General features: G+C 62.0%; 72 protein-coding genes and 2 pseudogenes (2 of these 74 running past the window's edge). 30 read left to right on the top strand and 44 right to left on the bottom strand.

The window, feature by feature from the left end; all coding sequences use genetic code 11:
* From AC3I65_RS15655 to AC3I65_RS15640, 4 genes are all read left to right on the top strand, one after another.
* Positions 1 to 471 carry the final stretch of a sensor histidine kinase gene (locus tag AC3I65_RS15655; RefSeq protein WP_488524317.1) on the top strand. 522 nt of this gene lie to the left of the window's left edge, so only the last 471 of its 993 coding nucleotides appear in the window; its start codon lies beyond the left edge, outside the window; it ends in the stop codon at positions 469 to 471.
* A gap of 53 nt (positions 472 to 524) precedes the next feature.
* A complete protein-coding gene (locus AC3I65_RS15650) occupies positions 525 to 1,139 on the top strand; it encodes a TetR/AcrR family transcriptional regulator (protein WP_047230136.1) in 615 nt (204 codons plus the stop codon).
* 280 nt (positions 1,140 to 1,419) lie between these two features.
* Positions 1,420 to 2,199, top strand: coding sequence for a thioesterase family protein (locus tag AC3I65_RS15645; RefSeq protein ID WP_160894303.1), 780 nt, complete (start codon positions 1,420 to 1,422; stop codon positions 2,197 to 2,199).
* Between the two features lie 50 nt (positions 2,200 to 2,249).
* Complete coding sequence (locus AC3I65_RS15640) at positions 2,250 to 3,521, top strand: OmpP1/FadL family transporter (protein ID WP_076384114.1); 1,272 nt, start codon at positions 2,250 to 2,252, stop codon at positions 3,519 to 3,521.
* Positions 3,522 to 3,623: 102 nt separating this feature from the next.
* Here AC3I65_RS15640 and AC3I65_RS15635 read toward each other — a convergent pair whose 3' ends face one another.
* The gene (locus tag AC3I65_RS15635; protein WP_488523977.1) at positions 3,624 to 4,409 is read right to left on the bottom strand and encodes an SDR family NAD(P)-dependent oxidoreductase; all 786 of its coding nucleotides are present in this window, start codon (positions 4,407 to 4,409) and stop codon (positions 3,624 to 3,626) included.
* Positions 4,410 to 4,478: 69 nt separating this feature from the next.
* Positions 4,479 to 5,939, bottom strand: a complete 1,461-nt coding sequence (locus AC3I65_RS15630; protein ID WP_488523976.1) for an efflux transporter outer membrane subunit — start codon at positions 5,937 to 5,939, stop codon at positions 4,479 to 4,481.
* Between the two features lie 222 nt (positions 5,940 to 6,161).
* Here AC3I65_RS15630 and AC3I65_RS15625 point away from each other — a divergent pair, with 222 nt between their 5' ends.
* The 3 genes from AC3I65_RS15625 to fabF are packed head-to-tail and all read left to right on the top strand — an operon-like array spanning position 6,162 to position 11,694.
* Positions 6,162 to 7,271: an efflux RND transporter periplasmic adaptor subunit gene (locus tag AC3I65_RS15625; protein ID WP_445576686.1), complete on the top strand. Its 1,110-nt coding sequence runs from the start codon at positions 6,162 to 6,164 to the stop codon at positions 7,269 to 7,271.
* Positions 7,268 to 10,348 (top strand): efflux RND transporter permease subunit, encoded by a 3,081-nt coding sequence (locus AC3I65_RS15620; protein ID WP_339488668.1) that lies wholly within the window; start codon positions 7,268 to 7,270, stop codon positions 10,346 to 10,348. Before AC3I65_RS15625 ends, AC3I65_RS15620 begins: the two co-directional genes overlap by 4 nt.
* 56 nt (positions 10,349 to 10,404) lie before the next feature.
* A complete protein-coding gene (gene fabF, locus AC3I65_RS15615; protein WP_076384122.1) occupies positions 10,405 to 11,694 on the top strand; it encodes a beta-ketoacyl-ACP synthase II in 1,290 nt (429 codons plus the stop codon).
* An 11-nt stretch (positions 11,695 to 11,705) separates the two neighbouring features.
* Here the strand turns inward: fabF and AC3I65_RS15610 are convergent, their stop codons facing one another.
* Complete coding sequence (locus AC3I65_RS15610; RefSeq protein ID WP_488523975.1) at positions 11,706 to 13,409, bottom strand: ABC transporter ATP-binding protein/permease; 1,704 nt, start codon at positions 13,407 to 13,409, stop codon at positions 11,706 to 11,708.
* Positions 13,410 to 13,608: 199 nt separating this feature from the next.
* Between AC3I65_RS15610 and fhuF the strand changes: the two genes are divergently transcribed.
* The gene (gene fhuF / locus AC3I65_RS15605) at positions 13,609 to 14,292 is read left to right on the top strand and encodes a siderophore-iron reductase FhuF (protein ID WP_080962943.1); all 684 of its coding nucleotides are present in this window, start codon (positions 13,609 to 13,611) and stop codon (positions 14,290 to 14,292) included.
* 178 nt (positions 14,293 to 14,470) lie between these two features.
* Here fhuF and AC3I65_RS15600 read toward each other — a convergent pair whose 3' ends face one another.
* The 8 genes from AC3I65_RS15600 to AC3I65_RS15565 all read right to left on the bottom strand — a co-directional run bounded on the left by AC3I65_RS15600 (position 14,471) and on the right by AC3I65_RS15565 (position 52,910).
* Positions 14,471 to 16,120, bottom strand: a complete 1,650-nt coding sequence (locus AC3I65_RS15600) for a cyclic peptide export ABC transporter (RefSeq protein WP_107322732.1) — start codon at positions 16,118 to 16,120, stop codon at positions 14,471 to 14,473.
* Position 16,121: 1 nt separating this feature from the next.
* Positions 16,122 to 19,958, bottom strand: a complete 3,837-nt coding sequence (locus tag AC3I65_RS15595; protein WP_488523974.1) for a non-ribosomal peptide synthetase — start codon at positions 19,956 to 19,958, stop codon at positions 16,122 to 16,124.
* The gene (locus tag AC3I65_RS15590) at positions 19,955 to 30,160 is read right to left on the bottom strand and encodes a non-ribosomal peptide synthetase (RefSeq protein WP_488523973.1); all 10,206 of its coding nucleotides are present in this window, start codon (positions 30,158 to 30,160) and stop codon (positions 19,955 to 19,957) included. Before AC3I65_RS15590 ends, AC3I65_RS15595 begins: the two co-directional genes overlap by 4 nt.
* 93 nt (positions 30,161 to 30,253) lie before the next feature.
* Positions 30,254 to 44,200, bottom strand: a complete 13,947-nt coding sequence (locus tag AC3I65_RS15585; RefSeq protein WP_488523972.1) for a non-ribosomal peptide synthase/polyketide synthase — start codon at positions 44,198 to 44,200, stop codon at positions 30,254 to 30,256.
* Positions 44,201 to 44,258: 58 nt separating this feature from the next.
* Positions 44,259 to 47,321 carry a non-ribosomal peptide synthetase gene (locus AC3I65_RS15580; protein ID WP_488523971.1) on the bottom strand — a complete coding sequence of 1,021 codons (3,063 nt, stop codon included), beginning with the start codon at positions 47,319 to 47,321 and terminating at the stop codon, positions 44,259 to 44,261.
* A gap of 111 nt (positions 47,322 to 47,432) precedes the next feature.
* Positions 47,433 to 48,479 carry a TauD/TfdA family dioxygenase gene (locus AC3I65_RS15575; protein WP_488523970.1) on the bottom strand — a complete coding sequence of 349 codons (1,047 nt, stop codon included), beginning with the start codon at positions 48,477 to 48,479 and terminating at the stop codon, positions 47,433 to 47,435.
* 17 nt (positions 48,480 to 48,496) lie between these two features.
* Positions 48,497 to 51,925 carry a condensation domain-containing protein gene (locus AC3I65_RS15570; protein WP_488523969.1) on the bottom strand — a complete coding sequence of 1,143 codons (3,429 nt, stop codon included), beginning with the start codon at positions 51,923 to 51,925 and terminating at the stop codon, positions 48,497 to 48,499.
* A gap of 7 nt (positions 51,926 to 51,932) precedes the next feature.
* Positions 51,933 to 52,910 (bottom strand): TauD/TfdA family dioxygenase, encoded by a 978-nt coding sequence (locus AC3I65_RS15565; RefSeq protein ID WP_107322861.1) that lies wholly within the window; start codon positions 52,908 to 52,910, stop codon positions 51,933 to 51,935.
* 248 nt (positions 52,911 to 53,158) lie between these two features.
* Here AC3I65_RS15565 and AC3I65_RS15560 point away from each other — a divergent pair, with 248 nt between their 5' ends.
* Positions 53,159 to 55,219, top strand: coding sequence for a TonB-dependent receptor (locus AC3I65_RS15560; protein ID WP_488523968.1), 2,061 nt, complete (start codon positions 53,159 to 53,161; stop codon positions 55,217 to 55,219).
* Between the two features lie 122 nt (positions 55,220 to 55,341).
* Positions 55,342 to 56,763: a diaminobutyrate--2-oxoglutarate transaminase gene (locus AC3I65_RS15555; protein WP_305466155.1), complete on the top strand. Its 1,422-nt coding sequence runs from the start codon at positions 55,342 to 55,344 to the stop codon at positions 56,761 to 56,763.
* A 115-nt stretch (positions 56,764 to 56,878) separates the two neighbouring features.
* Here AC3I65_RS15555 and AC3I65_RS15550 read toward each other — a convergent pair whose 3' ends face one another.
* Positions 56,879 to 57,619 (bottom strand): NADPH-dependent F420 reductase, encoded by a 741-nt coding sequence (locus tag AC3I65_RS15550; RefSeq protein ID WP_257220704.1) that lies wholly within the window; start codon positions 57,617 to 57,619, stop codon positions 56,879 to 56,881.
* A 110-nt stretch (positions 57,620 to 57,729) separates the two neighbouring features.
* The gene (locus AC3I65_RS15545; protein ID WP_488523967.1) at positions 57,730 to 58,488 is read right to left on the bottom strand and encodes an SDR family oxidoreductase; all 759 of its coding nucleotides are present in this window, start codon (positions 58,486 to 58,488) and stop codon (positions 57,730 to 57,732) included.
* A 122-nt stretch (positions 58,489 to 58,610) separates the two neighbouring features.
* Between AC3I65_RS15545 and AC3I65_RS15540 the strand changes: the two genes are divergently transcribed.
* Positions 58,611 to 59,180 carry a TetR/AcrR family transcriptional regulator gene (locus tag AC3I65_RS15540; RefSeq protein ID WP_047225855.1) on the top strand — a complete coding sequence of 190 codons (570 nt, stop codon included), beginning with the start codon at positions 58,611 to 58,613 and terminating at the stop codon, positions 59,178 to 59,180.
* Positions 59,181 to 59,250: 70 nt separating this feature from the next.
* On the opposite strand, the gene dctA is transcribed toward AC3I65_RS15540, so the two are convergent.
* Together dctA and AC3I65_RS15530 are read right to left on the bottom strand one after the other, a co-directional pair.
* On the bottom strand, positions 59,251 to 60,558 hold the full coding sequence (gene dctA / locus AC3I65_RS15535; RefSeq protein ID WP_488523966.1) for a C4-dicarboxylate transporter DctA: 1,308 nt from the start codon (positions 60,556 to 60,558) through the stop codon (positions 59,251 to 59,253).
* A gap of 102 nt (positions 60,559 to 60,660) precedes the next feature.
* Positions 60,661 to 61,830: a mandelate racemase/muconate lactonizing enzyme family protein gene (locus tag AC3I65_RS15530; protein ID WP_047225527.1), complete on the bottom strand. Its 1,170-nt coding sequence runs from the start codon at positions 61,828 to 61,830 to the stop codon at positions 60,661 to 60,663.
* A gap of 99 nt (positions 61,831 to 61,929) precedes the next feature.
* Between AC3I65_RS15530 and AC3I65_RS15525 the strand changes: the two genes are divergently transcribed.
* A complete protein-coding gene (locus AC3I65_RS15525) occupies positions 61,930 to 62,805 on the top strand; it encodes a LysR family transcriptional regulator (protein ID WP_488523965.1) in 876 nt (291 codons plus the stop codon).
* A 103-nt stretch (positions 62,806 to 62,908) separates the two neighbouring features.
* On the opposite strand, the gene AC3I65_RS15520 is transcribed toward AC3I65_RS15525, so the two are convergent.
* The 3 genes from AC3I65_RS15520 to AC3I65_RS15510 all read right to left on the bottom strand — a co-directional run bounded on the left by AC3I65_RS15520 (position 62,909) and on the right by AC3I65_RS15510 (position 65,725).
* A complete protein-coding gene (locus AC3I65_RS15520; RefSeq protein WP_076384144.1) occupies positions 62,909 to 63,835 on the bottom strand; it encodes a sugar ABC transporter substrate-binding protein in 927 nt (308 codons plus the stop codon).
* Positions 63,836 to 63,914: 79 nt separating this feature from the next.
* Positions 63,915 to 64,706, bottom strand: a complete 792-nt coding sequence (locus AC3I65_RS15515) for a TIM barrel protein (RefSeq protein ID WP_488523964.1) — start codon at positions 64,704 to 64,706, stop codon at positions 63,915 to 63,917.
* Positions 64,703 to 65,725, bottom strand: a complete 1,023-nt coding sequence (locus AC3I65_RS15510; protein ID WP_047225856.1) for a Gfo/Idh/MocA family oxidoreductase — start codon at positions 65,723 to 65,725, stop codon at positions 64,703 to 64,705. Before AC3I65_RS15510 ends, AC3I65_RS15515 begins: the two co-directional genes overlap by 4 nt.
* Before the next feature lie 194 nt (positions 65,726 to 65,919).
* Here AC3I65_RS15510 and AC3I65_RS15505 point away from each other — a divergent pair, with 194 nt between their 5' ends.
* The gene (locus AC3I65_RS15505; RefSeq protein WP_310662738.1) at positions 65,920 to 67,911 is read left to right on the top strand and encodes a sigma-54 interaction domain-containing protein; all 1,992 of its coding nucleotides are present in this window, start codon (positions 65,920 to 65,922) and stop codon (positions 67,909 to 67,911) included.
* Between the two features lie 118 nt (positions 67,912 to 68,029).
* Here AC3I65_RS15505 and AC3I65_RS15500 read toward each other — a convergent pair whose 3' ends face one another.
* Entirely contained in the window at positions 68,030 to 68,287 is a 258-nt protein-coding gene (locus AC3I65_RS15500; RefSeq protein WP_047225532.1) for an Atu4866 domain-containing protein, read from the bottom strand.
* 326 nt (positions 68,288 to 68,613) lie between these two features.
* Positions 68,614 to 69,378, bottom strand: a complete 765-nt coding sequence (locus AC3I65_RS15495) for an SDR family NAD(P)-dependent oxidoreductase (RefSeq protein WP_488523963.1) — start codon at positions 69,376 to 69,378, stop codon at positions 68,614 to 68,616.
* A 243-nt stretch (positions 69,379 to 69,621) separates the two neighbouring features.
* Here AC3I65_RS15495 and AC3I65_RS15490 point away from each other — a divergent pair, with 243 nt between their 5' ends.
* The 3 genes from AC3I65_RS15490 to AC3I65_RS15480 all read left to right on the top strand — a co-directional run bounded on the left by AC3I65_RS15490 (position 69,622) and on the right by AC3I65_RS15480 (position 71,624).
* Positions 69,622 to 70,563, top strand: coding sequence for a helix-turn-helix domain-containing protein (locus tag AC3I65_RS15490; protein ID WP_047225534.1), 942 nt, complete (start codon positions 69,622 to 69,624; stop codon positions 70,561 to 70,563).
* Positions 70,564 to 70,771: 208 nt separating this feature from the next.
* On the top strand, positions 70,772 to 71,197 hold the full coding sequence (locus AC3I65_RS15485) for a YciI family protein (protein ID WP_305466145.1): 426 nt from the start codon (positions 70,772 to 70,774) through the stop codon (positions 71,195 to 71,197).
* 22 nt (positions 71,198 to 71,219) lie between these two features.
* Positions 71,220 to 71,624 (top strand): VOC family protein, encoded by a 405-nt coding sequence (locus AC3I65_RS15480; protein WP_488523962.1) that lies wholly within the window; start codon positions 71,220 to 71,222, stop codon positions 71,622 to 71,624.
* A 217-nt stretch (positions 71,625 to 71,841) separates the two neighbouring features.
* Here the strand turns inward: AC3I65_RS15480 and AC3I65_RS15475 are convergent, their stop codons facing one another.
* From AC3I65_RS15475 to AC3I65_RS15420, 12 genes are all read right to left on the bottom strand, one after another.
* On the bottom strand, positions 71,842 to 72,666 hold the full coding sequence (locus AC3I65_RS15475; protein ID WP_488523961.1) for a DUF4198 domain-containing protein: 825 nt from the start codon (positions 72,664 to 72,666) through the stop codon (positions 71,842 to 71,844).
* Positions 72,667 to 72,674: 8 nt separating this feature from the next.
* Positions 72,675 to 72,965: a hypothetical protein gene (locus tag AC3I65_RS15470; protein WP_419417152.1), complete on the bottom strand. Its 291-nt coding sequence runs from the start codon at positions 72,963 to 72,965 to the stop codon at positions 72,675 to 72,677.
* A 29-nt stretch (positions 72,966 to 72,994) separates the two neighbouring features.
* Positions 72,995 to 74,026, bottom strand: a complete 1,032-nt coding sequence (locus AC3I65_RS15465; protein WP_419417151.1) for a metal ABC transporter solute-binding protein, Zn/Mn family — start codon at positions 74,024 to 74,026, stop codon at positions 72,995 to 72,997.
* Positions 74,023 to 74,928, bottom strand: a complete 906-nt coding sequence (locus AC3I65_RS15460; protein WP_139049764.1) for a metal ABC transporter permease — start codon at positions 74,926 to 74,928, stop codon at positions 74,023 to 74,025. Before AC3I65_RS15460 ends, AC3I65_RS15465 begins: the two co-directional genes overlap by 4 nt.
* Positions 74,925 to 75,602: a metal ABC transporter ATP-binding protein gene (locus AC3I65_RS15455; RefSeq protein ID WP_256677107.1), complete on the bottom strand. Its 678-nt coding sequence runs from the start codon at positions 75,600 to 75,602 to the stop codon at positions 74,925 to 74,927. Before AC3I65_RS15455 ends, AC3I65_RS15460 begins: the two co-directional genes overlap by 4 nt.
* Before the next feature lie 14 nt (positions 75,603 to 75,616).
* Positions 75,617 to 76,549 (bottom strand): metal ABC transporter solute-binding protein, Zn/Mn family, encoded by a 933-nt coding sequence (locus AC3I65_RS15450; protein WP_139049766.1) that lies wholly within the window; start codon positions 76,547 to 76,549, stop codon positions 75,617 to 75,619.
* Entirely contained in the window at positions 76,546 to 77,214 is a 669-nt protein-coding gene (locus AC3I65_RS15445) for a DUF6162 family protein (RefSeq protein WP_171061353.1), read from the bottom strand. The genes AC3I65_RS15450 and AC3I65_RS15445 overlap by 4 nt, the downstream gene beginning before the upstream one ends.
* Positions 77,215 to 77,324: 110 nt before the next feature.
* Entirely contained in the window at positions 77,325 to 77,813 is a 489-nt protein-coding gene (locus AC3I65_RS15440) for a DUF6644 family protein (RefSeq protein ID WP_139049768.1), read from the bottom strand.
* Positions 77,814 to 77,844: 31 nt separating this feature from the next.
* Positions 77,845 to 78,333 (bottom strand): DUF6644 family protein, encoded by a 489-nt coding sequence (locus tag AC3I65_RS15435; RefSeq protein WP_139049769.1) that lies wholly within the window; start codon positions 78,331 to 78,333, stop codon positions 77,845 to 77,847.
* Between the two features lie 27 nt (positions 78,334 to 78,360).
* Entirely contained in the window at positions 78,361 to 79,869 is a 1,509-nt protein-coding gene (locus tag AC3I65_RS15430) for an alpha/beta hydrolase domain-containing protein (protein ID WP_310662729.1), read from the bottom strand.
* 38 nt (positions 79,870 to 79,907) lie between these two features.
* The gene (locus AC3I65_RS15425) at positions 79,908 to 80,687 is read right to left on the bottom strand and encodes a hypothetical protein (protein WP_488523960.1); all 780 of its coding nucleotides are present in this window, start codon (positions 80,685 to 80,687) and stop codon (positions 79,908 to 79,910) included.
* A 62-nt stretch (positions 80,688 to 80,749) separates the two neighbouring features.
* On the bottom strand, positions 80,750 to 81,139 hold the full coding sequence (locus AC3I65_RS15420) for a DUF6152 family protein (protein WP_139049772.1): 390 nt from the start codon (positions 81,137 to 81,139) through the stop codon (positions 80,750 to 80,752).
* A 238-nt stretch (positions 81,140 to 81,377) separates the two neighbouring features.
* Here AC3I65_RS15420 and AC3I65_RS15415 point away from each other — a divergent pair, with 238 nt between their 5' ends.
* Positions 81,378 to 82,715 (top strand): alginate export family protein, encoded by a 1,338-nt coding sequence (locus AC3I65_RS15415; protein ID WP_139049773.1) that lies wholly within the window; start codon positions 81,378 to 81,380, stop codon positions 82,713 to 82,715.
* Between the two features lie 85 nt (positions 82,716 to 82,800).
* Here the strand turns inward: AC3I65_RS15415 and AC3I65_RS15410 are convergent, their stop codons facing one another.
* From AC3I65_RS15410 to AC3I65_RS15400, 3 genes are all read right to left on the bottom strand, one after another.
* On the bottom strand, positions 82,801 to 83,364 hold the full coding sequence (locus AC3I65_RS15410) for a cytochrome b (RefSeq protein ID WP_419417148.1): 564 nt from the start codon (positions 83,362 to 83,364) through the stop codon (positions 82,801 to 82,803).
* Positions 83,365 to 83,459: 95 nt separating this feature from the next.
* Positions 83,460 to 84,914 carry an aldehyde dehydrogenase family protein gene (locus tag AC3I65_RS15405; RefSeq protein WP_339488586.1) on the bottom strand — a complete coding sequence of 485 codons (1,455 nt, stop codon included), beginning with the start codon at positions 84,912 to 84,914 and terminating at the stop codon, positions 83,460 to 83,462.
* A 44-nt stretch (positions 84,915 to 84,958) separates the two neighbouring features.
* Positions 84,959 to 86,335 (bottom strand): aspartate aminotransferase family protein, encoded by a 1,377-nt coding sequence (locus tag AC3I65_RS15400; RefSeq protein ID WP_139049776.1) that lies wholly within the window; start codon positions 86,333 to 86,335, stop codon positions 84,959 to 84,961.
* Positions 86,336 to 86,551: 216 nt separating this feature from the next.
* Here AC3I65_RS15400 and AC3I65_RS15395 point away from each other — a divergent pair, with 216 nt between their 5' ends.
* The 4 genes from AC3I65_RS15395 to AC3I65_RS15380 all read left to right on the top strand — a co-directional run bounded on the left by AC3I65_RS15395 (position 86,552) and on the right by AC3I65_RS15380 (position 90,750).
* On the top strand, positions 86,552 to 87,514 hold the full coding sequence (locus AC3I65_RS15395; protein ID WP_139049777.1) for a helix-turn-helix domain-containing protein: 963 nt from the start codon (positions 86,552 to 86,554) through the stop codon (positions 87,512 to 87,514).
* A 59-nt stretch (positions 87,515 to 87,573) separates the two neighbouring features.
* Positions 87,574 to 88,314, top strand: a complete 741-nt coding sequence (locus tag AC3I65_RS15390; RefSeq protein ID WP_139049778.1) for an IclR family transcriptional regulator — start codon at positions 87,574 to 87,576, stop codon at positions 88,312 to 88,314.
* Positions 88,315 to 88,507: 193 nt separating this feature from the next.
* Complete coding sequence (locus AC3I65_RS15385; RefSeq protein WP_488523959.1) at positions 88,508 to 89,956, top strand: APC family permease; 1,449 nt, start codon at positions 88,508 to 88,510, stop codon at positions 89,954 to 89,956.
* 149 nt (positions 89,957 to 90,105) lie between these two features.
* Positions 90,106 to 90,750 (top strand): hypothetical protein, encoded by a 645-nt coding sequence (locus AC3I65_RS15380; RefSeq protein ID WP_487777087.1) that lies wholly within the window; start codon positions 90,106 to 90,108, stop codon positions 90,748 to 90,750.
* On the opposite strand, the gene AC3I65_RS15375 is transcribed toward AC3I65_RS15380, so the two are convergent.
* From AC3I65_RS15375 to AC3I65_RS15360, 4 genes are all read right to left on the bottom strand, one after another.
* Entirely contained in the window at positions 90,745 to 92,598 is a 1,854-nt protein-coding gene (locus AC3I65_RS15375) for an HNH endonuclease family protein (protein ID WP_240539568.1), read from the bottom strand. The genes AC3I65_RS15380 and AC3I65_RS15375 overlap by 6 nt on opposite strands.
* Positions 92,599 to 92,654: 56 nt before the next feature.
* Positions 92,655 to 93,335 carry a peptidoglycan-binding domain-containing protein gene (locus AC3I65_RS15370; RefSeq protein WP_139049782.1) on the bottom strand — a complete coding sequence of 227 codons (681 nt, stop codon included), beginning with the start codon at positions 93,333 to 93,335 and terminating at the stop codon, positions 92,655 to 92,657.
* A 260-nt stretch (positions 93,336 to 93,595) separates the two neighbouring features.
* Complete coding sequence (locus tag AC3I65_RS15365) at positions 93,596 to 95,380, bottom strand: IlvD/Edd family dehydratase (protein WP_160894353.1); 1,785 nt, start codon at positions 95,378 to 95,380, stop codon at positions 93,596 to 93,598.
* 47 nt (positions 95,381 to 95,427) lie between these two features.
* A complete protein-coding gene (locus AC3I65_RS15360) occupies positions 95,428 to 96,609 on the bottom strand; it encodes a fumarylacetoacetate hydrolase family protein (protein WP_139049784.1) in 1,182 nt (393 codons plus the stop codon).
* A gap of 114 nt (positions 96,610 to 96,723) precedes the next feature.
* On the opposite strand from AC3I65_RS15360, the gene AC3I65_RS15355 reads away from it, so the two are divergent.
* From AC3I65_RS15355 to AC3I65_RS15340, 4 genes are all read left to right on the top strand, one after another.
* A complete protein-coding gene (locus AC3I65_RS15355) occupies positions 96,724 to 97,686 on the top strand; it encodes a LysR family transcriptional regulator (RefSeq protein WP_160894355.1) in 963 nt (320 codons plus the stop codon).
* Positions 97,687 to 97,939: 253 nt separating this feature from the next.
* The gene (locus AC3I65_RS15350) at positions 97,940 to 99,322 is read left to right on the top strand and encodes an MFS transporter (protein ID WP_160894357.1); all 1,383 of its coding nucleotides are present in this window, start codon (positions 97,940 to 97,942) and stop codon (positions 99,320 to 99,322) included.
* Positions 99,319 to 100,059, top strand: a complete 741-nt coding sequence (locus tag AC3I65_RS15345) for an SDR family oxidoreductase (RefSeq protein ID WP_139049787.1) — start codon at positions 99,319 to 99,321, stop codon at positions 100,057 to 100,059. Before AC3I65_RS15350 ends, AC3I65_RS15345 begins: the two co-directional genes overlap by 4 nt.
* Before the next feature lie 37 nt (positions 100,060 to 100,096).
* Entirely contained in the window at positions 100,097 to 100,945 is an 849-nt protein-coding gene (locus AC3I65_RS15340) for an ureidoglycolate lyase (protein ID WP_488523958.1), read from the top strand.
* Between the two features lie 439 nt (positions 100,946 to 101,384).
* Here AC3I65_RS15340 and AC3I65_RS15335 read toward each other — a convergent pair whose 3' ends face one another.
* The 4 genes and pseudogenes from AC3I65_RS15335 to AC3I65_RS15320 form a co-directional block, all read right to left on the bottom strand.
* Positions 101,385 to 104,480 carry an efflux RND transporter permease subunit gene (locus AC3I65_RS15335; protein WP_305466125.1) on the bottom strand — a complete coding sequence of 1,032 codons (3,096 nt, stop codon included), beginning with the start codon at positions 104,478 to 104,480 and terminating at the stop codon, positions 101,385 to 101,387.
* Positions 104,481 to 104,483: 3 nt separating this feature from the next.
* Positions 104,484 to 105,653 (bottom strand): efflux RND transporter periplasmic adaptor subunit, encoded by a 1,170-nt coding sequence (locus tag AC3I65_RS15330; RefSeq protein WP_487777082.1) that lies wholly within the window; start codon positions 105,651 to 105,653, stop codon positions 104,484 to 104,486.
* Positions 105,654 to 105,746: 93 nt separating this feature from the next.
* A pseudogene (locus AC3I65_RS15325) lies at positions 105,747 to 106,343 on the bottom strand (methyl-accepting chemotaxis protein); the annotation flags it as partial.
* Between the two features lie 261 nt (positions 106,344 to 106,604).
* A pseudogene (locus tag AC3I65_RS15320) lies at positions 106,605 to 107,798 on the bottom strand (PDC sensor domain-containing protein); the annotation flags it as partial.
* A 498-nt stretch (positions 107,799 to 108,296) separates the two neighbouring features.
* Between AC3I65_RS15320 and AC3I65_RS15315 the strand changes: the two are divergent.
* From AC3I65_RS15315 to AC3I65_RS15300, 4 genes are all read left to right on the top strand, one after another.
* Positions 108,297 to 109,745 carry an APC family permease gene (locus AC3I65_RS15315; RefSeq protein WP_488523957.1) on the top strand — a complete coding sequence of 483 codons (1,449 nt, stop codon included), beginning with the start codon at positions 108,297 to 108,299 and terminating at the stop codon, positions 109,743 to 109,745.
* 84 nt (positions 109,746 to 109,829) lie between these two features.
* Complete coding sequence (locus AC3I65_RS15310) at positions 109,830 to 111,251, top strand: aldehyde dehydrogenase family protein (protein ID WP_139049796.1); 1,422 nt, start codon at positions 109,830 to 109,832, stop codon at positions 111,249 to 111,251.
* Between the two features lie 11 nt (positions 111,252 to 111,262).
* Positions 111,263 to 112,612 carry an aminotransferase class III-fold pyridoxal phosphate-dependent enzyme gene (locus AC3I65_RS15305; RefSeq protein WP_139049797.1) on the top strand — a complete coding sequence of 450 codons (1,350 nt, stop codon included), beginning with the start codon at positions 111,263 to 111,265 and terminating at the stop codon, positions 112,610 to 112,612.
* 81 nt (positions 112,613 to 112,693) lie between these two features.
* Entirely contained in the window at positions 112,694 to 114,019 is a 1,326-nt protein-coding gene (locus tag AC3I65_RS15300; protein ID WP_488523956.1) for an alginate export family protein, read from the top strand.
* 192 nt (positions 114,020 to 114,211) lie between these two features.
* Here the strand turns inward: AC3I65_RS15300 and AC3I65_RS15295 are convergent, their stop codons facing one another.
* Entirely contained in the window at positions 114,212 to 114,964 is a 753-nt protein-coding gene (locus AC3I65_RS15295; RefSeq protein WP_139049799.1) for an IclR family transcriptional regulator, read from the bottom strand.
* 272 nt (positions 114,965 to 115,236) lie between these two features.
* On the opposite strand from AC3I65_RS15295, the gene AC3I65_RS15290 reads away from it, so the two are divergent.
* Positions 115,237 to 115,343: the beginning of an acetolactate synthase large subunit gene (locus AC3I65_RS15290; protein ID WP_488523955.1), read on the top strand. 1,435 nt of this gene lie beyond the right edge of the window; 107 of the gene's 1,542 nt are visible here — the first part of the coding sequence; the start codon lies at positions 115,237 to 115,239; its stop codon lies off the right edge, out of view.

Raw genomic sequence — 115,343 nt, 5'->3', positions numbered from 1 at the left:
TTGCTGCCGCTGGACCGGCACCGGATGCTGCTGATTCTGGTGAACCTGATCCGCAATGCCAAACAAGCAATGAACGGCGTGATCGATCGCAGCCCGTGCATCACGTTCAGCGCCTTGCTGGCTGACGGGCCAGCATTGCGTATCACCGTGACCGACAACGGCAATGGGATTGCACCAGAGCATCTGGCGCGGCTCTTTTCCCATGGCTTCACTACTCGCAAAGACGGTCACGGTTTCGGCCTGCACAGCTGCGCGCTGGCCGCGCAGGAAATGGGGGGCAGCTTGACCGTGCACAGCGACGGGGCTGGACAGGGCGCAATCTGGTCCGCAGACGCAGTGATGAGCACCAGATGTCAGGAAATCATTTGGAAGCGAGTCCCAGATAGACCCAGTACAGCAGGGCAGTTGCGCCGATGGCAGGTCCTGACATGCAAACGGCTATCCAGCCAAATCGCCAGATATGTGACTTAATTACAATGTGGTCACAAGTTGTCAACCGCCTTTGAGGTGAGTAAGCTGACCGCATGAACCAGCCAATATCCCCCAGCGTCCGTGGCCCAGTCGACCATGACATCCGAGACCAGATTGTCGCGGCGGCCAATGAGCATTTCAGTCAATACGGTTACGGCAAGACCACGGTGTCCGACCTGGCCAAGGCCATCGGGTTTTCCAAGGCTTACATCTACAAGTTCTTTGATTCCAAGCAGGCAATCGGCGAAGCCATTTGCAAAAATTGTCTGGCGCAAATCGTTGCCGCCGTGGAGCAGGCCATCAACGTGGAAGGCCTCTCACCTACGGAGCGCTTTAGACGCATGGTCAAAACACTGATGGTCACGGGCGCGGACCTGTTCTTCAACGACCGCAAGCTTTACGACATCGCCGCGTTCTCGGCCTCGGAGCGTTGGCCAAGCTCGCAGGTTTATAATGCCCGGATCAAAGACTTTGTTCTGCAGATCGTACGAGAGGGGCGAGAGCTCGGTGAGTTCGAGCGCAGGACGCCACTGGACGAGACGGTAGACGCGATACATCTGGCGCTCCAGCCTTTCGTCAATCCTTTGCTATTGCAGTACAACCTCGATCGCATCGAGGATGCCCCGACGCTCACCTCCAATCTCATCCTGCGTAGCCTCATGCCCTGAGCTTCGGCTGAGGGTTGCATTGCCGTTGCAACCTATTCCCGCGTGGTCCCTGCGATTTTACCTTCTGAGTGAAGGCATCTATTTGTCTGAATTGTGACTGTTGACACAAATGGTCACATGAATAAGTATGGCGCATCTGTTCTCAAGAGATCGCCATGATCCAGCGCCGCCTTCAGCTTAGGTCTTCACCGATTCCATCCACCCGTTTCGATTGGGAGAGGGCAACGCCTGCGTGCTGCTTGGTGGGGATCACGACCGGTCAGTTCAGGGGAGCGTTGATATGACCAGCTTTGCCCAGATGCTGCAGCAATTCGATCCAGACTCACCTTTTATTGCACCACCCAACTGGCTACAGGGGCGCACTGTCTTTGGGGGCCTGTCTGCGGCGCTGTCGCTGCAAGCGGTTTTGCGTGAGTGTCCGACAGATTTCCCGCCGTTCAGGTCAGCCCAGGTGTCGTTCATTGGTCCTGTCACACAGGCCCAGACATTCGAAACCAGCGTGTTGCGTCAAGGGCGGTCAGTCACCTCGGTAGCGGTCGACTGTATGTCGGGCGATGACCTGGCACTGCGCACCACGCTGTTATTCGCTCAGCCGCGCGAAAGCAAAATCACCCACAGCTCCTGGGGAAGACCGCTTGTAGAGGGGCCATCCAAATACCCCACGCTGGTTCTGGATAGCAACGTCGCACCGGCTTGCGCCCATAACTTCGAGATGCGCGCGGCGGGCGGTTCATTGCCAGTATCTGGCGCAGAAAATCCCGAACTGTTGATGTGGGTGCGCCACCTGGATGCACAGGGGGTGGACCCGGCCGTCGCCTTGGTTGCGCTCGCTGACAGTTTGCCGCCGGCCGCCATGACCTGCTTCACCGAGCCCGCCGCCATCAGCTCTGCGTCCTGGATGATTGATCTACCGCAGCCGGCCGTTGCTGGTGAATGGTTTCTCATCAGTTCTTTCAGCCAGCAGGCTCTGGAAGGTTACTCATTGCAAGATATGGAAATCTGGGACGAAAGCGGTCGACGAGTGCTTTGGGCGCGTCAGACCGTGGCAATTTTCACATAACACAACCACCCGCTTCATTCACCTCAGCTACTGCTGTAAGAGTTCTAATAATGAAAAAAATATGGCTCAAGACCCCGCTAGGTCTCGCTGTTGCGCTCGCCACTTCTCATGTGCTGGCGAGCGGTTTCGCGCTCAATGAGCAAAGCATCAGTGGGATGGGATCCGGGTTTGCCGGTCGCTCGTCTTCTGCTGAAGATGCGAGCACCGTTTTTGGCAATCCGGCGGGCATGTCTCGCTTGAAGAGGGAGCAGGTCAGTCTGGGGGCGGCGACGCTTTTCGCCAAGTCCGACATCAGCCAGACTCGCAGCACCTTCGGTGGCCAGCAGGACGGCGATATGGTGCCAGCGACCACGGTGCCGATGGGTTACTACGTCAAACCCATTGATGAGCACTGGGCGTTCGGTGTTGGTTTTTATGTTCCTTTCGGCCTGATTACCGACTATGGCAGCGGTTTCGCCGGGCGTTATTACGCCAACAAAAGCGAGGTCACGACCCTTACGTTCCAGCCCACTGTAAGCTATGCCTTTAACGACAAAGTGTCGATCGGGTTCGGTCCTACCATCAACCGTATCAGCGGTGAGTTGTCCGGGATGGTGCCCAACCCTCTCAGCCCTGGGCGCAATGATGGAAAACTCAAAAGCACCGGCGACGACACGGCCCTGGGTTTCAACGCGGGGATCCTGGTGCAGGCTACTGACCGAACCCGCTTAGGTCTGACGTACCACTCCAAAGTCAGTTATCACTTGGACGCCAAGACTAAGGTTACTGGTGGAGTCTTCAGCTTGCTGGGCGTCAGCGGCCAGAGCTATGACGCTTCGCTGGATGTGGATACACCGGAGTCGGTGGACTTCTCGGTGACTCATCAGCTCAACGATGACTGGACGCTTTATGCAGGGACCACCTGGACACGCTGGAGTCGCTTCAAGGAACTGGTCATCCAGAACTCGGGTTTGCCTCCTTTGCTCAGTGGCTCGCTGGGCACCGTTGCCGAAGAGCAGAACTGGCATGACACGTGGGCCCACGCCATCGGTACGGCGTACCGGTTGAACAACCAGTGGGTGCTTCGCGCAGGCTTGTCGGTCGACCAGTCGCCCGCCAACAACACCGACCGCGGGCCACGTATTCCTACGGGCGACCGGACGGTGATCAGCTTCGGTGCAGGCTGGACGCCGGTGGACGATGTCACGATCGACGTTGCCTATTCTTATCTGTGGGAAGAGAGCGTGCAGGTCAATCACACCTCAGCGACCCGGGGCGCCTACAGCTCCACGTATAAGAACAGTGCCAGCGGCCTCGGTGCTTCTGTCAGCTATCGCTTCTGATTGATTGCCGCTTTACGATAGCGAAAAGGCCGGGAGCACAGGTTGCTTCCGGCCTTTTTGTAGGCATTCCTTTCCCTTCGGGAAGGCCTCCACATCGCCCACTCAGACGCCCATGACGTGCGCCATGATGCCTTGGTGAAACCGGCGAGGCGTGGCCCAGGTCAAGACCGTAATCGCTTTGTTGCCAAAGCCTGGCACGACACTCATGCGTCCGGCTTGCAGCGCACGGATTCCCGCAGCGACAACGGGCTGGGGCTGCATCATCACCATTTTCAGGGCCGGTGTGAGCTTTTGCCTGGCGCTTTGTGCAAATCCGGTGTCCGACATCCCGGGGCAAAGTGCGGTCACGACGACGCCGTCGGTTTTGAGTTCACGATGAAGCGCGTCAGAGAAGCGAAGCACATAGGCCTTCGCGGCAGAGTAAACGGCGAAATTCTTCACGCCCTGGAAGGCCAGCAGGCTGGCAACCATCAGGATATGTCCGCGTTTTCGGGCCCGCATGTCAGTCGCGAAGAGGCGCGTCAGGGCTGTCAGGCTGGCGATGTCCAAATCGATCATGGCCAGGGATTGTTCTACGGATTGATCCAGGAAGGGTCCCTGCAAGCCATGACCGGCATTGTTGATGAGCACATCGATCACGACACCGCGCTCGCTCAGTCGCTGATACAGTTCGATGATCGCCGGAATCGAGGACAGGTCGACTTGCTCGACGAGCACCTCAACGTCGAAGCGTTCGCGCAACTGCGCCGACAGGGCTTGAAGTTTATCCAAGCGGCGTGCTACCAGGACCAGCGATTTCCCTTGTGCTGCGTACTGCCGGGCAAACTCCTCGCCAAATCCGCTCGACGCGCCCGTGATGAGCACCCAAGAGTTATCGTTCGTTTTCATATTGCTGTTCTCTGCTGGTTTTAGCTGAAGGAGGAGGGCGCGCAGGTGGTGCCACGTCACCTGGTTACGTCATCGACTTGCCACAGGCTCGGCGTGAGAAGGCTGCCAGCCACCACCCAGTGCCCTGAACGCGGCGACCGCCGCTCGTGCCGATTCGGTTCGCGCTTGCGCTCGGGCATCGGAAGCTCGCAGCAGTGTTTCGTCGGCTTGCAGGACGTCGATGAGGCTGGCGGTGCCTTTCTCATAGGCAATGAACGAGGATTGACGAGCCTGAGTCAGAGCTGTCTCTGCTGCGGTGAGGGTGGTTGCCTGGGCTTCGCGATTGACCAACGAGGAGAACGCGTTCTCGACATCCTCGCTGGCACGCAGCGCGGACTGGCGATAAGCGGCCAGGGCCTCGGCTTCCTGCCCCTTGGCTTGATCGATCTGTGCGTTGATACGGCCAAAGTCGAAGAGCCTCCAGCGCAGTCCCAATACACCCGCCGACTGGCTGGCGCCGCCGGTAAAAAGGTTGCCGGCGGATACGGCGGTGGCGCTACCGAGCAGCGCGCTGAGGGAGAATTTTGGATAGTACTCAGCAACGGCCTCTGCGATGCGTGCATTGGAGGCCGCTAGACGGCGCTCGGCCACGATGAGATCGGGCCGGCGGCGCAGCAGATCGGCGGGCGTTCCCATGGCGGTTATCTGGGGTGCCAGAGGAATGCTCCGCGCATTGGCCAGTTGTGTGCGATGCGTGCCGGGCGGCGTGCCAAGCATGATGTCCAGTGCGTTCATCGCAGCATCCAGGCCAATTTGCAGGACCGGCACTGTCGCTTGGACCTGTGCCAAGGCGCCCTCGGTCTGGCGAACCTGATAGCTGGCGGCGAGGCCCTTGCTGTAGAGCAGTTGGACCTTCTCCAGCAGTTCCTGCTGCGTTTTGACCTGTTGGTTCGCAATGCCCAAACGGGTCTGCAATCCGCGGACAGTGATGTAGATGTCGGCGGTCTGCGCAGCGACGGCCAGGCGGGTGGCCGTGGCGCCCGCTGCGGACGCCTGGTATTCGACCAGGGCGGCCTCGCGTGACCGGCGCAGGCTGCCAAACAAATCGACCTCCCAGCTGGCCCCGAGGTTGAGTTCGTAAGCGTTTCCATACCGATCATAGCCAGGCGTTGAATTCAGCACCTGGCCGAGTGGGGTTTCGACTGACTGATAGGCGCGCGCGGCTTGCCCGCTGATATTGCCCGAGGGCAGCAAAGCAGCATCGGCCGCACCCAGGCCGGCCCGCGCCTGCGCGACGCGCGCCGAGGCCTGCGCCAGGTCCAGGTTCTGCTCAAGTGCCTTGGCGACGAATTCGGTCAGCGCTGGGTCATCAAAGCCTTCCCACCAAGCTACGAGACTGGCCGGCATCGTCGCGTGCCGCTGTTCGACAGAGGGCTGACCGAGGAAACGGTCCGATAGCGCAGTGTCCGGACGGTGATAGTCCGGACCAACGGCGCAGCCTGCCATCAAGCTGGCACTCAGTATCAGAGCAGCGGGGTGGAGTGGCGACATGGAGATTCCTGAAGTGGAGATTGATGTGTGACCATATTATATATTGGTCACTCTCTGTCAATGAACTCCTCATGGGTGGGTGCGCTCGCTGGTGGCTAGAGTCGCAATAAGTGTTGAGAGAATTGTAATTTAGTCTCTGGCCGCAATAGTTGTGACCATTGACAGTATTGGTCACACGCCAGAGAATGTGGCACCTGTTTCTATTCTTCAAGTAGGGAATCTATGCGCCGGCTTCGACCTGTCACCCTTGCCGCTTGCTTGTTGCCTCTCGTCCTGACGGCGTGTGGCGACTCTTCCACCGTCCAAGATCCGCGCACGCTCGCTCCTTTGGTGAGGGTCTCTGAAGTTCAGGATTCGTCCGGCCTCTGGCGTTCATTCACCGGAGTCGTGGCGGCTCGCGTCCAGAGTGACTTGGGTTTCCGAGTGTCGGGCAAGGTGCTTGAGCGTCTGGTCGATACCGGGCAGACCGTCAAGCGTGGTCAGCCGCTCATGCGTCTGGATCCCATCGACTTAGGCTTGCAAGCACGAGCGCAGCAAGAAGCGGTCACTGCCGCCAAAGCCCGAGCCAAACAGACCGCAGATGACGAGGCTCGTTATCGTGAGCTGGTGGCCGCGGGCGCCATTTCCGCATCGGGCTACGATCAGATCAAAGCCGCAGCCGATACCGCGAAAGCACAACTCAGCGCCGCGCAAGCTCAGGCTGACGTGGCCCGGAATGCGTCGGGCTATGCCGTACTGCTGGCAGACGCCGATGGCGTGGTCATGGAGACGCTCGCCGAACCCGGGCAGGTGGTCAGCCCTGGGCAGCCGGTGGTTCGACTGGCACGGGCCGGTCAGCGCGAAGCCATCGTGCAATTGCCAGAAACCTTGCGTCCGGCCGCAGGGTCCACCGCGCAGGCGACGCTTTACGGCAACACTTCGGCCGCTGTCACTGCCAAGCTGAGGTTGCTGTCGGATTCGGCTGACCGTGTGACGCGCACCTTTGAGGCGCGGTATGTCTTGGCGGGCGGGCTGGCCAATGCGCCGCTGGGTTCGACCGTCACCCTTCGGATCGCCGAAGACGCCGCGCAAGGGCCGGTCCTGCAAGTTCCGATCGCTGCCCTCTATGACCCGGGCAAGGGAACCGGTGTGTGGGTCATTGCCGGCGAACCGGCGAAAGTCAGCTGGCGGCCTGTTCAGGTCCTGGGCTTGAGTGACGACGCTGCCCGAGTTGCAGGTGAGCTCAAGGTTGGCGAGCGCATTGTCGCGCTGGGCGCGCATCTACTGCGCGATGGCGAGGAAGTGCGACTGAGCCCACAGGGTGACGTGAAGGTTGCCGGGGGCCGTCAATGAGTCTCAATTTATCGGCACTCGCCGTTCGCGAGCGCTCCATTACCGTGTTCCTGATCTTTCTGATTGCCGTCGCGGGTACCTTGGCGTTCTTCCAGTTGGGGCGTGCCGAGGACCCGCCGTTTACGGTCAAGCAGTTGACCGTCATCACTGCATGGCCGGGCGCGACTGCCCAGGAGATGCAGGACCAAGTCGCCGAGCCGCTGGAAAAGCGCCTGCAAGAACTGAAGTGGTACGACCGCACGGAAACCTACACCCGTCCAGGTCTGGCTTTCACCATGGTCTCGCTGGTCGATCGCACGCCACCCTCGCAAGTGCAGGAGGAGTTCTATCAGGCGCGCAAGAAACTCGACGATGAGGCCACTCGGCTGCCGGCGGGCGTCATTGGGCCGATGGTCAATGACGAGTATTCGGACGTTACCTTCGCGCTGTTCGCCCTGAAGGCCAAAGGCGAACCGCAGCGCCTGCTGGTGCGAGATGCCGAAGCGTTGCGCCAGCGCCTGTTGCATGTGGCGGGCGTGAAGAAGGTCAACATCATCGGTGAGCAGCCCGAGCGAATCTTTGTGTCGTTCTCCCATGATCGACTGGCGACCTTGGGCGTCTCGCCCCAGGATATCTTCGCCGCGCTGAACAGCCAGAATCTGCTCACGCCTGCTGGCTCGATCGAAACCAAAGGGCCGCAAGTCGTCCTGCGGGTGGACGGTGCCTTCGATAAATTGGCGAAAATTCGCGATACACCGCTTGCGATCCAGGGGCGCACGCTGAAACTCTCGGACGTCGCGACAGTCGAGCGCGGATATGAAGATCCGGCCACCTTCCTGGTTCGCAATAACGGCGAAGAGGCGCTGCTGCTGGGGATAATAATGCGCGAGGGCTGGAACGGCCTGGACCTGGGCAAGGCTCTGGACGCCGAGACGACCAAGATCAATGAAGGCATGCCACTGGGCATGACGCTGACCAAGGTCACCGATCAAGCCGTGAACATCGACTCGGCCGTCGGTGAGTTCATGGTCAAGTTTTTTGTCGCGCTGCTGGTTGTCATGCTCGTTTGCTTTCTCAGCATGGGCTGGCGTGTAGGCGTTGTGGTCGCAGCCGCCGTACCGTTGACGCTGGCGATAGTGTTTGTGGTGATGGCGGCCACCGGAAAGAACTTCGACCGGATTACCCTGGGTTCGCTGATCCTGGCGCTTGGGCTGTTGGTGGACGACGCGATCATCGCGATCGAAATGATGGTGGTAAAGATGGAGGAGGGCTACGACCGGATCAAAGCGTCCGCGTATGCCTGGAGCCACACCGCCGCGCCGATGCTGTCCGGTACCCTGGTGACGGCGATTGGCTTCATGCCCAACGGCTTTGCGCAATCGACCGCCGGCGAATACACCAGCAACATGTTCTGGATCGTCGGCATCGCCCTGATCGCCTCCTGGGTCGTCGCGGTGGCTTTTACCCCTTATCTTGGGGTGAAGCTATTGCCGGATATCAAGCCGGTCGAGGGCGGTCACGCGGCTATCTACAACACGCGTCATTACAATCGCTTTCGCCAGCTCCTGACCCGCGTCATCGCGCGCAAATGGTGGGTGGCCGGCACCGTGGTCGCGACATTTGTCGTGGCGATTCTCGGCATGAGCCTGGTCAAGAAGCAATTCTTCCCGACCTCAGACCGTCCCGAGGTATTGGTCGAGGTGCAGATGCCCTATGGAACCTCCATCGAGCAGACCAGCGCCGCCACGGCCAAGGTCGAGGCCTGGTTGCAAAAGCAGGATGAGGCGAAAATCGTCACCGCCTATATCGGTCAAGGTGCGCCACGCTTCTACCTGGCGATGGCGCCGGAGCTTCCTGACCCGTCCTTCGCCAAGATTGTGGTGCTGACGAGCAGCCAGGAGGCCCGTGAAACCCTCAAGTTCCGTCTTCGCGAAGCGGTCGCCGAAGGGCTTGCCCCGCAGGCGCGGGTGCGGGTGACTCAACTGGTGTTTGGTCCGTATTCGCCATTCCCCGTGGCTTACCGGGTCATGGGCCCCGATCCGTCAACGTTGCGCGAGATCGCCGGTCGGGTACAGGACGTCATGCAAGCGAGCCCGATGATGCGGACCGTCAATACCGACTGGGGGCCACTGACGCCGACGCTGCATTTCAGCCTGGATCAAGATCGTTTGCAGGCGGTGGGCCTGACCTCGAATGCCGTCGCCCAGCAGTTGCAGTTCCTGCTCACGGGGGTGCCGATTACGGCGGTTCGCGAGGACATCCGTTCGGTGCAAGTGGTTGGTCGCGCTGCGGGCGATATTCGACTCGATCCCGCCAAGATCGAAGGTTTTACCCTGGTGGGCACGGCGGGACAGCGTATTCCGCTGTCCCAGGTCGGCGAGGTGGATGTGCGCATGGAGGACCCAATCCTGCGGCGGCGTGATCGCACGCCGACCATTACCGTGCGCGGCGACATTGCCGAAGGCTTGCAGCCACCGGACGTCTCGAGCGCAATCCTCAAACAACTGCAGCCGATCATGGACACCCTTCCTGACGGGTACCGGATCGAGCAGGCGGGGGCCATCGAGGAGTCGGGCAAGGCCGGCCAGGCGATCGTGCCGCTGCTGCCGATCATGGTTGCCCTGACGCTGCTGATCATCATCCTCCAGGTACGCTCGATCTCGGCGATGGTCATGGTGTTCTTCACCGCGCCGCTGGGATTGATTGGCGTGGTGCCGACCTTGCTGATCTTCCAGCAGCCGTTTGGAATCAACGCCCTGGTCGGGCTGATCGCGCTCTCGGGCATTTTGATGCGCAATACGCTGATTTTGATTGGGCAAATCCACCACAACGCGCAAGAAGGGCTGGACCCGTTCCACGCGGTGATCGAGGCCACCGTGCAACGGGCCCGGCCGGTGCTGCTCACGGCGCTGGCGGCCATCCTGGCATTCATCCCCCTGACGCATTCTGTCTTCTGGGGGACGCTGGCCTACACGCTGATCGGAGGGACCTTCGTCGGCACCATCATGACGCTGGTGTTTCTGCCGGCTATGTATTCCATCTGGTTCAAGATCCATCCTGACAAACAGGTCCAAACTGAAACAGCGAGGCTGGCGTAAGTCAGCAGACGCATGCTGTTGTCAGTGGATGTCGACTGAGAAATGAAGAGGTTTTTATGATGACTGCCGAAGGTCAAAAGCGAATCGTCGTCACAGGCATGGGCATTGTCAGCCCCCTGGGTTGTGCAGTGGAAGAAGTCTGGCTGAGGTTGCTGGCGGGACGTTCCGGTATTCGTAACCTGTCTGGCGATATCACCGAGGGTACCGGCGTTGCGGTGGGCGGCCAGGTGCCGTCTCTGCAAGAGGATGCCGTTGCGGGGTATGACCCCGAGCGCTTCATCTCGGTCAAGGATCGCAAGAAGATGGACCGTTTCATCGAGTTTGCCCTGGTCGCCGCCGATGAAGCCCTGGCGCAGGCAGGCTGGCATCCGACGCAAGCCTCAGACCAGGAACGCACCGCGACGATCATTTCATCGGGCGTCGGTGGCTTTGGCGCAATTGCCGACGCTGTACGCACCACCGATGCGCGTGGGCCGCGCCGCTTGTCGCCATTCACCGCGCCGGCCTTTCTCGCCAACATGGCGGCCGGGCACGTTTCTATCCGGCATGCGCTCAAGGGGCCTCTCGGTGCGCCTGTAACGGCTTGTGCCGCCGGGGTGCAAGCCATTGGAGATGCGGCCAGGCTCATCAGAAGCGGTGAGGCGGATATCGCTATATGTGGCGGTACCGAAGCGGCGATAGACCGTGTGACCCTGGGCTGTTTTGCCGCCGCCCGCGCACTGTCCACGGGCTTTGCCGAGCACCCTCAGGAGGCCTCGCGTCCCTTTGATCGCGATCGTGACGGTTTCGTCATGGCCGAAGGGGCCGGGCTGCTGGTGATCGAGTCGCTGGAGCATGCCTTGGCTCGAGGTGCCAAGCCCCTGGCCGAACTGGTCGGCTATGGCACCAGCGCCGATGCCTATCACCTGACCGCAGGCCCGGAAGACGGCAGCGGCGCACGGCGCGCCATGCAGCAGGCTCTGCGCCAGGCGGGGGTCAGCCCTGCGGACGTGCAGCATATCAATGCCCACGCGACCTCCACACAGGTGGGCGATAACGGGGAGTTGGCAGCGATTCGCTCGGTGTTCGGGGCTGACTCTGGCGTGGCTATCACCTCGACCAAGTCCGCTACCGGGCATCTTTTGGGGGCGGCGGGGGGCATTGAAGCGATCTTCACCGTGCTCGCGCTGCGTGATCAGGTCGTACCGCCGACGCTGAACCTGCTTCATCCCGATGAAGCCGCAGAAGGGCTCGATCTGGTCGCCCTCAATGCCCGGAAGATGCCGATCACCCATGCGCTCTCGAATGGATTCGGGTTCGGGGGAGTTAACGCCAGCGTCCTGTTTCGTCGTTGGGATGCAAAATAGAGACGGCGAACTCACACCGGTTGTGTCACCTTCCGATGCACCCATCGTGCTTCGCTTTGCAGCTCCAGGACCTGCCAATGGAAGCGCTCAAGCGAAGCATTGTGGCCGACGCTGATCAGGATCGTTTCCGGCAGCGTCTCTTTGAGCAGTTGATAGCAGCGCGCCTCGTTGGTTGAATCCAGTGCCGAACTGCTCTCGTCGAGGAACAGCACCGTCGGGCGGGCCAGCAAGGCCCTGACGAACGCACAGCGTTGCTGTTCGCCGACGCTGAGGGTCTGCGCCCAGTCCCGCTCTTGCTCCAACAGATCGCTCAGGTGCTGCAGGCCAACTTGCTCCATGGCCTGGCGCAGCGCGGCATCTTCTTCGCGACGGGGTGGGTTGGGGTACCACAGCGCTTCACGCAGACTGCCCAACGGCAGGTAGGGTTTCTGCGCAAGCGTCAGGGCACGCTCACGGTCATAACAGCTTGAGCCGCGAGCGTGATGCCAAAGTCCGGTAATCGTGCGGATCAGCGTCGATTTGCCGTAGCCGGACGGCGCGCGGATCATCAGGCTGTCACCGGGCTTGAGCGACAGATTGAAGTCTTTGAACAACGGCCGGCCGTTCGGCAGCCAGATGTCCAGGTCCTTGATATCGAGACCGTCGGCCTGTTGTTCGAGCCTGACCTGGGACTTGACTTCAACGTTATCCAGGCGCTCCTGGAAGCCGATCAAGCGGTCGATCACCGACTTCCATTCCGACAGCTCCGGGAACACGCTCACCAGGTAGGCGATGGCGGCGTGCACTTCGCCGAAGGCCGCGCTTATCTGTGTCAGGCGGCCGAGGGGAAAGGCGCCGGCAAAGAACTGTGGCGCCATGATGAACATCGGGATGACCGTTGCGCTGCGCAAGTAGAAGGTCGAGTAGCCCATGATCAGCTTCTGTTTTTTCACCAGCGCCCAGAAGTTCTCCAGCGCCGCCTCCAGGCGGTGGTTGAAGCGTTCGTTCTCTACGACTTCGCCGCGGTATTGCGCTACCGAGTCAGCGTTCTCCCGCAGGCGGATGAGCGAGAAACGAAAATCCGCTTCACGTCGCTGCTGCATGAAATTCAGGCTGGGCAGCGCGCGTCCCAGCCAGAAGGCCAGGCCGGTGCCCAGGAGCGCATACACCAGGGCGATCCACACCAGCAGTCCCGGAATGATGATGGACTGGTCGTTGAACGGCACGCTGACCAGGCTTGAGGCCTGCCAGAGGATATGCAGGAAGGAAAACAGCGACACCACCGAAGTCAACAGGCCCAGGCTCAATTTGAGCGACTTGACGATGAACAGGTCGATGTCTTCGGCGATCCGCTGATCGGGGTTGTCGACCTCGGTTTCTGTCAGCTTCAGCTTCTGGTAGCGCTGGCTGTCCAGCCATTGATCAAGCATGTTGCGGGTCGCCCAGCGCCGCCAGCGGATGGTCAGCTTCTGCTGGAAGTGGAACGCGCCCACGGTGAAGGCGGCCGTGCCGATCTGCAGCAGGATGAACTGCAGGCTGCCGATCAGGAAACCGTGGTAGTCCAGGGCCTGCAAGGCATTATAGAAATGCAGGTTCCAGAAGTTGGTGAGGATGTTGACCCCGACCAGGCACAGGGTCATCAGCACGGTGGCCAACAGCAGCAACAGGGCCGGGTACTTTTCCTCGGATGCCCAGAAAGGCCGCGCGAGACGCCAGAAATTGCGGAGTGTGTGCATGTGGTCTTGGTGAGCCTGGTCGCTAACGACGTTGAGTTTGCAGGGGAGGGAGGATAGGATCAGCCAATGCTAATCGTTTGCATTAATTAGGGAAAGCCACGGGAGCCCCGTTATCGAATTTCCAGAATGGCTTAACCAGGCCTGGCCGCCGATACAGCGGGTCATTCGGCAGGAACCTGGTGATCAGCCTGCCATCGCGTTGAGCCAGCTTGCCGACCCTGGCGTACTGCAACCCTTGCTGGCCCGGTTTGCCTTGCGTTACCCAGGGGTGAACCGCGCCGCCGTGGTTTCGCAGTGGTCGATGAACTACATGAGTATCGTCCTGCCGGCCACCCTGGCCTGTGTGCTGACGCGTCGCTGCGCGATCGAGTTCTGGGGCGAGGACGCATTGCTGTTGCACGACGACGGCCAACCTGCGGCGCTGGGCCTGGCCGCCGGACTGTCAGCCTTGGACGCGGACGGCCGTGCGGTGTACTGGTCGCGGTTGATCCACGAGCACCTGGCGCCGCTGTTCAGCACATTGGCCACCGCCGGTGGCCTAGCCCCGAAAATATTGTGGGGCAACTTCGTTGCTATCTGGGACGGTGCCTTTGCCAGGATGGACCCTGACCTGTCCAAAGACGGTTTTGCCGAGGCGCACCAGTGGCTGGAACAGGTCACGGTGAACAACGGACGCTTGAAGCTGCGAGGCCTGCAACGCATGGTCGAATCACCGGCGCCGCAGATTTGCCCGTGCTTGCCATTGCGCCGGCATTGTTGCCTGCATTACCAACTGCACGAGCCGGTCGAAGGCCAACCGCCGGTGCTCTGCGAATCCTGCCCCAAGCTGCACCGCCTGCCGCTGGCGGAGCAGGTGAGCTATTTGCATTACATCTATGAGTAGGGTTGGGCGCGCGTTCAATCCTTACCCCACTGGTTTCTGGCACAGCAAGTCCTTGTGGGAGCGAGCCTGCTCGCGATAGCGGCGGGTCAGCTTGCATCAATGCTGAATAGTCGACTTCATCGCGAGCAAGCTCACACACATTTGGGTTGGGGGTTGCCCTGGAGTTGTGGGCGCATTCTCAAGTGGACAGCATTTGCGCCAGGGGCACGGCGTCAGCCTGGGGAGCGACTTCACTGAGCTTGCCATGTTCGATGCGGATCAGCCGGTCGGCCAGGCCGAAGTAGGCATCGTCGTGGGAGATGACGATCAGTAGTTTGCCGCGTTCGCGCAGGTCCGGCAGGATCCGGGTGTAGAAGAAGTGCTTGAACACCGGGTCCTGGTCGGCCGCCCATTCGTCGAACAGGTAGCAGGGGCGATCATCCAGGTACGCACTGAGCAGCGCCAGGCGCTTGCGTTGCCCGGTGGACAACGCCAGCGTCGTCAGTTTGCCGTCCTCGATTTGCACCTTGTGGTCCAGCTGCAGGTGCACCAGGTAGTCCTGTGCCTGTTTCACCAGGTGCGGATCGTCGCCATCGAACAGGTTTTCGAACAGGCAGAAGTCGGTGAAGATCGCTGAGAAGTGCTGTCGGTAATGGTGATTGTCATTGCTCGAGGACACTTGTTCGTCGAGCATGACGTCGCCGCTTTCCGGCCGGTACAGCCCTGTCAGCAACAGCGCCAGGGTGGTCTTGCCGCTGCCGTTGCCGCCGGTGATGAACACCACTTCGCCGGCATTGAGGGTGAGGTTGATGGGGCCCAGGGTGAAGTGACCGTCCTCGCGCTCGCGGTAGTAAGTGTGGGTGACCTGGCGGCACACCAGGCTGCGAACCTGGGTCGGCGAGATCGTCTCGACGGTTTCGTCGGCGGTTTGCATTTCGCCTTCCAGGGCGCGGATCTTGTTCAGGGCCACGCTGGCCCGACCGAGGGTCGGCAAGGCGTGCATCAACTCCGACAACGGCGTGATCATGTAGAGGATCGCCAGGATATAGCCGGTGACCAGGCTCGCGCTCAGGTCGATGAAATGCGGCGCGGCGAACAGCACCACACCGATCAGCATGTAGAACACCGCATTGCCCCAGTTCAGGACCAGGGCGTAGATGCTCATGCCCCGTACAAAATCGCGGCGGTATTGCTGGCTCACCGGTATCAGCAGGCGGGTGAAGAAGTGCTGCCGGCGCGGATGGTTGAGTTGCAGTTCCTTGCTGCCATCGGTGAGCAGGCGGTACTGATTGAACAACTGGTCCTTGAGCTCGCGAGCACGGGAGATCGAGGTCAGCGCCCGACGTTGCGGCCAGTGAAAGCTCAGGCTGCCCAGGACGATCAGCAGCAGCGTCAGGCCGAGCAATGGCATGCTGAGCCAACCCAGGTAGCCGAGGCACGCGGCGATGATCCCGACATTGACCAGCAGGATCGGCACCAACTCCACCGCCTGGCTGATGGTCTGCGTATCGTCGGTGAGCATCGCCAGCAGGCGATGCTTGCCCAGGCGCTGCAATTGCGCGTAAGGCGTGTCGATCAGCTTGGCGCTCAGGTGCAGGCGCATGTCGTTGACCGCAGCCTGGCCCAGGCGCAACAGGCTGATGTCGGAGATGATCCGCGACACCGCGACCAACACCACCAGGCCAGCGAAGAGCAGGCCATCCACCGGGCGCAGCTTGTCGAACACCTCCAGGCTGTGGTTGATGTTGGCGATCAGGCCGGCAGCCGCGAGGCCGCAGATCAACCCCGTCAGGGTCGCCACCAGCAGTGCGCGCCAGGAGCGTTTAGCCATGAGTAACAACAGATCCATTTCAAACCGCTCCGTGTGTAGCAATGGCCGTGAGATGCGCCGCCAATTGTTCGTGCAAGGCGCGCTGCTCAAGGATGGTCAGGTGTTGCGCCGTGATGACCTCGCGGGTCAACGGCCCGCTGCTCAGGTCTTCCCAATGTGGGTCGGCGAAGTCGGCCTGGGCCAGGGTGTCGCTGGCCCACCAGACATGCACCGGGCAGCTTAGCCGGACAGGCTTGAAGGTCGCCAGCAGATGCTGCGTGTGCTGCTGGTAGCGCAGCCGCGTTTGCAAATGCTCCCAACTGTCGCCATCGAGTTGCAGGCCTTGCTGGCGTGCCCACTGCACCAGCTCCGGCAGGCGTGCCGCTGGGGGCAGGGCGTCCAGTTGCTCCAGCAATGCGGCCATGATCGGCGGCGGCAACTGGCGCAACACGCTCTGGCTGTCCGGTGTCAGTGCTTGGGAGGCTGATTCCAGCAGCGCCTCGACACTGTCTTCTGGCGCTTGATGCTGGTACTGCGAGTCGATGATACCGAGAAACGCCACTGCTTGGCCCTGGCTTTCCAGGCGCGCGGCCGCGGCAATCGCCAGCAGACCACCGAGGGAGAAGCCCAGCAGGTGGTACGGCCCCTGGGGTTGCTGTTGGCGCAGGTGCTCGACATAGAGCGCGGCGAGGCTCTCGATATCGCCGCCCAGCGTTGTGCTGTCGTCGCTCAGGTACGCCGCCTGCAAGCCCCACAGATGCCAGGCCGACAGCGGCGCCAGCAACGTGCGGTAATCCTGCACGTGGCCGGTGGAGGGGTGGAAGCAGAACAGGTTGGCGGCTTCGACAGCGTTTGGCGCCGACAACCGCACCAGTGGCGAGAGTTTGAGCTCGGCCTGCACCAATGCTGCAAATGCCGAGACGCTCGGGGCGTTGAACACCGCATTGACCGTCACTGGTGCCGACAGCGCGGTCTGCAGGCGACTGGCAAGCGTCACCGCCGCCAGGGAATGGCCGCCCAGCTCGAAGAAATCGTCGTCGATGCCCACTCGCTCCAGGCCCAGCACCTGTGCCCAGACCTCGGCGAGCAAGGCTTCCAGCGGCGTGCGTGGCAAGGCACTGCCGACCGTGTCGAGGACTTTGTCAGCCCATTGCTGCAGGGTCTTGCGGTCGAGCTTGCCGTTGCCCATCAGGGGCAAGGCTTCGACGATCCGCAGGGTGGGCAGCATGTAGTCCGGCAAGCAATCCTGGGCCTGGCCATGCAGCCTGGCGACTGTGGTCGAATGCCCGGGCGCCAGGGTCATGAAGGCGAACAGTTGCTGGCCGAGCTCGCCGCGAGGGATGCATTCCACCGCGGCCTGGGCCACACCGGGAAGGTTGGTCAGCTGCGCCTGGATCTCGTCGAGTTCCACGCGGAACCCACGAATTTTCACCTGGCGGTCGGCCCGCCCGGTGATCTCCAGGCTGCCGTCATGGCGATAGCGGGCCATGTCGCCGGTGCGATAGAGGCGTTCGCCCGGCCGATGTGCCAGCTCGATAAAACGTCCGGCGCTTTGTTGCGTGTCCAGGTAGCCGCGGGCCAGTTGCGGGCCGGCGATATACAGCTCGGCGCTTTGCCCAGGGGCGGCCAACGCTTGCTGCTCGTCGAGCAGGTACAGGCGCATGCCGTCGAGGCGGTCGCTGAGGGGCAGGCGACGATAATCCACGCTCGGATCGGCTTTGTGCATCACCACCCCAACGGTGGTTTCGGTCGGGCCGTAATGGTTGAAGACCGTTAGCGCCGGAGCAAGGCTGCGAATGCTTTGCAGCAGGCGCCGCGAGCAGCTTTCGCCACCGAGAACCAATTGCTTGCGCGGCAACACGGCAGCGCTTTGGGCATGAATCAACCAGGCGTCGAGCAACGACGGCACGATCTTCAGGTGATCGATCGGGTACTGCGCCTGCCAGGCTGCCCAGGCCTGGGCGTCCATGGCCGTTTCCTTGTCCAGCAGGTGCAATTCGCCGCCGCTGAGCAGGGCCGGGAACAGCAACGTGTAGCCCAGGTCGGCCGCCAGTGAGGTGACCACTGCACTGCGTTCGCCTGCGGCCAGTTGCAAGCGCCGGGATACGCTGGCGACATAACTGGCCAGCTGTTGGTGCTCGACGATGACGCCTTTGGGTGTACCGGTGCTGCCGGAAGTGAACAGCACGTAGGCCGCGTCCTGTCCTTGGATCTCGACGTTGGTTGCAGTCGTTGGCGCTTGCTGCCAGGCCGCTTCCTCGCGCAGGTCGAGGCTGCCGATGCCCGGCAACGCAGGGGCGCTGCCGGCCGAGCCGCTGAGTATGAAGGTCGGCTGGGCTTGTTGCATAATCGCCAGCGAGCGTTGCGCTGGTTGATGCACATCCAGGGGAACGAACGCCGCGCCGCTCTTGAGCACGGCGAGCATGGCCAGGACCATCTGTGCCGAGCGATCCAGGTACAGCGCCACGCGATCTTCGCGACCCACGCCCTGTGCGCGCAGGAAATGCGCCAGTTGGTTACTGCGGGCCTGCAGTTGGGCATAGCTCAACTGCCCATTGGGGTCGCGCAGGGCCAAATATTCGGGAAACTGCGCGGCACATTCATCGAAACTCGCCGGCACGCTGGTAAACGGCAGTGCCGTAGCGTCGGATGGCGCCTGCAGGGCGGTCAGCGTTGCGGTAAAACTCGGCGCCTGCACTGACAGTTCGGCCAGGGGCTTGCTTGGATTGGCGAGGGCATCGAGCAGCAGCGATTGGAATTGCTCCAGCAGGACCAGGGCGGCCTGTTCGCTGTAGCGGCCCGGCAGGTGGCAGAGGTTCAGGCGATAGCCGCCAGCGGTCGTTTCGGCCACCAACAGCAGCTCCATACCGGCGGGGATGGCCTGTGCGTCCAGCACCGTGAGCGTCGACGCCATGCTGCCCAAGGTGTCGAGCCGATCGGGCAACTGCCCACCCCACTGGAAGCCGTACTGCAAAGTGTCGGCCGGCAGCGCAGCGCTGACGCCGCAGTATTCCTGCCATTCGGTGGCTTGCTCGCAGAGCACCTGCAGGTTCGCCAGCGCCTGGGCAAACTGGCTGTCCGCCGCCGCTTGCCAGCGCAGGGGCAAGGGCTTGGCGAACAATCCCCAGCAATCGGCGAGTTCTTCATAGTCGTCGCGGCAATCGTGGACCCAGTTCAAGGTCAGTGCCGGGCTGTCGCCGCTGCTCAGGCGCTGCAACAGCACGCCCCAGGCCGTCATCAGCACTTGTTCGGGCGATGCGTCGTGACGTTGGCAAAAGCTGTCCAGGGCCATGCTCAACTGTGGGTTGGCGCTCAAGCGAGTGGTCACCGGGGCGTCGGAGCGGTCGCTGCGAACCTCACGGTAGAGCAACTCGCTGGCGGCCGCTTCGTCCAAGGCCTGGCTGGCCCAGAAACGCCGGCCAGGCTCGGCGTCTTCATCGGCCTGCAACTCGTAGAGCCAGGCGCTGTACTGGGTATATGTCATCGCCTCGTCATCCACCGATGGCGCCTCTATCGAGCCCAATGCCTGCGCCAGGCGCAGCAAGGTCCCGCGATCCGCGCTCAGCGCCGGCAGTTGCAGCGTGACCCGCTGCCGATCGCCGTCGACCGCTTGCACCTCGACGCTGATGGCGTCCGTGGCCATGACCGTGGATTCAACCACTTGCAAGGGCATCAGCAAGCCTGGCTCTGGCCGTACTCGCAGGCGCAGGGCCTCGTGACACACGCTCAGGGCGGCGAGTCGTTGGTGAAGACGCTCCAGGGCCAACGGGCCTTTTATTTCCAGTTCCAGGCGCGCCGCTGGCAATCCCGCCAACCACTGGCTGCGTTGTTGGGGCGAGAGGGCGAAGGCTTCTTCGCGAGTTTCAAAGGCGCTCATGCCTGCACCTCCGCAGCCAGCGGCGGCTGTGCTTCGGGCAGGCAACCGGTCAATTGTTCGCGACGCATCATCTGGCCCATGGCGACACAGATCTTGCGCTCACCCTCGAAGGGATCCCGAGCGTGGGCCACCAACATATTGTCCAGCATCACCATGTCACCCTTTTGCCAACTGAAACGTACCGCGCAGTCTTCATAAGCCTCGCCGATCACTTGCATCACTGCGTCTTCAATCACGCTGCCATCGCCGTAGTACACGTTACGTGGCAAATGTCCGGGGCCGAACAGGCTGATCAGGTTGCTGCGCACTTCCGGCTCCAGGCAGGCGGTGTGGTGCAGTTGCACCTGGTTGAAGAACGACAGTTCCAAGGTCTCGGGATGCTCGACGATGGCCGGGCAGTGCTGGGCGATCCGCAGGTTGTCGGCCCCCAGCCATTCCCAGCGCATGCCCGACGCCAGGCATTGGCGCTCGACTTCCTCGCGCTGTTCGGTCTTGAAGAAGTCCTGCCAGCGCACATCCAGCTTGTCGGTGAAGTGCCGCACGTACAGCAGCCCCAGGGCCTTGAAGCGAGCGACGATGTCCTCGGGCAAGCGCGCCAGCACCTGCCGGCAATCGACGATGGGCGTGCAACCGCCCCGCGGCGCCGGCGTTTCGCAATAGAACCACTGCTTGCGTGGCCACTGCGGCAGATGGGAGCTCTCGTTGTGGAAGAGAATCATGTGCTGTTCCGGGTACGGCGTGGAGTGGTAGATGTTCTTGCCGGACTTGTTTTTCGGCAGGTCACCGTAGGTCCCGTAGAGGTCGGGTTCGATGGCCTGGGCGAACTGTTCGAAAGCGCTGGCATCCGGCAGGTTGAAACCCCGGAACAGCAGGCCGCCGTGGGTCAGCAGCTGTGCATTGATCCATTCCCGCGCTTGCAGCGCCCAGTGCACCGGGTCCAGGTCGCCGAGCAACGGCTCAATCACCAACGGCAAGGCTTGCCCGGCGCTGAGGGTGCGGGTACGGACCTGCTCATGGGCCACCTGGCTCACAGCGGTTGCACGGGTCTGCTTGAGCTTGCTCAATTTGGACTGCTTGCGCGCGCTGCGGGCCGTGGCTTCGTCGAGCGACGAATCCGCCAGGGACGCTGCGCTGGCGTTGCCACCCTCAAGGCGCCACGACCAATTGTCCAGCGCTTGTCCCGGGGCCGAGACGATCTGCTCCAACAGGCTCTCGAAGCCTTGTTCGAGGCGCTGGATGGTCGGCTCGTGCAACACGCTGGTGCGATACACCCAGCGCACATTCAGGCCCTGATCTTCGTCCTCTTCGACAAATACGGCGAGGTCGAACTTGCTGCTTTCCTGGCGTGATACCAGGTGTTCCACCTCAAGGTCCGGCAGGCTGGCATTGCCGCTGGGGGTGTTCTGCATGACGAACAGCACCTGGACCAGGGGATTGACCCCTGGTGTACGCGGCGGTTGCAGTTCCTCGACCAGTTTGTCAAACGGCACCTGCTGGTGCTGGAACGCCGACAGGCAATCCTCGCGCAAGCGTTGCAGACGGGCGTCAAAGCTTTCGCCCTCGCTCAGGCGGGCACGGATCGGCAGCACGTTGACGAAGAAGCCGATGAGATGCTCCAGGGCCGGATGTTCGCGGTTGGCCAGGTCGGTGCCGACGATAAAGTCGTTGGTCCCGGTGGCCCGTTGCAACAGGCTGTTGAAGGCATTGAGCAGGACCATGAACAGCGTCGCCCGCTGCTGTTGAGCATAGGCCTTGAGCACCTCGGCCTGGGCCGGTGTGAAGCGTTGTTCCAGGGCCGCCCCCTGATAGTCGGGACGCGCCGGGCGTGGCTGGTCAAGCGGTAGCGGGATCAGCGTTGGCGCGCCGTCGAGTTGGCGGCGCCAGTAGTCGATGGCCCGTGCCAGCAGGCGCTGTTGGGTTTCGCTGCGTTGCCAGTAGGCATAGTCGGCGAACTGGATCGGCAACACCGGCAGCACCGGTGTCGAACCGCTGGTACGAGCCTGGTACCCGACGATCAGCTCCTGCATGAGGATGCCCATGGACCACGCATCGGTGGCGATATGATGCAGCACCAATTGCAGCACATGATCGACGGCGCCCAGGCGCAGCAGACTGGCGCGCAACATCGGCGCCTGTTGCAGATCGAACGGGCGTGCCGCCTGTTCATCAATCAAGCGTTGCAGGGTTTGCGCTTGTTCCTCGTGGTCGAGGTGACTCAGCTCGGTCGGCGTCAGGTCAACCCGCGGTGCCGGGCTGATGACCTGGCAAGGCTGGTCGCCGTGGAGATGGAACGCCGTGCGCAAGGACTCATGGCGTTCGAACACGGCCTGCAACGCCGCTTGCAGCGCTGCGACGTCCAGCGCACCACGCAGCCTGATGGCGGTGGTCATGTTGTAGGCGGCGCTGGGGCCTTCGAAGCGATCCAGGAACCACAACCGTTGCTGGCTGTAGGACAGCGGCAATGGCTGGTTGCGTGGCGCCAGGGCAATCTCGCTGTTGCCGTCGGCCTCGGTCTGGGCGTCGCGTTGCTGATCGACCGCTTCGGCCAATTGTTCCAGGGTGCCACGCTCGAACAGCGTGCGCAGCGGCAGGTTCACGTTCAACCGTCGGCGAATCCTCGACAACACCTGGGTGGCCAGCAGCGAGTGACCGCCGATGGCGAAGAAGTCGTCGTGCACACCGACGGTGTCCAGGCCGAGAATTTCCTGCCACAGCTCGGCCAGGACCTGCTCGGTCGGCGTGCGCGGTGCCAAGCATTGCGCCTGCGCCGTTTCGTCCTGGGGCACACCCAGGGCGGCGAGGGCGCGACGGTCGACCTTGCCATTGGCGTTCAGCGGCAATTGCGCAAGGGCCAGCCAACGGGCTGGAACCATGTAGCTTGCCAGCTGCTGGCCCAGGTAAGCGCTCAAGACCTGTTGCGCGGACTCGCCGCCCAGGTTGGCCGTATCGTCGAGCACATACCAGGCCACCAGTTGCAACGCCCCGCGCGCGTCGGGCAGTGCCAGCACCGCCGCGCTGTCCACCGCTGGGTGTTGCATCAGGCGGTTTTCGATCTCGCCCAGTTCGATGCGGTGGCCACGAATCTTTACTTGCTGGTCGCGCCGCCCGAGGTATTCGATCACGCCATCGGCGCGCATCCGGCCGATATCACCGCTGCGATACAGACGCGCATCGGCCTGGAACGGGTGCGGAACAAAGGCTTCGCGGGTGCGTTGCGGGTCGCGCAGGTAGCCGCGACCGACGCCGACACCACCGATGCACAATTCGCCGGGTACACCGACAGGGACCAGGCGCAGCGCCGAGTCGAGAACGAACACCTGGTTATTGGCGGTCGGCTTGCCGATGGGCATGTGCAGGCAGTCGTCGGCGGGCGCTTCGGTGATGGGGTAGAAGGCAACGTCGTCCGAGCATTCGGCGGGACCGTAGGCGTTCATCAACGGGATCGCCGGGAAGCGGGCGAACCAGTCCCGCGCCAGGGCCGGCGGCAATGCCTCACCGGTGGGCAGGAGCCAGCGCAGGCTCGCCAAGGTGTGGTGCGCCTGGCTTTCCTGGAGCATGCCGCGAATCAGCGCCGGCACGGTTTCCAGCAGTGTCAGTTGCTGTTCCTGAGCCGCATCGAGCAGAGCCACAGGGTCGTGGGCCTGGGCATCGGGAAGGATGTGCACGGTGGCGCCGAACAGCGGCGCGGCGAGGAACTGCCACACGCTGATATCGAACGCCGCCGAAGCCGTCTGGGCAATCCGGTCGTGCTCACCCAGGCCCAGGCTCGGGACCTTGCCGAACATGTTGTTGAGCATCCCGCGTTGTTCAACCATCACGCCTTTTGGCGTGCCAGTGGAACCCGAGGTGAAGATCACGTAGGCAAGTTGATCCGGGTTGTGCGCATAGGTGACCGGCGGCTGTTCGCGGCCTTGCCAGAGCGCCTGGGCGATCAGGCAGGTGGGTTGCTGGCGCATCTGCGGCAGGACGTTGTCCAGCGTCGAGCTTGCGTGCTCGCAGACCAGCAACAGCGGTGCTTCGCCCAGGTCCAGCAGCTCCGCCAGACGTGCATGGGGCTGTTGGATGTCCAGGGCCTGGAACGCCGCGCCGACCTTGAGCGTGGCGATCATCATCGTCAGCAAGGCCAGGCCTCGCTCAGCGAACAGCGCCACCAGGGTTTCCGGGCCGGCACCGGCCGCTTGCAGCGCATGGGCGATGCTGTTGGCGCGGCGGTCCAGTTCGGCGTAGGTCAGCGATTGCCCCTGGCATACGGCAGCGAGGTGTTGTGGACGGTTGCGCACTTGTTCGGCGAACAGCGCCGCATAGCCGCGCTCCAGCGGGAAGTCGACGTCGCTGCGGTTGCAGTCGATCTGCAACTGCCGGCGTTCCGCCTCGGGCAGCATGTGCAGGCTGCCCAGTGGCGCTTGCGGCGTCTCCAGCATGCCCGAAAGCAGCTGCACCAGATGGCCGAGCATGCGCTGCACGGTGTCAGTGCTGAAACGCATGCTGTCGTAGGACAGGCGAATGCCCAGGCGGTCGCCGGGGTACAGCACCACCGTCATCGGGAAGTTGGTGTGCACCCGGTCTTCATAGATGTCGATGCTGAAGGCATCCAGTTTCACGCTGCTGATATCCAGCGGCGCGTTCTCGAACACCACCAGGCTGTCGAACAACTGCTGGCCGCGCGGCACTTGGCTGCAACGCTGGATGTCCACCAGCGAAGCGCTTTCGTGTTCGCGCAATTGCGCGTTGTGGGACAGCAGCGCCTGCAACCAGTCGGCCACTGGCACCTCGGGGTCGACATCGATGCGCAGTGGCAGGCTGTTGATGAACAGCCCGACCATTTCTTCTACGCCGGCAAGGTCAGTCGGGCGGCCGGCGACGGTCACGCCGAACAGCACATCGCGGTTGCCGCTGTAGCGCGACAGCAACAGCGCCCAGGCGCCCTGGATCCAGGTGTTGGGGGTCAGTTGGTATTGCTGGCACAGCTGCTGCAGCCGCTGGGTCTGGGCGATGCTCAGGGTCTGGTCGAAGTCGCCGACCTGTTCCGGTGCCTGCTCCGGGCGTGCCACGGGGGTGTCCACATGCAGTGGCGTCGGTTCGCTGAAACCGGCCATTTCGGCCTGCCAAAACGCATGGGCGGCGGCCATGTCATGGCGTTCCAGCCAGCTCATGTAGCCGCGGAAGGAGCGCAGGCGTGGACGGGCCACCGGCTCCTGGCGCACGATGGCCTGATAGATCGCCAGCAGGTCTTCCATCAGCAGGCCGAAGCACCAGGCGTCCGTCAGGATGTGGTGGAAACTGCGCACCACGGCGAAGCGCCGCTCATCGAGTTGGAACACCCGCAGGTGGGTCAGCGGCGCACAGGCCATGTCGAAACCTTGCAGGCGCTGTGCTTCGAGGGCCTGGTCCATCGCCAGGCGCTGCTGTTCTTCATCGAGGTGGCGCAGGTCCTGCCAGTCGAACGCCCGATGAGTTTGGCGGTATACGCATTGCAGCGGCTCATGATCGTCCTGCCACCAGAAGGCGGTGCGCATCATGGGGTGGCGCTCAAGGAACAACTGCCAGGCCGCTTCCATCGCCGGGCGCTGCAGTACCCCGTCCCAGCTATAGCGTTGCTGCATCAGGTAGATGCCGCTGTGGGGTTGCAACAGGGTGTGCAACAGCATGCCCTGTTGCATGGACGACAGCGGGTAGACGTCTTCGATGTTCGACCAGTCCAGCGGTTCGGATGCCAGGGTCGCCGCTTGCTTGTGGCACAGCGCAAATGCCTGGCTGGCGGGGCGCAGGTCGGCTGCGCTGGCCAATCCGGCGAGTTCGTTCAAGCGTTGTGCAAGGCGCGGTGCCCAGTCGGCGGCGAGGGCGCCGTGGCTGCGCAGGTGCAGGCAATCGTCCTGCCACCAGGCGTCCAGGGTCAGCGGGCAAGTCGAAGCTGTCGCAGGGCTTGCGGCTTCGACCTGGGCCAGGATGCCACGCTCTTCGCGATGGCTGTCGAGGTTGCCGAGCCAGCGAATGGCCACCGATGCCGCCGGCAGATCACGCAGCGGTTCTTGCAGGTAGGTGTTGTCCGACAGGTAGCGCAGGGCGCCATAGTCGACGCCGTGCTGCGGGTAGGCGCGCATTTGCGCGGTCAGGGCATGCAAGCGTTGCAGCAGGCTGTCGCCTTCGGGCTGGAGGAAGTACGGCACAGCCAGGGCCAATGGTCCCATGATGCGTGCCGGGTCGAGGTCGGCCACGGCAATCGGCGCATTTACCGGCAGGCGCTCGGCGCTTGGACGGGCATCGTGCACGCTCAGCGCAACCAGGCCATTGCCGCACAGTTCACGGCACTGTTCGACCACGGCAGCGGCCAACAGGCTGTTCCAGTCCAGTTGCAGCACTTCGCCCAAACGCTTGAGCTCACCTGAGGTGGCGGCCGGCAGGGTCTGCTCGACCACGCTGGCCGGCTGCTGGCTGTTCGGCAGTTGCAGCGTTTCCGTGCCGGCGTATTGCAGCCAGTGTTCCCAGGCGTCGTCCAGGGCATCGCCCTGTGCATGGGCCTGCTGGTGCCGCGTCCACTGAGTGAAATCGCCACCGGTGTAGGACAGGCGCACCGGCCGCTGATAGCGCAGTTGCGCCAGGGCCAGGTTGAGGTCAGTCAGCAGCAGCGACCAGGATGCCTCGTCCAGACACAGCGGATGAGCGGCCAGCAGCACGGCGTGTTTGCCGTCCACCTCCAGCAGGCGGGCATGCAGGGTTTGGCCGGCGTCCAGTGCCAGCGCGTCGACACCGGCCTGGGCCAGGGCTTGCAGTTGCGCCGGGGCGCAGGTCTCCAGTTTCTCGGTGGCGATGACCGGGGCCTTGGCCGCGACCAGTACCCGTTGCTGCCACTGACCCTCCGGCAGGGCCTTGAGCGCCAGGCGCAAGGCCTGGTGGTGTTGCTGCAAGGCGCAGATGGCCTGGGTCAGCAGCTCGCTATCGAGCGTCTGGCTCAGCGCCACGCAACGCCAGGTGGCGTGCAACGGCCCTTGTTGCAGGCGCGCCAGTTGCCCGGCGGCCAGCGGCAGGTCATAGCCATCGGCAATCTCGTGTGCCACGCCATGGCTGGCATCGGCGCCCAGCACCCGGGCGATATCGGCGATGGTGCGGTTCTCGAAGAGCTGGCGGGGCGTGAGTTTCAGCCCTTGCTGGTTGGCGCGGGCGATGATCTGCAAGTTGATGATCGAATCGCCGCCCAGGGCGAAGAAGTTGTCGTGCACGCCGACACGTTCCAGCTTCAGGACTTCCTGCCAGATGGCGGCCAGCTGCGCTTCGACTTCATTGCGCGGTGCGACATGGGTGGCGCTGTCGTCCGTGGGTTTTTGCGGGAGCGGCAAGCGCTGGACATCGACCTTGCCGTTGCGGGTCAGAGGCAGTTCGTCGAGGGTGATGAAGTGCGCCGGCACCATGTAGTCCGGCACCCGCGCACCCAGGTCGTTACGCAGTTTCGTGGCGGACAGCGACTGGCTGGCGACCAGGTAGGCCACCAGGCGCAAACTGCCGTCCAGTTCCACGGCACGGACCAGCGCCTGTTCGATCAGCGGCGACAGGCGCTTGAGCTGCGCTTCGACTTCGCCCAGCTCCAGGCGGTTGCCGCGGATCTTGACCTGACTGTCGACCCGACCGAGGAACGCCAGTTGGCCGTCCACTTGCCAGCGCACGCGGTCGCCAGTGCGATACCAGCGTTGCTGATCGGCGTCGAGATGGAAGCGTTCGGCGGTCAGGTCCGGGCGGTGCAGGTAACCCCGGGCCAGGGCGCCGTTGATCAGCAGTTCGCCGGATACCCCGGTGGGCACCAGGCGGCCGTTGGCATCGACCACTTGCAGTTGACGGTTCGGCAGTGGCCGGCCGAGGGCGATGCTGCGCAGGCCCGCCGGCAACTCGGTGGCAATCGCCCCGACTGTCGCTTCGCTCGGCCCATAGTGGTTGAACACCCTGAGCCCTGGCGCCAGGCGGTTGACCTGTTCCAGCAGCGCCGGGCTGAGGGCGTCGCCGCCGAAGACCAGCAGGGCGCGGGGCAGCAGGCGGGCATCGGGCAACGCCTGCAACAGGCCGGCCAGATGACTTGGGGTGATCTTCAGCACATCCACCGGGTGTTGGTCGAAGAATTCGGCCAGTGCCAGGGGGCTGAAACCGCTGTCTTCATCCACCAGCAACAAGCTGGCGCCGCTGCACAGGGCGCCGAACAGTTGGGTGTGGCCCAGGTCGGCGGCGATGCTGGACAGCAAGCCGTAGCGAGCCGCCGATGGCGGGTTGAGCACTGCGTGCACCGCCGTCAGGTAATCGACGATGGACTGGTGCTCGACCACCACGCCCTTGGGGGTGCCGGTGGAGCCCGAGGTGTAGATCACGTAGGCAGCATCGGTCGGGCTGTGGACCACGACCGGTGGCGTGTCTGGCTGGGAGGCGATGGCGTCGGTCTGTTCCGCCAACCACAGCGTCGGCGTGTGCTCGGCCAGGTCTTTGAGCAGGGGTGAAGCGGCGGCACCGATCAGCAGTGCGGCGCGGCTGTCCACCAGCACGTCGGCCAGGCGCCCGGCAGGCTGCTTGAGGTCCAGCGGCAGATAGGCGGCGCCGGCCTTGAGGGTGGCCAGCAGGGCGATCACGAACTCGGCGCTGCGTTCCAGGGCCAGTGCCACCACGCTGTCGTGGCCGATGCCCTGGGCACGCAAATACTGGCTGAGGCGGTTGGCCTGCTGATCCAGTTCACGGTAAGTCAGGGCGCTCTGGCGGTCGCGCACCGCCAGCTGTTGCGGGTGGGCGGCCACCTGTTGTTCGAAGCGCTGGTGCAGGCACGTAGCGGCTACCGGCAGTTGCACACCGCGACCCTGCACGAGCAATTGTTGGCGTTCTTCAGGGCTCAGCCATTCAAGCTCGCTGACCCGGCACTGCGCGTGCGCCGTCATCGCCAACAGGATCGCGCGCAATTGGGCCGACAACACCGCGACCTCGGCATCGCTGAAGCGACTGCGGTCGTAGCTGATCAGGTAGTGCAGTTGTTTGTCCGGCACCACGATCAGCGACAACGGGAAGTGGTTGCGGCCTTGGGTGAGGGTAATGCCATCGGCCTGCTGGTCGCTGCTCGGGGCACTGAAACTCAAGCCACCGGTGTCCTGGTTAAGTGCGTCGGTGACCGGGAAGTTCTCGAACACCAGGATCGAGTCGAACAGCGCCTGTTCAGCGGCGATGCGGGTCATCGACTTGAGTTTGCCCAGTGGCAGGTAGGCGTGGTGGCGCAGATCGCTGTTGGCTTGCTGCAAGTGTTGCAGCCAGTCCACCAGGGTCGGCTCGTCGGCCCATTGCACGCGCAGCGGCAAGGTATTGATGAACAGCCCGACGGTGCTGTCTACCGCCGCCAGGTTCTCCGGACGCCCGGCGACGGTGACGCCATAGACCACGTCGTCACGCCCGGCATGTTGGCCCAGCAGCAGTGCCCAGGCGCCCTGGATCAGCGTGTTGATGGTCAGGTCATGCTGACGGGCGAAGTGCGCCAGTTGCTCGGTTTCGCTGACGGCCAGCAGGCTTTCCCGTTCGGCGAACGGTGCCCCCGCAGGCGCTGGCTGGCGTACGGCGAAGCTGGGCAGTGGGGTCGGCTCGCTCACGTCCTGCAACTGTTCGCGCCAGAAGCTTTCGGTGGCGGCCATGTCCTGTTCCGCCAGCCAGGCGATGTAGTCTCGATAAGGGCGGGTCGGCGCCAAGTGGGCGGGGCGGCCATGGGCTTGTTCGTAGTACAGCGCCAGCCATTCCTGCACGGCGATGCCGACGCTCCAGCCGTCCATGAGGATGTGATGGAAGGTCCAGATCAGGTGCCAGCGCTCGGGGGCCAGGCGCACCAGGCACACGCGCATCAGCGGCGAATCATTGAGTTCCAGGGGTTGTGCCCGCTGTTCCAGTGCCAACTGTTCGAGCGCGGCCTGCGGCTCGGCGCGGTCCTGCCAGTCCAGTTCAGTCAAGGGCAACTCAACGTCCTGTTGCACCACCTGATAGGCATCGTCCAGTTCTTCCCAGAGAAAAGCACTGCGCAGCACCGCGTGACGCTGCATCAGCGCCTGCCAGGCACCACGAAAAGCGCTCAATTGCAGCGGGCCGTTCATGTCCAGGCTCAACTGCTGGTAATACACCCGCGAATCCGGTTCGTAGACGCTGTGGAACAACAGGCCGTGCTGGGTCGGCGAAAGGGAGTAGATGTCTTCGATGTTGTTCATGCTTGTTTGGTCCATTTCAAAGTCTTGAAAACTCAAGTGAGTCGATCAGGGCGCCGCGCCGGTCCGAGACCTGCGCGGGCGCGGCGTCGCTCGCTAGCTTTGGGAATTGGGTTTGGTCTTGAGTTTGCCCAGCAGCTTGTCCAGGGACTTCTGGTTCAGCGCCTTGGCCAGAGGGAAATCCGCTGGCATCAGCGAACCGGCCTGCGGGTCGAGGCAGTGCTCGACCAGCGCCTGCAAATGTTCCAGCAGACGAGCGGGCAAACGGCTGTCGGCGTTCGGTGTGACGCTGTGCCATTCGACACGCAACACGCCGTCCTCCAGCCAGGCCACCACTTCACGGGCATGGGTCACTCGGTTCACCGGGGCCACCTCCGGCGGCGGGGTCAGGCTGCTGGCGCGCAACCAGCCCTCTGGCGTTTGCTCATGCCCCAGGTAGTTGAACAGCACATCACCGTGGCTGGCCGGCAACTCGCCGCGCTGGCGCAGCAAGCCGTAGCCAAGGCCTTGGCCGGGTACGTCACGCAAGGCTTGCTTGGCGTTGCGCACCTGCTCGCCCGCGGCACCGCGGGCGTTCACCCGCAGTGGGTACAGCGTGGTGAACCAGCCGACGGTGCGGCCGACGTCCAGCCCGGCAAACGGTGCGTCACGTCCGTGGCGCTCAAGGTCCACCACGATATCGCTGCGCTGTTCGACCTCGGCCAGGGTCGCGGCGAGGGCGGCGATCAGCAGTTCTTCCGGTTGCGTGCGGTACGCCGCGTGGGACTCGGTCAGCCATTGCTGCGTGCGGCTGGCATCCCAGCGGGCCGCCAGTGTCTGGCGCTCGGCGACCGTGGCCATTGGCGGCCGGTTCGTGCCGACCTGGGCACTCCAGTAGCGATGCTCGGTAGCAGCCTTCGCGGCATGGGCTTGCAGGTGTTCGGCCCATTGACGATACGAGGTGGTTTTTGCCGGCAACGCCGCGCTTTCGCCACGTTCCAGGGCGGGGTACAGCTGTTGGAAGTCTTCCAGCAGCGGCGTCCAGGACACCGCATCGACCACCAGGTGATGGGCCACCAGGTACAGGCGCTGCGGCGTGCCCTCCAACAGGGCTGCGGCAAACAACGGGCCGTGTTGCAGGTCCAGGCTCTGCGCGACGTGCAGCAGTTGTTCCGGGCGCTCGCAGCGGGTCAGTTGGGCCGGGGCCACCGGCGCGATGTGCGCCTGCCATTGCCCGTCGATGTTGCTGAAACGCAAGCGCAGGGCGTCGTGGTGGGCCACCAGCCGGTCCAGCGTGGCTTGCACGATGGCCGGTTCCAGGCGACGGTCGCTGTCGGCCAGAACCGATTGGTTCCAGTGGGCGGCCTGGACCTGCTGCTGGTCGAAGAACCACTGGTGCAACGGCATCAGCGGCATTGGCCCGCTCACGTCGCCTTGCTCGGCCTGGGTCAACAGAGTCGTGGTCACGTGGGCCAGCGCCGCCGGGGTCGGCGAACGGAACAGGTCCCGTGGCGTGAGCGAATAGCCCTGTTCACGCAGGCGCGAGATCAGTTTCAGGCCGAGGATCGAGTCACCACCCAGGGCAAAGAAACTGTCCGAGGTGCCGACTTCACGGCCGCCGGTCAAGGTGTCGCCGAGCAGTTCGCCGAACAACTGGCAGAGCAGGCGTTCCAGCTCGTTGCGCGGTGCCGCGTAGTCTTTCTGGGTGCTTGGCAGGCGCAGGGCAGCCAGGGCCTTGCGGTCGATCTTGCCGTTGGTGCTCAGAGGCAGGGCCGGGATTTGCACCCACACCGCCGGCACCATGTACGCCGGCAGTTCGGCCGCGAGCTGGGTGTCGAGGTCCGACTGCGCGGTGCTACTGCTGTAGAACGCCACCAGGCGGTTGTCGATGACCAGGGTGCAGGCGCCGGTGATGGCCGGTAGGTTCAGCAGCGCTGAGTCGATTTCCCCCAGCTCGATGCGCTGGCCGCGCAACTTCACCTGATGGTCGAGACGCCCCAGGTACTCGATGTTGCCATCGGCCAGGAAGCGGCAGCGGTCGCCGGTGCGGTACAGGCGATCACCCTTGATGAATGGGCTGGCGAGGAAGCGTTCCTCGGTCAGGTCCGGGCGTTTCAGATAACCCCGGGCCACACCGACGCCACCGATGTACAGCTCGCCGATGCTGCCAATCGGCAACGGCTGCATGGCCTCGTCGAGGATGTACAAGCGCAGGTTGGCGATGGGTTTGCCAATCGGCACGATCACGTCGTTGGCCGAGCAACGCCAGACCGAGACGTCGATGGCCGCTTCGGTCGGGCCGTACAGGTTGATCAGGGCGGCCGGGTGCTGACCCATGAAGCGCCGCACCAGATCTACTGGCAAGGCTTCGCCACTGGCGAACACCTGGCGCAGGCTGTGGCAGTTGACCAGGCTCGGTTCTTCGACAAACGCCCGAAGCATCGACGGGACGAAGTGCAGGGTGGTGACCCGTTCCTGCTGGATCAACTGGCTGAGATAGGCCGGGTCGCGATGCCCGTCCGGACGCGCCACCACCAGGGTCGCGCCGGTGATCAGCGGCCAGAAGAACTCCCACACCGAGACGTCGAAGCTGTACGGGGTCTTTTGCAGGACACGGTCGTTCGGGCCAATCGGGAAGGCGTCCTGCATCCAGTGCAGGCGGTTCATCAAGGCGCCGTGTTCGTTCATCACGCCTTTGGGTTGGCCGGTGGAGCCGGAGGTGTAGAGCACGTAGGCCAGGTCGTGAGCTTCAACGCTGATCGGCTCGAACGCTGGAGCCTGGGGCAGAGCGTCGAGGGTCCAGGCTTGATGTCCGGTTGGCAGGCGCGACAGCCACTGCGCCTGGGTCAAGGTGACCTTGGCATCGGCGTCTTCGATCAGGAACGCCAGGCGTGCAGCCGGCAATTCCGGGTCCAGCGGCAACCACGCGGCGCCGGCATGGACGATACCGAGCAAGGCCACGACCATCTCCACCGAACGTTCCATGCACAGCGGCACGATGCTGTCGGTGCCTACACCGGCGGCGCGCAGGGCCCGGGCAACGGTTTGCGCCCGTTGATCCAGTTCGGCATAGCTCAGGCGCTGGCCATCGAACACCAGCGCTGGGGCGTTGGGGCTCAGGGCGGCTTGTTGACTGAGTGCGGTGTGCAGGTCGGTCGGGCCGCTGTAGTGACGTTCGGTGGCGTTCCAGCGATCCAGTTGCTGCTGATCCTGCTGTTGCGGGAACAGTTCGACCAGCGTGCGCCCAGGGGTTGCCACCAAGGCATCAAGCAGCGCACACCATTGAGTGCTCCAGCGTTGCATCGTCGTTTCGTCGAACAAGGCCGATTGGTATTCCAGCGCCAGCGTCATGTCGCTGCCATCGTCCTGGACTTCCCAGCTCTGTTCGAACTTGGCGTCGATCACCGGCAGCATCTGCTCTTCGACGTTCAGCCCCGGCCATTGGCTGCTGTCCATCCGGCCATAGTTCAGGGAGAACAGCACCTGGAACAGCGGTGTACGGTTCAGGTCGCGGTTTTGCGCGACAGCACCGACCAGTGTGGCGAAGGGCAGGTCGGCATGGGCCTGGGCTGCGCGCAGGTCGGCCTCGAGGCTGGCGAGCAATTGCTCGGCCGGAGCCCGTTGGTCGACGTCGCTGCGGATCACCAGGGTGTTGACCAGACAGGCCAGCAGTGTCTGGGCTTGCGGTTGATCACGCTGGTCCGCCGGGGTGCCGAAGCGAATCTCCCGTTGACCGCTGTAACGCGCCAGCAGCGCGCTCAAGGCCGTGGCGAGCACCACATAGGTGGTGGTGCCGCGCTGACGGGCGAACTGACGGATGGCTTCGGCGCGCTGGGTGCCGAGACGGAGGGTCAGTTGCCGGGCGCGACGATCTGCTTCGGCGCCACGCGGATGGTCGATGGGCAGGTCGAGTTGGTAGTCTTCCTGGCCCAGGTGGTTTTTCCAATAGTCCAGGCTGTCACTGCGTCGGGTCTGGGTGTCCGGGTGCTGTTGCCACAGGGCGAAATCGACGTAGTCGATCTCCAGCGGCGTCCAGGCCGGCGACTGCCCGTTGAGGCCGGCGGCGTAGGCCTGGGTCAGTTCGTCGATGAGCAACTGCATGGCCCAACCGTCGGTGGCACTGTGGTGCAGGCACACCAGCAGCAGGTTTTCGTCGCTGCCCTGGCGTTGCAGCAGATGCGCGCGCCAAGGTGCGGCGGCGGCCAGGTCGAACGCTGTCATCAGTTCGTCCTGGGCGTTGGCGCAGGCCGAGGCCCAGTCCTGGGTCGCGACGTCAGTGACCGCGAGCGCCGGTCCGTGGTCGTCGATCAGCAATTGCGGCTCGCCGTCGACTTCGACAATCCGGCTGCGCAGCACCAGATGGCGCTGGCTGAGCTGCTCAAAGGCCTCGCGCAAGACCTGGACCTGCAGCTCACCGCGCAAGGTCAGGGCAAACGGCATGTGGTACTCGCGGGATTCCGGCACCAGGCGACTGAGCATCCAGAATCGGCGCTGGGCCAGACCCAGGGGCAATTGCGCCGGGCGCGGTTGTGCGCTGATCGATTCACCGGGCATGGCCGCGCGCAGATGCTCGGCCAGGGCCGCGACCGTCGGTTGGGCGAATACCAGCGGCAAGGGCAGGGAAACCCCAAGGCGCTCACGGACCCGACTGACCAGGCGGGTGGCCAGCAAGGAGTGGCCTCCGAGTTGGAAGAAGTGATCTTCGATGCCGACTGGCGAACAACCCAGCACTTCGCCGAACAGTTCGCAGAGTACGCTTTCAGTGGCGTTGCGCGGTGCTGTGCGCGGCTGGTCGCTTTGGCTCTGTGGCAGCGGCGTGGCGGCCAATGCCTTGCGGTCGAGCTTGCCGTTGCTGTTGAGCGGCAGGCTGTCGAGCTGCACGAACAGGCTTGGCTGCATGTGCGCGGGCAGGCTGTCGCTCAACTCGGCACGCAGGGTCGCCTCATCGGCGTCTCCGCACCAGAAACTCACCAGGCGCTGGTCGAGCAACAAGGTGGCGGCATCGCGAACACCGGCCTGCGCGAGCAGTGCAGCGTCGATTTCCCCCAGTTCAATGCGCTGGCCGCGCAATTTCACCTGATGGTCGAGACGCCCCAGGTACTCGATGTTGCCATCGGCCAGGAAGCGGCAACGGTCGCCCGTGCGGTACAGGCGGTCACCCTCGATGAATGGGCTGGCGAGGAAGCGTTCCTCGGTCAGGTCCGGGCGTTTCAGATAACCCCGGGCCACGCCGATGCCACCGATGTACAGCTCGCCGATGCTGCCAATCGGCAACGGTTGCATGGCCTCGTCGAGGATGTACAAACGCAGGTTGGCGATGGGCTTGCCAATTGGCACGATCACGTCGTTGGCCGAGCAACGCCAGACCGAGACGTCGATGGCTGCTTCGGTCGGGCCGTACAGGTTGACCAGGGCCGCCGGGTGCTGGCCCATGAAACGCCGCACCAGATCCACCGGCAGTGCTTCGCCGCTGGCAAACACCTGGCGCAGGCTGTGGCAGTTGACCAGGCTCGGTTCTTCGACAAACGCCCGCAGCATCGACGGTACGAAGTGCAGGGTGGTGACCCGTTCCTGCTGGATCAACTGGCTGAGATAGGCCGGGTCGCGATGCCCGTCCGGACGGGCGACCACCAGGGTCGCGCCGGTGATCAGCGGCCAGAAGAACTCCCACACCGAGACGTCGAAGCTGTACGGGGTCTTTTGCAGGACACGGTCGTTCGGGCCAATCGGGAAGGCGTCCTGCATCCAGTGCAGGCGGTTCATCAAGGCGCCGTGTTCGTTCATCACGCCTTTGGGTTGGCCGGTGGAGCCGGAGGTGTAGAGCACGTAGGCCAGGTCGTGAGCTTCAACGCTGATCGGCTCGAACGCTGGAGCCTGGGGCAGGGCGTCGAGGGTCCAGGCTTGATGTCCGGTTGGCAGGCGCGACAGCCACTGCGCCTGGGTCAAGGTGACCTTGGCATCGGCGTCTTCGATCAGGAACGCCAGGCGTGCAGCCGGCAATTCCGGGTCCAGCGGCAACCACGCGGCGCCGGCATGGACGATACCGAGCAAGGCCACGACCATCTCCACCGAACGCTCCATGCACAGCGGCACGATGCTGTCGGTGCCTACACCGGCGGCGCGCAGGGCCCGGGCAACGGTTTGCGCCCGTTGATCCAGCTCGGCATAGCTCAGGCGCTGGCCTTCGAACACCAATGCTGGGGCGTTGGGGCTCAGGGCGGCTTGTTGGCTGAGCGCGGTGTGCAGGTCGGTCGGGCCGCTGTAGTTGCGCTCGGTGGCGTTCCATTCGACCAGTTGACGCTGACGTTCTGCCGCTGGCAACGGTGACCAGTCCCCGAGACGGGTCTGCGGTGCTTCGAGCATGGCTTCCAGCAGTTGTTGCCACTGTTCCAGCCAACGCCGGGCCGTGGTTTCGCTGAACAGCGCGGCGCGGTACTCCAGCAACACCGACAGCACCTCGCCGTCGTGCACTTCCCAGTTCAGGTCGTACTTGGTGGCCTGGGCGGTCACCGCCCGTTCGCTGACCTGCAACTGCGGCCATGGCTGGCTCGACGAATCGGAGTTCTGCATGGCGAACAGCACTTGGAACAGCGGCGTCTGGCCGAGGCTGCGCGAAGGTTTCAGGTGCTCCACGACCTGGTCGAACGGCACGTCCTGATGCTGCTGGGCATCCAGCACACGGTTGCGCACCTGGCCCAGCAAACCTTCGAAATCCAGCGTCGGATCCAGATCGGCGCGCATGACCACGGTGTTGACGAAGCAGCCGATCAGCGGTTGCAGCTCGGCGAATGGACGCTGGGCCACCGGGCTGCCGACCCGTACGTCGCGCTGGTTGGCGTAGCGCCCCAAGAGCAACTGCGCCGCACCGAGCATGAGCATGTACAGCGTGGCGCCGCGTTGCTGGGCGAACTGCCGCAGGCGTTCCACCAGGGCAGACGGCAGTTGCAGTTGCACTGCGCCGGCCGTCGGGGCGAGCTGGTTTGGACGGCCCTGTTCGGTCGGCAGGTCCAGCAGGTAGTCGCCGTCCTCCAGTTGGTTGCGCCAGTATTCCAGTTGGCTGCTGAACACGGTCTGTTGACCGGGCTCGCGCTGCCAGAGGGCATAATCGGGGTATTGCAGCGCCAGTGCCGGGAGTGCCGCCGGAGTGCCCTGGCACTGGGCGGTGTAGAACTGTCGCAGCTCATCCAGCAGGTTCTGGCTGGAGGCGTCATCGGTGGCGCAGTGGTGCAGGCTGAGCAACAGCAGCGACTGGGCGCCGCCGCTGCGTTGCAGCAGTGTGGCACGCACGGGCACTTCGGCGGCGAGGTCGAAACGGCGGCCAGTTTGCGCGTGGATCGCCGCGTCGGTCAGTTGTTGCCACTGCTCGTCGCTGGCGGCCTGCAGTGGCGTGACTTGCAAGGTGATAGCGACTTGCGGTTCGACGATCAACGCCAACTCGCCGTCGGTATCGCGCACGATGCGGCTGCGCAGAATCTCGTGGCGCTGGACCACGCTGTCCAGGGCCGTTTGCAGGGCCTGGACATTGAGTTCGCCGTCCAGTTGCACGGCGCTGACCACGTTGTATTCACCACCGCCGACGCTCAGTTGTTCGAGGAACCACAGGCGTTGCTGTTCGAACGACAGCGGCAGGCGTGCCGGACGTGCCGGTGCAGCGAAGGTCGCCGCCGGGGCTTGCAGGGGATCGCCCAGCAGCGCGGCCAAGGCTTCAAGGGTTGGGTGTTCAAATACCGAGCGCAACGGTGGCACGCTGGTGAACTGTTGACGCAGGCGGGCAAACAGCGCCGCCGCCAGCAGCGAGTGGCCGCCGAGGTAGAAGAAGTGGCTATCACGGCCGATCTGCGACGACGGCACGTTCAGCAACTCGGCCCACAGGGCAGCCAGTTGCTGTTCGGCGACGCTGCGCGGTGGCTGCAGAGCGTCTGGTGCGGCTTGGATGTCCGGGGCCGGCAAGGCCTTGCGGTTGAGTTTGCCGTTGTCGGTCAGTGGCAACTCATCGAGCAGCACGAATGCCGAAGGCACCATGTAGTCGGGCAGGGCGGCGCCAATGGCGTTGCGCCAGGCGTGGATGTCGGCCTGCTGGTCGCAGGTCACGTAGGCCACCAGGCGCTTGTCGCCGGGCACGTCTTCACGGGCTAACACCACGGCCTGGCGCACGCCCGGTTGGGCGCCGATCAGGGTTTCAATTTCCCCCAGTTCGACGCGGAAGCCACGAATCTTCACTTGATGATCCATGCGTCCCAGGTATTCGAGCTGGCCGTCCGGCAGCCAGCGCACCAGATCGCCGGACTTGTACATCCGCGCACCGGGCAGCGACGAGAACGGGTCTTCGATGAACACCTTCGCGGTCTGTTCGGCACGGTTGAGGTAGCCCAGGGTCACGCCGGCACCGCCGATGTGCAGTTCCCCCGGGACGCCCACCGGCATCGGGTTGAGGAACGCATCGAGCACGTAAGTGCGCACGTTGGCGATCGGCCGGCCAATGATCGGCCGCAGCGGGAAGTCATCCACCGCGCAACCGGTTGCATCGACCGTGCATTCGGTTGGGCCGTAGGTGTTGAAGAAGCGGCTGCCGGCAATCGACGGCAAGCGTTGCCATAGCTGTGCATCCACCGCATCGCCACCGAACAGCACGAAGCGCGGCAGGTACACCTCGCCACGGCGAACACCGTCGCTTTCAAGCAGGGCCTTGAGCTGTGCCGGGGTGCACTCGAAGGCTTCCAGACGGGTGTCGCGGAAGAACCCGGCCAGGGCCTCGGGGTCGTAGCGCACGTCTTCCGGGGTCAGGTACAGGCTGTGGCCGTCGAGCAGCAGGATCAGCTCGGCCACCGAGCTGTCGAAGGCGAACGAGTAGTTGAAGCTGGTGCGCATCGGCTGGTCGGTGTAGCGGCGATACAAACCATGGATGCGCGCCCAGGCCAGGTTGACCACCGAGCCGTTGGTTACCAGGGTGCCCTTGGGCTTACCGGTCGAGCCGGAGGTGTACATGATGTAGGCCAGGTCTTGCGGGCCGGCGAGCGGGGCAGGGTTGCTGTCCGGCTGGTTGGCGAACAGCGCTGCGTCGCTGTCCAGGCGCAAGCGTGGCAGTTCGGCGCCCAGCTGTTCCAGCAAACCCTGCTGGCCGAGGAACAGTGCCGGCTGCGCGTCTTCAAGCATGTACGCCAGGCGATCCACCGGGTAGGTCGGGTCCAGCGGTACATAAGCGCCGCCGGACTTGAGAATGCCCAGCAGGCCGACCAGCAGTTCCAGCGAACGCTCGACACACAGCGCTACCGGGCGGTTGGCACCGACACCACAGCTGCGCAGGTAATGCGCTACCTGGTTGGCGCGCCGGTTCAGTTCGCCGTAGCTCAGGCTGCGGCCTTCGAAACACAGGGCGTCGCGTTCCGGGGTGCGCTCGGCCTGTTGTTCGAACAACTGGGCAAAGGTCAGGTGCGTCGGCACCTGCATCTCGGTGCGGTTCCACTCAACCACGGTGCGTTGCCACTCCGCGTCCATTAGCAGCGGCAAGGCGGCGACCGGGCGCTGTGGCTCGGCGAGCATGTGTTCGAGCAGATGCTCCAGGCGCGCGAGAGTATGGCGGGCGCTGTCGGCGACGAACAGGTCGAGGGCGAACATCAGCTCCAGCTGGATCGGCGCATTGGCCGGGCACAGCACGTGCAAGTCCAAGTCGCATTCGGAGTGCCGCAGCGGCGTGTCCAGGGCTTCGAATTCCAGCCCGGGGAAGCGCAACCGCGACTCCATGGCCAGTTGCTGGGCGACCATCACCTGGTACAGCGGTGCATGGCTGAGGCTGCGCGGCAGTTGCAGGCTGTCGACCAATTGTTCGAACGGCAGGTCCTGATGCAGCAAGCCATTGCGCAGACGCTCGGCCACTTGTTTGACCAGGGCGGTGAAGTCGGCTTGCGGCTCGAAGTCCGCGCGAATCGCCAGGTTGTTCAACAGAATGCCCAGCAGGCCTTCGGTGCCCGGTTGTTCCCGGTGGGTGACCGGGGTGCCGACCAGCACCGTGGCATCGCCGCTCAAACGGTGCATCAACACGGCGAAACCTGCGAGCAGGACGGTGAACGGCGTGGTGCCGAGGCGACTGGCAAAGGCGTGTACCCGGGCGCTGAGGTCGGCGCTGAGTTCACGCTGCACGATCCCGGCGCGGTAGCTTTGCACCGACGGTCGAGGATGATCGGTGGGCAAGGCCAGCAGCGGGCTGGCGTCGCTGTCGCGACGGTCCAGGGTGGTGGTCCAGTAATCGAGTTGGCGCTTGAGTTCCGCGCCTTGCAGATGTTCGCGCTGCCAGAGGGCGAAGTCAGCGTATTGCAGTGGCAGGGCCGGCAGTTCGGCGGCGGCGCCCTTGCAACGGGCTTCATAACCCAGGGCCAGCTCGCGCAGGGCGATGGTGGCCGACCAGGCGTCCGAGACCAGGTGATGCAGGGCGATGCCGAGCACATGCTCGTCCGGCGCCAGGCGCAGCAAGCGCGCCCGCAGCAACGGAGGGCAGGTCAGGTCGAACGGTTGCTCGAAGGTGTCTTGCAAGGCATTGAACTGCGCGCCGGCGCGCGCGGTAGCGGTCAGGCTCGACAAGTCTTCGAAGGGCAGCGAGATGTCCAGCGCTGGGCTGATGCGCTGGCAGGGCACGCCGTTGTTATTGTGGATGCCGGTACGCAGGATTTCGTGGCGCACCAGCAGATCGTTCAGGCTGGCGTGCAGCGCCTGGACGTTGAGTTCACCCTTGAGGTGCAGGGCGAACGGGATGTTGAACAGGGTGGTGCCCGGCGTCAGTTGTTCGATGAACCACAGACGCTGTTGCGAGAACGACAGCGGTAGCAGCGGCGGACGAGGCTGGGCCTTGGGCACGCTGAGCGCGTTGGCGTGTGGTGCGGCGGCCTCGGCCTGGCGGGCGGCGATGGCTTTGGCCAGCAAGGCCACGGTCGGCTGTTCGAACAACACCCGCAACGGCAGGTCGAGCTTGAATTGGGTGCGCAGGCGGGCCACGATCTGGGTCGCCAGTAGTGAATGCCCACCGAGGGTGAAGAAGTTGTCTTCCACGCCTACTGTGTCGCGCCCCAGGACCTCGGCCCAGACAGACGCCACGCTGGTTTCCAGCGCGTTGCGCGGGGCGATGCTGTGCTGGGTGTCGGCCTGCCAGTCCAGCTCACGGGCGGCGAGGGCTTTGCGATCGACCTTGCCGTTGTTGTTCAGGGGCAGCTTGTCCAGGCAGACGAAGGCCGCCGGCACCATGTACGGCGGCAGTTGCGCGCGCAGGTGCTCGCTCAGGTCGTCGCTGCCCAGGGCCTGGTCATGGGCCGCCCAGTACGCCACCAGCCAGGCTTCGCCGACGGTGTTTTCCCGCAGCAGGACCGCGGCTTCCCGCACGTTCGGGTGCTGCGCGAGACGGTGTTCGATTTCCGTCAGCTCGATCCGGTGCCCGCGCAGTTTGACCTGCTGGTCGCGGCGGCCGAGGTATTCGATCACCCCGTCTGCACGCCAGCGCCCCAGGTCACCGGTGCGGTACAGGCGACCTTCGAGTTGAGGATGGTCGATAAAGGCGTCAGCGGTGCGTTGCGGGTCGTGCAGATAGCCGCGGCCGACGCCGACGCCCCCGACACAAATTTCCCCGGCCACGCCAACCGGCACCGGACGCAGGGCTTCGTCCAGCACATACAGGCGGTTATTGGCGGTCGGCTGGCCGATGGGCATGTGGCTGACTTCGGCCCCTGGTGCTTCGAAAATCGGCTGGAAGGCCACGTCGTCGGCGCATTCAGCCGGCCCGTAGGCGTTCATCAAGGCAATGTCGGGGAACCGGGCGAACCAGTCGCGGGCCACGGTCGGCGGCAGGGCTTCACCAGTGGGCAATACCCAGCGCAGGTCCGGCAGTTGCAAATCGCATGGGCACAGCGCGAGCAGGGTGCGCATCAGGCTCGGGACGATTTCCAGCACGTTCAGGCGCTCGCTGGCGAGCACTTGCAACAGGTGTTGCGGGTCGTGGGCGACTTCATCCGGAAGAATGTGCACGGTGGCACCGAGCACCGGCGCGGCGAGGAACTGCCACACCGAAATGTCGAACGCCACCGAGGCGGTCTGGGGAATCCGGTCGGCGGCGCTGAGGCCCAGGGCCGGTACTTTGCCGAAGATGTTGTTGAGCATGCCGCGCTGTTCGATCATCACACCCTTCGGAGTGCCGGTCGAACCGGAGGTGAACAGCACGTAGGCCAGGCTGTCCGGACCGGCGAGCACCGGCAGAGGCGCGTCGTTGCCCGACGTCCAGCAGGCCTCGGCGAACAGCGCCTCGGGCGCCCGGTCGAGGTCGCTGAGCAGTTGATCGAGCAGGCCGCTGCAGGCTTCGCTCGCCACCAGCAGAGGCGCGCGGGACAGCCCGAGGATTTCCCGCAGGCGCTCGGGCGGGTGATTGACCTCAAGGGGCAGCATCGCTGCGCCCGCCTTGAACACGGCCAGCATCATGGTCAACAGCGCCAGGCCACGAGGGGCCACCAGCGCGACCAGTTGATCTGCACCGGCGCCGGCCTCGCGCAGGGCATGGGCCAGGCGCGTGGAACGCAGGTCCAGCTCGGCGTAGGTCAGTGACTCACCGGCGCAGATCGCAGCGACCTGATCACCGCGCTGGGCGACCTGGGCGGCAAACAGCTCGGCGTAGCTTTGATCCAGCGGGAAATCGTGGCGGTTGAGTGCCCACTCGCCCAGCAACTGTTGGCGCTCCTCGGCGGCCAGCAGTTCGAAGCTGGCCAACGGCGCGTCGGGGGCGGCGAGCATGCTGCGCACCAGGCTGGCGATGTGGCCCAGCAGGCGCTGCACGGTGGCGGCCTCGAAACGTTCGCGGTCATACGACACGCGGATGCCCAGCTGTTCCCCCGGCAGGATCACCACGGTCAAGCCGTAGTGGGTGTGCACGCTGTGGTCCATGCCTTCGAGGCTGAACTGGAAGCCGCCTTCGAGGATCTGTTCGTCGATGGGGGCGTTTTCGAATACCAGGATGCTGTCGAACAGGGTCTCGCCCCGGGGGAAATCGCTCCAGCCCTGGATGTCGGTCAACGGCGTGTGCTCGAAGTCACGCATGTCGACGTTGAGCTTTTGCAGGTCGCCCAGCCAATTGCCGAGCGTGGCATTCGGGTCCACCGACACCCGCAGTGGCAGGGTGTTGATGAACAGGCCGATCATTTGCGCGACGCCGGTCAGGTCGGCCGGACGCCCGGCCACGGTGACGCCGAAGACCACGTCCTGTTGTCCGCTGTAGCGCGACAGCAGCAGTGACCAGACACCCTGGAAAAACGTGTTCGGGGTGATCCGCCGATTGCGGCAGAACGCCGCCAGCGCCTGGGTTTCCTGCTCGTTCAGGTGAATCAGTTGATCGTCCACCAGCACCGCATCGGTGTAGCGGTCGCGGGTCACGCCGTTGTCCACGGTCAGTGGCGTGGGCGCGTTTAGACCTTGCAACTGGCCGCGCCAGAACTCCTCGGCCTTGCCCGCATCCTGGCGTTGCAGCCACTGGATGTAATCGCGAAACGGCCGAGGGCTTTTCAGCTCTGGCGTGCGGTCGTTGCACAGTGCTTCGTAGACTTTGAGGAAGTCCACAGTCACCAGGGAAATGCACCAGGCGTCCATCAGGATGTGGTGGAAGCTGCGAATGAATTCGTAGGACTCATCAGCCAGGCGCACCAGCCGGAAGCGAATCAGCGGTGGCTTGGACAGGTTGAAGCCGACTTTCTGCTCGTCTTCCAGCAGGGTGCGGATCCGTGCTTCCTGCTCATGGGGGGCGAGCCCGCGCAAATCGAGGGTGTCCAGCGGTACCTTGACCTGACGATGGATCACCTGCACCGGTTGCTTCTGGCTTTTCCACTGGAAACTGGCGCGCAGGGAAGGGTGCAGCGCTACCACCTGGCGCCACGATTCGAGGAACGCGCCTTCATCGATGGCCCCGCCGATGCGGTAGCGATCCTGCATCAGGTACACACCGGAGTCTTCGTGCAGCAGGGAGTGGAACAGCATCCCTTGTTGCAGCGGCGACAGCGGGTAAATGTCTTCGATCGGGTTACCGGTGGTTTTTTCGCTGGTCATTGAAAGGATCCTGCGTAAATAGGGGCGACGGTGATGGCGTGGTGACGAGAAGAACCGTTCACAGGTCGGCCTCGTCCAGTTCGGCCATCAGCGCTTGCATTTCGTCATCGGACAGGCCCGAGGCGCTGAATTCGGTGCTGTCGGCTTGCGGCTCGGCGGTGCTCGGGTCCAGCGGTTGCGCGACCTCGGCCATGGCTGCGACGGTCTGGCGTTCGAACACTTGCTTGGCCGACAGCGCGATGCCTTGCTCATGGGCCTGGGCCACCACTTGCAGGCTCAGGATCGAGTCGCCGCCGATGGCGAAGAAGTTGTCGGTGACGCTCACTGTCGAGAGTTTCAAGACCTTGGCGACGATGGCTTGCAGGGTGGTTTCCATGGCGTTGCGCGGCGCCACGTGGGCGCTTTCGTCGAGCTGCTCCGGGTCGGGCAACTGGCGGGTGTCGAGCTTGCCGTTGGGCGTGCGCGGAAAGCTCGTCAGGGTCAGCACCAGGGCCGGCACCATGTACGACGGCAGACGCTCGCCGAGGAAACGCTTGATCGCCTCCGAGTCCGGTGCGTAGCCGTGGGCGGCCAGGACATAGGCGAGCAGGCGCTTGCCGGCGGCATGTTCCTGGACGATCACCGCGGCTTCGCGCACATCGCTGTGGCTGCACAATTGGCGTTCGATTTCGCCCAGCTCGATGCGGTAGCCGCGCACCTTGACCTGATGGTCCTTGCGCCCCAGGAATGCCAGGCGCCCGTCGGCCAGCCAGCACGCCAGGTCACCCGTACGGTAGGCGCGAGTGCCGTCGGCTAGGGTGACGAAGGCCTTGGCGGTTTCTTCGGGTTTGTGGCGATAGCCGCGGGCCAGGGTGGGGCCGGCGAGGACGATTTCACCCGGTTCGCCAATGCCGCAAGCCGTGTCGAATTCATTCAGCAGGCGCAGGTCCATGCCGGCGATCGGACGGCCGATGCTGACGTTCCGGCGTGGGTCCAGCACCTCATAGGTGGCCCAGACGGTGGCCTCAGTGGGGCCGTATTCGTTCACCAGATGTGCGTGTGGCAGGGTCTTGCTGTGTTGCGCGATCAGCGACGGCGGGCAAGCCTCACCCGCGACGATCCAGCAGGCGAGGCTGTCGGTTCCCCCGCTGCGCTGCAATTGATCGAGCAGGGCTTGGTACAGCGACGGCAGCGACAGTCCGTGGCTGACCTGGTGCTGGGCAATCAACTGCGCCAGGCGGGCCATCTCCAACTCTTCGCCTGGGGCGGGCAATACCAGGCGTCCGCCTTGGGCCAGGGTCCAGAAAATCCCGGCGACCGAACTGTCGAAGGCAAACGACGACAACAACAGGTAGGCGCGCACCGGAGTCTCATAGGCCGCCATGCGCACTTGGGTCGAGAAACTCAAGGCGCCGTGGCTGATTTCCACGGCTTTCGGCGCACCGGTAGAGCCGGAGGTGTAGATCAGGTAGGCGAGGTCGTTGGCGTCCGGCAAGGGCAGTGCCGGACAGTCGCCGAGGTCCTGTGTTGTCAGCTCTCCCAGCACGAAGCGTTGCAGGTTGGCCGGCACACTGTCGGCCAGTTCGGCGCTGACCACGATGTGGGCGATGGCGCTGTCGGCGAGCATGTAGGCGCGGCGGTCGGCCGGGTAGGTCGGATCGACGGGCACGTAGGCGCCACCGGCTTTCAAGACGGCGAGCATGGCGACAATGACCGCGTTGCTGCGGGCGAACAGGATGCCGACGGGCACCCCTGGACCGATGCCGGCGGCGACCAGTTGATGGGCCAGTTGCGTGGCGCAGGCGTCGAGGCGGCTGTAGCTCAGGTCGCCGTCCTTGTCGCTGAGGGCGATGGCGTTCGGTTGTTGGCGAACCTGACGGGCAATCAATTCCACCAGCGTCACCGGTTCGATGGAGGGTGCGCTCGCGCCGGCACCGATCAACTGCGATTGCAGCGCGCCACCCAGGGGCAATTGAGCCCAGCCCCGTTGCGGTTCGGCCAGGGCGCCGTGCAGCAGTTGCAGCCATTGTTCGGCGAGGCAGCCCACAGCGTCGGCGCTGAGGACATGGCGGTCGTAGACCACCTGCGCGTGCAGGCTGTCGGGCAACTGGCGGACGTTCAGGCAAGCCTTCAACGGGTTCATGACCGCACTGGCGTGGCGCTCCCGGGCATCGCCGGAGCGCCAGGCAAAAGCGTATCCGGCGTGGTGGTCGCCGGTGTAATAGTCTTGCCAGCCAATCAGCCGTTCCAGGGTGGCGGCCACTTGCGTGCTTTGCTCCAGCAGAGTCGCCTGGGCATCCAGTTCGATGCTCACGGGCAGGCACTGTTCGAACAGGCCCAGGGTGTTCTCCAGTTCCGCGCCGCGACTTTCATGGATCAGGGTGAGTGGCACCTGTTGCTGGCCGGCCAGTCGTCCCAGGACCGCTGCCCATGCCGCCAGCAGCAGTTCCGGGGTCAGGGCCGGGTGACGGGCGAGGTCGGCCGGCAGCGTCAGCTCCAGTCGGGTCGGCGCAAATCCACCATCGAGGGGCGATTCCAGCGGCAGCTGCAAGGTGGCCTGTTCGGTGTCGCCCGCAGGTTTCCAGAAGCTCACGCCCGGATGATCCGGTGCGTCTTCCACTAGGCTCCAGCGCCATTCGGCGTAATCGGCGTACTGCAGGGTTTCGGACAGGTCCGTGGCAGTGTCTTGCAGCAATGCAGCGGCCAGCCATTTCAGGCTGGCGAGGTCGAAGTGGCTGCTGGCCGCCGCGAGGTCCAGCACGCCTTGCTCATCGGACAGGCGCACCAGGGTCACCCACAGCGGGGTTGTCCAGTCACGGGGCTGGGTGGCGAGCTGAGCGAGCGCGGCGTCCTGGTCGGCGCGGCTGTGCTGGCGCAGGTCCTGGAGGTTCACCGCCAGTGAGCCGGCTTCGTCAATCACCTGCACCGGGTGACGCAGGCCGGGCACGGGCATCAGGCGTGTGCGCACGATTTCGCTGCCGGCCACCAGTGCCTGCAGGCGGTTGTTCAGTGCATCGATGTCCAGCGGTTGCGACAGCGACCATTGCAAATGACAGCTGAACGGGTGCTGCGCTGCGCCGTGGGTGTGGGGGTAAACCGATGCCTGTTGCGGGGAAATACGAAAACCTTGAAGTCCGCTCATGTTCATCTCGACTGGAAAAGGGCTTGAGCCTGGATCACCGCACAGACGTCGGGGCTTGCTGGACTCGTGTCAGGCAAGCCGCCTGCGAACGGCGGGTGGACCCGTTGAATGTCAGACGGCAACGTCGCTCGACAGCAGGGCTTCAGCCATGCCGGTCATGATGGCGCGCTTGCCGGTAAAGGGTTCGCGACCGTGCACGGCGAGCATGTTGTCGATGAACAACACGTCCCCCTGCTGCCAGCTGAAGCGCACCAGCGAGTCGAGGTAGGCCGCGCGTAGCGACTCCAGGACCTGCGGTTCGATCGGTTCGCCATCGCCGTAAAAGGTGTTGGTGGGCAGGTCGAGGTCGTTGAAGTTGCTTTGCAGCGAATCGCGGATTCGCTCGGGCAGGGTGCTGATGTGGAAGAACGTGGCGTGGTTGAACCAGACCTCTTCGCCGGTGCGCGGGTGGCGCACCACGGCCGGCCCGCGTTGGCGGGTGCGCAGGCGATTGTTGTCTTTCCATTCCACTTCGATGCCGACGCTGGCGCAGTAGGCTTCCACTTCGCGGCGGTCTTCGGACTGGAACACGCTCTGCCACGGCAGGCCGAAACCGTCGCCGTAGTTGCGAACGTACAGCACGCCTTTTTCCCGGAACCGCGCTTCGATCTGCGGGCTGATCCTGGCCTTTACGGCGCGGGTCGAGCCGATCGGTGTTTCACCGCCGGTCTCGGACGGTAGTTGGCAGTAGAAGAACAACCGCAGCGGGAAGCGCGGCGAGTAGGAGTGCTCGTTGTGGGGAAAAATCATCTGGTCGGCCGGGTAGTCGGTCGAGGTGTAGATGTTGCCGCCGACCCGTGTCCGGGGGGACGCGCGGAACATGTATTCCAGCGCTCCGGGGGAGAGGGCGGCGATCACCTGGTCGAACTGCTCGACAGACGCGACGTTGAAGCCGCGAAACAGCAGGGCGCCGTACTGCAGCAGTTTCTTTTCCAGCGACTCGCGTTCCCGGGCGGCCCAGGCGATCAGGTCAACGCCGCTGACCGCCGGTTCGATCACCAGGGGCAGCGCGTGGTCCGGACTGAGCAGGCGCTCGGTGACCAACTGTTGTTCCGAGACGTTCATGGCTTTGCGACGCACGGCGCCAAAGGCGCGTGGCGATGGGGGCACGATAGACATAACGGCATCCGACTCGGTTAAAGGGACAAGGAGCGACGTTTGGCTTGCATCATCTGGCTGCGACCGGCCAGCGCCTGGGACTGCTGTCGCTCCCGGGTAAAGGCCTGATCCCAGCTGTCGATGCGCTCGGCCAGTGCCGGCAACGGCTCGTCCAGCAGGCTGTGCATCTGCTCCAGCAGGCGCGTCCACAGGTGTTGCAGGCGCAAGGCACGGTCCCGGTCGAAGTATTCGCCGCGATACTTGAGGGTCGCGGCGAGGCCTTCGTCGCCGTGCACCAGGTCGAGCACCAGGTGGAAGTCCCCCGGTGCCTGGGCCACGTCCAGCGCGGACAACTGCGCGCCAGCGATGGCAGTCGGGGTCACCCGTGACGGTTGATAGTTGAGCTTGACCTGGAACAGCGGCGAGTGACCGGGGCGGCGCTGCGGCGCGAGTGCCGAGACCACCAGATCAAAAGGCAGGCCTTGATGGGCATAGGCCAGGCGCGACTCATCGCGAACCTGCTCAAGGAAACCGGCCAGGGTCGCTTCGCCGCGCAAGTCACAACGCAGGGTCAACTGGTTGACGAAGAAACCGATGACGTCGTTGTGCTCTGCCAGCGGTCGGCCGCTGACGTCGGTGCCCAACAGGAACTGCGGCTGGCCGCCCAGTTGCTTGAGGACCAGTTGGTAGCTGGCCAGCAACAACATGAACAACGTCATGCCTTGTTCGCGGGCCAGCGCTGCCAAGCGCTCACAGCCGGTCTGCGGCACGTTGAAGTCCAGGCTGTATTCGCCCGGGGCCTGGCCGCTGCCACCCAGTTCCAACGTTTGCGGCATGCCGGCCAGGTGTTCGCGCCAGAAGCCTTGCTCGGTGGCGATTCGCTGTTCGCTCCAGTGCAGGGCTTCCCATTGGGCGAAAGCCAGGTATTGCCCCGGCAGCGCGGCGTCCGCCGAACCCGCCAGTTCTGCCAACAATATTTGCGCCGAGCGTCCGTCGAAGGCGATGTGGTGCAGCGTCAACAGTAGGTCATGCTGTTGGTCATGGCGGCTGAGCAACTGCGCTCGCAGCACTGGGCCGGCTTGCAGATCGACCGGGGTGGCGTGTTCTTGGGCCAGGCGTTCGTCCAACGTCTGCTGTTGCTGCGCTTGGTTCTGCTCACGCACATCATGATGGACCAGCGCCACAGCCGTGGCCGGCAACACCTGTTGTTGCGGACCATCGACGCTGTCGCGGTACACCGTGCGCAACACGCCGTGACGCTCGACCAGCGTGTTCAGGCGCAGGGCCAGCGTCTCGATGTCCAGCGGACCTTGCAGGCGCAGGTGCAGTACCAGGTTGTGGCGGGTGTCGTCCGGGTTCAGTTGGCGCAGGAACCACAAGCGACGCTGGGCGAACGACTGATGCCCCTGACTGGGGTTGGTCTGCTCGGTGGGAGCATCGGCCGTTGGCGTTGGATCATTGAGGAAAGCGTGCAGGGCCAGCGCCCATTGCCCCAGGGTGGTTTCCCCGAACAGGCTTTGGGTATCGAGGTTCCAGCCCAGGTCCCTGTGCAGGCGCGCGGCAAAGTCGGCCACGCCGATGGAATCCAGGCCCTGGCCGATCAGGCTGAGGTCGAAGTCGGCGGAAAAATACGGGTTGACCGCGTGCAGCGTCTGTTCCAGCCATTGGTGGCAAGCGGCTTGGGCCTGTTGCGACGTTTCGGTCGCCAGGCTTTTGAGCTGGGCAAGGTCAAGGGGCTCGTCGTTCGAGGCCAGCGTTCCACCGCTCTGGGCGATGATGCTCAACGTGCCGGCGGCCAGTTGTTTGCGCGCACCTTGGCGGGCGATCTTGCCGCTGGTGGTCATCGGGATGGTGCCGGCTTGCACCAGCACAATCTGGTCGATGCCGCAGTCGGCGGCTTCGCGCACAGCGTTTTGCATCGACGCGAACAGCGCCGGATGATGCGCCGGGTCGACGAACTTGCGCTGCGGCTCGGCGACAATCACCAGTTTCTCGCGGCCCAGTGCCGGGTCCATTTGCGCGAAGGCGGCGATGCGTCCGGTACGGATGCCCGGCTCGGCGTCGGTAATGGCGAATTCGATGTCGTGGGGGTAAAGGTTGCGCCCATTGAGAATCAACAGGTCCTTGAGCCGCCCGCAGATCACCACCTGGCCTTCGTGCATGAAGCCCAGGTCGCCGGAGCGCAGGTAATGCTCCGATGAGCCGACAATCCGTGCCTCAAAGGCCTCACGAGTGGCTTCGGGATTCTTCCAGTAGGATTCGGCGTTGCTCGGGCCCTTGAGCCAGACTTCGCCGATGCGATTGGCGGCGCAGCGCTCGAAGGTGTGCGGGTCGACGATGGCGATGCTGTGCAAGGCTTGCGGATAACCGCAGGCGACGAACTCCACCGCGGCGGCATCGGCAGCGGCCAGGGCCACGCGACCGCTCTCCAGCACGGCTTTGTCCAGGCGCAGCACCACCGGCAGCGCATCGGCCGGCGTGGCACTGACGCACAGCGTTGCTTCGGCCTGGCCATAACCGGGGCTGATGGCCAACGGGTTCAGGCCGCAGGCGGCAAAACGCTGGGCGAAGGCTTCCAGGGTGCCGGGATGGATCGGCTCTGCGCCGTTGATGGCGTGTTTCCAGTTGCTCAGGTCCAGCTGTGCGATCAGGTTGTCGCTGACCACGCGGTTGCACAGGGCATAGGCGAAGTTGGGGGCGAAGCTGGCGGTGGCCCGGTAGCGACTCAATGCCTGCAGCCAGGTCGACGGCGCATTGACGAAGGTCTGGGAAGCCATCAGGTAGCACGGCATGCCGCTGTAGAGCGGAGCCAGCATGCCGCCGATCAGGCCCATGTCGTGATACAGCGGTAGCCAGTTGACCATGGCGCCGTGCTCGTCGAAATCGTACGCCTGGCGCATCAGTTCGACGTTGGCGATCAGGTTGCGCTGACGCACCTCGACGCCTTTTGGCGAGCCGGTCGAGCCTGAGGTGTATTGCAGGAAGGCTACGGTCGAACCGTCGATAGCCGGGCGTTGCCACTGGCTGGTCGGTGGTGTGCCCAGGTGCTGGACGGTCAGCACCTCGACGCGGCCCTCCACCAGTTCCTGCAGGCTTTCGCAATGATCCGCCGGTGCCAGAATCAGCGCCGGCTCGGCATCCACTACCACGTTGCGGACGCGGTCGAGGTGGCGCGGTTTGCGCGACGGTGGCGGAAACAACGGCACGGCAATCAGGCCCGCATATAGGCAGGCACAGAAGGCGCGGGCGTAGTCGAGGCTGCTGGGCAGCATCAACAGCACGCGATCACCCGGCGCATAACGCGCTTGCAGCGCGGCCGCCAGGGACTGGGACTGCTCGTGCAGTTGGGCAAAGGTCAGGGTTTCGCCGATGTTTACACCGTCCGGCAAGAAATGCAGGGCAGCACGCTGAGGGAAGTGCTGGGCGTTGGCTTCCAGCACCTCGATCCAATGTTTGAATGAAAACATGTGCAATTCACGCCATGGCCACGATGACTTTGCGGTCACCGGTGAAAGGATTGCGACCGTGTGCCACCAGTCGGTTGTCGAGCATCAGGATATCGCCCGGTTGCCAGGGGAAACTGATGGCAGTCTCGCGATAAACCTCGCGCACGGTGTCGAGCATGTCGTCGGCAATGGCCGAGCCGTCGCCGAAATAGACATGGCGCGGCAGGTTCTCTTCACCCACCGCTGCCAGCAGGCTGGCGCGTACGCTCGGTTCGATGGCCGAGACATGGAACAGGTGCGCCTGGTTGAACCAGACCCATTCACCGGTATCGGGATGCTGCTGCACGGCGGCGCAACGCTGGCGGGTGCGCAGGTCGCCATCGGCTTTCCATTCCCACTCGATGTCATTGTCCCGGCAGTAGCGTTCGACCTGGGCACGGTCCTGGGTGTTGAAGACTTTTTCCCAAGGCAGGTCCAGGGCGCCGCTGTAGTTGCGTACATAGAGCAACTCGCGGCTGGCGAACAGCTCGCGGATCTCGGCGGGCATGCGCTGGTAGATCAGGCGGCTGTCGGCAATCGGGGTCTCGCCGCCGGTTTCACTGGCCTTGATGCAGTGAAACCAGATGCGCGAAGGCCAAGGGCGGGTGTAGGCCTGCTCGTTGTGCAAGGGTATGAATTGATGGGCCGGGTATTCCGTGGAGCTATAGACCCCGGCGAAGACCTTGCTGCGTGGCGTGGAGCCGAATTCGTAACTGGCCAGCGGTGTACCGAAGCTGGCGGCGAAGCGCTTGAAATCGATGGGCGTGGCGACCGTGAAACCGCGAAACAACACGCCGCCAACCGTGGTCAGGGCATGAGCCAGGCTGTCGCGAATCGAGGCGTCCAGATCGTGGATCGACTGTCCCGATGCCCCCTGCACCAGCAGGGGTAGCGACTGGGCGCTTGCATCCGTGGGCGCCATGGAAAAAAGCTCGGAACGCCCGTTCAGGTGTTCGATTGAGGTCATCCTTGTACATCCTCTTTTGTCTTCTTCGACCAGTCACAAGACCTTGAAAGCAGGGCAGCGGTCGGTTGTGTAGGACTCGTCTGTAATGTATTCAAATCAATACAAGACGTCATACTAGGTACAAATGAGATGGATTATCAATACTATTTATTTAATTTTTTTTTTGGATTAGACTCCGCTCCGCTGGCGCCACACAGCCTTCGGCCAGCTCAAAAAACCTAAAAATATCTGTCGCAGGGGAGCGGGGCGTGAATTTCAAAAAGAACACAATTGCGTTGGCTGTAGGGTCGGCCATAGGCCTGAGCAACGCTGCATGGGCGGCCGAAGAAGCCGGCACGATGGAGATTGCTCCGATCACCGTGACAGGTGAAAAAATCGACCGCACGCTTGAGCAGACCCAGTCCAGCGTCGTGGTCGTCACCGACAAGAGTCTGCGTGAGCACGGCGACAAGGACCTGGTGGATGTGTTTGCCCGCACACCTGGCGTCTATAGCCAGGCCGGCAATGAGAACTGGGGTATCCGTGGTGTTCCGGTGTCCGGTTTTGACGATCAGGGCCCGGCGGCCCTCAATGGTGCGGTATCGGTGTATGTCGACGGTGCCGTGCAGCCCAACCGTGCGCTGACCCTCAGCCCGGTCCCGCTCTGGGATGCCGAGCAGGTCGAAGTATTCCTTGGCCCGCAATCCACCACCCAGGGCCGTAACTCCCTGGCCGGCGCGGTGGTTATCCGGACCAAGAACCCAACTTTCGAACCGAGCTTCTCGGCACAAACCAATGTGGGCAATTACGGCGAGCGCGGGGCGGCGGTGGCCGGTGGTGGTTCCATCGTCGACGACAAGATCGCCGGGCGTATCGCTGTGGACTATGGCGAAGGTGACGGCTACATCCGCAACACCACGCTCAATGACGACGCCAACCCGCGTCGCACCAGCAACACCCGCGGCAAATTGCTGATCCTGCCCAATGACGACACCGATGTCTTGCTGACCTACGCCCATAGCGAACACCGCCAGGGCGACCGTTCGACCATGCGCGTCAACGGCAAGCCGAGCTATTACGATATCGCGTCCAACACCAAGGCTTTCGACAACCTCAAGCAGGACACCCTCAGCGCCAAGGTGGATTATCGTCTGAACGATGCCTGGTCGCTGACGAGCATGACCGCCAATACCAGCACCGACTACAGCAACCGTCTGGACTTTGACCAGACGGCGTTGGCTGACGAGGTCGTGCTGCGTAAGCAAGACGGTAACCTGTTCAGTCAGGAGCTGCGCCTGAATTACGCCTCAGACACAGTGAAGAGTTTTGTGGGTGCGTACTATGGCCACAACACCAACGCTTTCCACGACCGGTTGTTTTTCGATGACGTGCTGGTTCGTACGGTCAAAGGTGATACCAAGATTGAAAACAAGGCGGTGTTCGGTGAAGTCAACTGGACGTTCGCACCGCGCTGGACGTTGATCACCGGTCTGCGTTACGACCATGAGACGAACGATACCGATATCGAAGAGGACGGCCGCTTCGTTCCCGAGAAAATCAAGAAGTCGTTTGATGCCGTGCTGCCGAAACTCGGCATCGACTATGAACTGGCAACGGACCAGTACCTCGGTTTCATGGTGCAGAAGGGCTATCGCGGTGGCGGCGTCAACCTGCGCTCCGGTAGTGGTCACCAGGCCTACGACCCGGAATACACCACCAACTACGAGCTGTCTTATCGTGGTTCGTTCTTCGACAAAACTCTGCGTACCCGCGCCAACCTGTACTACACCGACTGGAAAGACCAGCAGGTCAGCGTGCGGCAGAACGGTAGCGCGGTCATTGATATCTACAACGCCGGTCGCAGTGACATCAAGGGCCTGGAAGTCTTCGTCGAAAAAGACATCACCGAGCAACTGACCCTGAACGTCGGCGCGGCCGTGACCGATAGCAAATACAAGGACTTCGTCTCTGACAGCGGTCAGGACAGGAGTGGTGAGTCGTTCCTCTTCTCGCCTAAATACAAGGCCTCTGTGGGGGGTGTCTATCGCTTCGACGACCGTCTGATATTCGGCACGGACGTTGTCTATCAGGGCACCGCGCCTTCGGAGTATGAGTTCGATTCAAACGGCAAAGTCACTGGTGAGCGTAAGAGCGACGCCTATGTGCTGGTGAACTTCAACACCGAGTACAAAGTCACCAAGAACGTCGCTGTGTCCGCTTACGTCAAAAACGCCTTCGACAAGGAATACGTCACCAACAATCGTAACGACGACATCATCGACGTCGGCGCACCGCGCACGGTGGGCATGAGCCTTCGTTACGATATGTAAGCGACGACATGTAAACCCAAAGGCGCGGGGAGGCAATCTCCTCGCGCCTGTCCTGCAACGTATCGGATGTTTGTTTCCAGGCTGTTCGTTCCCTTCCAAACCCAGCCTCCATGGAGGAAATCATGAGTGCTTTTTCGAATGTCACAGCGGGTGGCGCGCAACAGCTGCGCCTGTTGCACACCGGCCTGTCGAGTCCTTACTGCCTCGATTCGACCCCACTGCTGGAACGTCAGCAACAGCAGGAATCCAACGCCCGCAGTTACCCGCGACGCATTCCGCTGGTGCTTGAGAGGGCCCATGGCATTTATGTGCAGGACAGCCGGGGGCAAGTGTTTGTCGATTGCCTGGCCGGTGCCGGCACCCTGGCGCTGGGCCACAACCATCCGGTGATTATCGAAGCCATCACTCAGGTCATGGCAGCCGGTGTGCCGATGCACACCCTGGACCTCATGACCCCCGTGAAGGACGCATTCGTCCAAGAGATTTTCGCTTGCCTGCCTAGCGAGTTCGCTCGCCATGCACGCATCCAGTTCTGCGGCCCGAGTGGGGCCGATGCGGTCGAGGCCGCGCTCAAGCTGACCCGCACCGCCACGGGGCGGCATTCAGTCCTGGCGTTCGAAGGGGCCTATCACGGGATGACCCTGGGTACGCTGGCCATCAGCGGCAACCTGTCACCGAAAAATGCCCTCGGCGCATTGATGCCAGGTGTGCAGCGCCTGCCGTTCCCGCACGACTATCGTTGCCCGTTCGGGGTGGCCGGCGATCAGGCAGTCACGTTGAACGTGCGTTACCTGGAGCACTTGCTCAACGACCCGGAAAGCGGGGTGACCGCACCGGCGGCGCTGATCCTGGAGCCGATTCAAGGGGAGGGTGGGGTCATTGCCGCGCCGGACCGCTGGCTGCAGGAACTGCGCCGATTGACCCAGGCCCACGGTATCCCGCTGATCGTCGACGAGATCCAGTGCGGCATTGCCCGCAGTGGCCGGATGTTTGGCTTCGAGCAATCGGGGATCACGCCGGATGTCATCACCCTCTCCAAAGCCATCGGTGGCGGGTTGCCGCTGTCGGTCATGGTCTACCACGAGTCGCTGGACGTCTGGCAGCCGGGTGCCCACGCCGGCACATTCCGCGGCAATCAGTTGGCGATGGCGGCCGGTACCGCGACCTTGCGTTTCATCCGCGATGAAGGTCTGGTCCAGCACGCTGAAAAGGTCGGCGCTTATCTGCAAAAACAACTGCAGGCGCTGCAAAACGAGTTCGCCTGGATCGGCGATGTACGTGGTCGCGGCCTGATGCTCGGGATGGAAATCGTCGACCCGCAGGGCACCCTTGATGTACAGGGCCACCCGCCGGTGGACACAGCCCGGGCCAAGGCCTTCCAGCAGGCTTGCCTGAAGCACGGCTTGATCGTCGAGCTTGGTGGGCGCCATGGGGCGACGGTGCGCTTCTTGCCGCCGCTGATCATCACTGAGCAGGAGATCGATTTTGTGGGGCAGATCCTGTTTCAGGCAGCAAGCACGCTCAGCGAAGGCTCCGCGCAATAATCATTTGATCCGCCGATGCGCGCCCGCCGTAACGGATTGTGCTTTGCCGGCGTTGAGATTGAGCGACGGCTACCGCCTAATCTGGCGGTGGCCGCGCGATTCAGCAGTTCGATAGTCAGGCTGTCATTGCACGATTCGTGGCAACAATTTGCTCATGTGTAAACTGACCACCGGGAGCCATGAATCTGGCCAGAAGTGCGTCCCGGTTTTGAGGCGCCCTGATTTTATCAGCCGCACACAAGGCCGATTTTAGCTCCGGCAGGGTTAGTTCGGTGCAGTATGCAGGCGTGCCTGGTTGCTGATGCCATGAACTCTCAAGGCTGCCAGCGGCAAGCGCGGTGAACCCGGTATCCTCGACAAGATCCTGCGCGATTGCCTCGGCATAGGGGTCATCCCCAGCCACGGGTAAGGCGATGCGTGTTGAAGACCCGGCTGGTTGGCCTTTGTCGGCAAGAGTCGCTGCGAGAACGGCGTTCCATGCCTTGACGACCGGGCGACCAATCTGCTCGCTTACCCAGATGCTCTCGGGCTTGCCGTCGTCTACCTCCTTGATCGCCCCGTCTCGTCCCGGATAGTAATTGGACGTGTCAATGACGACGACCTTCTCGGGAACATGACTTAACGTTTGGCGCAGATCGGGGTACTTCGCGAAGGGGATCGAGAGGATAACCGCATCCACATCCGACACAGCGTCTTCCTTGGTCACCGCCCGTACACCGATTTCGTTGGCGAGGTCCTGAATACTCTGAGGGCTCTTCGAGTTGGCCAGTTTCACTTCATGGCCGCATGCAGCGAGCTTACGGGCAAGAGTAGCCCCAATGTTGCCCGCGCCGATAATTCCGATTTTCATGTCAATAACCTCCTCGCATACAAACAATATTCAATTACCGTTGCCTGGGTGTGCGAACGAATTAAGTGTGTGGCGAAGATCCAGCAATACTTCAGGTGTCATCCGCACGGTTGAGATCATTCTGCCGGTGGTTTGTATCCCGCAAGCATTTCGAGTACCTCAGCATGTGAACCGTTCGCTTCAGCAAACCGTAGTGGCTTGGCGCGCTCGACGACCAGTTCTTGTGGGGTCGGAGCGATCTCGAGCAGTGCGAAGATTTCATTCAGGAACTCGTCCAAGGGCATGGCGTGTTCGTCATTTTCCTGTCCAAGCAAAGTGGTGCGCACTCCCGGTGGCGCAAGCTCGATGACCTCGACTGATGAGTTCTCCAGCTGCACTCGAAGACTTTGAGTGAATGAATGAACTGCCGCTTTGGTTGCGCTGTAGGTCGGTGTCGCAGGCAGCGGGACGAAGGCCAACGCCGAACTGACATTGATAATCGTGGCACTGGGCTGCTTGAGCAACTGGGGAGTAAATGCATACACCATGCGAATCGTGCCAAGCAAGTTCGTTGTCACGATATCTTCGGCTGTGCTCAGGTATTGGGAATCAGTCAGATCCTCCCAGTGCATGATGCCCGCGTTGTTTATGAGCACGTTCAGATTGGGGTGACTGATCGCAAGCGCTTCGCTGGTGCGCTGGATGGATTGCGGATCGCAGACGTCCAGCACTACCGATTCAATGCCTGGATGTTCCGACACGATCTTGTCGAGCAGAGCCTTGCGCCGTCCCGCGATGATTACGTTGTTTCCCGCCTGGTGAAGCCTTAGCGCCAGACCAAGGCCTATGCCTGAGGTGCTGCCGGTAACCAGAATCGTGTTGCCCGTGCTGTTCATAGTAAACTCCAGTAAGAGAACAAAAGCGGACAGCTGTCCACTTGTGTTAAAAATTACCGGACAACTGTCCGCTTTGCAATGCAGCGAAGGAAATAACTTTGCCCAGGAATGACGAAGTGGCGATGCGTTCTGACGCCAAGAAAAATCGAGAACGAATTCTGAAGGTCGCTGTGGCAGAGCTGACGCTCGATCCTGCGGTCCCGCTGAGTGCGATTGCGAAGAAGGCTGGAGTGGGACAGGGCACGTTCTATCGCCATTTCGCCAACAGAGAGGCGCTGGTATTCGAGGTCTACCAATTCGAAATGCAGCAAGTGGCCTCGTTGGCCGAACAGCTACTCGCCACAAAACCCCCTAAGGAGGCCCTCCGAGAGTGGATGGACTGCCTCGTTGAATATGCAATGACCAAGGCGGGACTTGCGACCGCGATACGGCAAGCAGCCTCTACTTACGAATTTCCTGGGAAGTCGGGATACGCGCCGGTCCAGGCAGCCGCCGAGTTGCTTTTGAGGGCTAATGAAAAGGCCGGAACGATTCGTAGCGGGGTTACCCACGACGACTTTTTTCTAGCCACTGCTGGAATATGGCAAATAGATTCCCAGAGCGAATGGCGCCCACGTCTCGCCAGATTGATGGACTTGGTGATGGATGGTCTATGCGCAGGTAGCCCTGAAAGCCTGAAGAATAACGTGTAGCTTTCGTCCAAACGCAAACCACTACCGGTCATGCCGTGGTTTAAACGGAATGACCGGAGCGCCTTACGGATTATTTTTGCGCCAGCAATGCCTTTCTTGTCGCCTTTTGGTGTTTCATGGTGGCGATCTCACGCTCGCAGGCCTCGACATCGAACGAGTTGTCCCACTTGGCAATGGCGATGGTGCCGATACCGTTACCGATCAGGTTGGTCACGGCTCGCGCTTCGTTGAGGAACCGGTCAATGCCCAGGAGCAAAACGAGGCCGACCAGAGGAATGGAGTGAATGGTTGTGAGCGTTGCAGCCAGTGTCACAAACCCCGCACCCGCCACCCCAGCCGAGCCTTTTGAAGTCAGCAGGAACACGCCTAGCAGAATCATCTGATCCACAAAGGTCAGTGGCGTATTGGTCGCCTGTGCGATGAAGATGGCGGCCATGGTGAGATAGATACAGGTGCCGTCCGCATTGAAGGTGTACCCCGTAGGCAACACCATGCCCACTACCGATTTTTTGCAGCCAAGCTTTTCAAGTTTCACCATCATTCGTGGCAGCACGGCTTCGGTTGAGCAGGTGCCAAGGGTGATGAGGATTTCATCTTTGAAATAACGAAGAAATTGCAGAAGCGGCATGCCCGACCATCGAGCAACCGTACCCAGCACGACCACGATGAAAAACAAGGTCGTGATGTAGAGCGCGACCAGCAACTGGCCGAGTGACAGCAAGGTGCCAATCCCGTATTTGCCGATCGTGAAAGCCATGCCGGCACCCGCGCCAATCGGCGCCAAGCGCATGACCATTGCAACGATCTTGAACAGGCCTTGCAGGAACAGGTCAAGGGTGTTGATCAGTGGCTTGCTGGTTTCACCCATTTGAACCAGGGCGACACCCATCAATACCGAAAGCAGGATGACCTGAAGCATGACGCCATTGGAGAATGCGCCGATGAAGGTTTGCGGGATGATATTGAGAAAGAAATCAATGGTGCCGCCTTGCTCACTGGCAGCTAGGCTGTATTTGCTAATGGCACCTCCATCAAGCGCGCTGGCGTTGATGTTCATACCGACGCCAGGCTTCACGATGTTGACCACAATGAGGCCGACGACCAGGGCGATGGTTGAAAGAATCTCGAAGTAGATCAGCGCTTTCACGCCAATCCGGCCGACTTCTTTGATATTGCCCATCTTTGCGATACCCACAACGACCGTACCGAAAATAATGGGCGCCAACAGCATTTTGATCAGTTTGATGAAGCCATCGGCAAAGGGTTGCAGCTTGGCTCCGATATCAGGCACGAAGTAACCGATTGCTGCACCGATCACGATGCCGATCAGCACTTGCACATACAGCTGGCCATACCAGCGGGACTTGGAGATTTCCACGGAAGCACCTCATTTTATTGTTGTGATGGGCATGTGGCTCGGCGTCAGTGGGTGACGCCGGGGGCTGCGGCCTCTTTCAAAGAGACCGCAGATCGAGGTTGATCAGCCTTCGCCCAACTCACGCATCACTGCGTACAAAGCGGACTTGGCCTCGAAGCCAACACCTGGAATATCCGGCAGACCGACATAGCCGTTTTCCACGCGGATGCCGTCAGCGAAGCCGCCGAACGGCTGGAACACATCCGGGTAAGATTCGTTGCCGCCCAGGTGCAGACCCGCTGCGATGTTCAGGGACATCTGGTGACCGCCATGGGGCACTACGCGGCGGGAAGACCAACCCATTTCTTCCATCACCTTCAGGGTGCGCATGTACTCCACGAGCCCGTAGGACAGAGCGCAGTCGAACTGGAGGTAGTCGCGATCGGGGCGCATGCCACCGTGGCGCAGCAGGTTACGGGCATCCTGGTGAGAGAACAGGTTTTCACCGGTAGCCATGGGCAGTTCATAGTGATTGGCAAGCTCGGCCTGGAGTGCGTAGTCCAGCGGATCGCCAACCTCTTCGTACCAGAAGAGGTTGTACTTCTTGATGGCTTCAGCGTACGCAATACCGGTCTGAAGATCGAAACGACCATTGGCGTCGACCGCCAACCGACGGCCGTCGCCAACCACTTCAAGTACCGCTTCGATGCGACGGATATCTTCGTCCAGCGGTACCGCACCAATCTTCATCTTGACGACGTCGTAGCCACGATCCAGATAGCTCTGCATTTCTGCCTTGAGCTTGGTCTGGTCTTTGCCAGGGTAGTAGTAGCCGCCCGCTGCATAGACCCAGACCTTGTCATCGGCCACGCCGTTACGGTAACGGTCGGCCAGCAGGCGATACAGCGGTTTGCCTTCAATCTTGGCGACGGCATCCCATACCGCCATGTCGATGGTGCCAACGGCGACAGAGCGCTCGCCATGGCCGCCTGGCTTTTCGTTGGTCATCAAGGTTTTCCAGATGGCGAACGGATCCAGGTTGTTGTTTTCATGGTCGACGAGCGTGTCTGGATCCGCTTGCGTGATACGCGCCAGGAAACGATCACGCATCAGTGCGCCCTGGCCATAGCGACCATTGGAGTTGAAACCGTAGCCAATGACAGGCTTCCCATCACGAATTACATCAGTGATGACCGCGACAACCGAGCAGGTCATTTTCGAAAAATCGATGTAGGCGTTAGCGATTGGGGAGGCAATGGAAACAGTTTTTTCACGAATGTCTACGATGCGCATGACGGGGTCCTCTTGTTGTTTGTAGGCCCACGTTAGGCTTTGCGATGGCACCCGCCCAATGCTATTAATGCCGCACCCTATGCACAGGAGGCATGGCCCTTGGAACTCGTCTGGCTTGAAGATTTTTCAGCGCTTGCGGAGTACGGCAGCTTTGTTCGGGCGGCTGAAGCGCGGCACGTTACCCAGCCGGCATTCAGCCGCAGAGTGCGCTCGTTAGAGAGTTGGATGGGGGTGCAGTTGTTCGTTCGAACGCCTCAAGGAGCGACGCTTACTGAAGCTGGCAGGCAAATTTTGCCAAGTGCCCAAGAGGCTGCCAGGCGCTTGTACAGAATGCGCAACGAGGCTCAAGAGGTTGCTGGAATGGCCGCCAAGTCGCTTCAATTCGCGGCAACTCACTCCCTGTCGTTTACATTTTTTCCCAAGTGGCTGCGAAGCTCAGAGAACGGTGCCCCCATTGAGGCTGTGCAACTGCACTCAGACAGCATGGCTGCCTGTGAGCAGATGCTGATACATGGCCAGGTTCAGTTTCTGCTCTGCCACCGCCATCCCGATGTTCCACCGCTACTGGCCCCTGATCAGTTCATCGGCAAGAAGGTGGGTGAAGACGTTCTCGTTCCTCTTGCGAGTGCCTGCGCTAACTTCGGCACCTCGCCTGCGGCATTGCCGTACCTCGCTTACACCCATGAATCCGGTTTGGGGCGTATCGTCGCGCACAGACTGCGTGGCAAAGAAGATTACCTTCACCTCAAACCACTTTTTAGCAGCCACCTTGCAGCGGTGCTAATGTCCATGGCCCTGGAAAGCAAAGGCGTGGCCTGGTTGCCCAGGAGCCTCACCGAGCAAGAAATACTGGATGGGCGCCTGGTCAGAGCGCTCGACGAAAGCTGGGATATACCGCTGGAAATTCATCTGACCCGTCCAGTAGCGCCACTCAGTCCATCTGCCGAAGAATTCTGGGCCAGGGTGGGGCGGTGACTCGGCGGGTTTTATATGACGCGCTGTGTTGCTCAATAGGGTTTGGGGTTGTGAATCGCCGCTGATCCCTTACCGGGATCGCGGCGAAGTGTTGAGCTTTTCGCTACTTGTAATGTTGTTCAAACACCGCCAATTGCTCAGGCTTGATCAACTGAAAGGGTACCCAGACGTCCGTTTCCACCGGCTCTCCCTTGATCATCTTGAGTGCTGCTTGTACCGCGCTGCTCGCCTGGGCCTTGGGGTCCTGGAATACCGAGGCGACCAGCATCCCGCGCTTGATTGCCGCCAGACCGTCAGGCAAGCCGTCGATGCCGACAATCGCGATCTCGCCCTTGGCTTTGCCGGCCTGTTGCAGTGCCATGGCCGCACCGATGGCCATCTCGTCATTGTTGGCGACGATGGCATCGAAACGGCTCCCAGCCAGCAACCAGTTGCTGGTCAGGTCCATCCCTTTGCTGCGCTGCCACTCGGCACTTTGCTGCTCGACAATCTTGATCCCGGGATAATCCTTGAGCACCTGTTTGACGCCTTCGGTGCGGTCGTGGGTGGCGTTTTGCGCCAGGTCGCCCATGATGATCGCCAGGTTGCCCTTGCCCCCGAGCTTTTCGGCCAGGTAACGCATCTGCAGTTGTCCGGCCTCAATGTCATTGGACGCCACGGTGACAACGCCTTTGGGCAGGGTGCGCTCGTCCGGGTGGCGGTTGACGTAGACCAGCGGCGTCTTCGCTTCGACCGCGGCGCGGGTGATGTTGGCTGTGGCGGAGGTGTCCACCGGCAGGACAATGACTGCATCCACTTTCTGATTGATAAAACCCTGGACCTGGTTGAGTTGGCGCACCACATCGCCTTGGGCGTCCTCGAATTGAATCTGCACGTTTTCCTTTTTCGCGGCCTCGTCCAGGCCGTTACGCACGTAGGTCATGAAGTTGTCGTCGACCCTGGCGATGCTGACGCCGATGCGATAGTCGGCGATGGCCCATTGGCTCAAGAGCAATAGCAGGGTGGCGAAAAGCAGTGTGCAACGACGCATGATGGTTTTCCTTTTGTTGTTATGAGTTGAACGTCACCAAGAAATTTGCCGCGGGTTTTAAATGAATCCAGTGCCGGCCTCATCCCTCAAGCGTGAAGGCCTGTCTGAAACGCTCAAGCGCGACTTCGCTGTCACCGCTGGCCCAGCCTTCGAGGCCGACGACACCGCTGTATCCCATGCCGAACAAGGCCCTGGCAATGGCGCGATAGTGGATTTCGCCGGTGCCGGGCTCCATGCGGCCAGGAACGTCGGCGACCTGGATTTCGCCGATGGCGTTGCCGGCGCGCTGGATCAGTTCGATCAGGTTTCCTTCACCGATCTGTGCGTGATAGAGGTCCAGGTTCATCTTCAGGTACGGGCTGCCCACGGCCTCGATCAGTGCCAGGGTATCGTCAGCGCGGGCGAAAGGCGTGCCCGGGTGGTCGACTTCAGTGTTGAGGTTTTCCAGCAGGAATACCCGGCCCGCGTCTTCGCCCAGGCGGGCTATTTTTTCCAGTGTCTTGCAGGCGCTCAACCACATGCGGCCGGTGGTCTGGGCAACGGGTTTGACTGGCAATCCTTGATCACCCAGGCCGGTGCCGTGCAGGTTCAGGCTCGGGCAACCCAATTGGGCTGCGACGGCTAGAGATTCCTGGGCGCTGTCGAGCAATTGCTGGATACCCTCGGGATCGGTCAGGTTGCCCGAGATGTAGCCGGTCATGGAGGTGAAATCCGCGCCAGTCGCGACGAGAGCCTGGATGTCTTTGGTCGTCCAGTTCCATATCTCGACGCTGAAGCCCAGCGCGTGGATGCGTTTGACCCGCTCGGTAAAGGGCAGGTCGAGAAAGACCATCTCGGCGCTGATCGCCAGTTTGAACGGTATGAAACTCATGAATGAGCTCCTTGTACGCGCACCGGTTTGCCCAGTTGGAAGGACTCGATACAAGCGCGAGCAATGGCCAGTGCCGCCCGGGCGTCTTCACCGCTGGCCAGAGGTTTTTCGCCACTGCGTACGCAACTGACAAAGTGGTTGAGCTCAGCCACATAGGCATCACGCAGCAAGTCGGTGTCCATGCGCTGGGTGTCGGCCTGAACCCCATTGGCCAGGTAGCGCAGCAGGTCGGAGTCGTTGACGTTGCCCATGGTCAGCATGCCAGCGCTGCCGAACACTTCGCCCCGGACGTCGTAGCCATAGACCGCCTGGAAATTCGCTTCGGCCGTGGCGATGGCCCCGTTGTCGAAACGGATCGTGACCACCGCGGTGTCGAGAAATCCTTTGTCTTTGTAGGCCGGTGCGATCAGGGCATCGGCCATCACAAAAACTTCAACCGCCTCGGCGCCCGGATTCAGGTAGCGCAGGGTATCGAAGTCATGGATCAAAGTTTCGAGGAAGATCACCCATTGCGGTGACGCGGCGGGGTTGTTCAGCGCCGGGTCGCGGGTCAGCGAGCGCAGCAGTTGTGGCGTACCGATCCGGCCGGCAACCACGTCCAGATGAGCGGTGCGGAAACTTCTGGCAAAGCGCCGGTTGAAGCCGACCTGGAGTGTCACCCGTGCATCGGCAGCCGCAGCTATGGCGCGATCGGCTTCGTCCAGGGTGATCGCCATCGGTTTTTCACAGAACACACTTTTGCCGGCCCGGGCCGCACTGATCACCAGTTCGGCATGGCTGCGCGCCGGGGCGGCAATCAACACGGCGTCGATGTCCGGGTCATCAAGCAGTTGCTGTGGATCGGCATAGACCTTCTGCACGTCCAGTTCTGCCGCCAGGCGCGCGGCTTGGCCGGGAGTAGGGTCGGCGATGGCAGCGAGGCACGCGCCGGGGATGTGACGGGCGGCGGTGAGGCCGTGGAAACTGCCCATGCGGCCGGCGCCGATAAGGCCAAGGCGGATGATCCTGGATGTACTCATGAACATGACTCCCTTTATTGTTTTTACGACTCGGCGCTAAGAATGTCCTCGTCTGGATAAGCAGGGAGCAAGCGCTGTGCCAATAATCAACTCATTGATATTAAAAAGGTTTTATTCATTGTCGTTTGCATTTATGTTCATTTTGATTACATGTCTATACTGACATGTCGAAAATATGAACATATGGCCGAATAATGAATCAGCAACCTGCAGCCTTGAGCGCCGAAGACCGCGATTACCTCACCGCGCTTGGCCCTGCGTCGTTGAACGAAGGGCCCGGCACTGCGCTGGATGAGGCCTGGCGAGCGTGCTTGCAAGGGGTTATCGATCGCCCTGCCGGAATCAGGCGGGTGATTTGGGAGTCCTGGTTGCGCAGCGTCCATGCCGACCTTGACCCGGAAGACGGCGAGTACCGTTTTGTCGCGCCCGACGAGCTCGCCGCAACACTGGCAGCCAACCGGGTGCTGATCGCCGCAGCGGCGCAGGTCATGCGCGGTTTGCTCGCCTACAACCCCAAGGGCCATATCAATCTGACCGATACCCAAGGCACGACTTTGTACTTTTGTGGCCTGGATCTCACCCCCATAGGCAGTCGCCTGCTGGAGTCGGTTCAGGGCACCAATTGCACCGGGCTGGCGATCGTTGAAGACCGTTTGGTCTATGTGCTGGCCGAGGAGAACTTCGGGCTTGGCCTGCGCCAGCGCCGCATGCATTGCGCCGCCGCGCCTATCCGGGATGCCCAGGGCCGAACCTTGGGTATGTTGACCTTGACGGCGGAGCCAGGCTGGTTTCATTTCCATACGCTGGGCACCGTCCAGGCCGCAGCCGAGGCGGTCTCGAGGCAGATGGCGCTGCAGGCCTTGCTGGAAGAGCAACAAACCGTGCTTGAAGTGCTCAACGAGGGCTTGGTGGTATTGGATGAGCAGGGCTGCATCAAGGCGCTCAACCATTACGCCCGGCAGTTGTTCCGCGTAGGCCATGACTTGCTCGGCAGTCCCTTCAAGAGCCTGGGACAAAGTGAGTTGACCGATGCCGTCCTGCTTGCCAGCGGGGAGGGCGTACGGGACCTGGATTGCACCTTTGAACTGCACGACCACAGTCATCTGGCCTGCCTGGTGTCGGTCTGCCCGCTGGAACAAGGCGGGCGGATTGTTTCGTTGCGCGAAAACCGACGCATTCGGGAAATCACCCGGCGGATCATGGGCACCCAGGCCAGCTACACCTTCGAAACCATCCTGGGCCATTCACGGGCGATTCAGGATGCAGTGCACCTGGCACGGATTGCCAGTCGCAGTGATTCGACCACGCTGATCCTCGGCGAGAGCGGCACAGGCAAGGAGCTGTTCGCCCAGGCGATCCATAATGCCAGCGACCGTTGTGGCGGTCCTTTCGTGGCGGTCAATTGCGGCGCCATTCCCCGTGACCTGGTGCAGAGCGAACTGTTCGGTCATGTCGAAGGCGCTTTCACCGGATCGGCTCGCGGTGGCTCGGCAGGCAAGTTCGAATTGGCCGATGGCGGGACGATTTTCCTCGACGAAATCGGTGATATGTCCTTTGATGCGCAGGTCAGCTTGCTGCGCGTCCTGCAGGAAGGCGAGGTGACACGGGTGGGGGCAAAAAAATCGCTGCGGGTCAACGTTCGCATCATTGCCGCCACTCACCGCAACCTGAGCCAGGCGGTGGCCGAGGGCGCCTTTCGTGAGGACCTTTACTACCGGCTCAACGTCCTGAACCTGACCGTGCCGCCACTGCGAATGCGCCGCGAAGACGTGCCGTTGCTGGCGCGGCATTTTCTCGCGCGTTGTGCCCGGTCGCTCCGCAAATCGACGCAGGACCTTTCTCCCGTGGCACTGGATATGCTTGGCGCCTACGATTGGCCGGGCAATGTTCGCGAGCTGGAAAACGTCATTGAGCGGGCGACCAACCTGGCGATGAGCGAACTGATCCAGCCGAGCGATCTTGCGCTGGAGATAAGGCAGCGAGGGCGACTATCGACGTGGGCGAGCGTCCCTGAACCTCGGACGGCGCCGGACCTTGGCACCCATGAAATGAATGCAATCATTGCCGCCCTCACAGACACGCGCGGAAACATCCGCCTGGCGGCTCAACGGCTGAATGTGTCGCGTGGTGGGTTGTACAACAAGATGAGTCGGTATGGGCTCAAGGTTGATGCGTTTCGTTCTTAGCCGGTGGCGCAACGCTGGCGATGAAACGGACGACCAGTCTCCGCTCGAGGGTGGTTTTATGCATCCTTCATGCTGGCGAGACGAGAAACGCCCGGCCAAAAGGAGCCGGGCGTCTCTGTCACTTGCGATAGAGCACCATCCCTGCGTGGTAGAGGACGCCGTCCCGAAACGTTCCATCGGCAGTGAAGCCCGTGTCGTCCCAGTAGCGGATGTAATCGCCTTCCACCTCGTAACGCCCCTGATAAGCGCTTTCGCGATTTCCGCGAGCCTCGTCGTAGCGCCCATTTGGCAACAGCTCATGGCGAATATTCCCATCAGCGGTGATCCACATGCCGGTGTAGGGGTGACTGGCGGTAGTAGGTTGAATACGTTGCATGTTCCATTCTCCTTCTGCGGTTAGATCAGCCGAGACGACAACGGCGCTCAAAGTGGTACCGATCAACAATCGGCTGATGCTTTTCATGTTCTGCCCTCACATTTGAACAGCGAGTTCGGATGGCCCTGTCCGGGCCGTCCGGTGTCATCCGTTTCGTGAGTCCAGAGTAGGGAGTGGATCCGCTTGGCCGTTATGTCAAAAATGTCGCGGGTTTGCCTGATCCTGTATGGCGTAACCGACACCGAACCGGCTTATCGATCCAGACCAAAGTCAACAGACGCCGGCCGAGGGCATCCTTGCCCGGGGTGTGCAGCGACAACGCCGCATTAGCCCGCGGTGACGGTCATGCCGCCATCGGCCATAACCACCGAGCCGACCATGAAACTCGCGCGGTCCGAGGCGAGGAAGGCGACGATTTCGGCAATTTCCTCCGGCTGCGCGGCACGGCCGATGGGTGCCGCTTCGCCGTGTTTGGCCAGAAAGCCGGGGCCGTCGTCGACCACGTCATTAAGGATGTTGGTCACCACATCGCCGACGCCGATGGCATTGACGCGGATGCCATGCTCGATCACTTCGAGCGCCAGCGTGCGGGTCAACTGGGCCAGCGCGCCCTTGGACGCGGTGTAGGCTGCGATCGTCGCAAAGGCGAAGTAGGATGCGTAAGAGGCGATGTTGACGATTGCCCCGGATCTGTTGGGAATCATCGCTTTCACCGCCTCGCGGCAATGCATGAAGGCCGCGGTGGCGTTGACTGCCTGAATGCGCTCCCAGTCTTCACGGGTCATGTCGATGACAAGCTTGTTGATGATGATCCCGGCGTTGTTGACCAGGATATCCAGCCGGCCGAACTGCTCGACGGCCAGGCCGACCGCGCGCTCGGCGGCTCCGTCTTCGCTGATGTCCGCCACCAGCGGCACCAGCCCGGGACGGGCGAGCTCTTCGACGGCGGGGTTCAGGTCTTCAGCAACGATCTTGGCGCCACGAGCGTGCAGCAACAGTGCGATGGCTTTGCCGATGCCACTGGCCGCGCCGGTGACCAGCGCGACTTTGCCTGCGACTTCGTGGGGGATGCTGTAGGTGATATCAGTCATGATGCTCTCCTGCGTTGCGAGCCGAGGAGACATTCGCCGGCTCCGCGCCCGTGAGGCGCTGTCGTTATCGACGGCTTCACTGTCTCTCAATGTGCATGTTCGGGCTTTCGCAGGCTTGCCTGGACTGTTGGGGTTTTGCTCCAGCATGCGAGGCTCCGGCGCACACGGTCTGTCGCGCAACCTTGCTCATGGCCGCCGCCGCGTTATCCTGTTGGCACCAGTCCTCGTCAGAGGGCTTTGTCGATGGAGCATCCTGTGCACCAACCCGATCCGCAAAACCTCGCCAGCGATGCTCAACGCATTACGGGCGAATCGATGCTGCACTATTTGCCGGGAACGCCGCAGACGTTACCGCCGCGCCCGCAGATGCAGGACGTGGTGATGTTGCGGTTCAGCCATCACAGCATCGTCGAGCCCATCCTGGTGCCCGCGGTGGTCGAGCCTCTGCTGGTGTGGGTGCTGGCGGGCGCGGCTCGGGTCGAGGAGCGCGTTCTGGGTGGGGAATGGGTCGCGTCCGACGTCAAGACCGGCGACTTCTTTCTCACCAACACTGGCGAGCCCTACGAGATGCGCTGGCAGACCCAAGGCTGCGACGCTTTTGAGGTGATGCACCTGTATCTCGGCCTGCCATTGATTGATCAAGCCGCGCGCGAGGTACTGGGCGAACACGCCGACCCGGTCAGCTTCCTCGATGTTTCCGGTGACCGGGATGAACGAATCAGTTTCCTGTTGGAGCAACTGCGCCAGGAACTCATCGACGAGCGCCAGCCCAGCCCCTTGTTTGCCCACAGCCTGGCTCAGGCGCTGGCCGTGCATTTGGTGCGGCGCTACCTTGACCCAAACCGCAGTGCCCGGCGCAACAACGCGTTGCAGGCCTACAAACTGCGCCGCGTTATCGAGGCAATGACCGAGGGGCTTGCCGCCGATTTCAGCCTCGCGAACCTTGCGCGGGTTGCGCAACTGAGCGAGTACCACTTCAGCCGCATGTTCAAGCGCGCCACCGGGCTTTCACCCTCGCAGTACTTCATTCGCTTGCGCATGAGCCGCGCCCGGCATCTGCTGCTGGAGACGGACCGAAGCATCATCGATGTCGGGTTGGAGGTGGGCTATTCGAGCCCCAGCCATTTTTCCCAGGTGTTTCGCCGCGAAGTGGGGGTCACGCCCAGCGTCTATCGTCGGGCATGACGGCTGTTTAAGCGTTTCTGCGGTTTGCAGTGTTCATTCGGATGGTGTGAAAGGCTGCGCCGTTGCTCCGAGTGATCCATGGCTGAAGCCGCAACGGCCTGCCAAAAAAATAATTGCGTCAGGCTGTCGATTTCGACCCTTGCCATTCGATTAGTCCGTAGAGCCACCACAAGGGCGGCTTAAACCCTCACTCTCAGGAGATAAGCGCATGCGATTTATGGTGATCGTCAAAGCCAGTCCGGAATCGGAAGCCGGACAGATGCCCAGCGAAGAATTGCTCGCCGCCATGGGCGCCTACAATGAAGAATTGCTCAAGGCCGGGGTGATGCTCGCCGGGGAGGGGCTACATCCCAGTGCCAAGGGTGTGCGCGTGCAGTTTTCCGGCAAGAACCGGACCGTCGTCGAGGGGCCTTTTGCGCAAACCAGGGAATTGATTGCCGGCTTCTGGATCTTCCAGGTCCAGTCGCTGCAGGAAGCCATCGACTGGGTCAAACGCTGCCCGAACCCGATGATCAGTGACAGTGAAATCGAGCTCCGCCAGATCTTCGAAGCCGAGGATTTTGGCGAGAGCTTTACCCCCGAGTTGCGCGAGCAGGAAGAGCGTCTGCGGGCGCAGTTGTCCAATCAATCGTGAGCCGACTACAGGAGTTGCGAGCATGAAAATCATCCCTTACCTGACCTTCAACGGCCGCTGCAAGGAAGCCTTTGCGTTGTACAAGGACGTACTTGGTGGCGAGCTGTTTTCCATGTCCTTTGCCGAGGCGCCGGAGGACGTCGGCATGCCCAAAGACGCCGACCTGATCATGCACACCTGCCTGACCGTGGGCAATTTCAGCCTGATGGCTTCCGACTGCCCGCCAGGCCAGCCGTATCGCCAGCCGCAAGGCGTGTCGGTTTCCCTCAACGTCGACAGCATGGAAGAGGCCGAACGGCTGTTCAATGGCTTGAGTGCAGGTGGCACCGTGCAGATGCCCCTGGCGAAGACCTTTTGGGCGGAACGTTTTGCGATGTTCGAAGACCGTTTCGGGATTGCCTGGATGGTCAACTACGAGGGGGAATAAGCTGCATTGACGTGCGTGAGCCGTGACAGGCAGAGCGCGTTATTCGCCGAAATTCTCGCAGAATTCGGCTACGGGAGCGAAGAACTTGAAGCGTTGCGAATAGCGGGGAGGCGTCAACGGTGATCAACGGTTTCGGGATTGGCATAACCAAGGCGCGTTCGACCTGGAAACAAGGATGATCGACTCCAAGGCTTTACGCGCAACGGTTGGGTTTGTGTCATTTCATGTCTCTGGCCTGCACCCACAGCACTGCGTCTTGCGACAGGGCTTTGCCTTTGTGGGTTTTCGTTGTCCCGATGTCGAGTGCTGCGATACCCCACCACCCGGCACGGGGCAGGCCAATGGTCACGATGCCTTGGGAATCCGAGTAGGTGCTAAGGGCTTTGAAGGAAGCCTGAGGAGCCGTTATGTAGTCCTGCTCGCCGAAGGCGTTTTTCTCGACATCAACGGAATGGTTGAGGTATTCGATTTCGATCTCGGCGAACGGGACGGGCTTGCCGTCGGCCAGCACCAAGGCGCGGAATACTCCGCCGGTCCAGTTGGCATAAGGTTTGTTCAGGGGCTGGATCTCAACCGGCAACCCTTGTGGTTCTGCCCAGTGACCGGGTACTCCACCCACGTTCACGATCAGCTTGGTGAATTGCTGGATGTAGACACCTTCTTCGGTTTCCAGATAAGGCTCGGGCTCGAGTACGAAGATATGGTCACCCAGTGAGCGCACCAGCTCACGTGGGATCGATGCTCGATAGGCCGTCGACCGGTTATCGCGACTCTGCCACTCGACTGGACGTAAGTATTCGAGCAGATTGATTTTTTCCCCGCCGTGCGCGCTGGTGTGGTTAAAGGCCCGGGGTTCATCCATGGCCATGGTGGGGCCGCCGGAGAAGGGATGAGTGAACACTAGCGCGAACTCCAGTTTTTCCGCACGCTGCAGCGCTGTTTCCTCGAGGTAGAGCATCTGGAAGTGCGCCTGTGCAGCGCTGGTCAAGCCACTGAATGTAGTCGCGGCAATGGCTTGGAGCAGTTTTCGTTTGAACGTCATGGTCATTTTCACCTTGATATGTCGGAGGACTGGATCGTTACGTCATGGCCGGCTCCACCGAGGAACACCACGGAATAGGTTCCGGTGGGGGGCTGGAAGGTGTAGGTGTTGTCCTTGCCGACCTCGCCTTCGAGCAACACCTTGTCGCTTGGGTTTTGGATATGGATTTTTCTGCCGGCGGCCGAGCTGCCATCGGTGAACCCGGCCTCGCACTTCACCTGGTCATCGCGCTCGATGTAGCAGTCGAGCACGGGCCCATGGGCCAACGCTGTCTGGCAGAGCAAGAGGGTGCCTGCCATCGATATTCGAATGGTTGAAGTTATGTGGCTCATAGGATCTTTGGTCTCAGCGCACGAGGTTGATCATGGGATGGCGATTGATCATCGCCGCTTGTAGTGTCGTTGCCAGCCGGGGAGAAGGCCGTCAGCAACGCCTCCAGGTTCGAGCGCAGAAGTGCGATGTAGTCGCCGGCTGCGTCGGCGAGTTCTCCCGGATTGCCGGTGTCCAGTAGCAGCAACCGTGCGCCGCCGTCCTGGATGGCCCTGACGATCTTTTCATCCGGTATCCACTTGTGGACCACTACGCAGATGTCACGCTCGCGCAGGTATCGGGTCAGTGCGGTGCGATCGGCGTCGCTCCAGTCAAGGTCCTGGCGCACGAACCAGCCGTCGACAAAGATGCCGAACTCGCCAAACAGGTAGGTGAACTCGTTCGCCAGCGACAGCACGCGCACATCCGGCAGCGCTACCATCCGCGCGCCGTAGTCGGCCTTGAGCCGGCGCAGGCGGCTTTCAAGTGCGGCGAGGTTGCTCTCGATTCGAGGCGCATCGGCGGGGGACAGGCGTGTCAGGTCGGCAGCGATCAGCGCCGACATGCGCATGCCGTTGACGGGACCGAGCCAGGCGTAGGGCGACGGGCCGCTGTCGATGTTGCTCGCGACGGCCCAGGGCACGTCGTTCGGTGGCACGCGCATCACGGCCACGCCGGGCTTGATCGTGTCCCATGAACGCGAGGCATCGATCTCGATGATGCGCAGGTTGTGGCGCCGGGCCGTTGCATACAATGGGTCCGCACGCCAGAGATGACTCAGGGTCACCACGGCGTCGGCTTGCTGGAACACGGCCGGATCGAGACGCGACAGCGCATTGGCCAGGCTCTCCATGGGTACGGGGCTGTCCGGCGGTAGCCGCATGACCTGGATGAGCGTGCCTTCGCTGAGCGCCGACGTAAGTGCGTACACCGCCGGCAGCGCAACGAGCACCCGCTGGCGGCCGGTATCGGCAAAGACCGGAAACTGGGTGCCCAGCAGCAGGGCCAACACCGCCAGCCAGGATCCACGTGACAGGCAAAGCCATTTCATACGCTGGTCCCTCTGAATCGCGACGAGGTCGCACGGATGATGGTGGTCAAGACAAACACCAGAGCGGCGACCAGCACGATCGCACCGCCGGTCGGCACCGGGATGTGGAATTGCATAGGCGCCAGGATGCCGACCACGCAGGAAAACGTCGCAATCAGGATGGCCAGCGTGACCAGTGCCGCAAGTGAGCGGGTGACGTTGCGGGCCGCCGCGGCGGGTATCAGCAGAAGGGCCTCGACCAATACCGCACCGATGATTTTCAGGCAGGCCACCGTCACCAGAGTGACCAACACCACAAACAGGTACTCGACGCTGCGCACCGGCACGCCGCGCGCATGTGCCAGGCTCGGATTGAGGCTGGACAGCAACATGCCGTTGTACAGGGGCAGCCCGATGAGGGCGCAAATGACCGTTACGCCGAGCAGCACATTCATGTCGGTGTGGTCCACGGCCAAGATGGAGCCGAACAGCACGCTTTCCATCACGTGGGTGTTGATCTTCGCCGACACAAACAGCAGCAACGAGGCGCCGACTGCCAGCGAAATGGACAGGAACACCCCGATCAGTGTGTCGTTGGCCAGCGTCGTGCGGTGCTGGGTGTATTTCAGCGTCAGCGCAAACAGCAGGCAGAAGCCGAACATCGATAGGTAAGGAGAGGTATAGGACTCGCCAATCAGCACGCCAATGGCAACGCCAGTCATCGCAGCATTGCCAACGGACTGGCTGAAGAAAGCCATGCGCTTGATCATCACCATTGAGCCCAGCACACCCAACAAGGGTCCGATCAGAACGGCGCACATCAGCGCATTGATCACGAACTCGTATTCGAACGGTTGCGGCAGCATCTGGCGCGCGGCGAGCGTCTGGAGGTGATCGCGGATGAAGTCGTACAAGGCACTCATCGAATATCCTCCAGTCGGCAGTCGATCTGATCGGCCGGGCCATGAAACAGCACCCTTTGATTGATAACGGTCACGGACTGGGCGATACGCCTGACCTGTTCGAGATCGTGGTTGATCCACAGGACGGTGACGCCGCAGTCGTGCAACTCGGCCACCAATGCTTCCACCAGGCGCACACCGGCCTCGTCGATACCGGCGGTGGGTTCATCGAGGACCAGCAGCCACGGCGCGGGGCTGATCGCCTGGGCCAGCAGCACGCGCTGGCGCTGCCCACCGGACAGGCTGCCAAATGGTTTTGTGCCTATTCCGGCCACACCGGTACGCGCCAGGGCCTCGGCCTGCGCCGCCCTGGCGGAGCGACTTGAGCCCAGGAAAGCCGGCCGGCGTTGAGTGAGCAGTGCCATCACATCGTTGACCGTCATCGGCACGTTGCGGTCGAAATCCAGCAGTTGCGGCACGTAGCCCACCGGCTTGGCGACACCCTCGAAGCGGATAACCCCGGAATGCGGCATCTGGCCCAGCAGCGCGCGCACAAGTGAGGTCTTGCCCCCTCCGTTCGGGCCGACCAGGCAGTGCAGCGCACCGGCTTCCACCCGAAAGCTCACCGCATCGAGCACCTGTGTACCGCCCAGTTGCAGCGAGACGTTATCGAACATCACGGCAGGTCCGCGCATCGCTTGATCCTTCTTCATCGTTGCGTGAACTCGACGGCTTCGGCCAACGTTTCAAGGTTTTCGCCTATGGCTACCTCGAATTCGTCCGCGCTGTAGGTGCTGCCGGTGATGTGGGACAGGGTGAAGACTTTTACTCCGGTGGCTGCCTCAATCGGTTTGGCCAGATCCATGGAAAAGTTCTTTTCGGCGAAAAGCACCCTTACATTGGCCTTCCTGATGGTGTCGATCGTGGTGGCCAACTGGCGCGCAGTCGGCGCCACACCGTGACGCGGTTCAATCACGGCGCTCACAAACAGGCCGAACTCTTGCATCATGTAGTCGTAACCGCCGTGCAACGTCGCGCAACGAAACGGCGAAAGATCCAGCGCGGCAAAGCGACTCATGAAGCGCGCGCGCAGGGCGCGGATCCGTCCGGCATACGCCAGGGCGTTCTGTCTATAGGCCGCCGCGTTGTCCGGATCGCGCTCGCCCAGGCGGCGGGCGATCTCGAACACCTGTTGTATCGCCGCCGTGGTGGAGACGAAGGTATGTGGGTTCACCACCTTGACGCCGCCCTGGTCGCCGCCGATGGGAATGAGTGCCACCGAGGCATTGGCCTGAATGATCGGCAGCGTCTCGCGACGGCCGGCGGCCTTGATGATCTCGAAGGCCCATTCATCGTGGCCAATGCCGTTGACTACCAGCACATCGATGTTCATCGCGCGGGTAATGTCGTCGGGTTGCGGCTGGTAATTATGCGGATTGGCCTGCGCCGGGATCAGCGCAACGACGTCCGCCCGATCACCAACAATGTTGGCCACGAAGCTGTAGTAGGGATGCAATGTGACGCCGACTTTGAGCCGCTTGCCGGCGGGGTGTTCCGGGCTGGCGCAGGCGATGGCGGGGATCAGCAGCAGCAACGCCAGGCAACGGCGCAACAGTGTGCGGTGTTTTATAAAGGCATTCATGGCTGGGTTCCTTTTACGCGTTCGATTTCACTGGTGCCGTCGTAAGGAATGACTTGTCGCCAGCCGTCGCCGACCAGCGACTCGGCCTTGACGATGGAGGGGTAGGGCGCGTTCGGATTGGGATGGATCCAGATCGTCGCCTGGTTGGCCCACATCACCCCGGCATGGGCATGACCGATGACGAGCAGGTAGGCGCTCTGGCCCGGCACGCTGCCGCCGGAGCCGTAATAGACCGTGGCGCCCTGGCCCTGAGTGGCTTGCGACACCTCGCTGGAGGGGAGAGGCGCGGGAACCGCGGCGGCGTCGGCATGGGCGTCGTTGTCGGTGTGTTTGTCGGCAGACTGCCTATGGGACAGGTGGGTGCCGGGCAGGATCAGTTGCCAGTGCACCTGACCATTGGCCTTCCAGAAGGCGTCCCGATAGAAGGGCGGCAGCACAAGCTCTTGGGCACGATCCAGGGTGATCCAGCCGCCGGTGTCGTTGTTGTTCCAGATGATTTCTTCACCGGCAGGCAACAGCGCACTATGGATGGCCTGATCGACCGAACTCAGGCCATCGAAGGAACGCACCTGCCAGCTCAGCGCGGTGGGTGGGCCGACTTTCTGTGGCCGCAACAACATATAACCGGCCACGCTGGCGATGATGATCAGTGCAGCAAGCAGCATGCCCGCGGTTTCCCATCGGCCGGAGCGCGGGTGCACAAGCGTGAATGCACTGCTGGCGGCATCGCCGGGTGTGCCGTTGGGGTGGTGCCTGCGTGGCGATAGCCGGGCCATCAGATAAACGCAATCCAGCGGCCAAGGCAGATCACACCGATCCACAACGCCATCGAACTGAACCCGGCGATACGCGCCTGGCCGGGGGGTGGCAGCACGGCGTCCCATTCGTCGATGCGGCGAAAGGCGCCCAGATGGAATATCACCATGTTCAGGCCCGCCAGCATCAACACGCCCATCTTCCACAGGAACACGGAGTTCTGCGCATAGGTGATGGCATTGGCGGCAAACATGAGCGAACCGGTGATCACGCACGCCACGAAGGCAGCCCAGGTGTACGGCAGCAGCTCCCGGATCAGCCTTCGCGCGCTGCTGCGGTGGGAGGCAATGCCGAGCAGGCGCAAGTCCACCACTGCGATACTCCCGAACACCAGGGCGATGCCGATCACATGCACCGATTCCAGGGCCGGAAAAGCCGTGTCCGATTCACGGACAAAGGTGGCGAGCGAACTGGCCTCGATGGCTTGCAGTATTGATTGAATGTCCATGACGGATACCTGAGAACTGGGTTGAAAACGTTTAGATCGAGTAGGCGATCCAGCGACCGCAGATGATCACGACGCACCACAAGGCGATCGACAGCCAGACCAGCGCCTTGACCGGCGGCTTGTCGTCGTCACTGTGTGCAGGGACGGCAGGGCGCAGAAAGGGTCGCCGCAGCCGCCAGGCCAGGGTGAACGCGCCGATGACCAGGGCCATCTTCAGCCAGAACGTGTTGTTGAGGAGAACGCGGTCCGGTTCGCCGATGGCCATGATCAACCCCGTGGCAAGCAGCACGACAAGCGCATTGCGCATCCACGGGTAGTAGCGTTGAACCACGCCGCGCAAAGGCTCGTCCGTGGCGAGTACGCCGGCCAGGCGCAGGTCGGAAATGACGGCGGAGCCGAAGATCACCGCGATGGCAATGATATGAATGCTCTGCACAGTGGGCACCACCCAGAGCAAGTCCCTGATGGCGGTGCTCACCGGTGTCGCATAGAGCCAGGCAATGACAGGTATGGAGGACATTTGTTGCTCTCCCGCAGGGTCAGAGGGTTAGAAATCTTCAGGTGTTGCGATCGTGTGTAGGCCTGCCGCATCTTCCGGCAGCAGATACCCTTGCTTGATCGACACGCCCTTGGCGTCTTCGAATGCCTTTTGGTAGTGGCTGAAACTTCCATAGCGCCGGCGCAGCGCATCCTGCGAATAAGCCACCTTCGTGTCGTAGATCAGGCCGCAGCCGGTCTCTTGATCGGTGAGGTAGGTCGCACTCGGCACCTGGACCCACGGCGGGCGTACGCCCCCTTGCAGATTGCCGGTAGCAGGGTCGCGCGCTGCCACCTTGCCGTCGCGCACGACCCTGGGTGCCTTTGGCATCGGCTTGCCCTCGCGTACCCATTTGTCCATGCCATCGAGTAACGCCGACACCACCATTTCCACCGGCTCGTCGTACAGCGTCCGGCACTGTGGGTCATCGCCTTTGCCGATGTCGGCAGCGAGGTGCTCGGTGTGCTCGGTGCCGAGGTCGGCCAGGCGCAAATGCGGCATGCCGGTCACTTCGTAATAACGCAACTGCGGGCTGTCGGTGTCCGGCGGCAGGTCGATGCCTTCGATCACGTCGTGCATCAGTTCCGACTGGCTGTATACGGTCACGAACGGCACGCCGTCGGGCATCTGGCGCGGCACTCGAATGACGTCGCCGCCCACTTCGCCGTAGGCCATGCGACCGGTCATGTAGCCATCGATCAGCGCGCTTGCGTCGGGCATTCGCCATTGCTGGTGCCGGCCCTGGTCGAGGTAGTCCATCCAGACTTGGGCGGTGACGGCCCAGCTGTCGACATACACGCGTTGCACGTCCAGACCTGCCAACGGGCCTTGTGGCCCATTGCTCTTGAGTAATAGCGCCAGCTGCGCACCGATGCCCTGGGATTGCGGCGCGAACGGGTCCGGCGCGTCACCGCGGATGAAACGTTGCGGATCGTAGTAGGCGCCCAGCGGCGCATAGCGGGCGTAGTCGAAGCGGCGCATGAACTCGAAGTTCACGATCCGCCCGTACTGGGCGATCTGTTCGGCCTCGGCGGCCGGGGTGTCTGAAAGGAACTTGGGATCGACTGGCGGTTGGTTGATATTCAGCGTGTACCCGACATACGCGTAGCCGCGTCGCAGCAAGTAATCGCGGGTCAGGATCCAGCCGGCAGCACGCTCGCCGAACCAACTGAACGGCTCGATCACGACGGTGCCGTTGAAGCGTGCCGGGTCCGTCGGCTTGCGAATCAGGATACGGGTGGTATAAGGCGCCTCGAGCAAAGGCTTGCCCGCGGCAGTGATTGCCGGGGCAATGCCTTGCAGGTAGAACTCCTCCTCGACGTAACCGTAGCGGTCGAGGTCGCTGTGTTCGGTGCCCGCGCGCTCTGCCGATGACAGAGGCAGTTGGCCGGACGGCGGCACCGCAATGGCCGTGGGCATCCGGGGCACCTCGGCGGACGCGCTGGAGATCAACACGAGTGACAGAAAGGCGCTTTGCATCGACGGCCGCAGGATGCTGATTGTGATCAGTCGTTCCATTAGGTCACCTCCAAGTGGTTATCGATGAGGGCATCGGTTCAGTCGCGTTTGAGGCTCGTCTTGCCCTCGCTGTCGATCACGATCTGGTTGTTCTCGCAGACATATTCGTGAATGCGGTAGTCGGAGCGCTTGTAGTCGAACGTGAAACGGTAAGGGCTGTTGAGTACCTGCGGGTCCTCGATCACTACCTGGTTCTCCAGGCGATCCGGCGCCTTCAGTCTGATGCGCTCGGTGATTTTCATTTCCTTGCTGTGCGGAACGTCGTAGAAGGCCACATCTGTGCGCACGCCTTGTGTTTGCACCACCAGCGTGTCGCCCTCCCAGCGGCCGCGCGAGTAGCCCTGGTAGCTGGGGTCCAGCGTATCCAGCGCAGGCATGGCTTCGTTGAGGATGATGCGGCGCACTTGCTGGAGATATTCGCCGAGCACCACCACTTGCTTATCGTCATGAATGAGTTGGATGGGGAAGAGCGCCGCCATCAATACCGGCATGCCTTCGGGCAGGCACATGGAGCTGGTGGTGGCCAGTGGCGTGCCGGCCTCGTTCGCGGCGGCCTGGCGCTTTTTCAACGCGACGTATTCGCTGGCATAGGGCTCCTTCAGGTCCATCGGGCCACCGGGGTGCACCGGATTGTCCGGGTCCTCTCCGAACCAGTCGTCCGGAGTCCGCTCCCACGTGCCGCTGATGTCGGGGCGTGCGCCCGCGCCGTGTTTGGCGTCCTGGGTTTTAGAGGCGGCGGCGCTGCTCACCCCGGTGACAGTCATGAGTAGCACGCCCAGGAAGAAGCTTGTCAGGTTCAAGGTTCGTGTCGGTTTCATTGAAAGCGTCTCCATCCCGTTGGTCTGTTCATTCAGGTCTCATGGCGTAGGAATGCGGTTTCTCAGCCTCCACCGGACAGCACCACGTCACCGATCTTGATCTCCACGAGCAGCCCGCCCGGATCACCGTTTTTCAGCGGCTTGAAGGTGATCTCGGCGGCATCGCCGGCCTTGATCAAGTCGGACTTCCAGCCGGTGCGGCTTAAGGCGTTGACACTGCCGGTCTCGATCTTGAATTGCTGAGGCGGGGGGCCTGGCGAATCGAAATAAATCGAGACGTGGGGGTTGCTCCAGACGAAGCGTCCGACCACGCCCTTGAGCGTGATCGTTTTGGTCTGGTCGAAAATCGCGAACGAATGGTGGGCAGAGACCACGGAGGGTAGGGCGATGCAGGCGGCAATGGTCAGCAGACCAAGCCCCTTGCGTAATAGCGGGGACGACAAAGGTGTCATGGCGAGTGCCTCGGTTTTTATACGTTCTTATGGGCCCAGCATAGGGGGGTGGGAGCAGGGGCCGTAGCCCAAAACGGCAACTGCTGCCCGTCGTGGAAATGTTTATTGCGGAGAAGGGATAACGCGCACGAAGAAACGGGCATCGAGCCCCTGCAAGTGCTGATTTGGGTTACCGCTTGCGCAACCCAGGCGGAACACTCGCGCCTCGCCTCATAAATATAAAAACAGGAGAGACGTCATGCGCACCCCCCCTTACGCCCCATTGCTTTCGCTGGTCGCACTCTGTGCGTTTGAGCCCCAGGCTCATGGCTACGAGCTCTACAATGAAAATGACGGTGCCACCGTGCTGAACGCCGAGCTATGGGCGGGATTTGGCTGGTTCGGCAGCGAAAAGAACTACATCGGCGACCCCGAAGCAGAGCCCGGCAGGATGCGATGGCAGGAAGGCTTCGCCAAGTATGGTGTAAACGGCACGACGGATAAGATCGGTGCAGGTTCGATCTACGGCGGGTTCAGTCTGATCAGTACGGGATCATGGGGTGATGGGGACGCAGGATCACTCACCGCCGGGAATGAAAGGGAAACAGCCGTGGAAGACGCCTACCTGGGCTGGAAGTCGGGTGATCTGATTCCGGCACTGGGCATGGACGGCGTTGATTTCTCCTTTGGCCGACAGGTCGTTACGGTGGACGGCTTTCTGATCACCGATGATGGGTTCGCCCCCGGAAATGCCTTCAACCCTATCGAGGGCGTAGCGGATGGCCGGTTCAATCGCGGCGGAGCCTTTTACCTGGGCCCGCGATTGGCGTTCGGGAACACCGCTGTCCTCAAGGTGGGTGGTACGCAGGGCCTTCACGGTAGCCTGATATGGTTGAAATCGGATAATCCCGGGCAGTCGAAGACGGAAGTGGCGGCCGCCACCATCGACTACACGACGCCCATTGGCTCGATCGGTTCGACGTACGTGCGTGGCCTGGATGTCGAAGAGCGATACGTTTTTGCCGATCGGGGTGAGCGCAAGGGCATGGATATCTACAGCATCCGTGGCCAGGGCAATGCTGGCATCGAGAATGCCGACTTCGCGTTCGAGGTGGCGCGCCAGGAAAAACGTTCGGGCTCACAGCGGGCGATGTTCTTTGATGCGGGCTACACCTTCGCCGATGTCAAATGGCAACCGACGGTGAGCTATCGCTACGCGCGTTACTCCGAAGGGTGGGACTTCCTGTTTCAGGGCGGCTACCGCAAACGTTACCAGGGTGAGATCGGTGTGAACTACGCCGGCTCAGTCACCTCGAACATGCGTATCAGCGACGTGCTGCTCTCAGTCAACCCGACCGATAAGTTGACCCTTAACGCAATGTACTTCGACTACCATCAGCTCTCTGATCGGCAAGATCAGGATTACAGTGCGCGCGAGGTCAATCTGTTTCTGGATTGGATGGTGACGGATAACATCACGCTCTCGCCGCTCGTTGGTTTCTACAAGCCTGACAAGTGGCTCGGCAACGGAGGCAACCAGAGTGGTAGCGCATCGCTCAACACCTACTTCCAATTCATTGTTTGGGTCGCATTCTGAGCTGCTGTTTGCGACGTAAGAATAGTTAGACCAGGGGGCGTCACCAGCGGTGGCGCATCCCTGCATTCACCGAGTCGTGATTCAGTCACAGCATGCGGCGCAGGACGTCGTTGCGAGGGTCGCTATCGAAGAACCGATGCTTGAGTGCACCTGCGACGTGCAACACGATCAGCGCCAGCAGGGTATAAGCCAGCACTTTGTGCAGCCATTGGAACACGACGAACAAATCGTCATTCTTCGCCAGCAGCTCCGGGAGGTTCACGCCAAAAAAGAACACGCCGTCGCTCATGGTGTAACTGCTCGACATCGAATAGCCCATCAGCGGTACGGCCACAATCAGTACGTACATGGAACGTTGCACAAAGCGCGACAAGAATCGCTCATGCCCGGCCAGTGTTTGCGGTGGTTGCGGAAGCGTGGGGGTGCGCCAACGCAGGACGATCTGGACCAATACCAACAGGAATGCCAGCACCCCGAAGGATTTGTGCCATGGGTAATAGAGCTCATACTTGCTCGCCACTTCATCATCAAGCCCGGTCATATACCAGCCGGCCCAGAGCAGGCCCGCTATGACGATGGCACGCACCCAGTGCAGCATGCGCAGGGAGGTCGGATACCGATCAATTGTCGCTTGTTTTAAGGTGTTCATCGCAGTCTCTTCATTGATCATCAAGGCATCGAAAATGCACGATTCATACCCCCTCGGGACCCAAGGCCCTGAGAGGGCAGGTGCAGTGAGTTTTCTCAGGTGGGCAGTAGCACGGTGATGACTTTCTCCTCGGTGTAGGCCAGCGCACCGGCAAGCCCACCTTCACGACCAATGCCGCTGGCCTTGACGCCGCCCCATGGCAGGTTGGCGTCCAGCGGGCTCCAGCAGTTGACGCCGATGGCGCCGGCCTTTACCGCAGCGGCCACGCGGTGCGCACGTACCAGATCGGTCGTCCAGACCGTGGCCGCCAGGCCGTAGGCGCTATCGTTGGCCAGTGCCACAGCCTCTTCTTCGCTGTCGAACGTGATGACCGTGCCGACGGGGCCGAAAATTTCGTCCTGGGCAATCGTCATGTCATTGCGGGCGTTGGCGAAGATCGTCGGTCGCACGAACCAGCCTTGCTCCGGGGTGGATACACCGCCGGCCAACAAAGAGGCGCCTTGGTCGATACCCATCTGGATGTAACGGTTGACGCGATCGAACTGCGCTTTCTTGGCTACCGGCCCCATCTGTACGCCAGGCTCGCGAGGGTCGCCTACCTTGACCGCGCGCGCGGCCTCGGCAAGCGCCGCGGCGAAGCGCTCGGCGAGGCTGCTGTGTACCAGGATGCGCGAGCCGGCGGCACAGATCTGCCCCTGGTTGACGAACAGGCCCAGTGAGCAGCCAAACAGCGCGTCATCGAAGGGCGCATCGTCGAACACAATCTGTGGGCTTTTGCCGCCCAGTTCCAGCGCCACGCGCTTGAACAGCACCCCGGCGGTGCGCTGGATCTCGCGTCCGGCCTCGGGGCTGCCGGTGAAACTGATCTTGGCGACGTGCGGGTGTTCGCACAAGGCACGACCCACCTGCGCACCGTAGCCGGTGACCACGTTGATCACGCCGTCAGGAAAGCCCGCTTCTTGAGCCAGCGCTGCCAGGTGCAGGGCCGATTGTGGGGTTTCTTCCGAGGGTTTGATGACCACGGTGCAGCCTGCCGCCAGCAAGGCGGCGAGCTTCCACACGGTGATCATCAGCGGTGAGTTCCACGGCACGATGGCACCGACCACACCTACCGGCTCACGTACGGTGTACGAGAGGGTTTTGCTGCCGAAGTAGCCGCCGGTGGGAATGGTGCGTCCTTCAAGCTGGTTGGCCCAGCCGGCGGCGGCGCGCAGGTTGGCGATTGCGTTGGGCAGGTCCATCCGGCGTGGTTCGAGCGGTGAGCGACCGATGGCGTTGGCGTCCATATCGGCCAGCAATTCGCTGTCGCGCTCCACCAGGTCAGCCAGTTTCGACAACAGGCGACCGCGCTGGGCGCCGTCCAGGCGGCTCCAGGCCCCCCCCTCAAGTTGGGCGTGCGCCGCTGCCACGGCGCGGTCCACATCCTCGGCGGTACCGCTTGCGCAGCTACCGTTGACCTGTTCGGTCACGGGGTTGATAAGAGGAATGCGCCCTCCGTCGCTGGCTTCGAAGGGCGCGCCCTGGATGAAGTGTTTCAGGTACTGAGTCATGTAGGTGTCCATGCGTGATGGGGAATGGTCGGTGGTGCCACACCTCATGCCTTGAGGGAGGCCAGGGCGTCGCCGAAGATGTCCAGGGCCTTGAAGAACAGTGAGCGCGGGATCGTCAGCGAGGGCATCACGCGCATCACGTTGCTGTAGCGTCCGCACGGGATCATCAGCACACCGTGGTTCATCAGGTAGCCCATGAGCTGACCGATCTTGGCGCCTTCCAGCGGTGTCTTGGTGATGGGGTCTTCGACGAGTTCGATACCGATCATCAGGCCGCGGCCGCGGACTTCGCCAACGAACGGGCTGTTGAAGCCACGGATACGTTCCTGCGCCTCCAGTCCCAGGGTGTGGGCACGCTCGAGCAGACCAAGTTCCGGGTCCTGCAGGATGCTGATATTGGTCAGCGCCACGGCCGCGGACAATGAGTTGGCGGCGAAGGTATTGGGCATCGAACCGTCGGGAATCAAGGCCGCGAGGTCCGAGCGCATGATCAGCCCTGCCATTGGCAGGTCGCTGCCGATGCCTTTGCCGAAGGTCAGCATGTCGGGCTTTACGCCGGAATGTTCGACTGCCCACATCTTGCCGGTACGCCCGGCGCCGGACTGTACTTCATCCACGATCAGCAGCGCGCCGGCGCGATCGCAGGCCTTGCGCAACAGTTGCAGGAACTCTGGCGAGGGCGGCACGTAGCCGCCTTCGCCCTGTACCGGTTCCACGATCACGGCCGCCACGTCATCGGCGGCGGTGTAGGGGCTGTTCAGCAGATAGTCCACGTAGTCGCCGGCGATCTGCTCGGCGCTTTTGTGCGTGGTGTCGAAGGGAAAGCGGTAGGCATAGGGGTAGGGCGCGTGAATCACGCCGCCCATCATCGGACCGTAGCCCTTGCGGTAGGCCGTGCCAGTAGTCAGGGCGCCGGAGGCGTTCCACACGCCGTGGTAGCCGCCGTGGAAGGCAAGGATCTGGTGGCGCCCGGTGATGCGCTTGGCGAACTTGATCGCGGCCTCCAGCGCATCGCTGCCGCTTTGCGTGAAGAAGGTGATGCAGTCGCCGCGCAGGCCGTCGGGAGCGATTTCCGAGAGCTTGGCGGCCAGTTCGGTGCGCCGGGTGCTGTTGATTTCCAGGGCATGCATCAGCACCTCGGACTGTTCGCGGATCGCTTGTACCACCTTGGGGTGGCAGCGGCCTACGCTGCTGACGCCCACGCCTGCGGACAGATCGATATAGGTGTTGCCATCCGGGTCCTTGAAAGTCGCGCCGAACGCGCGGTCCATGGCGATGGGCATACGGCCGCCGCCACGCGCCATCGACTCGGTACGCGCCGATAACGCCAGGGCCTCGCGGGTCAGGGGGCCGGGCAGTGTGCTGGAAATAATCCGCGGGGCATCCGCGAAGTGTAAGGATTCTAGTTTGGATTCACTCATGACGAACTCTCTGGATGGCGTTTTCAGTGTGCCGATCATTCTCATGGAGCGTCCTTGGCCGTTATCCCGAATCGGCAAATAGACGAGCCGACCCCACCCGCCGGTTTCGACGAGTGGCAGATACGAGAATTAGCTATGCGCTATTTTATCTATGTGCGAATATCGCAAAGAAATGCGAGCAAAAAACAATAATATCGGCCGAGGTTTTCGCGCATCATGAAAAACCACCAGATCAGCCATTTTCGCGATATCCATGTCCATGCGGCCACCATTCAGGAGTGGAACCAGGACTACAGCCAGTTAACCGCCGGCCTTGCCGAAAGTTCTTTGATGCAGCTGAGCACCGCGCGTTGCCACGTGTTCAGCGAGCAGATCAACCAGCGTGTGGTGCAGCACGGCGTGGCTCCGCGCGGCAAGATGTGCTTTGCCGTGCCGATCAACGTGCCGGGTTCGACGCGGATGCAAGGTCGCGAGGTGGACGACAGCAGCCTGTTCTTTCTGCACGGCGGCGAGGAGTTCATGTTCCATATGCCGATGGGCATGGAACTGTTGTCCATCACATTCGAACGCGAATGGTTCGAGCAGGCGCTGGAGCAAACAGCGTCGGCCAGGGAAATCAGCCGGTTGCTGCGCCAGCCGGTGATCCGGGTGTCCGCGCAGCGCTTCGCCCAGGCCCGGCGTCGATTGCTGGCGGTGCTCTCTCTGGCCATAGGCGACGAAGCGCTCGACAGCGCGGGCGAGCAGGGGCTGGAGCAGGCAATGCTCGGTGAGTTGCTGCAGCTGCTCACCGACCCGGCCTGCGACAAACAGCAGCGCAGCCCCAGCTCCACGCGCAGCTTTATTGTCGAGAAATGCCACCGTCTGACGACTGTCGAGATGCTCAATGTGCCCAGCGTGATCGAGTTGTGCCAACGCCTCCAGGTGAGTCGGCGCACCGTGCAGAACAGCTTCCGCTCGGTGGCCGAGACCACACCGCTGAACTATTTGCGTTCGGTTCGGCTCAACGGAGTGCGCCGCGCCTTGATGTCTACCCCGGCCTCCCATCTCTCGATCGGCGATGCCGCCGCCCAATGGGGCTTCTACCACCTCAGCCATTTTGCCGAGGAGTACCAGGCGTTGTTCGCAGAGTTGCCCTCCCAAACCGCCCGTGCTGCCATCCCTGTCTGCGCGCGCGCCTGAACCAAAACCCCGCTGTACCCGGCGGGGTAGCTGTCACTTCATCAGGATCTCAAGAAAACATGAATAGTCTTCGCCGCCTGCTTCAGGTCTTCGACCTCTTTCGCCCGGAGCAGCCGCTCATCGACGTGGAGATCATTTGCCGGGAGCTTGGCTACACGCCCGCCACTGCCTACCGCTATCTGCGTGAACTGGGCGATGCCGGCTTGTTGAAGCGCTTGCCGCGTGGTTACGCGCTGGGCCCGCGAATCATCACGCTGGAGCATCAGATGGCGAACTACGATCCGCTGCTGGCGTGCAGTCGGGACCTGGTCGACAAACTGGTCGCCGACACCGGCCTGGATGCGTTGGTCAGCGAGTGGCATGGCGACTCGGTGGTCAACGTGCTGATCCAGCGTGGCTCCGATGCTGGTCCGGTCGGAGGTGGCAAGGGACGACCGATCGACCTTTTCCACAGCGCGACCTCCCGGGTCGTATTGGCTTATCTGCTGCCACGCCAGATACGACGCCTCTATGATGCCCACGCGAACCAGGACCAATTGCTGCATCTGGGGCTGGAATGGAAGCCGTTTACCAAGAGCTTGCTTGCCATTCGCAAACAAGGTTATTGCATCAGCGAAAGTGAGCTGTACCCGGGACGCAGTGGCGTCGCGGCGCCGATCTTCGACGAAAAGCGACGAATACTCGGGAGCATGACCCTGGTTGGGCGCAGTGAGCGGTTCCACGCGTTTCAGCGCAGCTACCTGTGTGACCTGGTGATGGGCGCGGCGGCGCAGCTGACGACACGTATCGCTTTGCAATGAGGTGATAAAGGCCGGGTGGATGGCTGGCTTTTTTGAGGCGAGTTCTGCGAGTTACCGATTTGGGATAGTGGGGTGCTCATGGGCGGGCATAGGATCGAACCCAGCGTGCGATAACGCGACAAGCTATTGGGTGACGGTAGCGGTTGACCTCACCGATCTCACAGCGGCTGCCTCATACAAGAAGGTCAATAACATGAGTGTATTTACCCCGGTCAATAGCTCCACGGAGCTCAAGCGTGGCGCCCTGGGTGTCGGCTTCATCATTTTCTTCGTGGTTTCGGCGGCGAGCCCGTTGAGTGTCATCGCCGGGGGCTTCCCCATAGGTATCATGCTAGGCAATGGTGCCGGGACACCGGCCTTGTTGCTTCTGGCTCTGCTGGTGTTACTGGCGTTTTCAGTGGGCTACACCACTATGTCCCGACATCTCACCAACGCCGGTGGTTTCTATGCGTTCACCTCCCGAGGTCTGGGGGGCATGGCCGGAGGAGCGGCCGGGGTGCTGGCGATGTTTGCCTACAACATTCTCCAGGTCGGTCTGTACGGCATGTTCGGCGGCGTGGTCAGCGGCACGATGGCCAGCGTCTTCGGCCTGGAGTTGCCCTGGTGGTCCTACTCATTGATGGCGATGGCCAGCATTGCGATTCTGGGTTATCGCAAGATCGACCTGTCGGCGCGGGTGCTGTCGGTGGTGGTCATTGCCGAATACCTGGCGATCCTGACCCTGGATTTCGCCATTCTGAAAACCGGTGGCGACAGCGGCATCAATCTGGACGCGTTTGATCGCAGCCATGTGTTCAGCGGCACGCCGTCCATCGGCTTGCTGTTCTGCTTCGCAGCGTTCATCGGCTTCGAGGCCACGACTATTTATGGCGAAGAGGCCAAGAACCCGCAGCGTACCATTCCGATTGCCACCTACTGCTCGGTATTGCTGATTGGTGGTTTCTACGCGCTGTCGGTCTGGTCGATGGTGGTGGGCGTAGGGGCGGACAAGATTGTGCCCACGCTGCAGGCCTTGCAAGACCCGACGACGTTCATTTATGGCATGTCCGACCATTTCGTCGGCCCGTATCTGACTCAGATTATCCGGGTGCTGTTCATGGTCAGTATCTACGCCGGCCTGCTGGCTTTTCATAATGCAGCGGCGCGTTACTTCTACGCCATCGGGCGTGACGGCCTGTTGCCGCGTCAGTTGGGGACTACCCATCGCGTCCACCAAAGCCCCCATATGGGGTCGGCATTGCAGAGCCTGATCTCTGCCGTGGTCGTGCTGATTTTCGCCGCCATGGATGCCGATCCGATTCTGCAACTTTTTGCCTGGTTTTCCAGCCTGGCGACGCTTTGCGTGATTTTACTGATGGCGATCACTTCGGCAGCGGTATTGGTCTTCTTCCGACGCCACCCTGAGCTCAAGCTGGGCGTTTGGCGTGGGCGGATCTTCCCCGGTTTTTCTTGTCTTGCCCTATTGTCGGTGCTGGTCATCGCGGTCATGCACTTCGATGTGTTGACGGGCGCCAGCAAGGCCTTGTCATACGGTCTCTGCGCGATTATTCCCGTGGCCCTGTTGGCGGGTGTGTTTTTGGCGGCCCGACTTCGTAAGGCGTCACCGCAGCGGTACCTGGCATTGGGCAGTCACAAGCTCTGAGTCCCCACGCAGTCCGTTCAACTGAATCTCTGGGCGCCTTGCCATGGATGGCCTGCGACCTTGCAACCAAGCTTGCCGAATAGGCACAAATCACCGGTGCTGGATCATCTACACTGCCTCTTCATCCTCCTGTCCGGGACTGGCAGCCTATGCGGATTTGTTTTTTTGACGGGGCCGATCGCATCGAGCTGGGTACTCGATCCAACCGTGCTGATGGCCAGTCCGCGCTGCGAGAGGCAAGCCCGGCGACCAGGATCGATGTGCGTGAACCGTGGCAGGCAGAGCGCTTTATTCGCCGACATTTTGCCGGGAGCGGTGAAGTAGCCCGTCTGCGCGCGCTATTGTCCGCCCAGGGGATTCTGGTCCATCTGCTGGACGATGACGAGATTCGCCGTCAGGTCGCGGGCAAGCTGTCGAGTGGCGAGTTGTGTGCTTACGTGTCTCCACATCAACGACCGATGCCCGTTCGCCTACCGGCCTCGGGCGCTGTGGAAGCGGTTGTTGCACCGGTGTCCGCCGCGGCTCACAAGCGTGCGCAGGTAAAAGCCTCGTCCGAGTCCGTCAATCCACTTGAGCTGGTTGCGCTGACCTTTGTGGAGATCGAGTTACTGGATATGCAGGGGCAGCCCGTCAGCGGGGAGCCCTACGTCATTGTGCTGCCCAATGGGACCCAGCGCAGCGGTGTGCTTGACGAACTCGGCCGGGCGAGAGCGGAAGGGGTTGATCCCGGCAACTGTCAGGTGACGTTTCCCAAACTCGATCAGCGTGCCGTCGAGCGATGCCGCGGCTCATGAATTGGATCGCAAACGAATGTGCTTCCACGCGGCGTCCAGGTCTTGGGGCATGCCGGCGCGCTTGCGCAGCCCGGTGGCCTTTGGCGTGATCCAGGGCTTCGGCGGGGCTGGCAATTCAAGTGGCGTCACTTCTCGGGGAATGTCGCCCGCTTTCAGCTTGGCGACGGCGTTGGCGATTTTCGTCAGCGTGGTGCGCATTTCAGTGGTGCTGTTGCTGGCATCTTCGTTCCCACAGGCTTGGCAACGGCGGTCGAGCTCAGCGGTAAGCTGTTCAGCATCCTGTCCTATCTTGACCACTTCGTTGCACCAGGGCGCTGTCTGAGTCAGGTTTCGATCCTGGTCGAACGCTTGCGTCACCACCTTGAGTCGGGCGACGACCTGATTGCAATGGGGCGTGAGGTCTTCTGCGAGATCCGGCCCGTATCTATTGAGGTTTCGCCTCATCGCGTCTATCGCATTGCTCCATGTACTCTTGTCGCACTCATAGGTTTCCAGGGCGTTGTAGACATCCAGGAAGTTGCGTTCGTGGGTCAGATAGCCGGCGACGAAAGCCGGGTCGTAACGGGTATAGTTCTTTTGCCACAGGAAAAATTGGGCGTGTTCAGCCATGACTTTTTCCAGGCGATCCCGGCAGACGTATTCGATGTGCGTTTGCTCAAAGCCGGCATTCCATAGCGGAGCATACACCTCAAGGGTGTCGCGCAATGCTTGCAGCGCCTTCATGTCCGCCTTGTAGGTAGCGAGGATGGTCGCATGCAGACTGAGCCGGGGGAGTTCGTGGACGCTGCGGGTGGCCGGGGCTATCCCGCTTTGTGCGGCCTGCAGTTGAGTGATGTGCTCGCGCAACTGCATCACGTGCCGGGCCAGTTCCAGGCTCCAGCAGGCAAAGGCGTCCATTGCCAATCCAGAGAACGGTGCCTGGGGCGTTGTCGAATAGAACAAAAACTCGATAGCGCAGCGCGTTGGATTGTCCGATACCTGATAAGCGTCGGGGTATTTCACCAGGTGGCGCAATGTCGGTTCCTGCAAGGTCTTGAACCACTCTTCTCCACGTTGCCATTTCAGGAATTCGATTGTCAGGTCGAGGCTGTGGGTCATCTCCAGAAAAACCCCTCGCAACATTGTCAGATGCCGCATGCGGGCGAACACAAGCTCCTTGCGGTTCAGACCGAGCACAAGGATATTCTTGCCACCCCTGTCGCTGGTGGGCTGCATTTGTTGGTTGAGGTCATTCAGAGGGGCGGGGATGGCCAGTCCTGTCGCGCAATTGAAGTTGATGTGCTCGCGGGGATTCTCGGTGACAGGATTGATCAACACCGGTTTCTCGGCGTTGTGCGGGTCGTCCCACGCGTCGTGGCGCGGTGGCCTGAACCGGCCCCATTCGCCAATGGCGTCCCAGAACTCATCCTCGGTGTTGAAGTCTTCCAGTCTCGGCGGCGGTTGCGCCAGATTGTCCGGTATCACGTCAAAGTAGTTCTTCTTGTAGGTCTCGTTGCACTCCTTGCATGACCACAAGTGGTTGCTCCAGTCGTACACGTACTGAAAATAACCGAGGTTATCCATTGCCTTGTCGTTCACTGGAACGAAACCGTCGTGGCGTTTTTTCGGCCGGAAATGTTCAACATCCCCGCCTGCGGTGTCCATGAAGCGTGCCTCGCAAAAGGCGCACTTGCCATATTGGTCGACCTTGAGCAGCGCTTTGGCGTGGGGCGGTTTGTATTGGTCGTCATCGATGACGACCTTCACCGAGCCTTTGGGAACACTTTTTGTTTTGGCGGTGTTGGTGCCTTTGGTGCAGAGGACCACCGAAGCGCCAGCCTGGACAGCCTGCAGGACGTTGTTTTTCATGGCATCGTGCGAGCGCTGTAGCGCGGGAGGGGCCGTAGGCGTTTTGCGAACCCTGATCATACGGGGGCCTCGCCGTGGTAGCCGTGGAGCGCGGTGCGTACGGCATCGCTGAGTAACTCATTGTCGTCGGGCAATCCGGCCTGCATCTTGAACGCACCGATGGCCACACGGGTCGCGTCATCCATCTGACCATCGCAGTCGCCGTTGAAGTAGCCAAGGCCACGCAGACGCTGCTGCACGCCTTTGAGGGTACTGATCGGGTCGAGCGCGCGCAGCCTCAGATGATAATCGCGGGAGAAGCCGTCAAAGGTTACGCGCACGGTGATGTCGTCGGCGGTGGGCTCCAGAGGCCAGACGATATCGCCGTTGGCTTCGGCTTCGCCACTGCCCAGCAGCGTGTCACCGCGCAATACCTGAAAGTGCCGGGCCAGGCCCTGTCCGGCGAGGGCATAAGGGCGAAACCTGAGCATGGCAGGGGTGTTCAGTACGCGGAAGGTGTGTCTTTGCCCGGTGGCGTTCTGTTCGAAGGTCGCTTTCACACGCGGCGGGACGAACAACGAATCACCCGCCGCGAGCGCCGTCCCGTCCGGGTGTTGACGGCGCAGATCGGCATTGCGCGGGTGATCCCAGAGTGTCTCGCGCGCATGCCCGTAGGCGTAGGCCACACTGTCGACGCTTTCGGTGGCCCCCAGTGTAAGGACGATGCCGTCACCGCCCGGGTCCGATCTGGCATTCATACGGTTTCTCCTTCCCTGGAAGTCGCACGGTGGTCATCTGAAGGCAATCGCGCCGATTCAGCAGGCGATTAAAACCTTAGTAGGTTATGGGCGTTTTGGAAGGAGCTCTGACTTGATGAGGTGCCGGTTGTCATTTTGTAAGCGTTTGGTCGCGGTAGGGCTTCTGGCCGATGGCCAGGCTAGCCGACGCTTAACGTCGGATAGCCAGCTGCTCACATCCTGGCGGCGCGGTAGTGGGGCAATGAACAGGCTTGCCCTCGTCAGTGAGAGTGGCGCGGCTCACCACTGCGGGCAATTACTCTGAGATGCAACGTGGCAGGCTCAAGGCAGCCCCCCGTGGATAGCTGACCCACCAACTGCCGATACAGCTCCTGCCAGGGCGTTTGCGAAGGCGGGATATTCGGTGTCCATTCGAGTCGGCGCCGGGTCATCTCGGCTTCGTCGATCAGCAGGTTCACGGTTCGTGTGTTCAGATCCACTTTCAGGCGGTCGTTGGTTTTCAGCAAGGCCAGGCCACCTCCCACCGCTGCCTCAGGGGACATGTTGAGGATCGACGGGCTCGCCGATGTGCCGCTCTGGCGCCCATCACCGAGGCAGGGCAGGGAGTCGATGCCTTGTTTGATCAGCGCGGCCGGCGGGGCCATGTTCACCACTTCGGCACTGCCGGGGTAACCCACGGTGCCAACACCGCGGATGACCAGGATGCAGCGTTCGTCGATGTCCAACGCCGGGTCGTCGATCCGGGCGTGGTAGTCCTCCGGTCCTTCGAACACGATGGCGCGGGCTTCGAAGCTATCCTCGGCACCGGGTTCGGACAGGTAGGTCTTGCGGAACGCTTCGCCCACCACCGACATTTTCATGATCGCGCTGTCGAAGAAATTGCCGCTGAGCACGATGAATCCGGCACGGTGCTTGAGCGGGGTGTCGAAGGGGTAGATTACGTCGGTGTTGCTGGTCAGGCTGCTGCGCACGATTTCGCCGATGGTCTTGCCGCTGACCGTGGCGCAGTCTTCGTGCAGCCGCCCGGCTTTTTGCAGTTCATGCATGACCGCTGGGACGCCGCCGGCCCGGTGGAAACCTTCACCCAGGTACTTGCCCGCCGGCATGCAATTGACCAGCAGCGGCACGTCCTCGCCGATCCGTTGCCAGTCATCCAGGCTCAGTTCGACGCCCATGTGCCGCGCGATGGCGATCAGGTGTGGCGGACAGTTGCTCGAAGCGCCCAGTGCCGAGGCGACGGCAATAGCGTTCTCGAAGGCCTCGCGGGTCATGATCTGCGAAGGGCGGACGTCTTGCAGCACCAGTTCGCAGATACGCTTGCCGGTGGCATAAGCCATTTGCCCACGTTCGCGGTAGGGCGCTGGAATGCTCGCACAACCGGGCAGCGACATACCCAGGGCTTCGGCCAAGGCGTTCATCGACAAGGCAGTGCCCATGGTGTTGCAGTGCCCCACCGACGGCGATGCCGCAGTGGTCATTTCCATGAAGCCTTCGTAGTCGATCTCGCCGGCGGCCATCAGATTGCGCGCATGCCAGAGCACGGTGCCGGAGCCGATCAACTCGCCTTTGTGGTGACCGTCGAGCATCGGCCCGCCGGACAGGACAATCGCCGGCAGGTCGGTTGTTGCCGCGGCCATCAGGCAGGCCGGGGTGGTCTTGTCGCAACCTGTGGTGAGCACCACGCCGTCCAATGGATAACCATGGAGGATCTCCACCAGCCCCAGGTAGGCCAGGTTCCGGTCCAGCGCCGCAGTGGGGCGGCGCGACTGCTCGGCGATCGGATGCACCGGGAACTCCATGGGAATGCCGCCGGCATCACGAATACCGGCTTTGACCCGTTGCGCCAGCTCCAGGTGATGACGGTTGCAGGGCGTCAGGTCGCTGCCGGTCTGGGCGATGCCGATGATCGGGCGTCCCGATTGCAGCTCTTGGCGGGTCATCCCGTAGTTCATGTAGCGTTCGACATACAGGGCGGTCATGTCGGCGTGGGCAGGATCATTGAACCACTGCTCGCTGCGCAGTCGGCGTTTTGGCGTGTCGGTCATGATTCATTTCTCTCTTGTAATTAGGCGAATCGGCAAACGGTTCTGCGTCAGCGGGCGAGCAACCCCCGGGAGGCGAGATTGCGCAGCAGAGCGCTGACGCCAAAGGTCCAGGGTGCGGCGTCAGAGCTGTGGGTCACCTGGTTATGCAGGCTGCCAAGCAATGGGCTGCTGATACTGACCCGGTCACCCAGTTTGTGGGTAAACCCGCCACCGGCATGATCACGGTCTTCTGTGGGGGCGAACAGGGTACCGAGAAACAGCAGAAAACCGTCCGGGTATTGGTGATTGGCGTTGAGCGTCTGGCCCGCCAGGTCCTGCGGGTCGCGGCTGATCTGGCTCATGGAGCTAGATCCATGCATCCGGTAACCGTCTTCGCCTTGTACCTGCAGATCGACCACGCAGGCCCGCACATCATCCAGGCTGAAGTGCTCGTCGAACAGGCGAATGAACGGCCCGATGGCGCAGGAGGCATTGTTGTCCTTGGCCTTGCTCAGCAGCAGCGCGCTACGGCCTTCGAAGTCCCGCAGATTGACATCGTTGCCCAAAGTGGCGCCGTGGATCTGGCCACGGCTGTTCACCGCCAGCACCACTTCCGGCTCCGGATTGTTCCATTGGGAGCCGGGATGAATGCCGATGCGGCTGCCGCTGCCGACGGCGGCGAGAACCGGTGCCTTGGTGAAGATTTCCGCATCCGGGCCGATGCCGACTTCCAGATACTGCGACCACATGCCCTGTTCGATGAGCAAGGCCTTCAGGCGCATGGCCTGCTCCGAGCCTGGCACGATCGAACGCAAGTTGTCGCCGATCACGCTTTGCACGGTGGCGCGTATGGCTAGGGCTTTCGTTGAGTCGCCGCCGGCCTGTTCCTCGATCACTCGCTCGATCATGCTGGCGGCGAAGGTCACGCCGGCGGCCTTGATGACTTGCAAATCCAGGGGTGGCAACAACGACGGTTTGGACGGGTCGGCGTCGAGGCCGGTGTTGGCCAGCAGGGCCTGGACAGTGGTGATGAAGGTACCGGGTGTCTGCCGCACCGCAGCCAGTGGTGATTCTGTTTCCAGCAAGTCACTCAAGGTCGCAAAACGCTCCGACAGATCAAACACCCCGTCGCTGCGCAGCACAATGGGCGAAGGTCCGGCAATCCGGCCCGGCACCCAGGCGCGACCAATCAGGGTTCCGGCCACGCCATCGACCGGCAGGGTATTTTCGGGAGTAAGCAGTAGCGACATGGAAAGGTTTCCTGATTCGTAAAGCCTTCACGCTAGGGTGGGTGGTCGATAAACTCCAATGAGATATATTCAGTATTTGATAACGTCAGGTTATTGCTGATCCGAGGAACGCCCATGTCAGACCTGTCCTTTTCCAGCTTCTGCGGCTGGCTCAAATTTCGCCACCTGATGTTGATCGATACCTTGGGGCGCACACGCAATATGCATTTGGCTGCCCAGCAGATGAACCTGAGTCAGCCGGCCATCAGCAAGATGCTCAAGGAAATAGAAAGCCTGCTGGGCTTTGCATTGTTCGAACGGCTGCCCCGAAGCATGCCGCCCACGGCGCTGGGGGAGCATGTGTTGCGTTATGCGCAAATCGCCTTGAATGATGCACGTTCGTTCGTTGAGCAAATCAGCAGCCTGCGCGAGGGCGGTCACGGTTATCTCAAGGTCGGCGGGATTTTCGCCGCCACGGCGGTGGCCTTGCCCGAGGCGATCCTGCAGATCAAGCAAAGGTGGCCGCTGCTATCGATTGAAGTCGTTGAGCAGACCAGTAACCATTTGATGGAGATGCTCGAAGAAAAAAACCTTGATCTTGCGGTGGCACGCTTTACCGATCAAAGCCAGCAGCAACGCTATGACTTCCAGGCGTTGGCCCCGGAGCCGTTCTGCATCGTGGTCAACAGCCGACATCCGCTGGCAAACGCGGGGCCCACTTCCTTGCAGCAACTGGTGGACCTGCCCTGGATTCTCTACCCGGTAGGCACACCGATTCGTGCACGCATGGAACTGGCCTTTGCCGAGGCCGGGGTGGGGATGCCGCGCAATACCATCGACACCATCTCTATGCAGACTTTCCTCCAGGTTCTACAACGCGGACCCATGATCGGCATGCTGCCCAATGCCATGGTCAACCCGCTGCTGGAAAGCGGCCAGTTGATAACCCTCGATACGCCCTTGCACCTGGTGCCGCAGGATTACGGCATCCTCACGCGCAAGGGTGAGCAACTGGTGGGGGCGGCGCTGGAGTTCGCTGACATTCTCAAGGAAAACGCGCGTCTGGCTGCCACATCGTCCACTCAAGAAAGTCGGTGAATCTGCGGGAGCAAGGCTTGCCCGCGATGCCGGCGCCTCGTACTCGCTGACCGCGTCGTCTTCATCGCGGGCAAGCCTTGCTCCCACAGATAAATCTCCTCGGCACAAGTTCGGCACCGGCCGATGGTTATCTTGATAACGACTCGTTATCAGTTAATCCAAAAATGCCATTGGGAAAGAATCAATTCCCGACAGTAGAGTGACCCACTCAATAAAAACAATCAGGCATGCCCACATGCCCAGGGGTGACCTCATGCAAACCGTATCCGAGCATTTACCCGCGCAGTCGCAAGCCAGTGAACTCGATTTTGAGGACCGGACCTACCGCAAGGTTATCTGGCGCATCCTGCCGGTCCTGCTCTTGTGTTACATGGCCGCCTACCTCGACCGGGTGAACATCGGTTTTGCCAAGCTCGATATGCTCAACGAGCTGCAATTCAGCAACACCGTGTATGCCTTGGGCGCCAGTATGTTCTTCTGGGGCTATTTTCTCTTCGAAGTGCCCAGCAACCTGTTGCTGCATCGCTTTGGCGCACGGTTCTGGATCGCCCGGATCATGCTCAGTTGGGCGGTGATCTCCATGGCCGTGGCCTACACCGTGCCGCTGGCGGCCTTCTTCCACCTCGAATCGAGCACGATGTTCTACGTGCTGCGTTTCCTGTTGGGCATCTGCGAAGCGGGCTTTTTCCCTGGCGTGATTCTCTACCTCAATTACTGGTTTCCGACCCACCGGCAGAGCCGGGTGATGTCCGGCTTCCTGCTGGCACTGCCGGTCAGTCTGACCTTGGGTGGCATTCTCTCCGGTTGGCTGATGAACAGCATGCAAGGGGTGCAAGGCCTGTCCGGCTGGCAATGGATGCTGCTCATTGAAGGCATCCCTTCGATCATCATGGCGTTTGTGGTGATCGTCTGTCTGGCCGACAACATCGATAAAGCCAAATGGCTTAGCGTCGCGGAAAAAGCCATGCTCAAGGCCAATCTGCAAACCGACAACCAGGGCAAGGCCACACGGCTGAGCGAAGTGTTTTTCAACCCTCGGGTGTGGTTGCTGGTGCTGATTCTGCTGACCTTCAATACCGGCTTCTACGGCCTGGCGTTCTGGATGCCCTCGATCATCAAGAGCACCGGTATCACGAACAGTTTGCACATCGGTTTGCTGACCGCCATCCCGTACTCGGTGGCAGTGGTGGCGATGCTGCTCAATGCCCGGCACTCCAACCGCACCGGTGAGCGGCGCCTGCACGCGGCGATCCCGGCGTTCATTGGCGGCGTCGGCTTGATCCTCAGTGCCTTCTTCGCTGACAACCTGGTGTTGTCCGTGCTTTTCCTCAGCGTCTCCGCCTCGGGAATCCTCAGCTTGATGCCGATTTTCTGGACCTTGCCGGGGACCGTGCTGTCGGGCGTCGCCGCCGCGGCCGGCATCGGCATGATCAACGCCATCGGTAACCTGTCGGGGTTCACCGGTTCGATGATCACCGCCGTGGCGGAAACCCTCACGGGCAACATCAACAACGGCACCTATGTACTCGCCCTGTGTCTTTTGGTCAGCGGCGGACTGATCCTGGCCATCCCTGCCTCGATGCTCGGCAGGACTCCCAAGCACGCCGACACGGCAGTGCAACTGGAGACTGCATGAATCTGCAAAATAAGCGGGTGTTGGTGACGGCAGCGGGGCAGGGCATTGGTTTGGCCAGCGCCATTGCTTTCGCCCGGGCCGGCGCCGAGGTGTTCGCCAGTGACATCGATATCCATGCCCTCACTGGCATTGAAGGGATTACTGCCATCAACCTGGACGTCACGTCGACCGTTGCCATCAGCGCTGCCTGCGAGCGTATCGGTGGGCTGGACGTGCTCTTCAATTGCGCCGGTTACGTTCACAGCGGCAACATCCTGGAGTGCGACGAAGCCGCCTGGGCGCGTTCGCTGGACCTCAACGTCACGGCCATGTACCGGATGATCCGCGCATTTCTGCCAGGCATGCAGGCGCGGGGCGGCGGTTCGATCATCAACATGTCGTCGGTGGCCTCCAGCATCAAAGGCGTGCCCAACCGTTTTGCCTATGCGGCCAGCAAGGCGGCGGTAGTGGGCTTGACGAAGGCTGTGGCTATCGACTTCGTCACTCAGGGCATCCGTTGTAACGCCATATGCCCTGGTACCGTGGACTCGCCGTCGCTCCGACAGCGCATCGCGGCCCAGGCTGCGCAACAAGGTGTGGATGAGACCCAGGTTTACCGGCAGTTCCTCGAACGTCAGCCCATGGGCCGTATCGGCAGTACCGAAGAAATCGCGCAGTTGGCCGTGTACCTGGGCAGCGATGCGTCGAGCTTCACCACCGGTGGCGTGCATGTTATCGATGGCGGCATGAGTATCTGAACCCGGTTTTCACTTTGAATCTGAACAGGAGAACTCCATGAAACTGTTGCGTTACGGCGAAAAAGGTTCGGAGAAACCCGGCCTGCTGGATGCCGATCATCAGATCCGCGACCTGTCGGGCCATGTGCCGGACATCGCCGGACAGGCCCTGGGCCCGGACAGCCTGGCAGCGCTAGCAGCCCTCGATCCGTACAGCCTGCCCCTGGTTGCCGGCCAGCCTCGGATCGGTGCCTGTGTCGGGCAGGTCGGCAAATTCATCTGCATTGGCCTGAACTATGCCGACCATGCGGCCGAGTCGAACATGGAGGTGCCGAAAGAGCCGATCATCTTCAACAAGTGGACCAGCGCCATCTGCGGACCGAACGACGACATCCAGATCCCGCGTGGCTCACTCAAGACCGACTGGGAAGTCGAACTTGGCGTGGTCATCGGTAAAGGCGGTCGTTACATCGACGAAGCCAACGCCCTGGAGCATGTCGCCGGTTATTGCGTCATCAACGACGTGTCAGAGCGTGAGTGGCAACTGGAGCGCGGCGGCACCTGGGACAAGGGCAAAGGCTTCGACACCTTTGGCCCTCTTGGACCGTGGTTGGTGACCCGGGACGAAATCGCCGACCCGCATACGCTGGATCTGTGGCTGGAGGTCGACGGGCACCGCTATCAGAACGGCAATACCCGGACGCTGATCTTCAGCGTGCCGCAACTGATTGCCTACCTGAGCCGCTGCATGAGCCTGCAACCCGGCGACGTCATCTCGACCGGCACACCCCCCGGTGTAGGCTTGGGCATCAAGCCCAACCCGGTGTTCCTGCGGCCGGGCCAGACCATTCGCCTGGGGATCGAGGGCCTGGGCGAACAGCGTCAAGTCACGGTGCAGGCGGACTGACGGCTGGGCTCGCTGCCGCCTTCGCGAGCAGGCTCGCTCCCACAGGGGGAACGCGGTCTCACCAAGAAACAGGTCGGCTGTCAGGCCGCCTCGCGACGGACGTTGATCTCGGCGCCCCGTTAACCACGCTGGCCGAACGCAGGTATTGTGGAGTGGGCATCCCGGCATGGATGCCGGGATAGCCGCGCTGGGCCATGGATGGCCCTTCGCGGCGGGCCCACGGAGCAATGCCTGCGTTCGGGCATGCCGAGCCTAGGCGAGGCACCGAGTGGTGGGGCAAAAGCGTTTTGCTTACTTTTGCGCTTCTCAAAAGTGAGCCGCCGTAAGGGCGGAACCCTAAGTAGCCGTTACCGCAGCAATGGATATGTACTCGTGAACAAGGCCAGCTGTAAGGCCGCTATCGCGAGCAAGCTCGCGATAGCGGTGCTCCGGCCCAGCCTCACTTGGAATCAACACGCCTGACACGCTTCATCACCACCACGAAAAACACCGGCACGAACACCACCGCCAGCGTGGCGGTGATCATCCCGCCGATCACCCCTGTGCCGATGGCCTGCTGGCTCGCCGAGCTGGCACCGCTGGCAATCGCCAACGGCACTACCCCAAGGATGAAGGCCAGCGAGGTCATGATGATCGGCCGCAGGCGCAGGCGTGCGGCCTCAAGCGTGGCGTCGATCAGGTCGTGGCCGTCGTCGTACAGGCTCTTGGCGAACTCGATGATGAGGATCGCGTTCTTTGCCGAGAGACCGATGATGGTGATCAGCCCGATCTTGAAGAACACATCGTTGGGCATGCCGCGCAACGACACGGCCAGTACCGCACCGAGCACACCCAGCGGCACCACCAGCAGCACCGAGGTCGGGATCGACCAGCTCTCGTACAGCGCCGCCAGGCACAGGAACACCACCAGCAGCGACAGGCCCAACAGGATCGGCGCCTGGCTGCCGGACAAACGTTCCTGCAAGGACAGCCCGGTCCATTCCTGGCCCAGGCCTGTCGGCCCCTGGGCCACCAGCCGTTCGATTTCGGCCATGGCTTGCCCGGTGCTGTAGCCCGGTGCCGGTTCGCCGGAAATGCTCACCGCTGGATAACCGTTATAGCGGGTCAGTTGTGCCGGTCCCTGGGTCCAGCGAGCCTGGACGAATGCCGATAACGGGACCATCTTCCCGCTGTTGTTGCGCACGTGGATCTTCAGCAAATCCTCGACCTGGCTGCGCTGATCACCCTCGGCCTGGACCACCACCCGTTGCATGCGGCCCTGGTTGGGGAAGTCGTTGATGTAGGCCGATCCCACCGCCGTGGACAACACGCTGCCGACATCGGCAAAGGAAATGCCCAGGGCATTGGCTTGCTTGCGGTCGACCTCCAATTGCACTTGCGGCGCTTCGGCCAGGGCGCTTTCGCGCACATTCATCAGCATCGGGCTTTTCTCGGCGGCGGCGAGCAATTCGCTGCGGGCCTGCATCAAGGTGGCATGGCCGAGGCCACCCCGGTCCTGCAAACGGAACTCGAAACCGCTGGAAGTGCCCAGGCCATCCACGGGCGGTGGCAGCACCGAGAAGGCCATGGCGTCCTTGATTTGACCCAGCGCCAGGTTGGCACGGTCGGCAATCGACGCTGCCGAATCCTCGGCACCGCGTTGCGACCAGTCCTTGAGGGTGGTGAAGGCCAGCGCCGCGTTCTGGCCACTGCCGGAGAAGCTGAAACCGAGGATGATCGTGCTGTCGCCGACCCCCGGCTCGCCGGCGTTATGGGCTTCGATCTGCTCCACCACCTGCACCGTACGGTGTTTGCTGGCACCCGGCGGCAGCTGGATGTCGGTGATGGTGTAGCCCTGGTCTTCCACCGGCAGGAACGAGGAGGGCAGGCGACTGAACAGCAGGCCCATGCCCACCAGCAGCACGCCGTAGATCAGCAGATAACGGCCGCTGCGTTTCAGCGCATAGGCCACCCAGCCTTGATAGCGGTCGCCGAATCGATCGAAGCCACGGTTGAACCAGCCGAAGAAACCGCTTTTGGCGTGGTGATCACCTTTGGCGACTGGTTTGAGCAAGGTCGCGCAAAGCGCCGGGGTCAAGGTCAGGGCGAGAAAGGCCGAGAACAGGATCGACGTCGCCATCGACAGCGAGAACTGCTGGTAAATCACCCCCACCGAGCCCTGCATGAACGCCATCGGAATGAACACCGCCACCAGCACCAGGGTAATGCCGATGATGGCGCCGGTGATCTGCCCCATGGCCTTGCGCGTGGCCTCCTTGGGCGACAAGCCTTCCTGGGCCATGATCCGCTCGACGTTTTCCACCACTACGATGGCGTCGTCCACCAGGATGCCGATGGCCAGCACCATGCCGAACATGGTCAGCACGTTGATCGAGAACCCCAGCGCGAGCATCGTCGCGAAGGTGCCCATCAACGCCACCGGCACCACCAGGGTCGGGATCAGGGTGTAGCGGATGTTCTGCAGGAACAGGAACATCACCGCGAACACCAGCAGCATCGCCTCGCCGAGGGTGTAGATCACCTTGGTGATCGAGACTTTGACGAACGGCGAGGTGTCGTAGGGAATCTTGTATTCCACCCCGGCCGGGAAGTAGCGCGACAGCTCGTCCATCTTGTTGCGCACCAGGGTCGCGGTGTTCAAGGCATTGGCCCCCGGCGACAGTTGTACGGCCACGGCGGTGGACGGCTTGCCGTTCAGGCGCGTGGAGAACTGGTATTCCTGGCTGCCGATTTCCACCCGGGCCACATCGGCGATGCGCACCGTCGAGCCATCGGGGTTGGCCTTGAGCACAATGTCGGCAAACTCCTGGGGCGTGTTGAGCTGGCCTTTGACGACGATAGTCGCGGTGATTTCCTGAGTGCTGCGGCTCGGTAATTCTCCCAGGCTGCCCGCCGACACCTGGGCGTTCTGCGCCACGATGGCGGCATTGACGTCGGCCGGGGTCAGGTTGAAGCCGACGAGTTTCTGCGGATCGATCCAGATCCGCATGGCTCGCTCGGCCCCGTACAGCTGGGCCTTGCCGACACCGTCCAGGCGCTTGATCTCGTTCATCACGTTACGCGCCAGGTAATCGCTGAGCGCCACGTCGTCGAGCTTGCCGTCGCTGGAGGTGAGGGTGATCAGCAGCAGGAAGCCAGCGGAGACTTTGTCCACTTGCAAGCCCTGCTGCGTGACCGCTTGCGGCAGGCGCGATTCCACTGCCTTGAGGCGGTTCTGCACGTCGACCTGGGCCAGTTCCGGGTTGGTACCGGGTTGGAAGGTTGCCGTGATAGTGGCGCTGCCCAGGCTGCTTTGGGATTCGAAATACAGCAGGTTGTCGGCGCCGTTGAGTTCCTCCTCGATCAGGCTGACCACGCTTTCGTCCACGGTTTGCGCCGAAGCGCCCGGGTAGACGGTGTAGATCTCGATTTGTGGCGGGGCCACGACCGGGTACTGCGCCACCGGCAACTGTGGAATGGCCAGGACACCGGACAACAGGATGAACAAGGCGACGACCCAGGCGAACACCGGACGGTCGATGAAGAATTGCGGCATGGCTTAGTGTCCTGCCTGTGGCCCGGGAACCTGGGCGAGGGGGAGCGGGGAATCGTCGATCCGGACGTGCTCGCCGGGGTGGGCGTGTTGCAGACCTTCAATGACGATGCGGTCGCCGGATTTCAAACCCTGCGTGACGACCCAGCGATCGTTTTGCGCGGCGCCCAGTTGCACCGGTTGCAGGCTGACTTTCTGCTCGGCGTCCAGCAGCAACACCTGGGCGACTCCGGCGCTGTCGCGCTGAATGGCCCGTTGCGGCACGGTGATGCCTTGGTTGTTGATCGCCTGTTCGAGGCGCACACGGATGAAACTGCCCGGCAGCAGGTCCAGGTCCGGGTTGGGGAACTCGCTGCGCAGGGTGATCTGGCCGGTGCTCGGGTCGACGCTGAGGTCGGTGAACAGCAACTTGCCGGGCAGCGGATAAGGGCTGCCGTCGTCCTGGATCAAGGTAGCCTTGGCCTGGTCCTGGCCGACCGCTTGCAAAAAACCTGCGCGAAAGGCACGGCGCAGATCGTTGAGTTCGCGGGTCGATTGCGTGAGGTCGGCGTGGATCGGGTCCAGTTGCTGGATCAACGCCAACGGCGTGCTTTCGTTTTGCCCGACCAAGGCGCCCTCCGTCACCAGGGCGCGCCCGATGCGCCCGGAAATCGGCGCGGTCACCGTGGCATAGCCCAGGTTCAGTTTCGCCCGTTCCACCGCAGCCTTGCTGGCAGCGACGTCAGCGGCGGTCTGGCGCACGCTGGCCCGGGCGTTGTCGTAGTCCTGGCCACTGATCGCCTTGTCATCGATCAACTGCGCGTAACGCTGGGCTTGCAAACGGGCCTGGAACGCATTGGCCTCGGCCTTGCGCAACGCCGCCTCGGCACTGTCCAGGTCAGCCTTGAACGGCGCCGGATCGATGCGAAACAGCACATCGCCCTGCTTGACGTCGCGGCCCTCATGAAACACCCGTTGCAAGACCACGCCGGCCACCCGCGCCCGGACTTCGGCAACCCGTGGCGCGACGATCCGGCCGCTCAGCTCGTTACTGATCGACAGGGGCCGTGCCTGGACGGTTTCGACACGCACACTGGGCAGCGGGGCGGCGGCTTGCGGGGTCGAGGCGCTATCACAGCCACTGAGCAGCAGTGCCCCGACCAACAGGCCCAGTGTGACGAAAGGAATCTTGGACATGGTACTTCCCCACTATTGAGCCGCCCATGGTAGGGATCCAGGCTCATGGCAGGGGTGAAGCTTTGTAGGCGCTCTGTGAAATTGTGTAATCACTTAAATACGAAAGTGCTCCACCAACTGCTGTTGATGGTTGGCCATGGCATGCAACGAGTGGCTGGCCTGCGAGGCCTCCTCCATCCGGCTGCTCAAGGTCTCGCTGATCCCGCGAATGTCACTGACGCGATGGCTGATGTCTTCCACGACAGTGCTTTGCTCCAGGGCCGCGCTGGCGATCTGTTGGTTCATGTGTTCGATCACTTCCACGGCGTCGGTGATGCGCTGCAGCGCCACATGGGTCTTTTCGACTTGAGTGACGCTGTCCCTGGCCTGTTCTCGGCTCAGTTGGGTGCTGTGCACGACCTCCTGGCTCAATTGTTGTAGCGCTTCGATCACCGTGCGTATCTGCTCGACCGAGTTCTGGGTGTTGCTGGCCAAATGGCGAACTTCGTCGGCCACCACGGCGAAGCCGCGTCCCTGTTCACCCGCCCTGGCCGCTTCGATGGCGGCATTCAAGGCCAGCAGGTTTGTCTGTTGGGCAATGGCGCAGATCACGTCCAGCACTTGGCCGATGTGTTGGCTGTTGCCGGCCAGCGCCTGCACTTGTTCGAGGGTGGTTTCCAGGCGTCGGTCGAGGCTGTCGATGCTGTTGACCGCGTTGGCGAACAATTCCCGTCCCGATCGACTTGCGTTTTCGGCGACGGCGGCGGCATCAGCGGCCTGGTGGGAATGACGGGCTACTTCCTGGGCGCTGGTGCTCATTTCATGCAGGGCGGTCGCTGCCAGTTCGACTTCCCGGTACTGCGTATGCATCCCCGCACTGACTGCCCGGGCCACCTGCGCCGACGTATCGGCGGTGTTGCGGGTGTCCAGGGAGGCTTGCTGGATATCGCGGATAATGGGCTGCAACTTGTCGAGAAAGCGGTTGAAGCCCTGTGCCAGATGGCCCAATTCATCGTGACGGTCGTTGGGCAAGCGCTGGGTAAGGTCACCGTCGCCTTCGACAATCGCATCGAGCATATGCGCCACCCTCAGCAGCGGCCGGGTCACGCCGTAAGCGGTGAGCCAGATGAGCAACAGTCCCAAGCCGGCAGCCAGCAATCCCAGGCTGAGGTTGAACCAGTTGGCCTGGCGATGCTTGTCGTCCAACTGGGCCTGCATGTGCAGGGCTGGCGCTTGTACAAGCGTTTCAGGCACGCGTATCTGCAATTGCCAGGGCGCATTGGCGGGAACGGTTTGCACGGCTTGCCGAACGTCGACCGAGGTGCCGTCAACCGCGCCGCTGTGGCCGGCAATTTGCCCGGATGGGGAAAGAATGTTGATTTCGCTGTGACCGGGGTACAAGTCGTTTGCAAGGCTGGCGGCGAGTTGCTGAAGGGTATCGAGGCTGATGTCCATGCCGACGACACCGATGACTTTGCCCTGGTCCAGCAGCGGTATGGAGATGCTGCTCATCAACGTCTTCTGGCCTTCGACCTCAATTGCGTAGGGCTCTGTCACGCAGGTTCGCCCCTGGGTCTGCGGGCAGACGTACCAGGCGTTGGCCGGCTCGCTGCCCGGTGGTGCGGTGTTGGCGCTGATCTGGGCTTCGCTGAGCACCTCTTGCACCAGATGGCCGGGTTGGCTTTGCGACCAGTACAGGGCAAAGCGACCTTTTTCATTGCCGGCCAGATCGCGTTGGCTAATGAAACCGGCATCTTCACCGACCAGCGCGTCAGGAAGCAGCACCACGTAGAGGCCGAGGACCTTTTCACGGTTCTGGAGGGCCTGGCGGGTCGTGGCGATCAGGTCCCGGCGCAACTGCGCTGGCGTCAGTCGCCCGTTCCACGCCTGGGCGCGCAGTTGCAGGACCTGTTGGGCGAAACCTTCCCCATAGATCGCTGTTTCGCTGAAAAAGCGCTCCACCCGCTGACCATGGGCCAGAGCCTGTGCCTGCAGGCCTTCCAGGGCCGAGCGCCCCAGTAGTTGACTGCTTTGCTGCTTGAGCAGCGTGGCGCCTTGCTGGTTCTGATACAGGGAGGCACCGGTCAATGCCCCGACGACGGCCAGCAGGCACAGCCCACTCAGGAGCGTGATCCGCCATTGGATAGAGAGACGAGCGAAGAACATGCTGAAGTTTTCCTGCGCGTGGGGGCTTTTATTGTTTTGGGCCCAGCGCTGTCTGAACGGTGGGCGAGGTTATCTTGCGGCAGGAAGCGCTTGCCCGTTATCCCGAATCGGCAGCCGTTGTGCTCCGGCATGGGGCTAATGCGGTTCACTTGGGGCAATGACATACCTGTGGCGAGGGGATTTATCCCCGCTGGGCTGCGCAGCCGCCCCCCTAAGCAGTCAACTCACTCTGTCAGATACATCGGGTTGCTTGTATTAGGGCCGCTTCGCGCCCCAGCGGGGATAAATCCCCTTGCCACAGGTATGTCGTCGGCCTTAATGGGCTGACCTGTTTTAGGGCGCGGCTTCGGATGCTGCCGTTTTGGGATAGCGAAGGGTTTTGGCAAGGGCCTAGCATCGAATCCAGCGTGCAACCAAAACAATAAGCATCTGGACAGCGGTGAAGCTGGCCGCGCCCCGATCCTACAGCGACTGCCTCATACAATAAGGTCAAGAGAAATGAGTGTGTCTTTCCCGATCAGCAGCTCGACGGAGCTGAAGCGAGGCGCCCTGGGCGTTGGCTTCATTATTTTCTTTGTGATTTCGGCGGCGAGCCCCTTGAGCGTCATCGCCGGCGGTTTCCCCATTGGCATCATGCTAGGCAATGGCGCCGGCACACCGGCTTTGCTGCTCCTGGCGCTACTGGTGTTACTGGCCTTCTCGGTGGGCTACACCGCCATGTCCCGGCACATGACCAACGCCGGTGGATTCTATGCGTTCACCGCTCGCGGTTTGGGTGGCTTGGCCGGTGGTGCGGCGGGGGTGCTGGCGATGTTTGCCTACAACATTCTCCAGGTCGGCCTGTACGGCATGTTCGGCGGCGTGGTCAGCGGCACGATGGCCAGCGTCTTTGGTCTGGATTTGCCGTGGTGGACGTATTCGCTCCTGGCGATGGCGAGCATTGCGATTCTGGGTTATCGCAAGATCGACCTGTCGGCCCGGGTGCTGTCGGTAGTGGTCATTGCCGAGTACCTGGCGATCCTGACGCTGGATTTCGCCATTCTGAAAACCGGTGGTGACAGCGGTATCAATCTCGATTCCTTCGACCGCAGCCATGTGTTCAGTGGTACGCCGTCCATCGGCTTGCTGTTCTGCTTTGCAGCGTTTATCGGCTTCGAGGCCACGACTATCTATGGCGAAGAGGCCAAGAATCCGCACCGTACGATACCCATCGCAACCTACAGCTCGGTGCTGCTGATCGGTGCTTTCTATGCCCTGTCGGTCTGGGCGATGGTGATTGGCGTAGGGGCCGACAAGATCGTGCCGACCTTGCAGGCACTGCAGGATCCGACCACGTTCATCTATGGCATGTCCGATCATTTTGTCGGCCCGCACCTGACCCAGATCATCCGCGTGCTGTTCATGGTCAGCATCTACGCCGGGCTGTTGGCGTTCCACAACGCCGCGGCGCGTTACTTCTATGCCATCGGGCGTGACGGTTTGCTGCACAGCCGGTTGGGCACCACCCATCGCGTGCACCAGAGTCCGCACATGGGCTCAGTCCTGCAAAGCCTGATCGCGGCGGTGGTGGTGCTGATCTTCGCCGCGCTGGATGCCGATCCGATCCTTCAGTTGTTCGCTTGGTTTTCCAATCTGGCGACGCTGTGCGTGATCTTGCTCATGGCCCTGACCTCTGCAGCGGTATTTGTCTATTTCCGCGTGCACCCGGAACTGAAGCTGGGACTCTGGCGCGGTCGGATTCTGCCGGGTTTTTCGTGCCTGGCATTGCTGGCGGTCCTGGTCCTTGCAGTGATTCATTTCGACGTGCTGACCGGCGCCAGCCAGCTCTTGTCCTACGGTCTTTGCGCGATCATTCCCGCCGCACTGATCGTCGGCGTGTTCCTCGCCGCCCGATTGCGCAAGGCCTCGCCCGAGCGGTTCATGGCGCTGGGCAGCCACAAGCTCTAGGGCGTCCGCGACATCGTCAAACCCCACAAAAAACAACTGCGCTGTCGTTCGGGACGGTCCGACAGCGCGTGAAAGGAAGGTGTCATGCACGATTATCAAATGCTCATCAATGGGGCCGGGGTCGACGGCGATAACGGTCACTTCGATGTGGTCAATCCGGCGACCGGTACGGTGTTCGCCCGGTGCTCGGCCGGTTCCCTGGCCCAGCTGGACCTTGCCGTCGAAGCGGCGCAGTCTGCCTTTGTCGAGTGGCGCCACAGCACCCACGAAGACCGCCGCCAGCGCCTGCTGAGCATCGCGGCGCAGATCGAGCAGGACGCCGAGTCGTTGGCCCGACTGATTGTTCTGGAGCAGGGCAAGCCGCTGGAACTGGCGCTCTTTGAAGTGATGGGCGCGGTGGCCTGGACGCGCTACACCGCCGAGCAGCAGATCCCCGTGGAGCTGGTGGAAGAAACCCTGAGTCAGCGCATTGAACTGCACCGCAAACCGTTGGGTGTCGTCGCGTCGATCACGCCCTGGAACTGGCCGTTCATGATTGCCGTCTGGCACATCATGCCGGCGCTGCGTGCCGGCAACTGCGTGATCAGCAAGCCGTCCAGCCTGACCCCGTTGAGCACCCTGCGCCTGGTGGAGATCATCGCGCGCCATGTGCCTCGGGGCGTGATCAATAGCGTGACCGGTGAGCAAGGGTTCGGCAGTGCGATCACCGCGCACGCCGGTATCCAGAAGATTGTCTTCACCGGCTCGACCGCCACCGGCCAAAGCGTGATGCGCGGCGCCGCCAGCAACCTCAAGCGTCTGACCCTGGAGCTGGGCGGTAACGATGCCGCCATCGTGCTGCCCGGCACGCCGGTCGAGGAGGTCGCCGATGACATTTTCCAGGCGGCCTTCCTGAACATGGGGCAGACCTGCGCCGCCCTCAAGCGTTTGTACATCCACCAATCCCAGTACGAGGCCTTTGCCGAGGCCCTGGCCCTGATCGCTCGGCGTCAGGTGGTAGGGGATGGTTTGGCGCCTGGGGTCACGTTTGGACCGGTGCAGAACCTCGAACAGCTAGCGCTGGTGGAGGAACTGGTGGCGGATGCCCGTGCCCATGGGGCGCGGGTGTTGTGCGGCGGTGCCCGCCTGGACCGACCGGGCTTTTTCTATCCGCCGACCCTGGTCGCTGACGTGACCGACGGACACCGACTGGTGGACGAAGAACAGTTCGGTCCGGTGCTGCCCCTGATTGCCTACCAGGATGTCGAGGACGTCCTGCGCCGCGCCAATGCCAGCGACATGGGGTTGGGCGGGTCGGTCTGGGGCCCCGATGTCGAGCAGGCACAGGCATTGGCCAGTCGTCTTGAAAGCGGCGTGGCCTGGGTGAATTGCCATGCACAAATTCAGCCCAATACGCCATTTGGCGGCAGCAAGATGTCCGGATTCGGTGTCGAGTTCGGCCTTGAAGGGTTGCTGGAATTTACTGGCCAGCAACTGCTGTACGTACGCAAGCGTGAAACAGAATGAGGACTGCAACCATGTACGAGCAATACAAGACAGCACAGAAGAAGTTCTGGCACCCGATGAGCTCTGCGGCGCCAGCCAATCGCTCCAAAACGTTGATCATCGCCCGTGGCGACGGTAACTACATCACCGATATCGAGGGCCATCGCATGCTCGATGGTGTCGGCGGCCTGTGGAACGTGAACGTGGGCCATAACCGGGCTTCAGTGAAAGCGGCCATCGCTGCGCAACTGGACGAGCTGGCTTATTACCAGACCTTCGACGGCATTGCCCATCCCCGGGTGTTCGATCTGGCCGAGCGACTGACGTCGATGTTCTCCCAGGAGAACATGGCGCGGGTGTTGTTCAGTTCCGGCGGTTCCGATGCGGTCGAGACGGCACTGAAAATGGCCCGCCAATACTGGATTGCCAGCGGCGAGCCAGGGCGCACGCGCTTTCTGTCGTTGCGCAATGGCTACCATGGCGTGCACGTGGGCGGTACATCGGTGGGCGGCAATGGGGTCTATCACTACAACCACGGGCCGCTATTGGCCGGCTGTCATCTGCTCGATACGCCCTGGCTGTACCGCAACCCCTGGGACTGTCGCGATCCGCAAGAGTTGACCGCTCATTGCATTCGCCAGTTGGAAGACCAGATCGCGTTGCTTGGCCCACAGACCATTGCCGCGCTGATTGCCGAACCGGTACAAGGCGCCGGCGGCGTGATCGTGCCGCCCGCACACTACTGGAAGCAGCTGCGCGAAGTCTGCGATCGCCACGGCATCCTGTTGATCGCCGATGAAGTGGTGACCGGCTTCGGCCGCACCGGCTGCATGCTCGGCAGTCGTGGCTGGGGTGTCGCGCCCGACGTACTGTGCCTGGCCAAGGGCATCACTGCCGGCTACATCCCCATGGGCGCCACGGTCTTCAACCAGCGCATGGTCGATGCCATCGAGAATGGCCCGGGCTTCAGCAGTGTGATCATGCACGGCTACACCTACAGCGGTCATCCAACCGCATGTGCCGCGGCCCTGGCGGTACTGGATATTGTCGAAGCCGAGGACCTGCCGGGCAATGCCGGAAAAGTCGGTGCCCAGTTGCTGGAGCAACTACAACCGCTGACCGAGCGTTATGCGGTGGTGGGCGAAGTGCGTGGCAAGGGCTTGATGATTGCCGTGGACCTAGTGGCGGACAAGGTAACGCGCGAGCCGCTTGACCCGGCCAACGGCCTGGCCTCGCGCATTGCCGAGCAGGCGCGCCGGGCCGGCGTACTGGTGCGCCCGATCGGCAACAAAATCGTGATGTCGCCACCGCTGACCCTCACCAGCGACGAGGCCGCCCTTATGGTCGGCGCGTTGGACAGCGCGCTCGCCGACTGCCGCTAGCCTGTTCGCCGGCGCAGTGTCTTGCGCCGGCTCCTGAATACAAAGACAGCCTTCAAAGGCGCACCACAAGGAGCTCCAGTCATGCGGTCTCTATCGCGTATGGATTTTTTCGGCAGTGGCCTTGCCTGTACGCTGGCGCTTTGTGCCACGAGTCAGGTCCAAGCCTATGAGTTGTATGCCGATGAAGACACTCATCTCAACGCCGACATGCTGGCGGTGTTCGGTCATTTCAACAGTCGCAAGAACTACGACGGCAGGTCCGGTGGTTCAACCTGGCGCGAAGGCTTCATCAAGTATGGCGTCAGCGGCGACCAGGGCCTGGCCGGCCGGGGCATCGCCTACGGTGCGTTCAGCCTGGTCAGTTCCGCTACTTGGGGCGATGGCGACCCTTCCGGGAATACGCTTGGGAGCGAGCGCACGACGAAGATTGAAGACGCTTACCTGGGCTGGCGTTCCGCGGATCTTTTTCCCGTGTTGGGACAGGACGGTGTCGATATCTCTGGCGGACGCCAGGTGGTCAAGGTGGGGCGAGGTTTCCTGATCAACGATGACGGGCCAAACCTGGGCAAGGGGCCTGCCGATGGCCGCTTGAATCGAGGGGGCGCCTATTACCTGGCGGCTCGGCACGCGTTCGATCAAACCGCCGTTCTGCGTCTGGGCGGGCAGGACGGCATGCATGGCAGCGTGGCGTGGCTCAAGTCCGATAACCGCGCCCAGGCCGAAACCGAACTCACCGCCGCTACGCTGGATTACACCGCCAAGGCCGGTACGTTGGGCCTGACGTGGATACACGGCATCGACGTTAATGACCGCTGGGCCAGCGATTTCCAGAAGCAGCGCAAGGGTATGGATGTCTACAGCATTCGCGGTGAAGGCGATGCGGGTATCGAAAATGTCAGCCTGGCATTTGAATACGCCTGGCAAGACAAGGACGCCGGACCTGAGAAGGCCTGGTACGCCGAGGCCGGATATGCCTTTGCAAGCGTTGCCTGGGCGCCGAAGCTGACCTATCGCTACACCCGCTATTCGCAGAAGTGGGACTCACTGTTCACCGGGCAAAGTACCGGCTATGGCACCTGGTTCCAGGGCGAAGTCGCGGGTAACTATGCCGGACCCTTCAACAGCAATACGGGGATCCACCATGTCGGTCTGAAGGCCACACCATTGGAAAACCTGACCCTCGGTGCGTTGTACTTCGACTACAACACAGTGCGTAAAAGCAATGCCCTCAACCTCGACGCCCGTGAGCTGGATGTTTATGCCGAGTGGGTCGTCAATGAGCACTTGATCGTCACCCCGCTGGTAGGTCTCTACAAACCGGATCGGGACGCCACGACGGGGGGCAATCAAGTGACAGGCAATGGCACTAACGTGTACAGCCAGGTGAGTGTGGCCGTGCCGTTCTGAAACAGGGGTTGTTCGGTAAACCCTGTGGCGAGGGGATTTATCCCCGCTAGGCTGCGCAGTAGCCCCATACAGCCAACTCAATCTATCTGACACACCGAGTTGTTTGGCTTTTAGGACTGCTGCGCAGCCCAGCGGGGATAAATCCCCTCGCCACAGAGGCATCGTTTCCCTTTAGTGAGCCGCGCCTGGCTTTTAGCCGACTGCAGGCGGATGTTGCATCCGCTCGGCAATCCTCCGGGTGGTGTCCATCACCATTTCAACCACGGTTTCCTGGCGCAGTAGCTTGAAACTGTCGGTGCTGCCCACGGCCGAAAGGCTGCCCACCACTTCGTCGAGCTCCGGGTTGAAGATCGGCGCTGCGATACCGGTGAGCCCCAGGTTGAGTTCGTCGTGGGTCATGCAATAGCCGTCTTTGCGGATCTTTTTCGCGGCCTTGGAGAAGCTTGTCCAGTCATGGCCGCTGTCGGGGTCGTGGGCCAGGTGTTCTTCGAACAGGCGTTGCAGGCGCCGACCCTTCTGGAAGGCGATCAACACCTTGGATTGCGCACCGCGAAAAAACGGCAGCGGTTGGCCGCGGCCGAATGAAAACTGATAGGTGTCACTGGGTTCGGCGATGTAGGTGTTGATGATGCGCCCGTCGTAGAAAACGCTGGCGAACACCGCCAGGCCGGTGGCTTCGGACAGCTCGTGCATCAGCTCGCGGCCTGCCACCAGGATCGGGTCGTACTGGCGCATCATCCAGTCCAGCTCAATGATGCGTGGCCCCAGGCCGTAGCTGCCGGCATCCACCCGCACCAGCAGGCCGGCATCGCACAAGTCCTTGACGTAGCGGTACACGGTCGCCCGTGACAGGCCCATGCGCTCGGCGATGGTATCGGGGTCGATCTTCAGTGTGGCCGGGCCGAACAGGTCCAGGACACTCAGCATTTTGCTCAGACTGCTCATTTCGCTCCTAAAGGGGGAATGGCGCGTAGGGGGCGTTGGGTGAGCACTATAGGTAGCCGCGGCGGTGATGAAAAGCCCGCGTGCTCGCTCAGGAGCGCCTTGTCACGGTAATCCATTGCTTGAGAAATATGAATGGATTTCCAATATTTTTATCTGATAAAAACTGCATTAATCTCAAAATATGATTTTAATGCAGAAAAACAGCTTGTTTTGTCGATCTTCATGTGTGATAAATCTCAGCCACTGCAAACGCTCGAGCGAGAGGGCTGGAAATGAATGGTGCGCAACTGATAGTGAAGGCGGCGGTGGCGAGCGGTATCGAATACTGCTTCGCCAATCCCGGAACGACCGAAATCCCCTTGGTGGCCGCCCTGGCCAG

Source organism: Pseudomonas sp. N-1-13 (genome assembly GCF_057787095.1).
The sequence above is the reverse complement of the archived record's forward strand: the minus strand, read 5'-3'. Positions and strand labels throughout refer to the sequence as shown.

Coding starts and splice junctions, on each gene's coding strand:
- AC3I65_RS15650 (WP_047230136.1), top strand. CDS start 525: ATGAACCAGCCAATATCCCCCAGCGTCCGTGGCCCAGTCGACCATGAC.
- AC3I65_RS15645 (WP_160894303.1), top strand. CDS start 1,420: ATGACCAGCTTTGCCCAGATGCTGCAGCAATTCGATCCAGACTCACCT.
- AC3I65_RS15640 (WP_076384114.1), top strand. CDS start 2,250: ATGAAAAAAATATGGCTCAAGACCCCGCTAGGTCTCGCTGTTGCGCTC.
- AC3I65_RS15635 (WP_488523977.1), bottom strand. CDS start 4,409: ATGAAAACGAACGATAACTCTTGGGTGCTCATCACGGGCGCGTCGAGC.
- AC3I65_RS15630 (WP_488523976.1), bottom strand. CDS start 5,939: ATGTCGCCACTCCACCCCGCTGCTCTGATACTGAGTGCCAGCTTGATG.
- AC3I65_RS15625 (WP_445576686.1), top strand. CDS start 6,162: ATGCGCCGGCTTCGACCTGTCACCCTTGCCGCTTGCTTGTTGCCTCTC.
- AC3I65_RS15620 (WP_339488668.1), top strand. CDS start 7,268: ATGAGTCTCAATTTATCGGCACTCGCCGTTCGCGAGCGCTCCATTACC.
- fabF (WP_076384122.1), top strand. CDS start 10,405: ATGATGACTGCCGAAGGTCAAAAGCGAATCGTCGTCACAGGCATGGGC.
- AC3I65_RS15610 (WP_488523975.1), bottom strand. CDS start 13,409: ATGCACACACTCCGCAATTTCTGGCGTCTCGCGCGGCCTTTCTGGGCA.
- AC3I65_RS15600 (WP_107322732.1), bottom strand. CDS start 16,120: ATGGATCTGTTGTTACTCATGGCTAAACGCTCCTGGCGCGCACTGCTG.
- AC3I65_RS15595 (WP_488523974.1), bottom strand. CDS start 19,958: ATGAGCGCCTTTGAAACTCGCGAAGAAGCCTTCGCCCTCTCGCCCCAA.
- AC3I65_RS15590 (WP_488523973.1), bottom strand. CDS start 30,160: ATGAACAACATCGAAGACATCTACTCCCTTTCGCCGACCCAGCACGGC.
- AC3I65_RS15585 (WP_488523972.1), bottom strand. CDS start 44,200: ATGACCAGCGAAAAAACCACCGGTAACCCGATCGAAGACATTTACCCG.
- AC3I65_RS15580 (WP_488523971.1), bottom strand. CDS start 47,321: ATGAGCGGACTTCAAGGTTTTCGTATTTCCCCGCAACAGGCATCGGTT.
- AC3I65_RS15575 (WP_488523970.1), bottom strand. CDS start 48,479: ATGTCTATCGTGCCCCCATCGCCACGCGCCTTTGGCGCCGTGCGTCGC.
- AC3I65_RS15570 (WP_488523969.1), bottom strand. CDS start 51,925: ATGTTTTCATTCAAACATTGGATCGAGGTGCTGGAAGCCAACGCCCAG.
- AC3I65_RS15565 (WP_107322861.1), bottom strand. CDS start 52,910: ATGACCTCAATCGAACACCTGAACGGGCGTTCCGAGCTTTTTTCCATG.
- AC3I65_RS15555 (WP_305466155.1), top strand. CDS start 55,342: ATGAGTGCTTTTTCGAATGTCACAGCGGGTGGCGCGCAACAGCTGCGC.
- AC3I65_RS15545 (WP_488523967.1), bottom strand. CDS start 58,488: ATGAACAGCACGGGCAACACGATTCTGGTTACCGGCAGCACCTCAGGC.
- AC3I65_RS15540 (WP_047225855.1), top strand. CDS start 58,611: ATGCGTTCTGACGCCAAGAAAAATCGAGAACGAATTCTGAAGGTCGCT.
- AC3I65_RS15530 (WP_047225527.1), bottom strand. CDS start 61,830: ATGCGCATCGTAGACATTCGTGAAAAAACTGTTTCCATTGCCTCCCCA.
- AC3I65_RS15520 (WP_076384144.1), bottom strand. CDS start 63,835: ATGCGTCGTTGCACACTGCTTTTCGCCACCCTGCTATTGCTCTTGAGC.
- AC3I65_RS15515 (WP_488523964.1), bottom strand. CDS start 64,706: ATGAGTTTCATACCGTTCAAACTGGCGATCAGCGCCGAGATGGTCTTT.
- AC3I65_RS15510 (WP_047225856.1), bottom strand. CDS start 65,725: ATGAGTACATCCAGGATCATCCGCCTTGGCCTTATCGGCGCCGGCCGC.
- AC3I65_RS15505 (WP_310662738.1), top strand. CDS start 65,920: ATGAATCAGCAACCTGCAGCCTTGAGCGCCGAAGACCGCGATTACCTC.
- AC3I65_RS15500 (WP_047225532.1), bottom strand. CDS start 68,287: ATGCAACGTATTCAACCTACTACCGCCAGTCACCCCTACACCGGCATG.
- AC3I65_RS15495 (WP_488523963.1), bottom strand. CDS start 69,378: ATGACTGATATCACCTACAGCATCCCCCACGAAGTCGCAGGCAAAGTC.
- AC3I65_RS15490 (WP_047225534.1), top strand. CDS start 69,622: ATGGAGCATCCTGTGCACCAACCCGATCCGCAAAACCTCGCCAGCGAT.
- AC3I65_RS15485 (WP_305466145.1), top strand. CDS start 70,772: ATGCGATTTATGGTGATCGTCAAAGCCAGTCCGGAATCGGAAGCCGGA.
- AC3I65_RS15480 (WP_488523962.1), top strand. CDS start 71,220: ATGAAAATCATCCCTTACCTGACCTTCAACGGCCGCTGCAAGGAAGCC.
- AC3I65_RS15475 (WP_488523961.1), bottom strand. CDS start 72,666: ATGACGTTCAAACGAAAACTGCTCCAAGCCATTGCCGCGACTACATTC.
- AC3I65_RS15470 (WP_419417152.1), bottom strand. CDS start 72,965: ATGGCAGGCACCCTCTTGCTCTGCCAGACAGCGTTGGCCCATGGGCCC.
- AC3I65_RS15465 (WP_419417151.1), bottom strand. CDS start 74,026: ATGAAATGGCTTTGCCTGTCACGTGGATCCTGGCTGGCGGTGTTGGCC.
- AC3I65_RS15460 (WP_139049764.1), bottom strand. CDS start 74,928: ATGAGTGCCTTGTACGACTTCATCCGCGATCACCTCCAGACGCTCGCC.
- AC3I65_RS15455 (WP_256677107.1), bottom strand. CDS start 75,602: ATGCGCGGACCTGCCGTGATGTTCGATAACGTCTCGCTGCAACTGGGC.
- AC3I65_RS15450 (WP_139049766.1), bottom strand. CDS start 76,549: ATGAATGCCTTTATAAAACACCGCACACTGTTGCGCCGTTGCCTGGCG.
- AC3I65_RS15445 (WP_171061353.1), bottom strand. CDS start 77,214: ATGCTGCTTGCTGCACTGATCATCATCGCCAGCGTGGCCGGTTATATG.
- AC3I65_RS15440 (WP_139049768.1), bottom strand. CDS start 77,813: ATGGACATTCAATCAATACTGCAAGCCATCGAGGCCAGTTCGCTCGCC.
- AC3I65_RS15435 (WP_139049769.1), bottom strand. CDS start 78,333: ATGTCCTCCATACCTGTCATTGCCTGGCTCTATGCGACACCGGTGAGC.
- AC3I65_RS15430 (WP_310662729.1), bottom strand. CDS start 79,869: ATGGAACGACTGATCACAATCAGCATCCTGCGGCCGTCGATGCAAAGC.
- AC3I65_RS15425 (WP_488523960.1), bottom strand. CDS start 80,687: ATGAAACCGACACGAACCTTGAACCTGACAAGCTTCTTCCTGGGCGTG.
- AC3I65_RS15420 (WP_139049772.1), bottom strand. CDS start 81,139: ATGACACCTTTGTCGTCCCCGCTATTACGCAAGGGGCTTGGTCTGCTG.
- AC3I65_RS15415 (WP_139049773.1), top strand. CDS start 81,378: ATGCGCACCCCCCCTTACGCCCCATTGCTTTCGCTGGTCGCACTCTGT.
- AC3I65_RS15410 (WP_419417148.1), bottom strand. CDS start 83,364: ATGAACACCTTAAAACAAGCGACAATTGATCGGTATCCGACCTCCCTG.
- AC3I65_RS15405 (WP_339488586.1), bottom strand. CDS start 84,914: ATGACTCAGTACCTGAAACACTTCATCCAGGGCGCGCCCTTCGAAGCC.
- AC3I65_RS15400 (WP_139049776.1), bottom strand. CDS start 86,335: ATGAGTGAATCCAAACTAGAATCCTTACACTTCGCGGATGCCCCGCGG.
- AC3I65_RS15395 (WP_139049777.1), top strand. CDS start 86,552: ATGAAAAACCACCAGATCAGCCATTTTCGCGATATCCATGTCCATGCG.
- AC3I65_RS15390 (WP_139049778.1), top strand. CDS start 87,574: ATGAATAGTCTTCGCCGCCTGCTTCAGGTCTTCGACCTCTTTCGCCCG.
- AC3I65_RS15385 (WP_488523959.1), top strand. CDS start 88,508: ATGAGTGTATTTACCCCGGTCAATAGCTCCACGGAGCTCAAGCGTGGC.
- AC3I65_RS15380 (WP_487777087.1), top strand. CDS start 90,106: ATGCGGATTTGTTTTTTTGACGGGGCCGATCGCATCGAGCTGGGTACT.
- AC3I65_RS15375 (WP_240539568.1), bottom strand. CDS start 92,598: ATGAAAAACAACGTCCTGCAGGCTGTCCAGGCTGGCGCTTCGGTGGTC.
- AC3I65_RS15370 (WP_139049782.1), bottom strand. CDS start 93,335: ATGAATGCCAGATCGGACCCGGGCGGTGACGGCATCGTCCTTACACTG.
- AC3I65_RS15365 (WP_160894353.1), bottom strand. CDS start 95,380: ATGACCGACACGCCAAAACGCCGACTGCGCAGCGAGCAGTGGTTCAAT.
- AC3I65_RS15360 (WP_139049784.1), bottom strand. CDS start 96,609: ATGTCGCTACTGCTTACTCCCGAAAATACCCTGCCGGTCGATGGCGTG.
- AC3I65_RS15355 (WP_160894355.1), top strand. CDS start 96,724: ATGTCAGACCTGTCCTTTTCCAGCTTCTGCGGCTGGCTCAAATTTCGC.
- AC3I65_RS15350 (WP_160894357.1), top strand. CDS start 97,940: ATGCAAACCGTATCCGAGCATTTACCCGCGCAGTCGCAAGCCAGTGAA.
- AC3I65_RS15345 (WP_139049787.1), top strand. CDS start 99,319: ATGAATCTGCAAAATAAGCGGGTGTTGGTGACGGCAGCGGGGCAGGGC.
- AC3I65_RS15340 (WP_488523958.1), top strand. CDS start 100,097: ATGAAACTGTTGCGTTACGGCGAAAAAGGTTCGGAGAAACCCGGCCTG.
- AC3I65_RS15335 (WP_305466125.1), bottom strand. CDS start 104,480: ATGCCGCAATTCTTCATCGACCGTCCGGTGTTCGCCTGGGTCGTCGCC.
- AC3I65_RS15330 (WP_487777082.1), bottom strand. CDS start 105,653: ATGTCCAAGATTCCTTTCGTCACACTGGGCCTGTTGGTCGGGGCACTG.
- AC3I65_RS15315 (WP_488523957.1), top strand. CDS start 108,297: ATGAGTGTGTCTTTCCCGATCAGCAGCTCGACGGAGCTGAAGCGAGGC.
- AC3I65_RS15310 (WP_139049796.1), top strand. CDS start 109,830: ATGCACGATTATCAAATGCTCATCAATGGGGCCGGGGTCGACGGCGAT.
- AC3I65_RS15305 (WP_139049797.1), top strand. CDS start 111,263: ATGTACGAGCAATACAAGACAGCACAGAAGAAGTTCTGGCACCCGATG.
- AC3I65_RS15300 (WP_488523956.1), top strand. CDS start 112,694: ATGCGGTCTCTATCGCGTATGGATTTTTTCGGCAGTGGCCTTGCCTGT.
- AC3I65_RS15295 (WP_139049799.1), bottom strand. CDS start 114,964: ATGAGCAGTCTGAGCAAAATGCTGAGTGTCCTGGACCTGTTCGGCCCG.